Below are 101159 nucleotides of genomic sequence, written 5' to 3' on the forward strand. Positions count from 1 at the left end.
TCGCTTTGTCTGCGCGAAGGGCACCGAAGATCGCCCCCAGATCAAGGCGTTTCGCGATTGGTTCATGGGAGAGATTGAAAAAACCTCGTATGTGTCGGAAGGTTTCGAGATTATCCCCGTGGAAGAGATCTCCCTGAAATGACTGCCACCTCCCCCGACACCCGCGCGCAAGGCCGGGCCACCGCGATTGGATTTGTGGCGGTTCTCTTGTGGGCGCTGCTGGCCCTTTTCACCGTCGGCACGGCGCCTGCCCCGCCGCTCCTGCTGAACGCGATCTGCTTCACCATCGGCGGCTCCATCGGCCTTGCCTGGACCTTGCTGAGCGGCGGGTTGCGAGAGCTGCGCTACGTGCCTTTGCGCGTCTACCTTTTTGGCACACTGGGGCTTTTTGGCTATCACGCGCTCTATTTCTCGGCACTGCGGCTTGCCCCCGCTGCAGAGGCGGGGCTGATCGCCTATCTCTGGCCGCTGCTGATCGTCCTGTTCTCAGGACTTCTTCCGGGTGAGCGCCTGCGGCTCGGCCACCTTTTCGGGGCGCTTTTGGCTTTTGCCGGTGCCGCGACGATCCTCGGCGGCGGAGCAACCGGCATCGACACCCAGTATTTGCCCGGTTACGGGCTGGCCTTTCTCTGCGCGCTCACCTGGTCCAGCTACTCTGTCCTGTCCCGCCGGTTGGGCAATGCGCCGACGGCCTCTGTCGCCATCTTCTGCCTTGCAACGGCGGTTTTGTCCTGGGGCATGCATTTCGCACTGGAAGAAACCATTTGGCCAGACGGCGCACTCGGCTGGCTGTCCGCCATCGGGCTTGGCCTTGGTCCGGTTGGGCTGGCGTTCTACGTCTGGGACATTGGCGTGAAAAAGGGAGACATCCAGCTTCTGGGCACCAGTTCCTACGCGGCGCCCCTGTTGTCGACCCTGATCCTTGTGCTTTTTGGGGTCTCTGCTCCGACATGGTCGCTGGCCATTGCGGCCCTGCTGATCACCGCCGGAGCCCTGCTTGCCGCGCGCAGCAGCGCAAAAGCCGACCACTCCTGACTGACTTGAGTGCGCACACCCAAATGCCTTGAATACAAAAGGGCTGCCGTGGTTCGGCAGCCCGGTCTTGGGTCGTTCCGAGGTATGCGGCAGCGCTCAAAAGCGCCGCCCCAGGTCAAGTTCCCCGGTCCACTGCCGGGACGGGTGGCTCAATGCGCAACTTCGGCGACCGAAAGTCGCGCAATCTCTTCCTTGAGCTTGAGTTTCTGCTTTTTCATGGCCGCAACTTGCAGACCGTCCGCGCCGGGTGCGCGTTGGGCCTGTTCGACTTCCATGCTGAGGTGCTCGTGCTTCTTCTTCAGTTCAGTCAGATGCGAGCTTAGGCTCATGCCGTTCCTCCTTTTTGAGCAAGATACGCCCTGCGCTGTGCAGGACATTTCAAGTGGAGCACAAGAAATCGAATCTGTCACGCTGCAGACGCACGGTTTTGTCATCAAATTGTCGCATAAGCCAAAGACCGCCAAAATCGACCGCTCCCATCGGCAAAAAGGGCGCAATTGAAGCGTCAAAAGATCATGCAAAACTTGAAGGACGTAGGCCGCACCCCCATATGAGCGCGGCTTCAGGAAGCTTGATCTCCGCCGAATACTACCGTTGAGAAGCCAAATCACCTAGACGACGGCCAAGGAAGGGGCGCAGCCTGCCGCAACACTGCAGAGATCTCGCAGGTGTAACTCTCCCCATCCTGCTCGTGGCGCAGCCCTTCATGCAGGACCAGCGGCGCATGAAGCCGAAACGCGGCCCTCCCTCCCTTGCACGCGCGCAGGATCACCAGTTCCGCCGCCCGCCCCTGCCGCGGCGCCAAAGGCAGAACTTCGATCGAGCCAAGCCGCCCCTCGCAAGCCATCAACATGTCCGGCAAACGGTCCGCGCGCTGGATCATGTGCAGAGAGCCGCGCGGGGCCAGCCGTTTGGCCGCAACCGAGATCCACGCCTGCAAAGGGGTTTCCTCGCCCAGCGCCACCCGGCGCCCGGCATCATGGGCCTGACAGTGCGCTCCGGTACGATAGTATGGCGGATTTGCGATGACTCTGGAGAACTGGCGTTGGCGCAAAGCAGGGGGCAGCGCTGCCAGATCCGCCTCAAGGACCTCAACCACCTGCCCATTGAGTGCGGCGTTGCGACGCGCCAGATCTGCATAGGCGCCCTGCACCTCCACACCGGTCAGAGACAGGCCATCGAGGCGCGCACCGAGGCACAAAAGCGCCTGCCCCGCTCCGCAGCCCAGCTCAAGCACACTGTCGCCGGGCTCTGCCCCGACGCTGGCCGCAAGCAAAACCGGATCCACACCCGCACGGTATCCCTTCAGGGGCTGTAAAAGCCGCACCCGCCCGCCCAGAAAGTCGTTGCAGGTCAGGTCACTCTCCGAAAACCCGCTCATCGCCCCAGGGGGATTTCATTGTCCCGCATGACCTTCAGTGCCGGATCATAGTCATCAGGGTGGACCAGCAATCTTTGCGGAATTGCCCCTGTCCCACCCGTGAGGACGCTCATATTTACGTCCACATGAAAGCAGTCTATATCCTCACCCTCAAGAAGGGCGGAGGCGAAGGCAAGGACGGTTGGGTCGGTGCTGCGAAGAAGTTCCTTCATGGGGATGGATCTAAGAGCAAGGGACCTACCTTGTCGAGCGTGAAAGCCAAGAATGCAATGGACCAAGTGATAATGCAAAAGCCGCACGAGTTGCTTGCAGCCACCCTCAGCGAGGAAATGGCAGCGGTGAACGGCCTGATCCGTACGCGCATGACCTCTGAACATGCGCCCCGCATCCCCGAGGTGACCGCGCATCTGGTCGAGGCAGGCGGCAAACGCCTGCGCCCGATGCTGACCCTGGCCGCCGCGCGCCTGTGCGGATACGAGGGTGACAACCACGTTAAACTGGCCGCAACGGTCGAGTTCATCCATACCGCGACGCTGCTTCATGATGATGTGGTCGACGAAAGCGGCCAGCGCCGGGGCCGCCCGACGGCGAACCTCTTGTGGGACAACAAAAGCTCGGTTCTGGTTGGCGACTATCTCTTTGCCCGCAGCTTCCAGCTGATGGTCGAGACCGGCTCGCTGCGCGTACTGGATATCCTGGCCAATGCCTCGGCCACCATTGCCGAGGGCGAAGTCCTTCAGATGACTGCGGCAACGGACCTCAAGACGGACGAGGCCATCTATCTGCAGGTGGTGCGTGGCAAGACAGCAGCCCTGTTCTCGGCGGCGACCGAGGTTGGCGGCGTCATCGCGGGGGTGGATGAGGATCGGGTAAAGGCGCTTTTCGACTATGGTGATGCGCTAGGCATTGCCTTTCAGATTGCCGATGATCTGCTCGACTATCAGGGTGACAGCAAGGCCACGGGCAAGAACGTCGGGGATGATTTCCGCGAACGCAAACTGACGCTGCCGGTGATCAAGGCGGTCGCGCAGGCCAGCGATGAAGAACGTGCCTTCTGGATGCGAACCATCGAGAAGGGCCGCCAGGAAGACGGTGATCTTGAGCACGCCATGGCGCTGATGGAGAAATACGGCACACTTGAGGCCACGCGGCGTGACGCCATTGCCTGGTCCGACAAGGCAAAGGCAGCGCTCGAAGCCCTGCCGGATCACCCCATTCGCCAGATGCTGCATGATCTGGCCGACTACGTCGTGGCCCGCCTGCACTGACCTCGAAGGCACCGTTCTGGCCGCAATAGAAGCTCTCCCGCGCCCGCAGGCTCAGATGGCTGCGCCATCTCATCCCTGGCGGTCTTGGGCCCGGCATCGGGCAAAGGACCGATGCTGTCGCATATGAAGAACCGCCCCGTTTTCGTCAAAAACCGGGTCAAGGGAGGCGCAGCCTCCGCGCATCGCGCGGCTTGCCCTTGAGGCGGGTTTTGACAAGCCACACTTGCTCTGGCTCCTGATGAGCACAGATGCTCTTCAGGAGCCTCTCAGCAGAAACCTTCATCAGCGTGCCGCAGGCGCGCTGCCGGGCCCAAGGCTTTGCGCCGCATCTTTGATGCTGCGACAAAGGCGCGGGAGCACGCCGCCCGTCCTGAGGCTAGAGCAGCCGTCCGGCAGCAGCCCACCATTCCGGTTGGGCCGCACGGATCGCTTCGCTCGCGCGTCTTGCCTCGCCACTCTTCGGGGGAAACAGCGCAAAACACGTCGCACCCGATCCGGACATGGCCCAGAACAGCGCGCCCGTCGCCTCCAGAACCTCAAGAACCGAGCCAATCACCGGCTGCAGCGCAATGGCCGGGGCCTGCAGGTCGTTGCGCTGCCCTCCCAGCCAGTGCGCAAGCTCTGCGGCTGTTTTCCAATGCGGCAATTCCCGTGGCATCGGTGCATTCGCTGGCGAAGTCAGGCTGCGAAACACAGCCGGAGTGGACACAGATACCCCGGGATTCACCAACAGGATCTCACACTGCGGAAGGGCTGATACACGAGACAACGTCTCACCAATGCCTTCCATCCGCCAGCTGTCGGGCTTCATGCAGACCGGCACGTCAGCGCCAAGGGAGAGCAGATCCGATGACGCCGGCAGCTCCGTGCCCCAGTGCTCTGACAGCGCGCGCAGGGCCGCAGCCGCATCGGACGAGCCGCCCCCGATCCCCGCTGCGGCAGGCAAGTGCTTCTCGAGAACGATCCCTGCCCCCTGCCCTTCGGGTCTCATCAGCTGCGCCGCCTGCAGGACAAGGTTGGCGCCATCCGTGGGCACGCCCGCGGCTTTTGGCCCCGTGACCTGCAAGGATAGATCCGGCGCCGAGCGCACCCGAATCACATCCCCCACATCGCAAAAGGCCACCAAACAATCCAAAAGGTGATAGCCATCGGCGCGGCGGCCGGTCACATGCAGGGTCAGGTTGATCTTGGCCGGAGCAAAGGCCTCAACCGCCATTGGCAACCTTCAGAGGCTCCGCGCCTTCCTCGGCCAGAACCACGTCCAGCCCGACCTCCAGCTTTCGGCGGATGCGGTCCGGATCGGCCTCACCGTCTCCCTCGCCTGCGCGAATGAAGGAGAGCGCCCGCTTCCACTGGAATTCTGCCTCGCGCTTGCGGCCCACCGCCCAGAAGACATCGCCGAGGTGATCGTTGACCACCGGGTCCACCGGCATCAATTCGACCGCACGCTCCATATGGCCCACGGCCTCTTCATAGCGCCCAAGCCGGTACAACACCCAGCCCAGAGAATCCACGATATAGCCAGAATCGGGGCGGGCCGCGACGGCGCGTTCGATCATGTCCAGCGCCTCATCGAGGTTCTTGCGCTTTTCGACAAGAGAGTACCCGAGGTAGTTCAAGACCTGCGGACGGTCAGGCTCCAGCGCAAGGGACGCGCGGAAGTCGGCCTCTGCCTTGTTCCACATATCGAGCCGTTCATGGCTGATCCCGCGCGCATAGTACAGGAACCAGCGGCTGCCCGAGTCCTCGGGCGTGAACTCAAGCGCCTTGTCATAGGCGGCAATCGCACCTTCATAGTCTTCCTGCTGACGCAACAGGTCACCAAGACTGACATGCACTTGCGGCAGCTCTGGGTAGGCGTCGGCCAGATGGTTCAGGACCTCGGCCGAGGCATCGGGCTTGGCCGAGCGGCGCAGCGCCTCGGCCCGCCCCATTTCGGCAGCGTAATAATCGGGGTGCTCTCGCGGCACCTGCTTGTAGGTCTCGATCGACAGCGGGAACCGGCCCAGATCGTCCAGCAGTTCCGCGCTCAGCAGAACCGCGTCCACATGGACCGGATTGAGGGCCGCAGCCATCCGCGCGTACATAAGCACATAGTCACCGGGCTGCTGACCATTGAGCGCCGATCCCATCGTGAAAAAGACTTCGGCAATTCCTTCCAGCGGGGTGGCCGCGATGGAGAACCCAAGCGGCTCGCCCGCGTCCAGACGCGCACGGATATCAGAGATGGCAGGATCGTAGGCCGTCCCGAAAGCACCGTTCAGAACCTCGAGTGCCTTTTCGTTCTCTCCCAGTTGCGACAGGATCTGCAACCGCGCCAGAACCGATTGGCGCGACAGGCGTGTCAGCTTTCCGCCATCTGCCGCGAACATCTCTTCGGCCCCCTTGTAGTCGCCAACCGAGGCCAGGGCGAGCGCCTGGTGATAGTGCGCGTAAGGACGCAGGTTCTGATCCGCTGCGAGGGTTTCAAAGCTTTGCATAGCGGCAGATACTGCGCCTTCGCCCATATGGGCCCATGCGGTCAGAAGGCCATCCACCAGCGGATGAATATCCCGGATGGCAAGGTCGCGGGACAGAATATCGACAAAGGCCCCCCGCTGGGCAAAATCCCCGACCATGACCATATTGGCCGCATGGCTGCGCAGCTCCATCTGCCACAGGCGCTGCGCGACCGGGATGGCGTGCTTGATCTTCCCCTGTGCCAACTGGGCAAAGACCACATTCTCCATCAGCACCGGATTGCCAGGATCGCGCACCAGGGCGCGGGTGTAATACTCTGCCTGGGCCGAGAAGTCGCTGTCATAGGTGGCAGCGCGTCCGGCCAGATAGGCCCCGGCCAGACCATCGGCCTGCGCTGGTGACGGGGCCGCGAAGGGCACCGTCAGCGAGACTGCAAGCGCGACCAGCGCCTTGGATGACAGGGTGCGAAGAGTTTGAACCGGCACAGGGACCTCCCCCAAGGATGATGGATGACTGCAAGTGAAGTGTTGTGAAAAACGTAGTCCGCAGCCGCCCGACACGCAATGGGGCGCCCCGAGGGGCGCCCCACTTTTACGATATTTGTGGCAGGATTGGTGAAAACCCGCCCAAAGACGACCGCTGTACCGTCAAGCCTTACATGTTGGGATAGTTCGGCCCGTCACCGCCCTGCGGCGTGGTCCAGGTGATGTTCTGGCTCGGATCCTTGATGTCACAGGTCTTGCAGTGCACGCAGTTCTGGAAGTTCACCACGAACTCGGGCTTGCCGTCCTTTTCCACCACCTCGTAGACGCCTGCCGGGCAGTACCGTTGCGCGGGTTCCGCGTATTTCGGCAGGTTGACCGAGATCGGCGTATCCGCATTGCCAAGGCGCAGGTGGCAGGGCTGGCTTTCCTCGTGGTTGGTCATCGCAAAGGAGACGTTGGTCAGCCGGTCGAATGACAGGGTGCCATCGGGCTTCGGGTACTCGATCGGCTGGTGCTTGCTGGCTTCCTCGGTGGCCTCGGCGTCGTTCTTGCCATGGCCGAGGGTGCCGAACAACGACAGACCCAGGATGTTGTTGGTCCACATGTCCAGCCCGCCAAGGACGAGGGAGGCCGTAAGGCCCCACTTCGACCACATGGGTTTGACGTTGCGCACCATCTTGAGATCCTTGCCGATCGCGCCATTGCGCACGTCAGCCTCATAGGCGGAAAGTTCGTCACCCGAACGGTCGGCCTTGATCGCCTCATAGGCGGCTTCGGCTGCGGCCTTGCCCGACAGCATCGCGTTGTGGTTGCCCTTGATGCGCGGCACGTTGACCATGCCCGCAGCGCAGCCCAGAAGCGCAACACCGGGCGCCACCAGCTTCGGCATCGACTGCCAGCCGCCCTCGGTGATGGCACGGGCGCCATAGGCGACGCGCTTGCCGCCTTTCAGCAGCTCGGCAACCATCGGGTGATGCTTGAAGCGCTGGAATTCCATGTAGGGATAAAGATGCGGGTTCTTGTAGTTCAGGTGCACCACGAAACCCACGTAAACCTGTTTGTTTTCCAGGTGATAGATGAAGGATCCACCGCCCGCGTTGGAATTCAGCGGCCAGCCCATGGTGTGGGTGACGGTGCCTTCCTTGTGCTTGGCCGGGTCGATCTCCCAGATCTCTTTCATGCCGACGCCGTATTTCTGCGGCTCCTTGCCATCGGACAGACCGTATTTGGCGATCACTTCCTTCGAGAGCGATCCGCGCACGCCTTCGGACAGGAAGACATATTTGCCGTGCAGTTCCATGCCCGGCTCGGTGTTGGGACCGTAGGAGCCGTCCGGCTCAAGGCCAAAGACACCGGCCACCACGCCTTTGACTTCACCGTTGTCGCCATAGATCAGCTCGGAGCAGGACATGCCCGGGAAGATCTCGACGCCCATCTCCTCGGCCTGCTCGGCCATCCAGCGGCAGACATTGCCCATGGAGACGATGTAGTTGCCGTGGTTGTTCATCAGCGGCGGCATCGGGAAGTTGGGGATCCGCACTTCGCCGGCTTCACCCATCATGTAGAAGTTGTCTTCCTTGACCGGCACGTTCAGCGGTGCGCCCTTTTCCTTCCAGTCCGGGATCAGTGCATCCAGGCCGCAGGGGTCCAGCACCGCGCCCGACAGGATATGGGCACCCACTTCGGAGCCCTTTTCCAGCACCACGACATCCAGGTCGCTGTCCAGCTGTTTCAAACGGATCGCCGCCGACAGGCCAGCAGGGCCGGCTCCGACGATCACAACGTCATATTCCATCGCTTCGCGTTCAATCTCGGCCATAGATGATGTGCTCCTTGGCTATCGTTCGTGTCTGTCCGCACCGGACAGATGGTCCTGGGCGCAATTTTCTTTCGCGGTTGCTTAGCGGCTGCAGAAAGGCAAGGTCAATGGATACTCTGCGTTACATGCAAGCAGAAGGGCGTTTTGCGTGCAATTCATGCCCATTTCAGCCACTATCCCCCTCATTATGAGCCTCCAGCCCGGGCTCGGGGCTGTCTCCCATCAGGTAGCGCGGACCGCTGCCCTTCTCTGCCGCCTTGTCCTGCGGATTATATAGCGCGCATCTGGGCAGGGACAGGCAGCCGCAGCCGATGCAGCCGTCCAAATTGTCGCGCAGCTTCATCAGCGTCTCGATTCGCCGGTCCAGATGCTCCCGGAAGTCGGTCGAGATCGCCGCCCAGTCCTCTTGTGTGGGGGTCCGCCCCCCCGGCAAGCTTTTGAGGAAACCGCGGATTTCCGGCAGGGAAAACCCGAACTGCTGGGCAATCATCACGAAACTGAGCCGCCGCAGGTCCGAGCGATGAAACCGCCGCTGCCCGCCCGCATTGCGCCAGGGCTCCACCAGCCCCTGCGCCTCGTAATAGCGGATGGCGGAAACGGCGAGCCCCGTGCGCTCTGCCAGATAGCCAATCGAAACCCCTGCCGTGCTTGCCATTGGGTGTCTCCTCCTGTGAGCAGAAATAGCTTGATCTAAAGTTAGGTTGAGAAATTACACAGAATACAGACGATATGAAAGGAGATTCGAAATGACGGCCATTCTGGAACACGCGAACGTCTGCGTCGCCGACCCTCATGCAACCGCCGCCTGGATGGAAAAGGTCTTTGGATGGCACATCCGCTGGGAAGGGCCCGCGATCCACGGCGGCTATTCCGTGCATGTGGGCAACAAGGACAGCTACATGGCGCTCTACTCCCCGCCCGAGGACATCAAGGAGCCTCTGCCTCGCTACGCCAACAAGGGCGCGCTCAATCATCTTGCGCTGATCGTAGAGGACCTCGACCGCGCAGAGGAAGCCGTGAAGGAGGCAGGTTTCACGCCGATCAACCATGCTGATTACGAACCCGGCCGGAGGTTCTATTTCCTGGACAGTGAAGGAGTGGAATATGAGCTTGTTCAATACGATTGACATGATCCGTCTGGCCCGACGCCACGACAGGCATCAGGTTCGCAGCGACCGAGACCAAGCAGACTATTGGCGCATCGAGCGGCACCTGCCGGTACGTGATCCGCTGCCACCACGGCAAGACCCACAGCAATAGAAATCGACGCAAGCCGCGAAGCTTGCAGCAAAACTCTGCCCGCTGCGACTGGTCCCTCTTGCATTTCGTCCCATGATTGGGTCAGGTAATTGGCAACACGAGCCTACGCCCCGCCGCCCCCGCGGCGGGGCTGCGACGTTCATAAGACAAGAACCATAAGCAAAGAACGACCAGACGAAAGCGGACCGATAAATGGAAAAGATCCCGATGACCCCCAAGGGCTTTCAGGCCCTGGAAGCGGAACTGAAAAACCTTAAATCCGTCGAACGCCCGGCCATCATCCAGGCCATCGCCGAGGCGCGCGAACTTGGCGATCTGTCCGAGAACGCCGAATACCATTCCGCCCGCGAAAAACAGTCCTTCATCGAAGGCCGCATCAAAGAGCTGGAAGGCCTGCTGAGCCTTGCGGACGTGATCGATCCTTCCAAACTTTCCGGCTCGGTCAAGTTCGGCGCCCGTGTCACCGTCGTGGACGAGGACACCGACGAGGAAAAGACCTGGCAGATCGTCGGCGAGCATGAAGCCAACATCGAAGCGGGCCTTTTGAATATCAAATCCCCCATTGCCCGGGCCTTGATCGGCAAGGAAGAAGGCGACAGTGTGGAGGTGCGCACCCCCGGTGGTGAGCGCGCTTATGAGATTTTGAAGATCGTATATTCCTGAAGAAGGTAGACCGCAGCTGCCATGACCGCCTCGGATCCCAGCAAGAAGACCCTGACCGGCCAGCCGCTTGGCACGCTTGAGCGTTCCTCGTCTCCGGCGCTTGGCGGCGCGGAAGCGATCGCGATCCTCCTGGGGGCACTGTGGGCGCTGGCTGTCCTGGCCGCCTATCTGCTGGTGCCTTCTGAGGGTGAGAGCGCAGGCGATTGGAGCGCCTGGGTGCTGAATGCGCTGGCGGTGTTCCTGCCGGTGGTCCTGCTCTGGGTTGGCGCTGCGGTGCTGCGCTCCGTCCGGATCATCCAGGGCGAAACGCAGCGCCTGCAGGCGGCGGTCGATGGGCTGCGGCACAGCTACCTGACCCACGTCCAGCAGGCCTCTGCCGTGGCAGAGCCGTCGGTAGCCAAGAAACTCGAGGAGATTGCCGAGGCCACGCGCAAGACCGAAAGCGCGCTTGCAACCTTCCAAAGCAGCCGCCGCAACGCCCCGCGCCCTGCGATCCCCGCTGAGGCCGCGCAGATGGCCGCGGCTGATCAGGGCACGCTGGCGCTTGGTACACCTTCGGACGAGATGAGCCCGCCGCTGGCGATGGACCAGTTCATCCGCGCGCTGAACTTCCCGGAAACCGCCGAGGATGAGGAAGGCTTCTCCGCCCTGCGCGCCGCGCTCAAGGATCGCAAGGCCGCGCAGGTCATCCAGGCGGCACAGGACGTTCTGACCCTGCTCAGCCAAGACGGGATCTATATGGATGATCTGCGCCCCGACATGGCCCGCCCAGAGATCTGGCGCCAATTCGCGCAAGGCGCGCGCGGGCGCGCCGTGGCGGCCCTTGGCGGCATCCGGGACAGAACATCGCTGGCGCTGACGGCAGCCCGGATGAAGCAGGACCCCATTTTCCGCGATGCCGCGCATCACTTCCTGCGCCGCTTTGATCAGATGTTCGCCGAATTCGAAACCGAGGCCAGCGACAGCGAAATCTCGGCTTTGGGCGACACCCGCACCGCCCGTGCTTTCATGCTGGTGGGCCGCGTTGCTGGCACCTTCGACTGACTGTCGCTTTCAGGATCGCACGGATCTTCAAGCGAAACGGAGCTGCTCCCGCCCGGATCGCAGCAATCAATAGATTGCCTCTCTCCCGTTGGGCCCGGCGCCGCGCGACGCGCGGCGCGGTTGCACCCTATCCGAGGACGGTCCACGCCCTGCATCGCAGGGCGCCCAGCCCAACCGTGAAGGTCATTGCTTGCAATGGCGCTGAATGGGCGGGAGCACACAGCTCTGGCGAGATCACATTCTAGAGGACAAAACTTCCATAGGGCAGAAATCGCACCGGATTTCCCGGCTGGATATGAGCCGCACCATCGCCAAGCTCTACCAGCCCTTCAGCCCAGCTGAGGCCACTGATCCGCCCCGAACCCTCGGATTTGAACACCTCGGCATGCCCGTCGCGGATGCGGGCGCGCAGGTACTCCCTCCGCCCCGGCTTTTTCCTTTTCTCAAAGGCTGCAGGCACCTCAAATCCTTGCGGCTCCTTCCAGCCTGCGCCAGCCAGAACCCCCATGGCGGGGCGGGCAAAGATCAATGTGCAGACAAGAGCGGCAACCGGGTTGCCCGGCAGTCCAAAGACCGGCACGCCCTGCCACAGCCCCAATGCCAGCGGGCGCCCCGGTTTCAGCGCAATGCGCCACTCCTGCATGGCGCCGGCCTCCCGCAACAGGGCCGAGACGTGATCCTCATCCCCGGCAGAGGCACCGCCACTGGTCAGCATCATATCCACTTGCCCCGCCGCCGCATCCAGGCGCGCGCGCAGGGCGGCGCGGTCATCGCCGACGCGCCCCAGGTCCAGTGGCACCACTCCGATCTGACGCAAAAGGGCCAAGAGCATCGGACGGTTGGCGTCATAAATCTGGCCAATCCCCGCAGCTTCTCCCGCTTCGCGTAGCTCGTCCCCGGTAGAGAGAACCCCGACACGCAGCACCTTTCGCACGGGCAGCTCCGCAATGCCGGTCGCCGCCGCAAGCGCCAGATCCGCAGGCGTCACAACACGCCCCTCGGGCAGGATCACATCGCCCTGTGTCACATCCTCTCCGGCGCGGCGGGTGTTGGCGCCCCGCTTCAAGGGGCCATGAAAGGCGATCTGGCGTCCATCGGTGGTGACATCCTCTTCAAGAATCACCGTATCGACCCCCTCCGGCAAAGCTGCGCCGGTCAGGATGCGAATCGCTTTTCCCGGCGCCACCTCCCCAGCAAAAGGCACACCTGCCGCAGCGCGGCCTTCCATAAGGTCCATGACCTGAGCCCCCTCGGGTGCGGGGCCTGCAAAGCCATAGCCATCAACGGCAGTGTTTGGTTGCGGCGGATTGGAACGCCGCGCAACGACATCCTGCGCCAGAACCCGGCCAACCGCCCGATCCAGCGGCAGCCTCTCTGTTCCGGTGACAGGCGTCAGCCGCTGCCGCAACAGGGCCAGCGCCTCATCCACCGGTGTCCAGTTCACGCCCGCAGGCAGGGCAAAGCAATCATCCCGCAAGGGCGGCGGTTTAAGGGTCATCTCGGCTCCACTCCCAGGATCCAGCCCTCTTCCGGGGCGGTGACATCAAGCATCCGGTTCAGTTCTGCCACAGGGCGACGGGCAAGTTCCAGAGCCACCTGCTGCACCTGCCAGGCATCCTTGATCATTCCTGCCGGAGGCTGATCCACCGTCAAAGATGGCCAGATCTCCACCAAAGCCACAGGCCTGTCCAAAGGCTCAAACGGCCAGGCCGCCACATGGGGCGCAAAGCGGTGACGCAGGCGGGACAGCACAGGCAGCCCCATCATCACCTGCCCGCCAACCGAGCCTGCCCCGGCCATTTGCCAGCAGGTGAATGTGCCCCGCGCCAGAGCTTCGACCGCACGCCGCTCGGCAAAGGGGTTCTGATAGCCGTCTTTGGTGCGTGGCAGCCCGTCTATGTCGCGTTTCAGCCCGTTGCCCCAGAACGGGCCCTGCCCGTCAAAGCGGCGATTGATTGATCCAGCCAGATCAAAGCGATTGTTGGCCCTTGGCGCATCCTCGACCCGCGCCGCGAACCAGTCCCACAAGACCAGAGGGTCGCCCTGCCCGGTCAGTGCGGCGGCAAATCCCGCCGGATAGCCAAAAGGGAAATCAAAGCCGATGCACAGTCGCCGATCACGGCTTAGGGCTGTCTCGATCTGCTCGCCCAGCCAGTCTTCGACCAGGCTGCGATTGCGAAAATAGTGCGGCTCACGCGCGCCATCCCGGTCAGCCAGGCAGGCCCAGATTGCATCCCGGCGCGGACGTGGCCCGGTGTCGTTACCGCCGGACCAATCCACCATCACAAAGGTCTCAAACCCCGTCACAAGCCGAGTTCGGCGGCGATGAAATCCGCAATGGCCCTGGTGTCATCTAGATCAAAAACGGGCCGATCCAGATCCAGCGGGATGTCACTTGCCACCGCCCGGATACTGCTGTCGCCAGAGGCGATCAGCGGATTACCGGCACTGGTGCGATAGGCCTCGATTTTTGGATGGGCTTCGCGTTTAAAGCCCTCGACCAGTACCAGATCCACGGGCCGCATCCGGGACAAAAGCTCCGTAAACGACGGCTCCGGCGCACCACGCAGCTCCTGCATGATCGCAACCCGGTTGGGAGAGGCCAGCAGCACCTCCGAGGCGCCCGCCTCGCGGTGGCGGTGGCTGTCGGTGCCGGGCTTGTCAACATCGGTGCTGTGGTGCGCATGCTTCAGGGTGGAGACCGTCAGGCCCCTACGGCAAAACTCCTCCACCAGGCGCTCCATCAGGCCCGTTTTTCCGGCGTTCTTCCAGCCGGTCACTCCGTAAATCTTCATCTCAGCAATCTTTCTGCACGCGCCAGATCCTCGGGCGTGTTCACGTTGAAAAAGGGATCGAAAGGGTCGGCGTCAAACAGCGCCTCGCGCCCGCCGTGGGCATCGGTCCACAGCACCACCTTGCGCAGACCGTCCGTCAGGGCCGCGCGCAGATCATCGCGCAGGGCGACGGGCCAGAGGCCGAATGTAGGGTGGCGGTTCACGCGGCTGCGCCCGCCGGATTTCAGCTCATCGCCCGTACGCGGCGTTGTCGCCAGCACCAATGGATGCTCCTGCCCGGCGGAGGCGCCAACCAGCCGGTCGACCAGATCCGTCGGGAAGAAGGGCGTATCGGCAGCGGCAGTGACGATCGCCTCGGCGCCTTGTTCCGCAGCCCAGTCGAGCCCCGCCAGCACACCCGCAAGCGGCCCGGCAAAGCCTTCGATTGTGTCGGCCACCACTGGCAGGCCAAGATCAGAAAAGCGGTCCGGGTCGCCATTGGCATTGAGCGCAAGGCCCGCCACCTGCGGCGCAAGCCGGTCAATCACGCGCGACAAAAGGCTTTGCCCGCCGATGTTCAAGAGGCCCTTATCGCCACCGCCCATGCGGGTGGCCAGACCGCCCGCAAGGATCACGCCGAGGGGTTTGGTCATGCCGCTGCCTCCGGGTTCGCCATTGGCACTTTGGTCCAATTAGGCAGAGTTACCATTATGATCACGCCGACAATGCATGCGAACAGGAAAAATGGCTGATATAAGCTCACGATGGTAGGCACAAAAAAGAACTCAGTTGCGACTTTGATCCGCGCCCATTTTTGGGCTTCCAGCATTTCACAATGATCTATGTCAGGCATCCACGGCAAGTTTGGCACCCCATTTTTTGCAAGGCGCCAGTAGACATAGGTACGCTGCCTCCCACCACCTGAAAAACCCCACATTGAGTTCGCTAAACTCAGCGGCGGCAGGAACTGATAGCCCGCGTCCCACCCGTTCTTACGCAGCCATGTCTCATCCCCACTCTCCAACTCCTTGAGCACTGAATCGAAACGACGGTAGTGACTTTGAAGAGCCTGCTGAATTCCCAACTGCGCCAAAACAGCGAGCAAAATGATAATGACCTCAGTCAACATCCCGCGCTCTTTCTGCGGTGTTTTGTGTCTTCCTGCGGCATGGATGCGGGATCCACGTCGCGCTCCAGCCTGTCTTCGCCCGCAAGACAAATGAACCGCTGCCCGCGCATCCGGCCAATGAGGGTCAGACCAACCTCGCGGGCGATCTCCACACCCCAGGCAGTAAAACCCGAGCGCGAGACCAGCACCGGAATGCCCATCATCGCCGTCTTGATCACCATCTCCGAGGTCAGCCGCCCGGTGGTATAAAGGATCTTGTCCGAAGGATCGCTGCCCGTGGACAGCATCCAGCCCGCGATCTTGTCCACTGCGTTGTGGCGGCCCACGTCCTCCATATAGACCAGTGGGCGGTCCTGATGGCAGAGCACCGTGCCATGAATGGCGCCCGCCTCAAGATACAGGGATGGCGTGCGGTTGATCTTGTGCGCCAGCGCATAAAGCCAGGAGGTGCGCACAGGCGTGGCGGGCAGGCGCACATCTTCCAGCCCCTCCATCATGTCACCAAAGACGGTGCCCACCGCGCAGCCCGAGGTGCGTGTCTTCTTCTGCAGCTTTTCCTCATAGGAGGTCTCGACCTCGGTGCGGACCACGGCGGTTTCCAGCTCTTCGTCGTAGTCGACGCCGGTGATCACATCATCGTCGCGCAGCATGCCCTGATTGCGCAGGAACCCCAGCGCCAGATATTCGGGATAATCCCCGATTGTCATCGCAGTGACGATCTCCTGCCGGTTCAGGTAGATGGTCAGCGGGCGTTCTTCGACCACCGAGATCTCGCTGCTGGCGCCGGTGTGATCAACCCCGGTCACGGCGCGGGTCAGACGCCCATTCTGCGGTGCAGGCGCGATGATATACTCTGCGTGATCTTCCGCTTTTGCCAATTGCAAACCTCCCCAATCCCCCATAGGCCAGTGGCGCAACCCCATGGTGCGGCTCAACTTAGGACGGGCAAATGGCGATAACCACCACGAAATCGGCCTTTTGGAGAGGCGTGCGGGACGGCGCACCGTTTCTTCTGGTATCGGGACCTTTTGGGCTATTGTTCGGCGTGCTGGCAGCCGAGGCGGGACTGATTGTCCCCGAGGCTCTGACCTTCTCGCTCGCGGTCTTTGCCGGATCGGCTCAGTTCACCGCCCTGCAGCTGATGCAGGAGAATGCACCGATTCTCATTGTGCTGATTTCGGCCCTTGCGGTGAACCTGCGGGTGGCGATGTATTCGGCGTCTCTCACGCCCTATCTGGGGTCGGCGCCGCTGTGGCAGCGGGCCATTGCCGCCTATTTCACGGTGGACCAGTCCTATGCGCTGTCCATCGTGAAGTTCGAAAGCGAACCCGAGATGTCCGTCCCTGAGCGGATGGCCTATTTCTTTGGCACCAACGGTCTGGTCGCGCCGGGCTGGATGGCGGCCACCGTGACCGGCGCGATGATCGGCGCGCAAGTGCCGGACAGCTGGGGGCTGGATTTCGTGCTGCCGCTCGCGTTCCTCGCAATGATCGGGCCGATGCTGCGCACGCCCGCCCATGTGGTGGCCTGCTTCGTGGCCGTCGCCACGGCCCTGCCCGCCGCAGCCCTGCCCTATAACCTGGGCCTGATCGTTGCTGGACTTGCGGGCATGATGGCCGGAGCCAGGGCCGAAGTCTGGCTGGAGCAGCACACAAAGGAGAGGACACAATGAGCAGCATTGATCCGACAACGCTTTGGACCGCAATAATCGGTCTGGCCGTGGGCAGCTACCTGTTGCGTTTTGCCTTTATCGGTCTGGTCGGCGGGCGCGCCATGCCGGACTGGCTGATGCGGCACCTGCGCTACACGGCCGTGGCCATCATTCCCGCTCTGGTGGCGCCGCTTGTTGCCTGGCCAGTCCCCACCGGGGGAAGCCCAAGCCTGCCTCATGTGGCAGTTGCGGCCCTCACCCTGGCGGTCGGATACATCACCCGCAACGTGCTGCTTGCAATGGGAACCGGGGCAGGGTCTTTTGTCTTGCTGCTGTATTTTGGCGGCTGAACACAGCCGCCACAGACCTTATTCGCCGTTCAGGATCGCGTTGTTACGCGCAAGCCCGACCTGCAGATCGGCGCTGTCGTTCTCGTAATAGCGCGTTTCCGTGACCCCCGGAACCTGAGAGATCTGATCGGCCAGCTTCACCGGATAGAACGTCACTGTGATGTCCTCGAACCCGGGGATCTTCTTCAGAACCGAGGCGGTGGCATTGGCGCAATAGGCGCCCGGCACGCGGCCATTCTTGACCACCAGATCATAGGCGCGCTGTGCCTGCTCCGGCGTCACCGGGATTTCCTGAACCAGAACGTGGTGGGTGCTGCGGGCGTGCGAGCCGCGGTAGGCCTTTTCCACCGCTGGGGTGATCCCGTAAAGCACATCGTTCCGTTCGGGCACGACGTCGGCATAGAAGGATCCTGCCGGGTCAAAGATCACGCGTTCCGAGGCATTGACCATCAGCGATGTATGCCCGCCCTGTCCGGTGCGGTTGTTGACCATCGTGTACAGGGTCAGTTTCGGAGGGCCATCGTGGCGATAAGCGACACGTTCCAGGGTTGCGTCATCCGCATTGGGCTGGGGCTGCGCGCCGCAGCCCGACAGCACCATGCTTCCTCCTGCGAGCGACGCCACAAGCGCCAGCCGCAGCACTGGTTTACTCATCACACAGACCGCAGATCAGGTCGCGAAAACCGCAAGGAAGACCGCAAGAAAGGCCAGGAAGATGCAGAAGCGCACGGTAAACTTGATGAACCCTGCGTAGGTGTGCTCCTGAACGGTGATGTCCATGGATCCGGGTTTATGCTCAGCCATGTTTCGATATCCTATTCGCGTGTGTTTTGCCCGTGGATACTGGAATTCAGGCGCCCTGTCACGACGTCAATAGGGCGCATCCATGCGAAAATCACACCTCCTGCGGCGCATTTGCCATGCTGACGCGCTGGTGCGGGGCGCATCGATGTGCGGATCTTACCCGTCCGAATCGCGGTCCTCTTCCAGATCGCGGGCCAGACGGAAACCTATCCGGGTGGCAGGGGTTTCGGGCTCGGCCTTGGGCAGGGCCCGCAGCATCACGTTCAGCTGGGTGACATGCTGCACAAGCTGGGTGCGGGTGCCTGCGCTGTCCGAACCATAGAAGGTCACGATATCAGGGTCGAAATAGCCCATGCCTTCGATCCGCATCACACCGGCATCGCCCCCGGCAAAGCCCATTGCGACCTCTTGTTCGCTGTCGAGCTGTTCTTCGAAGTTCTGGATATAGAGGATCATGCGCTCATAGGCCCAGCGGGCGGGGCTTTTGGCCTCGGCAGGTTTCCGCATCGCCTTGGCCAGTTCCGATATGCCCTGACCGGGTCTGGGATCGCAGTGCACCTCGTGCACCTGAGGCAGGATTGCCGCCTCGGCGATCTCGGCGCTGGTCTCGATACTGCTGTGGATCTTGTCGCTCATCTGTCGCCACCCTTTCGCGGCCTCGCAGGCCTGTCTCGATGCCGGTTACTTGCGCTGATACAGCCAGGCGCCATCCTCACGCTGGACGCGGCTGACCTGGCCCGTGTGGTAGAGATGATTGACATGGGCCACGGCTTCGACCAGCGCGAGACCGTATTCGCCAGCTCCGATCTTCCGCTTGAACAGCGGCGAAAAACACTCTGCCGCCGTGCGCGGAGTATCGAGGTGCTCCATCAGCCGCTCCAGCGCGCCGTGGTGGTTATCGATCAGCTGCCGCATGCGCAGCGGCAGACGCGAAAACGGCAGCTTGTGCCCACCCAGCGCCAGATGGTCGTGGCGCGCCAGCGGCGCCAACCGCTCGCAGGCCTCAAGCCATTCGCCCAAGGGGTCGGCCATTGGTTCAGTCGCATAGACGCCGATGTTGGGGCTGATCGAAGACAGGATCTGATCGCCGGTGATCACCAGATTGTCGTCGCGGCTCCAGAAGGTGGCATGCTCGGGCGAGTGCCCGTTGCCCATGTGCACATCCCAGTCGCGCCCGCCCATGCGAAAGACGTCATCCTGCTTGATCCGGGTAAAGCCCAGCGGCATCGGATAGACCGTGTCGGAAAAATTGAAGGGTCGCTCGGCGACGCGCTGGTCGTAAATCTCCTTGTCCATGCCGGCGCTTCGGTAATAGGCAAGGGTTTCCTCGGGCCAGGTTTCCTGCACGTCCAGAGTCAGCATGCGGGAAAACAGCCAGGCGGTGCGGGTGGTGACCAGTTCCGCGCCGTATTCGGACTGGAACCAGCCCGCCAGACCGATGTGATCGGGATGATGATGTGTCGCCACGACGCGGGAGACGGGTTTGCCCTTCAAGGGGCCCGCCATCAGCGCCTCCCAGATGCCGCGGCTTTTCTTCGTGTTGAAGCCGGTATCGACCACCGTCCAGCTGTCACCCTCGTCAAAGGCATAGACATTGACGTGATCCAGCTTCATCGGCAGCGGCTGGCGCATCCAGAGGACACCCTCGGCCACCTCGATCGCCTCACCGGTTGCGGGCGGTTCTTCCCAGGGTGTGCGCGGGCCGACTTCGGGAACCGAGGCCATCAGTGCGCCAGCTCTTCAAGGGTGAGCGCCATCACGCCCTCGATACCTTCCTGCGCATGCTGCAGCAGGCCTGCATGTTCGGGCAGCATCCGTTTGATATAGAACCGCGCCAGTTTCTCGCGCGGGCCGCCCTGATCCGCCATGGCCGCGGCAAGGTGATAGTGCCCGCCCAGGACACGGGCAAAGGCGCGCAGATAAGGCACCGCCCCTGCAAAGCGATTCTGCAGATCCTCCTGCGCGACCAGCCAGTCCGTCGTCTCGCGCAGGCTTTCGCAGGCCTGCCAGACCGCCTCGGCCATGTTGGGATAGACCGGACGGGCGCGTTCCGCCTGCTCCTCGATCTCGTCCATCAGGCGGTTGGCCATATCGCCGCCATCCATCATCTTTCGGGCCACCAGGTCCATCGCCTGAATGCCATTGGTGCCCTCGTAGATCGCACTCACCCGCACATCGCGGCAGAATTGCGCAGCGCCGGTTTCCTCGATGAAGCCCATGCCCCCATGCACCTGCACCCCGGTTTCCGACACCCGGATCCCGACATCCGTGCCAAATGCCTTTGCAATCGGCGTCAGGAAGGCTGCACGGGCTGCGCATAGAGTCTCTTCCGTTGCGGTGGCCATGTCGATGGCATGGGCGCAGGCCAAAAGGATCGCGCGGGCGGCAAAGACATCTGCCTTCATCTCCATCAGCATGCGGCGCACGTCCGCATGATCTGCGATGACCCCCGACGGGGTCTTGCCTTGCTTGCGCTCCAGCGCATAGGCCAGCGCCTTCTGATAGGCCGCCTCGGCCACGCCAACGCCCTGTGCGCCAACCCCAAGGCGGGCGTTGTTCATCATGGTGAACATGGCCGCCATGCCGCCATGTTCCTCGCCCACCAGCCAGCCGGTCGCCCCGTCATACTGCATCACGCAGGTCGGGCTGCCGTGAAGGCCAAGCTTGTGCTCCAGGCTGACCACCTTCAGACTGTTGGCCCGGCCCGCTTCACCATTTTCATCCGGCAGGTATTTCGGCACCAGAAACAGCGAGATCCCCTTGGTGCCCGGCACGCCATCGGGCAGACGCGCCAGAACCAGATGGCAGACGTTCCCGGTGAAATCATTGTCCCCCCAGGAGATGTAGATCTTCTGCCCGGAGATCGCATAGGTGCCATCACCGTTGGGCACCGCCTTGGAGCTAAGGGCACCGACATCCGATCCGGCCTGCGGCTCGGTCAGATTCATGGTGCTGCTCCATTCACCCGAGATCAGTTTCGGCAGGTACAGCTTTTTCAGTGCATCGCTGGCATGGTGCTCCAGCGCCTCGATCTGGCCCTGGTTCATCAGCGGGGCAAGCTGCAGGGACAGGCAGGCCCCAGACATCATTTCATTAACTGCCGAGGTGAGGGTCATCGGCAGCCCCATGCCGCCCTGCTCCTGCGGCGCGCTCATGCCGAGCCAGCCGCCCTCGGCGATCGCCTTCCATCCTTCCGCGAATCCGGGCGAGGTCCGCACCACGCCATTCTCCAGGTGCGCCGGGTTCAGATCTCCCGGCCGTTGCAGCGGCGCCATCACCTCGTCGCACATCTTTCCCGCTTCGGACAGGATTGCCAAAACCATGTCGTCCGACGCCTCGGCAAATCGCTCGGTCGCTGCAATCTGATCGAAGTCCAGAATTTGGCTGAGCAGGAATTCATACTCGCTAACGGGGGAACGGAAGGTCATTGGCGTCCTCTTGGGGTCCTTTGGGGGGCTCTCGTCTGTGCACCAGTCTTAACCCGGACTTGGCAACACATGCGAGGCCCCTTATATCTCGCGGCCTGCTCGATTACCTATCCACTCGCCCTTTTCAATCAACCAAAACGCCGCGTCACCCGCCATGTGCAGCCAAATCACGGAAATTCTGGGAACATCGGATCAGGATCTGATCCGCGCCGCCGATCTTCTGAAAGCGGGGGAGCTGGTGTCCTTTCCGACCGAGACCGTCTACGGTCTGGGCGCCGATGCGCGCAACGGCACGGCGGTGGCCGCGGTCTACGAGGCCAAGGGGCGCCCCAGTTTCAACCCGCTGATCGCCCATGTGCATGCGGTTGAGGCCGCACAGGATCTGGTGCAGTGGAATGATCTGGCCGACCGGCTGGCCGAGGCCTTCTGGCCCGGCCCGCTGACCCTGGTCCTGCCCCTGCGCGATGGCCACGGGGTCTCCGGCCTGGTGACAGCGGGGCTTTCGACACTGGCGGTGCGGGTTCCTGCGCATCCCACGGCGCTGCGCCTGCTTGAACATATGGGCGGGCCGGTTGCCGCGCCCTCGGCCAACCCGTCGGGGCGGATCAGCCCCACGACAGCCGCCCATGTTCTGGCCGGGCTGAACGGCAGGATCGCAGCGGTGGTGGACGATGGACCCTGTGCCGTTGGCGTGGAATCCACGATCCTGGGCCTTTCGGGGCCAGAAGTGGTCCTGTTGCGGCCCGGCGGATTGGCGGCCGAAGAGATCGAGGCCGTCCTTGGAAAATCCCTCATGCAGCGCGATGTCGCCGATCCTCTCACCGCACCGGGACAATTGCTCTCGCACTACGCTCCGCAGGCCAGCGTCCGCCTGAACGCCAGTACCGCAAGAGAGGGCGAGCTGCTGCTGGGGTTCGGCCCGATGGAATGCGATCTCAATCTCTCCGAGACCGCCGACCTGTCCGAGGCGGCTGCCAATCTGTTTGACCACCTGCACCGGCTGGACGCAATGGGCAGGCCAATCGCAGTGGCACCAGTTCCGGACCGCGGGCTGGGTGTTGCGATCAACGACCGGCTGCAGCGCGCGGCGGCTCCGCGCGATGGAGCAGGCGCACCCTGAGACGGGCGCGCTCCCGCCCCTTCCCGGACATATTCACATATCCCCGTGCAGGGTTGGGCCCGGCGCCGCGCTGACGCGCGGCGCAACAGCACCAAGCGGAGACCATGTCCTTCAGCGCCCTAAGCATTCACATATTCGCTAGTCTCTATTCATATAGCCAGCCGCAGTCTATCCTGTCCAAACGATAGGGAGGAATATCATGAAACATATCATCACTGCAGCGGTCCTCGCTGCCACTCTTGGCGTCGGCACCGCAAGCCAGGCTCTGGCCGAAGGCAAGGTCCATCATGTCGCCGTTCATGTGAACCAGAACGACCCAAAAGTCATGAACATGGCGCTGAACAACGTGCAGAACCTGACTCAATACTACGAATCCCAAGGCGATAGCGCCGTGGTCGAGGTGGTCGCCTACGGCCCCGGCCTCAACATGCTGATCCCGGGGAAAAGCCCGGTTGCGGATCGGATCTCGGCCATGAGCCTTGAAAACGAACAGCTGTCGTTCTCGGCCTGCGGCAACACCCTTCGCAAGATGAGCGCGAAGGCAGGCAAGGAGGTTGCGCTCTTGGAGGAAGCCTCGATCGTGCCCTCTGGCGTCGTTCGTCTGGTAGAGCTGCAGGAACAGGGCTTCTCCTACGTGAGGCCCTGATGGGATCAAGCGTTGCTTGACGCCCACAAGCCCGGCAACAGCGCGCAGCCGCGCCGCGCGTCAGCGCGGCGCCATTCCCAAGGCTTTTGGGGGACATCTTTGATACACCCAAAAGGCGCGGGAGCCCTCCGGCAGCACGGGCGTCCCGCGACCGCGCTCAAGCCTGTCAGGCCGTGCCTGCGCTGGCGGAGAGCGACACCGGATCAACACCAAGCGATCTGAGCGCCGCCTCCCACTTGTCGAGGTCTGCCATGTCAAAAACCAGATCCGCGCTGGCCTCCGCCGTCAACCAGCCGTTGGCAACAATCTCGCTTTCCAGCTGCCCCGGCCCCCAGCCGGCATAGCCAAGCATGATTGCGGTCTTCCTTGGACCGCTGCCCTCGGCGATATCCTCCAGAATGTCGAGCGTGGCGGTCATGGCGAAACCGCCGGGAACCGCAAGAGAGTTTACCCGCGATGCGTAGTCGTCGGAGTGCAGAACGAAGCCGCGCTGCGTTTCTACCGGCCCGCCAAACCGCACCGGCAAGGCCGCCGCATCACGGTCCGCGCCTATATCGAGCTGCTCCAGCAAGCTGCCAAGCCTGACGCCCGGGGCCGTCTTGTTCACGATCAGCCCCATTGCCCCTTCATCGCTGTGCGAGCACAGAAACACGACAGAGTGTTCGAACCGCGGATCCCCTATCCCCGGCATAGCGATCAAGAGTTTGCCTGTCAGATCCATATCGCTTTTCGTTTCACCTGTCTCTTGTCTGTCAGCGCGGGGTCCCTGTCAGCCCCCGCAATGTGGTCCCAGCATGCAGCCCCGGCGCATCCGGTGCAAGAGCAAGGGGGCAACACCTCGTCCTGCGACACTGCTGCAGGCAGATTGTTTGCGTTCTGACCCGAACGTGACTTGGCATTTACACTTCTGATGCGCATTTATTGTCTTATGATGCTCATGCAACCCGACCAAACAGTGAAACACCGCACCAGCGCCAAGGTGACGCAGTCCCGGGCGACAGACAACAGGCTCGGGACCCGTCTCTGTCTGGCTTTTGCTGCGCTCGTCACGGTGACATCCATGACGCTTGCACCGCCCGCGCGGGCAGCAGACGGGCTTGGCCCGTCGGACCTTGTGCACCTTGAGGTGCTGGATGGAGGTCTGACCAGCCGCGGCACGTACCTCGGCGCCTTGCGCCTCACGCTTTCGGACGGGTGGAAAACCTATTGGCGCGCGCCGGGCGATGCGGGCATTCCCCCCAGTTTTTCATGGCGGGGATCGCGCAACATCGGCGCAGTGTCGATCACCTGGCCGACACCCGAAGTATTCTCGACCTCCGGTTTTCGCACCATCGGCTATCATGACCAGCTGGTCCTGCCGATCGAAATCGAACCTCAACGCCCGGGCGCGCCGGTGCGCCTCAAGGGGCGCATGGAGCTTGGCATCTGCAAGGATGTCTGCGTGCCCTCCGAGCTGCGCTTTGATCACCGCCTCGACGCCGACGCAGGCCGCAACCCGGCGATTGTCGCCGCTCTTGCCTCGCGCCCCTATTCCGCATCCGAGGCAGGTGTCACCTCTGCCACCTGCAGCCTGCGGCCCGGTCGCTACGGCATCGAGGTCGAAGCCCGCATCACGATGCCCAGCGCCGGCGGCGAAGAGGTCGCAGTGATCGAGCCCGGAACCCCGCATATGATCGCCGGGGAAACACAAACGGAGCGGCGGGGCGGAATCCTGCTGGCCAGTACCGAGTTTCTGCCCTCAACCGAGGGAACCCCGGCTGCAATTGATCGCTCCAACCTGCGCATCACCGTTCTGGGACGCAGCCATGCGGTGGACATTCGGGGCTGCGACGCGGGATGAGCCGCCCTGCGCTCGGCGCTTTGGCGGTGGTCTGCCACCGGATCTCAGGCCACGACAGCGTGATCCTCGTCCAGAGGCGCAATTCTCCGAATGCAGGCTGGTGGGGCTTTCCCGGCGGTCACGTGGAATGGGGAGAGACCGCGCTGGAGGCCGCCGCGCGCGAGCTGCATGAGGAAACCGGCGTGAAGGCGCGCCCGGTGGAATACCTCACCAATGTCGATGTGCTGCTGCCGAGCCCCGACGGGAACGGCCTTTCGCATCACTTCCTGTTGACCGCTGTCCTGTGCGACTACATCGGCGGCACGCCGCGCCCGGACGATGATGCGCTGCAAGCGGATTGGGTGCCCGTGGACAGCCTGCCAGAGGCCGGGTTGCAGCTGATCGATCAGGTCAGTGAGGTCGCCCTTCTGGCGCGTGCCCGCTGGCGCGCGCTGACCGCATGAGTCAGCGCGCCGATGGCGTAAGTGACAAACACCAGACCGGCCGTCCCCAGAAGGAACAGCACCAGCCCCGCCTTCACCGGCTCCATGGCGGCAAGTGACGGTGCGGTTTCCTGCAGGCCTGCTCGGAGCACCGGATGCAAGGCGCCTGTTGCCATGGCCCAGCCCATCGTCACGGCCAGCCAGCCCAGATGCAGAACGCCAGAGGCCCCGATCAGCCAACGCAGCACCCGCGTACGGGCACGCCCGCGCGAGCGCAACGCCCGCCGCAGCGAGGCAAGGGGTCGCGACGCATCCCGCTGAACGGCAACCAGGGCAGGCACCACCAGGAGCACGAGGAACATGCCAAATCCGAGCCCATAGACGAGGGTGATCACTGTCGGCTTGAGGAACTGCGCCTGCTGCGAGCTTTCGTACATGAGGGGCGCCAGCCCCAGCACAGTGGTCAGCGTGGTCAGCATCACCGGCCGCAAACGATCCGCCGCCCCATCGATGATCGAGGGCACAAGCCCGCGTTCTTTGGCGTACTCGTCGATGGTCGTCACCAGAACGATGGAATCGTTGATGATGATCCCCGTCATGCCCAAAAGGCCCACCACCGTGAACATGCTGAGCGGCACCTCCCAGATGTAGTGCCCCCAGATCGTCCCCACGAGGCCGAAAGGAATGATCGCCATTACCACGATCGGCCGCGTCCAGCTGGCAAAGACCCAGGCCAGCACAAGGTAGATCCCCGTCAGGCACAGGATAAGACCGGTTCCCGCATCTGCCAGGAAGGTGTCTTCCTGCTCGCTCAGACCCGACAGGCGCCATTCCACCTGCCGCTCGCTGGCGATGGTTGGCAGGATCTCCTCTTCCAGCGTCTTGATGACAGCCTCGGCGCGGGCCGGCTCATCCTCGGAAATATCGCCGGTGACGCTGATCACCCGGATGCCGTTTTCCCGCCGCACCGTGGAAAACCCGCTGCGCTGACTGACCGAGACAATATCGGCCAATGGCACATAGCTGCCGCTTGGCGCGCGCATCAGGGTGCGTTCGAGGAAATCCGCCGTCAGTTCGCCCTCGGGCAGTTCCACGCGGATCGTGGCGCTGCGCGGCCCATCCGGGTAGGTGGCCGCCTCGATCCCGTTCAGGCGCGCGCGCAGGGCGCGTCCCAGACTGTCGATGGTGAAGTTCAGAGCCTGCCCCTGCGGCGTCAGCTCAAGCACCACCTCTTCTTTGTCATAGGCGAGATTGTCCTCTACCGCCGAGACCTCGGGGAAGCGCAGAACAGCCGCCTTCAGGTCCTCGGAGGCGGCCTTCAGCATCTGCACATCGGCGCCATAGAACTGCACATCCAGCGCATCCCCGCCCGGCCCGGAGCGCCAGCTGCGGAAGGAGATCGTCTCGACCAGCGGGTGACGCTCCACCCGCTCCTGCAATTCGGCGACAAAGGCAAAGCTGGAATAGTCACGCTTGTCGGCATCGATCAGCTCGATCGAGATGCCCCCCAAGAGATCTTCGTCCTTGGCCTCGACGCCGGAAAGGCCCCGGCCGGCATTTCCGCCCACCTCGGCCATCACGAAATCGAGCGGGTTCTCGCCATAACGCTCGGCGTATTCAGCGCCCAGCGCCTCGGTCGCGCGCTGCATCTCGCGCATCATCGCAAGCGTATCTGCGCGGCTTGCGCCCTCTGCCATGGCAAAGTTGCCGGTGATCGATCCCCGTTCTGGGGCATTGAAGAACCGCCATTTCACATCGCCGCCAATGAACAGCGCCAGCTGGCTTGCCAATATCACTGCGGCACCCGCAACCACCACATAGCGCGCACGCACCACCAGCGCCATCAGCGGGCGGAACAGGGTATCACGCACCCAGCGAAAGCCTGCGTTCACGGCCCGGTTCGGCCAGTCGTACCAATGGCGTTTCTGGGCGTGCACAAGAGCGTGCGCCATGTGGTTGGGCAGGATCAGGAAACACTCCACCAGCGATGCCGCAAGAACCATGATCACGGTGAAGGGGATGTCGCGGATCAGATCGCCAAAGCGACCGCCAATAAAGGTCAGACCGAAAAAGGCGATGATCGTGGTCAGGGTCGCCGCGAAGACAGGCATCGCCATGCGGCGCGCGGCATTCTCGGCTGCCTGCACAGGCGTTTCCCCAAGGCGGCGCACCCGGAAATCCGCATGCTCTCCGACCACGATGGCATCATCGACGACAATGCCCAAAGTGATGATCAACCCGAAAAGCGAAATCATGTTGATGGTCAGCCCGGCCGCATACATCAGCGCAACGGCGGCGAACATCGCGGCAGGAATCCCCGCGGCCACCCAGAATGCGATGCGCAGGTTGAGGAAGAGGAACAGGAGGACCAGCACAAGGCCAAGGCCCATCAGCCCGTTGTCGACCAGGATGTTCAGACGGTCCGAGATCGCCTCGGCGCGGGTGCGTATGAGATCGGCGGTGACCCCCTGCGGCAGGCTCTGCTGCATTTCCGCCACGACCTTTTCCACCGTGTGCTGTATCCCGATGGCATCCCCCTGATCCGACCGGTCCACCCGGATCGACATGGCAGGGTGATCCCCCACGAAGTACGACCGCGCACGGTCCACGCCCTCGACCCGGATCGAGGCGACATCGCCGATGGTCAGCACCGACCCGTCGGCATTGGTGCGCAGGACGATCCCGGAGATCTCATCGGGACTGCGTTTTTCGCGCCCGGTGCGCACGCGCGTATTGGCACCGCCGACATCCCCTGCCGGATCAGCCGTTACCTCGGCAGCGATGACCGCCGCGATATCGGACATGCTGATATCATGGGTGATGAGCGAGGCCGAGGGCACTTCGACTATCGTTTCTGGCGCTGCAACGCCCCGGATCGTGGTGCGGGTGACGCCCACCTCGAACAGTCGCACGATCAACTCATCCGCAAAAAGGCCAAGCTGCGCGGGGCCGATGTCTCCGGTGATCACCACATCGGTCACGCGGTCGCGCCATGCGCCGCGTTTGACTGTCGGCTCTTCGGCTTCTTCCGGCAGGGTGGTGATCAGGCTGACGGCGGTCTGAACGTCGTCAGCCGCCCGCGACATGTCCCAGCCGGGTTCGAATTCCAGCGTGATACTCGCGAGCCCCTCGCGGGAGATGGCGCTGGTTTCCTCGACCCCGTCCACCGCCAGCAGGGCCGGCTCCAGCGCCTGAACGATTGCGCTGTCCACATCCTCGGGGCCGGCGCCGTCCCATTGCACCCGCACGGTGACGTTTTCCACGATCACATCCGGGAAGAACTGCGCCCGCATGTTCGGGATCGCGGCGGCGCCCAGCACCAGCAGGATCACCAAGAGCAGGTTCGCAGCCGTGCGGTGGCGGGTGAAATAGCTCAGGATGCCGCCCGCGGGCCGGGACAGATCACGCATGGATCAGCCCCCCATCCGCGCTTCGATACGATTGACCAGCTTGGCCGGCACCGCCGGTTTGGCCAGTTGCACCAGCACGCGCTGGCGGGCCTCCTCGGGCAGGCGCTTGCTGTTTTCGACAAAGGCCACCAGCCGGGCGCGGCGATCCTCGCTGAGTTCGATCAGCTCCGGCTCGCTCGGCGCCAGCTGCGCGCCGGTCTCGAGGCGCAGGGGCCGGACCCGGATCCCGGCCCCCAGCAGCGGCGTGCGCCCGGTAACGACCTCGCGCCCCGCAAGTCCCACGCCGCGGATCAGAACATCGTCTCCCTGCCGACGCACCAGATCGACCGTCAGCGCCTCTAGGCGATCTTCTTCGCCCAGTACAAGAACCGTGCCATCACTGCCCAGCGCCGATGCGGAGATGCGCACGACACGCTCCACCGGCGGCTCTGTGACCGAGACGGTGACAAAATCACCCGGTTTGAAGCCCGGCGCAGCATCAAGACGCGCATAGACCAGACGTCCCGTCTGCCCGTCACCAGCCGCGCCGCTCACGCGGGACAGCGTCCCCGTGGCCGACAGCGCCGCGCCCGAAGCATCCAGCATCACCCGTACCGGCGCCTCGATCAGGCGGCCTGTCTGATCCAACAGCCGGGCATATTGCGAGGTGGAGACGCGAAAGGCGACCTCCAGCCGGTCCGGGTCCACCAGTTCGGCAAGTTTTTCGTTTGCAGATACAAGCCGCCCCTCAACAAGGCTGACCGATTGCAGCGTACCGCCAAAGGCCGCCGTAATGGAAGAATCGGCCAGATCGCGGCGCGCAGTCTCCAGCGCGATTTCGGCGCGGGCCACGCGGGTCTTGGCCTGATCGACGCGCGCCTCGGCCTGCGACATCGCCTGCCTGCGCGAAATCACAGCCTGACGTGCCTGCGCCGCCGCAAGGGCTGCGGTTTCCACGGTCGCTGCGCTGCCGACCCCGCGCTCCTCCAGGTCCAACTGCCGCTGATAGGCTGTCTGGCGCAGCTGGGCCTGATCCTGCGCCGCATCCAGTTCATCCCCGGCCAGAACCAGCGCGCGACCTGCGTCACGCTCTTCGGCTTCGGCATCCATCATGTCGGCCTCGGCCCGGTCCAGCGCGGCCTGGGCATCAGCGGGGTCGATCTGAACCAGAAGTGCGCCCTCTTCGACGCGCCCCCCCTCTTCGAAGTGATCGGACAAATGGGTCACCCGCCCGCCCAGCGCAGTGCGCAATTCCAGCGTTCGACGGCTTTCGATACGGCCAAAAGCAATGAGTTCGGGCGCAATGGTCTGCTCATCCGCCGTCACCACCCGCACCGCAAAGACGCGCTCACGCGCAGGCGGCGTGCGCGGCTCGGCATTCATGCGCGCCTCGATCGCCCCCATGACGAGAGAGCCCGCATAGGCCAGAAGCCCCAGCGTCAAAGCCGCCAGAAACAGGCCCGTCAAACTATGCCGCAGAAACCGCATGTCTTTTCCTTCCGGTGGCAGATACTGCCGATATTTTCCTGACCAACATCCAGGCAGGGACGATCGCCCACCTGAAAAGATAGCAACCGAACATACCCTTTACGAGGTTACACGTCCGCGCGGATCACTTCCGTCGCAAATGTTCGTCCAAACGGGGCATAATTTCGACGAAGTTGCAGGGACGGTGGCGGAAATCGAGCTGTTTGCCAAGGATCTCGTCCCAGCCATCCTTGCAGGCACCGGGGCTGCCGGGCAGCGCGAACAGATAGGTCCCGCCCGCAACACCGCCCGTGGCACGCGACTGCACCGCCGAGGTGCCGATCTTCTGCATCGAGACGATGGTGAAGACCGTGCCAAAGGCATCGATTTCTTTTTCATAGACATCTCGGTGCGCCTCAACCGTGACATCGCGGCCCGTCAGCCCGGTACCGCCGGTCGAGATCACCACATCCACCTCCGGGTCGGCCACCCAGGCGCGCAGTTGATCCGCGATCTGGTCACGCTCATCGGGCAGGATCTTGCGGTCCGCCAGCACATGCCCTGCCTTGATCAGCCGGTCCACCAGCACCTGACCTGAGCGGTCTTCCTCCAGCGAGCGGCTGTCAGAAACGGTCAGGATCGCGATGCGGACGGGGATGAATTCCTTGCTCTCATCGATACGGGACATGCCTTATGAACCTCATGCTTTTTCAAGAATGGCGAGCCTCAGGGCAAGGCCCGCGAAGATACCGCCAGAAATGCGCCCCAGCCATCGCCCGGCGACGGGGTTGGTGATCAATCGCCGCCCGGCCTGCCCTGCAAAGATCCCGACCAGGCCATTGATCACGAAACCGCCAACGGACAGGATCGCGCCGAAGATCAGGAACTGCATCAGGACCGGCCCCGCCTCTGGCACCACGAACTGCGGGATGAAGGCCAGCACAAAAAGGATCACCTTGGGGTTGGTCAGGTTCACGACGAAGCCCGACCGAAAGGCGCGCGCGGCAGGTACGGCAGGCGCATCGCCCGCAACCGGCCCGCTGCGGAAGGTGGTCCAGGCGAGATATAACAAATAAGCGACCCCAACCCAGCGGATCACATCGAACAGCCCCGGCACTGCTGCCACTGCCGCGCCAAGTCCCAGACCCGCCAGCACCACATGCACGAAACATCCCGCCGTGATCCCGGCGCTCGCTGCAACCGCCGCGCCGCGCCCGGAGCGCAGCCCCTGCCCAAGGCAGAACATCATATCCGCCCCCGGCGTCAGGTTCAGCGCCAGCGCCGCGGGCACAAAGGCCAGAAGGGTCAGCGGATCAATCATTGTCTATCTCGAAAAAATTGGCCGTCGGCCCAAGGTTGGCGCAGGCGGTCTGCCCGATCTGCCCCCTTGCGCCCCAGGCCTCATGCACGTGACCAAAGATGGCCAGCTTCGGCTGAAGCCGCTCAATCGCGGCGCGGATCGCGGTGGAGCCGACCGAGAGGCCGGTAGAGGTGAGATCGCCAAGCCCCTTGGGCGGCGAATGCGTGACCAGAACATCCGCCTGGGCGCAGGGCGCGAGTAGCGCCTCGGCAGCCTCCTCGGAGAGATCCCAGGACCAGGCTCCAAAGGGGGTTTCCGGCACGCCGCCTCCCAGTCCCCAGAAGGTGACGCCATCAATCGTGGCACCATCCCCATGCAGCACATAGGCGTTGTCGGGCGCGGCAGCGCGCAGCTCATCGGCGCTTTCGGCATTGCCTGCCACCATGACCATCGGCGCGGAGATCCCCGAGAGCAGCTCCATCGCCTCATCCAGACCCTGCCGGGCGTTGCAGAAATCCCCCGCCCCCACCACGAGGTCCGCATCGCGACTGGCAGAGGCCAGATCGGCGGCGCGGGCGCGGGCAAGGTGCAGGTCGGAAAAGGCGAGGATCTTCATGGACTGCGATCTCATCAAATGGCCGTAAGCCGCGCCTTCAGCTCCAGAAGGTCGGCCCAGGCGGCGCGTTTCTGGGCGGGCTGGCGGAGCAGATAGGCGGGGTGGAACATCGGAATGACCGGCTTGCCCCAGACCTGATCCCACTCCCCGCGCAGCCGGGTGATGCCGCGCTTGCCCAGCACCGCCTGGCAGCTGATGTTGCCCATCAGCACCAGCACCTCGGGTTCGGCCAGCTCTACGTGGCGTTTCAGGAAAGGCACCATCATCGCGATTTCCACAGGCAGCGGGTCGCGGTTCTGCGGCGGGCGCCAGGGCAGCACATTGGTGATATAAACGTTTTTGTCGCGCTCCAGATCGATGGCACCCAGCATCCTGTCCAGAAGCTGCCCGGCGCGGCCCACGAAGGGACGGCCCTCGCGGTCCTCGTCACGGCCGGGGGCCTCTCCGATGATCATCACGCGGGCACCGGCCTGACCATCCGAGAAAACAAGATTGCGCGCGCCGCGCTTCAGCTCGCAATGATCAAAAGCCTCCATCGCCTCGCGCAGGGCAGGCAGCGCGGTTGCAGCCGCAGCGGCCTTTTTCGCGACCTCGACCGGGTCCACTTCGGGCGGACGCTGGATCTGGCCGGGCTGGGGGGCATCGGGCTGCGCCGCGCGGGCGGCTTTGGGCGCCTGTTGCTCCAGCTCGTAGCGGTTCACAGGTTCCTCGCACAGGGCCTCGGTCGCACCCAGTTCGATCTGCCAGGCCAGCAAGGCCCGGGCGCTGTGATAATCCAATGCCGATTCCATGGCGCAAAGCTACTCTGCCCGCGCGCCAAGCGGAACCACTGACTTGCAAGCCGGGACAAGAGGTAACAGGCGCGCGGGCCGCAGCGACACCGCAGCGCCTTGCCCGGCCGTGTCGCCCCGCCTATAAGGGCGCGCAAACAGCGCGGAGCCCGCCTCATGTCTCATGTTTCCCCAACAGCCCCCGGCCCCAGTTTTTCAGCCCGTCATCTCTTGGGGATCGAGCACCTAAGGCCGCATGAGATTACCGAGATCCTCGATCTGGCGGATACCTACGTGGATCTGAACCGCCGCCCGGAAAAACACTCGGACGTGCTGGCGGGGCTGACGCAGATCAACATGTTCTTTGAAAACTCCACCCGCACACAAGCCAGTTTCGAGCTGGCCGGCAAGCGCCTGGGCGCGGATGTGATGAACATGGCGATGCAGGCGTCCAGCATCAAAAAGGGCGAGACGCTGATTGACACGGCGATGACGCTGAACGCCATGCACCCCGATCTGCTGGTGGTGCGCCATCCCCATTCGGGCGCGGTGGACCTGTTGGCGCAGAAGGTGAACTGCGCGGTGCTGAACGCGGGCGATGGGCGGCACGAACATCCGACGCAGGCGCTGCTGGATGCGCTGACCATCCGGCGCGCCAAGGGGCGGCTGCACCGGCTGAACATCGCGATCTGCGGCGACATCGCCCATTCCCGCGTGGCGCGTTCGAACCTGATTTTGCTGGGCAAGATGGAAAACCGCATCCGCCTGATCGGTCCGCCCACCCTGGTACCCGGCCATTTCGCCGAGTTCGGCGCCGAGATCTATGACGACATGCGCGAGGGGCTGAAAGGCGTCGATGTGGTGATGATGCTGCGCCTCCAGAAGGAACGCATGGACGGAGGTTTCATCCCCTCCGAACGCGAATACTACCACCGCTATGGGCTGGACGCCGAAAAACTGGCGCTGGCCAAACCCGACGCCATCGTCATGCACCCCGGCCCGATGAACCGCGGGGTCGAGATCGACGGCACCATTGCCGATGACATCAACCGTTCCGTCATTCAGGAACAGGTCGAGATGGGCGTCGCCGTGCGCATGGCGGCAATGGACCTTCTGGCCCGAAACCTGCGCGCCGATCGGATGGGACAGGCGGGCTGATCCTGATGGAGGGCGTCATCCATATCCCGGCAGGAGAGTACGGCGCGATCCGTCTTTTCCGGCTCGACATGCGCCCCGAACAGGCTGCCTTCCTGAAGGAGCCTGAGGCCCTGGCGCAGGTGCTTGGAATTGATGCCATCGACATGGAGCAGGTCGACATCTTACCGGTAAGCGACCTTGAGGAGATCGGCCTTGCCGGATACCTCACTGACGGCATGGGTGTGCCCGAGGATCAAATCGCGGCCGACCGTGAACGCCTCGCGGCGCTTGAAGGTTACGTCATGGTGATCCGCTCGCGCGCCTTTGGCGGACGCGAGATGCGCCTGACACCCGCCGATCAGATCCAGCTGATCGCCACCTACGGCACCCCCAGCGCCACATGGACCGCCCCGCCGATCGAGACCGAAAGCGCCAAGCCCTACTCGGCGCCGAAACTGCCCCCGCGCAAGGCCCGTGCCGAGGCGCGGCGTATTGGCGCCACGCTCTTTGCCGTGGTGATGGGGCTGATCTTCCTTGTTCTCTATCTGCTGGTGAGCTGACATGTCCAAGACCGTGAACGAGATCACCTTCACCCCCGACCGCAGCGCCTATATTCGCGCCCATGCCTGGATGGCCGCCTTTGCCATGGCGGCTGGCATGGGGGTCCTCTGGTTCGCGGGCAATCCGCACATCTGGACCGGCGCGATCGGCGGGCTTGCCGCCATCTCCTTTCGCGGCTGGTATCTGGCCAGCGAGGAACTGGCCGTCATCTGGCGCATGTCGGATGGCGTCCTGACCGGCCCCGCCGAACGCCGGGTGCCGCTGCATGAGATCGACGCAGTAAAGTCCATGGGTGGCTATGTGCAGGTGATCACCAAGGGCGGCGACAAGCACCTGATCAAGTACCAGGCAGAGCCGGGCCATACCGTCGCGACCATCAGGGGCGCAATGTCATGACCGATGGGCGAGGCTGGGATGGTCTTCTGGATGCGGATGAGGATGTCCTTTGGCAGGGCCGCCCCGACCCTGGCTTCACTGTGACCGGGCAAATGATTGCCTACACGATTTTTGGAATGATCGTCACCGCCTTTGGACTGTTCTGGACCGTAGGCGCCATGTCCTTTGCCGTTTTGCTTGGGATTACCGGCCTTTTCCCGCTCGGCGTCGGACTTTACCTGATTGGCGCTGGACTGTTCTGGCCGTCATATTGCCGTCGTCGCACCTGGTACAGCCTGAGCAACCGCCGCGCATTTATTGCCACAGAGCTGCCGTTTGTGGGCCGGGGCTTGCGATTCTGGGACATCGGCAGCGATACCACGATCGAGTTCGAGGAAGGCAAATACTCTACCATCTGGTTTCACGAGGAAACACTGGGTAAGGGCGACAACGCATATACCAAACGTGCGGGCTTTGAACGGATCAGCAACGGGCGAGAGGTGCTCGCCCTGATGCGTCAGATACAGGCCGGAGCGGACAGCACCATGGAGACACCGGAAACATGACCACTCTTTTCATCAATGCCCGCCTGATCAACCCCGAGGCCGGAACCGATGCGCCGGGGGCTGTGCTTGTGGCGGACGGTCAGATTGCCGAAATCCTGCCCGAGCGAACGAACCCTGCGCACCTGTTTCGCGCGCGAAACATTGATCCGGCTCAGGCCGGAGTCGTGGATTGCGGCGGCAAGTGTCTGGCGCCGGGGATCGTCGATATCGGCGTCAAGGTCTGCGAGCCGGGCGAGCGGCACAAGGAAAGCTACAAGACCGCAGGCCTTGCGGCGGCGGCGGGCGGGGTTACCACCATGGTGACGCGCCCCGACACCACCCCGGCCATCGACAGCCCCGAAACGCTGGAGTTCGTCACCCGCCGCGCCCAGGCTGACGCGCCGGTGAACGTCTTGCCCATGGCCGCCCTGACCAAGGGCCGCGAGGGGCGCGAGATGACCGAAATCGGTTTTCTGATGGATGCGGGCGCGGTTGCCTTTTCCGACTGCGATCACGTGGTGGCCAATACCAAGGTGTTCTCGCGCGCGCTGACCTATGCCCGCAGCTGCGGCGCGCTGGTGATCGCCCACCCGCAGGAGCCGGGACTGAGCGCAGGCGCCGCCGCCAGCAGCAGCAAGTTCGCCACCCTGCGCGGCCTGCCTGCGGTCTCTCCGATGGCCGAACGCATGGGACTGGACCGGGATATCGCGCTTTTGGAGATGACCGGCGCGCGCTACCACGCAGACCAGATCACCACCGCCCGCGCCCTGCCCGCACTGGAGCGCGCCAAGGCCAATGGGCTGGACATCACGGCGGGTACCTCGATCCACCACCTGACCCTGAACGAGCTGGACGTGGCCGACTACCGCACCTTCTTCAAGGTGAAACCGCCGCTTCGGTCCGAAGAAGACCGGCTGGCGGTGATCGAAGCGGTGCGCACCGGGCTGATCGACATCATTTCTTCAATGCACACGCCGCAGGACGAGGAAAGCAAGCGCCTGCCCTTCGAGGAGGCCGCCGCCGGAGCCGTGGCGCTGGAGACCCTGCTGCCCGCCGCGCTGCGCCTTTATCATGCCGAGCTGCTGGACCTGCCGACCCTGTTCCGGGCCATGTCGCTGAACCCTGCAAAACGGTTGGGCCTGCCCTCCGGGCGTCTGGCGGCGGGCGCGCCTGCGGACCTGATCCTGTTCGATGCGGATGTGCCCTTTGTGCTGGATCGTTTCACGCTGCGGTCAAAATCGCAGAATACCCCCTTTGACGGGCAGCGCATGCAGGGCAGAGTGCTGGTAACCTATGTGGCAGGCAAGCCCGTGTTCCGGAGAGACTGATGCCGAACCTTGAGACTTCCATCCTGCAGCTGCTGCTGTGGGCCGTTGTGGGCTACGGGCTGGGCTCGATCCCTTTTGGCCTGCTGCTGACCCGCTTGATGGGTCTTGGAAACCTGCGCGAGATCGGATCGGGCAATATCGGCACCACCAATGTGCTGCGCACGGGATCAAAACTGGCGGCACTGCTGACGCTGCTGCTGGATGGTGGCAAGGGCGCCGCCGCCGTGGTTCTGGCCCGTCTGATGGCTGGAGAGGACGCCGCGCAGATGGCCGGCCTGATGGCCTTTCTCGGCCATTGTTTCCCGGTCTGGCTGGGGTTCAAGGGCGGCAAGGGTGTGGCGACCTTCCTCGGCCTGATGCTGGCCCTTGCCTGGCCGGTGGGCGCTGCCGCCTGTCTGACCTGGCTGGCTGGCGCTGCGATCACCCGCATGTCCTCGGCCTCGGCGCTGCTCTCGGCGCTGGCAGCCCCCGTCTGGGCCCTGCTGCTTGGACATCCTCAGATCGTTGCCCTGACCGTTGCCCTGACCGTGATCGTCTTCTGGCGCCATTCGGAAAACATCGCCCGCCTGCGCGCCGGAACCGAACCGAAAATCGGGCAGAAGTAGCCGAGCCCCTATTCCGAAACCTGCTGCAGGACGCCCACCCGGTTGCGCCCCTGGTTCTTGGCCAGATAGAGGGCGTCATCCGCGCGGCGAATGACCTCGGTCAAAGGCTGAGCGCCGTCTGCAAGACCGAGACCAATGGAGATCGTGCATTTGAGATCCTTGCCAGGCGGAATAGTTACTGCCTGGTTCTCGACGGCCTTTCGGATCTCCTCAGCGCGACGCATCGCCTCGTCCAGATCGTGTTGGGGAAGACAGACCACGAATTCTTCGCCCCCGTAGCGCGCCGCCAGACCATCCTTCTGCACGTGGTCCTCGATCACCTTTGCGACGTGGCGGATAACCTCATCGCCGACCAGGTGGCCATAGGTGTCGTTCACCTGTTTGAACAGATCGATATCGAGCATCAGGACGGTGCCCCGGAAGGTTTCGCACATTTCGTCCATGCGGCGCATGAAATGAGCGCGGCTGAGCAGGTTGGTCATCTGGTCATGAGCCAAGAGATACTCAAGCTGCTGATTGAGACGGTGGATTTCCAGCATACGGTTGGCCGACCACAGCGTAACAGGTGGCGCAATCAGCAACGGCACCAGAATCGCGGTGCGCAACGAGACATCTTCAGGAGCGTCACCGTTGATCAAAACGGTGATAAGAACCGATACCAGGATCGACATGCCAGAGATGACAAGGACCGATAGCCACTTCTCGGTTGTTGTGCGAACTTTCAACATGGCGACTCGTAGTGTTGCATCTGCCAGAGAGGCTAACCGTTCAGGGTTAACGATCCCTCGCTTCGGACGGTGATATCTTGATCATTTCTCCGCCAATCCTGACCGGACTCCGCATAAGGAAAGGAGCGGAAATGACACCGGGCACGGGTCTGTGTCGGTTGACCTCACATCCGGTTCACGGTCGTCCCGCGACCTTGTGATGTGCATTCCCGAACAGTCCCGACCTCCACACGGCGCAGTCAAAATGAGTTGTTTTGAACGTGATCGCCTTCGTCTCCACATGGGTGCTGTGACAGCCGCAACGGGTTGCACACAGATACACGATCCATGGGCCAAGAGCGGGAGCATTACATCCCCGGCCCCCTTTGAAAGGATGGAACCATGAATAAATTCAAGACTGTTTTGAGCGGTGTCGCACTGTCGGTCGCGCTGGCGACCTCGGCCATGGCGGCAGGCGTTGAACTCAACGCGTCCTCGACCGGCCTGGCGCTGCAGGGCTATGACCCGGTGGCCTATTTCACCGTCGGTGAGCCGACCCCCGGCAACTGGAAAATCACCTCGGTGCACAATGAAGCCCTGTATCGTTTCGCCTCCGAGGAAAACAAGGTCGCCTTCGAGAAGAACCCCGAAGCCTACCTGCCCGAGTACGGCGGATATTGCGCCTTTGGTGCGGCCATGGGCTTCAAGTTCGACGGTGACCCGACCCTGTGGAAGATCGTCGATGACAAGCTGTACCTGAACCTCGCCGAAGACATCCAGAAGCGCTGGGAAGGCGATATCGCCGGCTTCATCGAAAAGGCAGATACCAACTGGACCGACATCGCCGACAAGGATCCGGCAGCGCTGCAGAACCAGTAAGCGCCACAACACAAAGCGACCTCACTCACGGACGCAAGATGCGGCGGCGGGATTTCCTGCCGCCGATTTTTTGTTGACTCAGCTCGCAATCCTGTTATTTCTGAAATTACAGAAATTTCAGGAGCAATCGGATGCACCTCACCCCCGCCATGCAGAACTTTATCCTACATTGGGGAGAGATGGGCTCCAAATGGGGTGTGAACCGCTCTGTCGCGCAGATCCACGCGCTTTTGCATATCTCGCCCGATGCGCTGACCGCCGAGGAGATCTGCGAGACGCTAAACCTTGCGCGCTCCAATGTCTCCAATGGCCTCAAGGAACTGCAGTCGCAGGGGCTGGTCAAATCCTCCCGTCAGCTGGGAGACCGGCGCGATCATTTCACCTCGATCCGCGACATGTTCGATCTGGTGGATGCTGTGGTGGCCGCCCGGCGCGAGCGTGAATTTGCCCCCACCTTGCGCGCCCTCGAAGAGGTCATGGCCGAGGCCGAAGAGGACAACACCCCCAAGGTCATCAAGGCGCGCATGGGCGAAACCCTGCGCGTGATGCAGATGTTCGACGACTGGTATATGGACTTTTCCCGCCTGCCCCGCGCGGTGCATCTGGCGGTGCTGAAGATGGGATCGAAACTGGTGCGCTTCCTGCCCGGCGGAAAATCCGACTAGGCGCACTCAAAAAATTTTACCCGGAGATTTCACAAATGACAGAAATAACTGACGATGTAAAAAACACTGAGCCCGAAGTCGTGGCAAAGCGCCACCTGGTGGACCCCGTCGCCTTTTTCATCGCCATGATCGCTGGGCCGGGAGTGATTGGCCTTCTTGGATGGTCCACTCTGTTCATTCAAGCAGCCACCCTTTTGGGCGGGCCGGTCTATCTCGTCGTCGGCATTCCGGTAATGCTGGTCTACATGCGCCGCCATCGCGTCGCGCCATATGACTGGGTCTGGCTCGCATTGTTGGCCCATGTGGCCGTGTTCCTGCCGCTCACTCTCCTTGGCGCGGCCAGCGGTGGAAGAACCGGCGGCTTGGAAATCTTCCTTATCTTTGGCTGTTTCTTCGCTCCGCTTTGGGGCGGGATCAGCGGCGTCCTCTACGCCGCTCTCGAACGCGATTTCTACAAACAACCCCTCTGAATCGAAAGGCCCCAACATGCTGTTTCACATCGCAATCTACCTTGCCCTTGCCCTTCTCATGGTCACCGCGATGACCCTGATGATCCTCAAGATTTCCAGCATCATGGGCGACTGCCCGCAATCGGGCCGCGCCGCGCGGGCGGCGGGCGTCACCATCGCCACCGGCTATGCCATGATCGCCATGGGCGGCGTCGGGCTGATCGGTTCCGCACTGCCGCTGCTCACTGAGGGAAGCCGGGGCCTGCTGCCCGCGATGGGCATCGCGAGCCTCTTGCCCGCGCTCGGCTTTGCGGCAATCTGCCTTGGCCTTGGTTTCACCCACGCCGTCGCCACCCTGCGGGCCGTGGTCCGCGAGGCGGTGGATGCGGCTCAGAACTCTGATCCAGCTCCACAGCCCCCTGCCCCAAGCCCCGCATAAATCCGAAGAAAGGAGACAGACATGCAGCCCCGCGAGACCGCTCCGTCCCAAGTGCAGTGGCAGGACCTGTCAAACCTGCGCCCATGGCAAAAGGTGGTGGAGCTCACCCTGCCGCTGCCTTGGCTGGCGCTGTCCTGGGCGCTCTATGCCTCGCCGCTCTGGCCCTTGGGCGCCGTCGCCAGCTTCATGTTCTTTCTCTGCGCCCTGCGTCTGAACCACGAAGCGATCCATGGCAATCTCGGCCTGCCCCGGCGGTTTGACATCGCGCTCTTGCACCTCCTGAGCGCGGTCATGATGGGCTGCAACTCCTCCGTCGCCTGGAGCCACATGCAGCACCATCGCCACGCCATGGGCCCCGGCGACCTCGAAGGGCATTGCGGCCACATGAGCGCAGGCGAGGTCCTCCTCTACGGTCCGCGCTTTCCGCTTGATCTCATCCGTCACTGTTGGCAAGGCGGCGGGCGCAAGTGGCAGCTGCGGATGCTGCGGGATGGTCTCAGTGTTTCTGTGACCGTTGGAGCTATTCTCCTGAGCGGTCTGGATTTCCTGCTGCTGCATCTGGCGGCCATGGCCGTGGCGCAATGTCTGACGGCCTTCTTTGCTGTCTGGATCACCCATCAGGGCACGGCCAAAACGGGCCTTGCCGGGCGCAGCCAGCGTGGGATCCTGGCCCGGCTTGCCTATCTGATGTTCTATCACCGCGAGCATCACCTCTTTCCCAAGGTGCCGGTCAGCCGCTTGCCGGACCTCGCCGCGCGGCTGGATGCTGACGTGCCCGGCTATGCCAAGGCCCGCCAGCCCGTGGTCCCCTGGCTGGATCCTGGAGCCTAGATGCCGCGCGCGCCCTGCAAAACACATCCCGCCAACAAGCCCTGCCGTTTGCCGTTTTGCGAAACTGAACCATGTCAATGGCAGTAGCAAAATGCCCCATATTCGCACCTCTGGGAGATCCGCCGCATGATTCGACTGCTTGTTATATTTCTGGCACTGCCCATGGTGGCAGCGGCCAATGACTGGGATGCTCTCAAGGCGCCGGGTACCATGGCAATCATGCGCCACGCGCTGGCGCCGGGTACTGGCGATCCGGGGGCTTTCGTGCTGGACGATTGCAGCACCCAGCGAAATCTCGATGCCCGCGGGCGCAGACAGGCCGAACAGACCGGCGCCGCGCTCAAGGCCGAAGGCATCACATTCGATGCGATCCTCACCAGCCAGTGGTGCCGGACCCGCGACACGGCCCGGCTCCTTGACCTTGGACCAGTGACAGATGCACCGGCGCTGAACTCCTTCTTTCAGGATTTCTCCACACGGGACAGCCAGACGCGTGAAACGCTTGATCTGCTCAACAAGGCCGAGGGCCGTTTGTTGCTGGTCACCCATCAGGTGAACATCTCCGCCCTGACCGGGCGCACGCCCCGATCCGGTGAGATCCTCGTGTTTCGCCTGACCGAAACCGGAGAGGTCGAGGTGACCGGCAGCATCCTGATCACACCCTGACCCCGCCGCCAAGTGGGTCAACGACCGAAAGGCGCCGCTTGAGGACCGCAATCAAGAAAAAGGGGCGTCTCAGCGGCGCCCCCTTTTCAATCGTTTCGACTGGTTTGGTCAGTAGCTGTATTCGGCGTAGATCCGGGTCAGATCACCATTCCAGTCGCCATGGTAATGATCCAGCAGCTCATCCGCCGGAACCTTGCCGCTGTCGATGCTTTCCTTCAGCGCGTTCAGGAAATGCGTCTCGTCCGGCACCATACCGCCTGCACCCGCGCGCGCGCGTGTCTTCAGGCCCGCTTCGGAGATCTCCAGCACCTGCCGCGCCAGATCGTGCATCTTGATCGCGCCCACCTCGGCCTGCAGCGCCTGTTCGGCGGCGCCGACGCGCAGGGCCTCGCGGGTCTCGGCATCCCAGCCCTTGACCAGATCCCAGGCCGCATCGAGGCTGCTTTGATCATACATCAGACCAACCCAGAAGGCGGGCAGCGCACAGAGCCTGCGCCAGGGACCGCCATCGGCGCCGCGCATCTCCATGTATTTCTTGATCCGCGCCTCGGGGAAGGCTGTGGTCAGGTGATCGGCCCAGTCGCTAAGGGTCGGAATTTCACCGGGCAGCGCGGGCAGCTCACCTTTCAGGAAGTCCCGGAAGGACTGGCCCAGCGCATTGATGTATTCCCCGTCGCGGTAGACGAAATACATCGGCACATCGAGCGCGTACTGGACGTAGCGCTCAAAGCCCATGCCGCCTTCAAAGACGAAAGGCAGCATCCCTGTGCGCGCATCATCAAGGTGACGCCAGATGGTGCTGCGCCAGGATTTCTGACCGTTGGGTTTGCCCTCGAAGAAGGGCGAATTGGCGAACAGCGCGGTCGCAACCGGCTGCAGCGCCAGCGCCACGCGCAGTTTCTGCACCATGTCGGCTTCGGAGGAAAAATCGAGGTTCACCTGCACCGTGGTGGTGCGGCGCATCATGGCGCGCCCCATGGTGCCGACCTTGGTCATATAGTCGTTCATCAGCCGATAGCGCCCCTTGGGCATCAGCGGCATTTCCTCGTGGCTCCAGATAGGGGCCGCGCCCAGGCCGATGAAACCGACACCGATCTTGTCGGCGATTTCCTTCACCTCGCGCAGGTGGGTGTTCACCTCGTCGCAGGTTTCGTGGATGGTCTCCAGCGGAGCGCCCGACAGCTCCAGCGCGCCACCGGGTTCTAGGCTGACGTTCGCGCCGTCCTTGGTGAGGCCGATGAGATTGCCGCCTTCGGTCACGGGCGCCCAGCCGTAGCGATCACGCAGCCCTTCCAATACCGCGAGGATCGAGCGGTTCCCCTCATACGGCAGCGGCTTCAGCGTATCCTTGCAATAGCCGAATTTCTCGTGCTCGGTGCCGATGCGCCAGTCGGCGCTGGGTTTGCAGCCGGAGGCAAGGTATTCAGCCAACTGTTCGTGGCGTTCGATCGGTCCGCCGCCGGACTGGGGAATGGACATGCCGGACACTCCGTCCTGTTGTTTCGCTCGTTTCGGCGGTCAGGAGTGGGGGGAAATGCCGCCGGTGTCAATGCAGCCGTTGGTTCAAAGGGCGGCTGGGCCTGCGCTCCCAGATCACGACCTGGTGAGCGCCCGCCTTGCGCAATTCGGTCAGCATCCGCTCGGTTTTGAGCCCCGGCAGGGCGGCGAACGCATCAAACAGCGCCTCGTGCCCTTCGGCATTGACGGGGATCGCCAGCGGCGCCTGTCCCGGCTGTTCCAGCACCCAATGGGGCGGTTTGGAGGTGTGATCGAGCCTCAGGCGCTCAAGTTCCGACCGGGCCACCGCACCGCCCGTCAACGGGCCAAAATAGGCGATTTGCCCCTCATCCACCTGCACGATGCCCGGACCACCGCCCCCAAGGCGAAACCGCAGGCGCTGCGCGCCGATCACCGCCAGGACCAGCCCCACAAGGATCAGCGCCCAGCCGGTCACCGCCGTGAACCCGTAGGATGTATAGGCCCATTTGAGGCCAATCAGCAGCATCAGCGTCGCCACGATCAACTCGCGCCAGCGCCACAGGGTAGCCCGCGCTTCGGGTCGGATGAAGCTCATGTGCAACTCTCCGCATTGCCTGTGCGGATTAACACAGGGATACCGCACCATTTTGTTGCTGCTCCGCCCCGCTTGCCCATCACCAATCCCCCAGAGCCTGCTGCCAGAGGGTCATCGCGGCCACCGCCGCCGTGTCGGCACGCAGAATGCGCGGGCCAAGGCTGACCACATGGGATTGCGGCAGGGCATGGAGGCGCCTGCGCTCCGCTTCGGAAAAGCCGCCTTCCGGGCCAATGAGAATGGCCCATGGCGCACCCTTGTACTGTTCGGCGGCCAGTTGCAGCGCATTGCCCACTTCGGCCTCGTCGCAGAACATCAGCTGACGTTCCTCGGGCCAGTGATCCAGCAGGCGCGAGAGTTTCTGCAGATCCACCACCTCGGGCACATAGGTGCCGCCGCATTGCTCGGCAGCCTCCACCGCATGGGCCTGAAGACGATCCTGGCGGATGCGCTCGGAGTTGGTGAACTCGGTCTGCACCGGCAGAATGCGCGCGGCTCCCATCTCGGCGGCCTTTTCGACGATGAAATCGGTGCGCGCCTTCTTGATCGGCGCGAACAGCAGCCACAGGTCCGGGGGCATCTGCAAGGGGCGGGTCTGCTCGCGGCAGACCAGCACGCCGCTGCGCTTGCCCGCCTCGGCGACTTCGGCCCGCCATTCCCCATCGCGCCCGTTGAACAGCGCCACCTGTGCGCCTGCGCCCAGCCGCATCACCCCAAAAAGGTAATGGGCCTGGTCCCGGTCTACAGGAATGGTTTGCCCTGCCCCCAAGGGGTGCTCTACATACAGTCTGATCTTCGCAGTCATGAGGTCCTACATATGCAAGGGCAATCGCCAACACCAGATGGTCAGGTCGCGGATGCGGTCAAGGGGAATTGGGTCGATACCCTTGCACCCGCCTGGAGCCGCCCCTACCTGCGCCTGAGCCGGGCGGACCGGCCCATTGGAACCTGGCTGCTGCTGATCCCCTGCTGGTGGGGGCTGGCGCTGGCGATCCTGTGGGATGAAACGCCGGTCTGGCAGGATGCGTGGATCTTTGTCGCCTGCGGTTTTGGCGCCTGGCTGATGCGCGGGGCGGGCTGCACCTGGAACGACATCACCGACCGCAACTTCGATGGCGCGGTAGAGCGCACACGCTCCCGTCCGATCCCCTCGGGGCAGGTCACCGTGCGCGGTGCGGTGATCTGGATGGGGCTGCAGGCGCTGGTCGCCTTCTGCATCCTGCTGACCTTCAATCAAGCCGCGATCGCCATGGGTATCCTCGCTCTGCTGCCCGTCGCAATCTACCCCTTTGCCAAGCGGTTCACCTGGTGGCCGCAGGTCTTTTTGGGGCTTGCGTTCAACTGGGGGGCCATGCTGGCCTGGGTGGCGCATACAGGATCACTCGCCTGGCCGCCGGTGATCCTGTACCTCGCCGGGATCGCCTGGACGCTGTATTACGACACGATCTATGCCCATCAGGACACCGAAGACGATGCGCTGATCGGAGTAAAATCCACCGCCCGCCTGTTCGGAGACAACAGCCCGCGCTGGCTACGCCGCTTCATCGTGGCCACCGTCAGCCTGATGGCGCTGGCCGTCGTGATGGCCGCCCGCGAGGACGCCAGCCTGGTGACTTTGCTGGTCGCACTCGCCGGTCCCTGGGCGATGGGCTGGCACATGACCTGGCAGCTCAGGGTGTTTGACGCCGAAAACAGCCCCCGGCTGTTGCAACTGTTCCGGCTCAACCGTGATACCGGCTTGATTCCGCTTATCTTCTTTGCCGCAGCCAGTTTCGTGTGATTGAACCGCCCCCTTTGGCGCTGTAAGACAATGCCCAGCCATTGCGGAGAATGCCTATCATATGCGCCTGTCATCGCTCCTGATCCCGACCCTGTCCTTCGCTGCTGCGGCGGGGCTGAGCCTGGTGGCCGCCAGTTTCGCCGTGACCGCCGTCGAACGCGGCAGCGAGCGGGAGGTACGACGGAGCCTGGATGTCTCCGGCATGCATTGGGCCGAGGTGACGGCAAACGGACTGCAGGTGATCCTGCAGGGTACCGCCCCGGACGAGGCCACCCGCTTTGCCGCCATATCGTTGGCGGGCAGCATCGTCGATGCGGCCCGGGTGATCGACGATATCACCGTCCCTCCGGCCGAAGGTCTGGCACCACCACGGTTTTCCGCCGAAATCCTGCGCAATGATCGCGGGATCTCCATCAGCGGTTTGATCCCTCTATCCGCATCGCGGGAAGACCTTAGGGACCAGCTTCAGGATATCGCGCGGCAGAACCGGAAAAAAGTGACCGACCTGCTGGAGGCAGGTGACTATCCTGCCCCCCAGGACTGGGAACCTTCCATGGAGTTTGCGCTCGCCGCGCTGGAATTGCTGCCGCGCTCCAAGATTTCGGTCGAGGCCGGCGCTGTCTCGGTCACGGCAATTGCCGACAGCGCCGAGGAGCGCAGCGCATTCGAGCGCCAGCTGACCCGCATCGCGCCGCCACAGATCCGCATCAGCCTTGATATCGCCGCGCCGCGCCCCGTCATCACGCCCTTTACCCTGCGGTTCCTGATTTCCGAAGGCGGCGCGCGGTTCGATGCCTGCTCTGCCGAAAGCGAGGAAAGTCAGGCGCGTATCCTGTCTGCCGCCCGCGCGGCCGGATTGGAAGGCGAAGCAAACTGCGTGATCGGCATGGGGGTACCCTCGCCAAACTGGGCCGATGCCGCCGAACTGAGCATCCAAAGCCTTGCAGCCATTGGTGACGGGTCCGTGACCATTGCAAATGCGGATATCACCCTGGTCGCCGCCGAAGGCACGCCCGAGCCACTGTTTGACAAGGTGGTCGGTGAGCTGGAAACCGCTCTGCCCGAGGTCTTTGCCCTGCATGCCGTGCTGCCCGTGCCCGAAGCCGCTGCGGCGGCAGGTCCGCCAGAATTCACCGCAACGCTCAGCCCCGAAGGACAGGTTCAGCTGCGCGGGCGCATCAACGATGCGGCGACCCGCACCATCGCCGACAGCTACGCCAAGGCGCGGTTCGGTTCAGGCAGCGTCTACACCGCAACCCGCGTGGTGGACGGTCTGCCAGCCGACTGGCCCGTGCGGGTGCTGGCGGGGCTTGAGGCCCTGTCCTACCTGCAACGCGGCGCGGTGACTGTGACCCCGGACAGTCTGGAGTTGCGCGGAATGAGCCACAACCAGGATGCTCCGGCGGATATCGCGCGCTTCCTGTCGGCGAAACTGGGTGAAGCGGAAAGCTACGATCTCGATATCACCTATGAAGAGCCCCCCGCTCCTGAAGATCAGCCGATGCCGCCAGAGCTGTGTCAGGCGCAGCTGATCGGTGTGCAGCTCGATGCCGGAAAGATCACCTTTGAACCCGGCTCTGCCACGGTCGAGGCTGCCAGCGGCGTGATCCTCGACAAGATTGCCGCCATCCTTGAAGACTGCGGCCCGATCCGGCTTGAGATCCAGGGCCACACCGACAGCCAGGGCCGCGAGGAAATGAACCAGAACCTCAGCCAGGCGCGGGCGCAATCGGTTCTGAACGAATTGAGGGCGCGGCGCATCCTGACCTCGACCTATGTGGCGCGGGGGTACGGCGAAAGCACGCCCATCGCCTCGAACGACACCGAAGAGGGACGCGAAGCCAACCGGCGGATCGAATTCAAGCTGATGCTCCCCAGCACCGGAATCGCGGCGGATGGCAAACTTGACGCCGATCCGGCCGAAGCCGCAGCGAATGATGCGACCGAGGCCGTGACTGAAACAGAAGCATCAGAAGCCGCATCAACAGAGGCCCCCGCACAGGCAGATGACAGCGCACAGGAGACATCGGACCAATGAACAGAACGGAGTTCATCATTACCACAGCCATCATCCTGTTTGCGGCCTTTGCGATGGGTTGGTTCGCGAATTGGCTGGTGCATCGCTTTACCCGCGTGCGCCAGAGCGACGTGGCCGACCTCGACCGGATGAGTCAGGAGCTGCACGAAGCCGAGGAAACCCGTGATCAGGCGATCACCTACCTGCAGCAGCGTGAGGCGGAGCTGACCAACCAGCTCACCCAGACCGAAGCGGAGCTGAACGCCGCGATGGAAGGGCTGCGCGATGCCCGCCGCGAGGCCGAGGAACTGCGCGGACAACTCGAGCGCTAGGCTGGGACTTGGACTTGCGTGTAGGTGCGTCGTCGAGGACCTGGGGTCTTTTCGTTTGGGATGGTTGGCCCTGTGATCTCTGAAGTCTGCAGTGCGGCGCTTTGATCCACCGGGCAGACGGCAAACACCCCTCCTTTCATATACGCCGGACCTGAGACGCCTCACGTTATGGCAAGTCGATCCCGCCAGATCGGCGGGGATAGGGTTTCGGAAAGGTCTGAAGACACTTTCAGGAAAATGCGTCGCTGCTTGCCTTGGTAAAAGGATCTGCCTGTCCAAACGTCAAACGCGTCTACCCCACGCCAACCGGCAGCCCCATCAGCCACGAGCCGACTCATCCAGGCTGAAAGGCAAGAGTGATTCACCCCCCAAGCCAGTTTCTTGAACATCGAACTGGGCAATAATCACGGACATCGACCCCTTCGGACCGAATTGCCTGCAACCGCACCAAAGGGGCGCGCAGACCACAACCTATCGCCCTTGCAAGCAGAGCTGCAGGTGCATTGCAGCGAACGGTTTGTGGAAAATGGTGCTGCTGGAGAGAATTGAACTCTAGTTTCATTTGTCTTTCACACTGATTTTATTACATAAAAATTTCGCCGCAGCAAGCGCTGTGTAGGAGTTCTGTGTGGATGTCTGTTTGTTGGGAAACCGGAATGAACCGGCAACGGTTCTCTTGAACTACGCGGCTCCCATCCAAGAAAAAATCGATCCACGCCCCTGAGTCCATGCTCGCTCGAAATTCCGGCGACCAACCCTTCGGCGAACGCCCCGGCAGAACTTCCGCCGGGGGTCTTGTCGTCGTTGCTTTACCGGGTCGCGAGTTTCTTCTCGGCACGCAGGGCAGCTTTATATGCCAATCGGTCTGCCCTCTCATTATACTTGGACCCGTTGTGCCCTCGGAGCCATTTCCATGTGATGTTGCGCCCTGCTGCAGCGCTATCCAAACGCTCCCAGAGATCGCGGTTCTCAACGGCCTTGCCCCCGCTTCGCTTCCAGTCGTTGGCTTTCCACTTCGCCAACCAGCCATTCATGGCATTTGGAATTAGATTTGCGTCGCAGAAAACCGTGATCGGTTCCTGAGTGACCCGGCCAAGCTTTTCCAGCGTCGCGCACACCGCAGTGAGTTCCATTCTGTTGTTCGTCGTCGACAATTCGTAACCACTTGCCTCTCGGGACTTGGCGATCTCACCCCCTGCTGTTTTTCGAAGAGTAACAGAACCCCAGCCACCGTGGCCGGGATTTCCGATGCAGGAGCCGTCCGTATAGATTTCGATGCGGGTCTGGCCCTCGTCGAGCTGGGCACCGCGTTCCTGTTTGCGGTTCTGGACAGAGTTTACCTTTGTTGTAGTAGTATTCATGGTCAGCTTTCTTGATTTTGGCTGGCGATGCTTACTGGGCCGTGCGGCGTGTAGCCGACGGTCAAGCATCAGGTTGGCTGTGGTTGGATTGTTTGGAGCCCAATCGAGTTCCGACTACGCTGCCCTGCGAATTCGAGGCGTCGTCAAGCCGGAGCAACAGGACCGCGAAACACGCAAAATGCGTGTTCCTATAGCTTGCGTGTTCGCTGCGTCAGAAATCGCAGTCGTCAGATGCCGTCTCTGGTTCCTTAAGGTGGCCGCCGATTGCGGCAATTTTGCTGTCATCCAGCTCGTCAGCGAAGAACAACCACTCGGCCATCGACCGGAGCTTGGCGGTCCCAACTGCGAGCTGAATCGCCTCGGCTGCAATCTCCTCATCCTGCCACGGCAGCTTACCGAGCGCCTCGCGAATTTTCGTGGCGATCTTCTCAATGTGGGCGCAACGTTCGGCATTGGTCAATTCGGGGCGATCTTTTCGCTCCGGCAAGTCGTCCTGCCGATCTCGCCACCATTCGCCTGTCGCCGTTTTTCCTGCAGCTGTCATTGTCTTCCACCTTTTACGCATAATGTCGACGGAGCGTGCTCCAACACCGCTGGCACCGGCTATCTCCTTTACCTTCAACCGCTCGCCCGGCAACCGGACCAACCTCCAGGCAGCATCCATTCTCTCATTCTTCGTCAGCGGTAATTGCTCCCGCGAGTTTGCCCTTACAGCTGCCAGCATGGCCCCTGCTCGGTTCCCTTGAAATACTGTTGCAGAGACGGTCTCGCGCGGCTTGGCGGTGGCGTAAGCGGCAAGCCGGTGATAGCCGTCGAGAAGAACAAGGCGACCCGTCGGCTGTCCGGTGGCATCAATCTCCTGCCAGACTAGGACGGGGTCGAGTTCTCCGGACGCCCTGAGCGTTTGAGTAAGGCCGCGAACATGGGCCTTGTCGGTGACGATGTGTCGAAACCGAAACTCCGGGTCGTTGGTTATCTCTCCAGGCCGGAGCATCCGGCAGGAAATAAGGGTCTGGCCCTGTTCGGGCTGGGCACCGCTGGGTGTGGTGGGATTCTGCATCAGGTTCCTTTCTGCAGCACAAATGGGAAAGCCCCCGCCGGGCAAGGCGAGGGCCATTCGAAGGTTTAGAACTGGTGGCCGTTGGCGTGCGGCTCTCTTTCCTCCTAGGGTGAGGGATAATTGCTCGAAGTGCCCGAAGACGAACTGCAGGCGCAGGTCTCTTTAGGGCAAAGGTGTGGGTTTTTGATTCCGAGCATGCGAATGAACCTTAACTGTTTGATTTTTATTACATTCCCCAGCGGAGCAATCCCGCCTCGGCTTCCGCCACATCTCGACGGATGCGAAGGACGGTCTGGCGGCTCAGCCCTGCCGCTCGCGCCACTTCGGAGGTTCCCGCTCCGGCGTTCGTCATGTCCCGCACGAGGTTAAGCTGGTCGCGGTTGTAGGAAGGCTTGCGACCTCGGTAGACCTCTGGTTTCTCGACCTTCGCATGCTCGATACCAGCCCGCTGGGCCTCCTTCGCGGCTTCAGCTTGGGCCTGAGCCGTGGCAGCCATGAAGGCGATGAGCGCATCCCTGACAGCCTGTTGGGTCGGGTCAGTAGTGGCACCATCAAAAGTCATCGAATTGATCACGGTTTTGATGGTGACCCCTTTTCGCATAAAGTGCCGGATGGTGTCCGTCACGTCCTGGTAATTTCGGCCCAGGCGGTCCACCCAGCGCACCACAAGAGTATCCCCCCGACGGAGCTTGTCGAACAGCCGTCGTCCTTCTGGTCTCTCTGACAGCACAGTCGAAACACCAGATTGCCCATGGTCCGAGACAACCTCGTCAATCGTGAAGCCAGCCTTGCGCGCTTGATCGACCTGATGCTCGGGTGTCTGATCGGCGGTGGAGACACGGGCGTAGAATATTGTGGCCATGTTATTCCCTGTGAGGTGTACTTAAAGGTGGTGTCCGATGAATAGAGCGCCCGAAAGCAAAATTCAACCCTTTCGTACACCCCAGAGCACGCCTCAAAAGGTGTTCTTTGAGGTATACCCTTGTGAGCAAAGAAAGCACCTGTCCATTCCGGGCGCGTTCACATAGCCTGCCGGAGGAGAATTTCTGATTAGGAGAACAACATGAAATTGTGTTTACTACTGGTGGCAGCATCCTTTGTCGTGCTTGCTGCGTGTAGCGGCACGATGCAAGGTGTAGTGCGCGGCGAAGGCACTCGAGTTCAGATCGAATATGAACAAGGAATGGACCGAGACTATTATCGCACGACGCTAGACGGGGAAAACTTCTCTGGTCAGGCAGTTGACGCAGGGGCCACCAGCGGTGTCGGCACAGTGTTTACCGGCGGAGCAGTGGGAACAGTTGTTGTGACGAACAGCAGTGGGAATTTCGTGGCAGTTCTTATAGGCGACCGTGGATCAACCGTGAGATGCCAAATGAACTATGCGGATAGTTCGGGCTTCACAACGGCTGGCGGTGTAGGCATCTGCCAGCATAGCGATGGTCGCATCATCGACGTGGCTTGGTGACGGGAGGTTTTTGTTGCTGCAACATATGGTTAGCGAATGCCCCCCCACCGGGGGGAACGCGCAGGCTTATCTATATATCTCGGTCAGACGGATTTTTTCGGTGAAATAAAACGGGTAGCAAGAAAGACAGCTTGCTGCTGCCCCAACACTTGCAACCCACAGATGTTTCAAGCAATCCTGCCTGTAACAACTGGCAGGGAAAGCAAAATCGCAATGAGCAGTACAGACATCAAGTCGTTGGGGTCGTTCGTCTGGTCCATCGCAGAACTTTTACGCGGCGACTTCAAGCAGTCCGAATATGGCAAGGTCGTCCTGCCCTTCGTCGTCCTGCGTCGTCTCGACTGCATTCTCGAAGAAACCAAGCCTGCTGTTCTCGAGATGGCTGCGTCGCTGCCCGACGATATGGATGATGAAGCCCGCGACACATTGCTGTCAGGCGTGGTTGGCCAGAACATTCAACTCTACAACTTGTCCAGGTTCACCTTCGCATCGCTCAAGGGGCAGGACGCGAAGGACATCCACAAGAACCTGATCGACTACATCACCAAGTTCTCGGGCAATGTCCGTGATGTATTCCTCGATAAGTTCCTGTTCACCGACCAGCTCAAGCGCCTCAACGATGCGGGGCTGCTCTATCAGGTATTCGACCGCTTTACCCAGATCGACCTCCATCCGAAAGCCATCTCGAACCTTGAGATGGGGTATCTGTTCGAAGACCTCATCCGGCGCTTCTCGGAAATCTCGAACGAGACCGCTGGGGAACACTACACACCGCGCGAGGTCATTCGCCTGATCGTGTCGCTCCTGCTGATCAACGACAAGGATGCGCTGACAGGAACTGGCGTCATTCGCCAGGTCTACGACCCAGCAGCGGGAACCGGTGGGATGCTCTCCATCGCCGAGATGGAGATGAAGGCGCTGAACGACCGCATCCGCGTCGAACTCTTCGGGCAGGAACTGAACCCTGAATCCTTCGCGATCTGTAAGTCCGACATGCTGGTGACCGGACACAACCCCGAGAACATCGCCTTCGGCAACACGCTCACCCAAGACGCCCACGCCTCCAAGCGCTTCCACTACATGCTGTCCAATCCCCCCTATGGCGTGGACTGGAAGAAATACGCCGACCCAATCAAGGACGAGGCATCGGAACAAGGGATGGCCGGGCGCTTTGGTGCCGGTCTTCCGCGCATCTCGGACGGGCAGTTGCTGTTCCTCCAGCACATGATCTCCAAAATGCGCAACGACGAACAAGGGTCGCGCATTGGAATTGTCATGAACGGGTCGCCGCTCTTCACGGGCGGGGCCGGGTCAGGCGAAAGCGAAATCCGCCGCTGGATGCTCGAAAATGACTGGGTCGAGGCGATCATCGCTCTGCCGACGGACCTTTTCTACAACACGGGCATCCAGACCTATGTCTGGCTGCTCACCAACCGCAAGGACACCGCACGGCGGGGTAAGGTGCAACTGATCGATGCCAGCGGGGAACGCTTCTGGAAATCCATGCGGAAATCCCTCGGGTCCAAGCGCCGGGAAATCCCCGAAGAGGCGACCGAGGAAATCGCTCGCATCTACCATGACATGCTGAACGGCAACTCAGGCTGGGAAGACGTGTCCAAGATCTTCGACACCACCGACTTCGGGTATCGCGAAATCCGGGTGGAGCGCCCGCTTAGGCTTGCTTTTGAGGTGACCCGAGAGGGGCTTGAGGCGTTGCGCGATGCAAAGCCTTTCCAACGGCTTGGCGAGACTGAACAGCGTAGCTTGCTGGAGGCCTTACTGGTTCACTTGCCGGCAGATGAAAGGTGGATTGACCGAGAGGACTTCGACACGGCGCTAACACGTGCTCTCAAGACGGTTGGTGTCAAGGTGGGCGCACCTGTTCGGAAGGCCATTCTGTCCGCGCTGTCCGAACGCGACGAAAATGCCGAGGCCTGCACCGACAGGCACGGCAACCCAGAACCAGACACCGATCTGCGCGATCACGAACTGGTGCCACTGAACGAGGACTGGCGCGCCTATGTGCAGCGTGAGGTTCTGCCTTTCGCCCCCGATGCCTGGGTGGATGAGAGTTACACCGACGCACAGGATGGCGGCATCGGGCGCGTCGGGTATGAGATCAACTTCAACCGCTACTTCTACAAATACGTGCCCCCTAGACCGCTGGAAGAGATCGACGCCGAGTTGAAGGCGCTCGAAGCAGAAATCGCGGGTCTGCTGCAGGAGGTGGTCGAGTGAAGCATGTGAAACTCAAATGGTTGGTATCTGCTTCAAACGCTGGTGAAGTGATAGACAAGTCGTATTGGGGAGACGGCGATGAGTCCCTTTACACTTGCGCCAGAGACATCCTGCGCTCGGACTTTAGTGCCTTCCCCAAATGGAAGCGGACAACTGCTGATGACCTGCTCCTGACGAGAAACGGCACCCCGTATATTCACATTCCAGTCGAGGGCGCGATCTACTCGAATGTCGTTCAACGCATCTCGGTGCCGAAGGTCGACAAATACTTTCTTCGCTACGCATTGGAAGATCGAGTTCGTAGTTTCAGGGGATACGGCGTTTCCATCGAGAGTTTGAACTACGAAATGTGGTCAAACCTCGAAGTTGCGCTGCCCGACCTCGCGACCCAACGCCAGATCGCCGACTTTCTAGACCGTGAGACCGCAAGAATAGACCTGCTGATCGAGAAAAAGCAGCGGTTGGTGGCATTGCTGAGGGAGCGTGCTACGAGTTTTATCACGCAAGTCACAAAGCACGGCCTGAAAGGCGAAACGCATGTCGACACTTGTATCGACTGGTGGTCTCGCGCACCCGCATCTTGGGAAGTTCATCGCATCGCAACGCTGTTCGGAGAGTCGAAAGAGATGGGCGAAGAAGGCCTCCCGGTTCTTTCTGTCTCTATCAACTGGGGTATTTCAGACCGCGAACTTGCTGACGAAGACCGTGATCGGATTGTAAATCATATTGAGGACAAAACCGCCTACAAACGCGTTCGAACCGGCGACTTGGTCTACAACATGATGCGTGCATGGCAGGGAGCATTCGGGGTCGCCAAGATAGATGGGCTGGTCAGTCCAGCGTATGTTGTGGCGCGTCCACGAAAGGGCCTTCACTCTGCCTATTTCGAACATCTCCTTCGGACCCCATCATGTGTTGAAGAGTTCCGGCGCGCATCCAAGGGCATCGCAGACTTCCGTCAACGCCTTTATTGGGAGCACTTTAGACAGGTTCGCTTGATGCTTCCGTCCTACGAAGAACAAGTCGAAATCGCTGCTTACATCGAACGCAAACAGGCACAGTCTGCACCAATAATTTCGAAAACCCAAGACTCCATCGGCCGCCTTAAAGAATACCGCTCCGCCCTGATCACCGCCGCTGTCACAGGTCAGATCGATGTCGCGACCTACGCTAAACTCGGCACCCCCGACCGCCGCCTCGACGCCATTCAAGAGGAGATGGGCGCATGACTTTGGATAACCTACAAAAGAGCGAAGTCGTTATTTCCAAGATACTTCAAGACCTTGTCGAAACAGGTCTGCAATATGGAACGGCGCTTGAGTTTGAGGAGCTTGGACTTGACGGGGAGTTTGAGCCCTTCTTCACTGGCTGCTGTTTATGGTTGCTGGAAGAAGGCATCGTCCGCTGCACAAACGAACACCAGGTTCTGAAAGGCGTGCCGATGGTAAACCCCGTCATTACGGCAAAGGGCTTCTCGCTGCTAGGTCAACCATTTGCACAAGGTGGTGAAGATGGTGGGCGGGTAGGAGAGGCTGTAAGAGAGGTTGCAGCTGGACGCCGTAGTTATGCTGGGGTGGGCGATCTGGTTGGCGGGGTTCTTGGTGGGTTTATCAAGTCGATGGGTGGTTAGATGAGTGATGCCATTGCGGAACTAAAAGCATTCGTCATTGCGCAACTAAGCGCGAACTGCAACCCTGTCCCACCCAAGACCGCCACCAGTCAACAAGTGCATCTTTCTGTCTGGACAACACGCGGACGCCGCCGCGCCATCGGTGCCGAACTCGATCACAAAGACCGCGTCAATCTATGGGTCGTTAGCATGTATGCACCGCCGTCGTCGCCAGCGACTGTGGAAGTCGCCAAGAAGGTCTGGAAGGGGTCTGCATGGAAGGACAAAGAGCCCAATCCTGAGCGAAAAGGGCGCGACGGGGCAAACAGTAATCTCAAGGGATATGACGAGTTCCGAACCAAACCGATCACGCGTCTGGGTATTAAGTCGATCGATGACGCGCGGCAGATACTTGAGCATTTATTCGCATGACCGACACCCACACCACCGCCGACATTCATCAAGAGAAGGTCTTCGAGGCCCATATCGTTGCCTGCCTGACCCGCGAAGGGGGATACATCGAACGCGACTGCGCGTCCCATTATGACGTTGCCCATGCGCTTGATACCGCGTTGCTGTTCCGCTTTCTCAAGACGACGCAACCCGACGCATGGCAGGTGCTGGAAGATCACTACAGCGCGCAGGCAGAGGCAGAGGTTCTGAAACGTCTTGAACAGGCGTTGAAGCAGAACCCCACCCATGTCGTGCTGCGCGAGGGCATCAAACTGGTGCCGAACATCCGGTTCGCGCTGTGCTTCTTCAAACCCGCGTCGAACCTGAACCCCGAACTGACCCTCCTATATGAGGCAAACATCCTGTCGGTGATGCGGCAGGTGACCTATTCGTCGAAGAACAAGAACGCCATTGACCTAGTGACCTTCGTCAACGGCATTCCGGTCGCAACGCTTGAGGTCAAGAACTTGCTGACCCAGCAGAACTTCAAGCACGCCGAACGCCAGTATCGCAAGGACCGCTCCCCCAATGGCGAACCCCTGTTGACCTTCAAACGCGGCGCTATCGTGCACTTGGCGGTGGACCAGGACAATGCGTCGATGACCACACGCCTGATGAACGGCAAGACACGGTTCCTGCCGCTCAATCGGGGGCGAGATGGTGGCGCTGGGAACCCCGATGTGCCGGGGGAGAACCGCACAGCCTACCTCTACAAAGACCTGCCAGACGGTAAGGCAGTCTTCTCCCGAGAAGTCCTGCTGGACCTCATAGGCCGATTCATCCATCTGGAACGCGGAGGCGGAAAGGAAGTGCTGATCTTCCCGCGCTTCCAGCAACTTGATGCCGTGCGGAAACTGTTGGCAGACGCCAAGGCAAATGGCGCTGGGCAGAACTACCTCATCCAGCATAGCGCTGGGTCGGGCAAGTCGAACACTATCGCCTGGACAGCACACCAGATCATCAATCTGCATGACGATGAGGACAGGCCACTTTTCGACACGGCCATCATCGTGACCGACCGGCTGGTTCTTGACCGGCAGTTGCAGAACACCATCGGAGGATTCGCACAAACCGCCGGGGTGGTGAGGAAAATCGATGGAACCTCACGCGACCTGAAGAAGGCTATCGAAGGCGGTGCGCGCATCATCATAACAACCATTCAGAAGTTCGGAACGGAGCATCTTCAGGCAATCTCTGGGCAGTCCTCCAAGAACTTCGCCGTGATCATCGACGAGGCTCATTCGTCACAATCCGGCAAGGCGGCCCAAGCAATGACCGACGCGTTGACCCGAGAGGCAACCAGTTCGGATGACATCGAAGACATGATACTTGCCCATCAGGCCGCAAGGGGGCCGCAGAAGAACATCTCCTTCTTTGCATTCACGGCCACCCCCAGGAATGTCACGCTTGAACGTTTCGGGCGAATTGGCATGGACGGGAAGCCCCATCCATTCCACCTTTATTCCATGCGGCAGGCCGTCGAAGAGGGCTTTATCCTCGACGTGCTTCAGAACTACATGACCTACAAAGCCTACTATCAGCTCGAAAAGACCATCGAGGATGACCCGGCCTTCAAGGGGCGAAAGGCACAGGCACGTGTGGCGCGATATGCCTCACTGCACCCGACGGCCATCGATCAGAAGGTCGATGTCATCGTGGAACACTTTCGACGACACGTTGCCAAGGAGTTGGGTGGACAGGCAAAGGCGATGGTCGTCACGCAGAGCCGCGAGCACGCGCTTCGCTATTGGCAGCAAATCAACAAATATATCGCGAACAAGGGGTATACGGACCTAAAGGCATTGGTCGCCTTTTCGGGCGATCTCGAGGTTGATGGCGCAAGCTGGACCGAAGCGACCGCGAACGGTTTTGCCGAAACCGAACTGCCAAAAAGATTCGACACTGATGAGTTCCAAATTCTCGTGGTCGCCGAGAAATATCAAACTGGCTTCGACCAACCGAAGCTGGTCGCGATGTATGTCGACAAGAAGCTTGCCAACCTGCAGGCCGTCCAGACGCTGGCGCGTTTGAACCGGACGCACCCCGGAAAGGACAAGACCTTTGTCCTCGATTTTCAGAACACAATGGAAGAGGTCAAAGAGGCTTTCGCCCCGTTCTTTGAAGCGACGGAACTCGAGGAACGCACAGATCTCAACCAGATATATGACCTTGAGCAGCGCATCTCGGGCGCGTCCTACATAGCTACCGATGAGGTGGAACGGTTCGCGGAACGGTTCTTCAAGGGGAGCCTATCCGCCCAGGACAGGTTGGAACTAGAGGGAACCGTTCGGTTGGCCGTAGAGCGGTTTGTTCTGGATGAAGACGAAGCGCAACAGGAGGAGTTCCGGCAACTTCTGAAGAGCTTTCAGAGATTCTATTCATTCGTGGCGCAGGTGGTGTCACTCAGCGATGCATGGCTGGAGAAGCTCTATGCTTACACGTCGTGGCTTTCTCGCTTGCTACCGTCGCGCGATGTTCCTGCCGATATTGCCATCACAGACGACATGCTGACGCTTTCGGCATTCAGGCTGCAGAAAAACGAAGAGGGCAGCGCATCACTTACCAAAGGCGCAACATCGACGCTAGCTCCGATCACGGAGTTCGGTGCGAACCCCTACACTGAAGAAGAAGAGAAATCGCTGTCAGAGATCATCGATTCCTTCAACGAACGACATGGCACGAACTTCACCCGCGAAGACTTCCTACGCTTCGAGCGGGTAAACCGAGAAATTCTCGACGACGATATGCTCGATATGATGCGAAACAACCCAGCTGACGTCGTCTACAACGCATTCTCGCAGGCCTTCTTTCAGGGGATGGTGCGCATGTTTCAACAGGACAATGAGATGCGCAGCGTTGTGATGACCGACAAGGATGCCCGAGAGCAGGCCACGCGGCACTTCTTCAACAGGGCGCAGCGACAAGCGCAATCCCTTTGAAACGCCCTACCGTTCGGCCAACACCCCATGCGGAAACATGCTGTCGGATGGTTCAGAGAGGGACGTCGATGCGCGGCAGCTTGCAGATTTCGCGGTATAGCGTTTCGACCGGATATTCACCGTAGTCTTCTCCGGCAGTGCGACCCGCATGGCCTTGGATGGCCCCGAGGTATTCCGGGGCGATGTCCGCATTTCGGCCCACCGTCTTGAACCTGTGCCGCCACGCGTGGTTCGGCTGGATTCGTTCATCGGTTATCCCGACGCTTTCCCTTACCCATACTGCGATCTTGTCCCGCGCGTTGCCCGATCTTTTTAAGGCCTCCGCTGCGGTTGATGACCCAGAGTGGAATAGGTAGCCGCTCTTCGAGTTTCTGATGAAGTCCAGAAGGCCAATCTCCTGCAAATGAGGATGGACCGGAACGTCCCTGTATCGCCCCGCCTTAACGCTTCCGGCTTCTGGTGTGATGGTGATTTGCGGAATTCCATTCACGACGGTTAGGTCTTCCTTGCGAAGCTGAGTTATTTCACCCGCCCTCGCCCCCGTATAGGCGCATATCCAGGGCACCCACCGGCATGCCAGCTTGTTGTGGTGCGCCATGTTCGGCGACTGTTCGAAAACTCTGTTGGCTGCCGACAAGATCTGCTTTGCCTCTGCTTCGGTATAGCCAGATGAGCGTGATTTGACCCTCGGCGGAATTTTCACGCTGACACTTTTCGCAGGGTCACTATCTATCAGGAACTTGGAGTGGGCCAGCCGGAAGACGGTCTTAACCGCAGCTAGGTATTTCCCGCTGACCGTCTTGGGGGTGAGACCCTGTTCGTGCCGCAGATGATCTGTCCATTCGGAGATTTCTCGCGGGGTAATGCGATCAACTTCTTCATGGCCTAAGTAGTCTTTCAGGGCGTCCAGCTTCTGCCGGAAGTCCTTGACCGTGTTTTTCGATTTCCCGTTGGCAAGGTGGTCTTTCTCCCACTTGTCGAACAGGTCAGACAGAGTCGGCGCAGAGGATGATTCTGAGGGCTTTTTCTCAGGCGACCATTCTGGGAACCGATTGGCGTTGGGGTCGGGTGAAAAGTCTCCCTGTGACCGCTTGTGCTGCTGTTCCGTCGCCTGTTCCCATGCGCGCTGGACTTCTTTTATCAGGCGTGCCCTGCTCACTGCGTCCGTTGCAATGCCATTTTCCATCAACAGTTCGTCGACTGCCGAACCGTACCATTGCTCCAGCGCCAGATCGTTGTCGGCTGCCTGCGCATTCAAACGAGTCACCTGCGCCCAGATCGAAGGTTCGCCGGGTTCCGTGTCCAAGGTCATCATGAGGTTCTGGTATACCTGACCGGCCAAGCTGACGATTTGCTTAAGAGGGAGCGGTTCAGGCTTGGCCCTCAGGGCTGCCCAGCGCCGTTGGAGCGCCGCATACTCGGCTGCGAACCGCTCTTTGGCCTCAACAGGGTCTCTGGTACGGAGTGACTTGGGCACCTCTTTACGACCGACCAAAGCGACTAGGTCGGCAGGAACACGAACGCGGATGTAATAGATTCCGCTCTTTTTGTCTTTTACGGGCCGAGGCATGATTAGGGACACTGTGTAGGACTCCTGTGTAGGAGTCGACAAGTGAAATGCGTTGATTTTACGCAAGTATTTGTGTTTTCAAGGTAAATCATGGTGCTGCTGGAGAGAATTGAACTCTCGACCTCTCCCTTACCAAGGGAGTGCTCTACCTCTGAGCTACAGCAGCGCCGGTGAGGGGGCTTTTAGGGATAAACGCCGGGGTGCGCAAGACCATTCTGGACGGTTTTTTCACACTAAGATACACAAGGTTTATGGCAGATAAAAAATCACCAAAAACCAGTGCTCAACCCGCGAATCGCGAGGATCGCCTGAAGGCGGCTCTCAAGGCGAACATGGCCCGCCGCAAGGCGCAGGCCAAGGCGCGCGCGGCCAAAGGGGACTCAGAGGCAGGCAGTTCGGAAAGGTAAGCAGATGGATTCGATTCTGGTAACGGGCAACGGGCCGCTCAGCGGTCAGATCCCGATCGCGGGCGCCAAGAACGCCTGCCTGACATTGATGCCGGCCACCCTGCTGAGCGAAGAGCCGCTGACGCTGACCAATGCACCGCGCCTGAGCGACATCAAGACCATGACGCAGCTGCTGCAATCGCTGGGCGCCGAGGTCTCGGCGCTGCAGGATGGTCAGGTGCAGGCCATGTCGAGCCATAACCTCGACAATCACGTGGCCGACTATGACATCGTGCGCAAGATGCGCGCCTCCAACCTGGTGCTGGGGCCGATGCTGGCGCGGCTCGGTCAGGCGGTGGTGTCGCTGCCGGGCGGCTGCGCCATTGGCGCGCGCCCGATGGATCTGCATATCTTTGGACTGGAAAAGCTCGGCGCCGAGATCGATCTGCGCGACGGATACCTACATGCCAAGGCGCCCGGCGGCCTCAAGGGGGCGGTGATCGACCTCTCCTTTGCCTCGGTCGGCGCGACCGAGAACATTTTGATGGCCGCGACACTGGCCAAGGGCACCACCGTCATCAACAATGCCGCCCGCGAACCAGAGATTTCAGACCTCGCCGACTGCCTGCGCAAGATGGGGGCCCAGATCGAAGGCGATGGCACCTCGCGGATCGAGGTACAGGGCGTTGATCGTCTGCATGGGGCCACCCATCAGGTGGTCACCGACAGAATCGAACTGGGCACCTATATGCTGGCGCCGGTGATCTGCGGCGGCGAGGTGGAGCTTCTGGGCGGGCGCATGGGTCTGGTCGGCAGCTTTGCCGAGAAACTGGACGAAGCGGGCGTCGATATCACCGAGACGGAAGCAGGCCTCAAGGTGCGCCGCCGCGCTGAGCGCGTAAAGGCGGTGAATGTCACCACCGAACCCTTCCCCGGATTTCCGACTGACCTGCAGGCGCAGATGATGGCGCTGATGTGCACCGCCGATGGCGTCAGCGTTCTGGAAGAGAAGATCTTCGAGAATCGCTTCATGCATGCGCCCGAACTGACCCGGATGGGCGCCCGGATCGACGTGCATGGCGGCACCGCAACCGTAACCGGAGTGGAGCGGCTGAAAGGTGCCCCGGTGATGGCGACCGACCTGCGCGCTTCGGTCTCCTTGATTCTGGCGGGGCTGGCGGCCGAGGGTGAAACACTGGTGAACCGGGTCTATCACCTAGATCGCGGCTATGAACATGTGGTCAGCAAGCTGTCCGGCGTGGGCGCAAAAATCGAGAGGATCAAGGGGAACTGATGACTGACGCAACCTTTGAAGAGGGCCGCGAGGCACCGCTGAACCTGGGCGCACAGGAAGAGGAAGATCTGAAGGTCCTGTCGGCATTGGTGCAGGATTCTGTCTTTCCGGTCACGGAAATGCGTTGGCAGGCATCCAAGCGCCGCTTTGCCCTCCTGATCAACCGCTTCCGCTGGGAAGACCGCGCCGCCGCCGAGCGGCGCGCCCGCGCCTATGAGCGGGTGCAGTCGCTTCTTGTGGTGGACAATGTTCTGGGCGTCGCCTCGCAGGGCTTTGACCGCAGCGACAAGGAGCTGATCCTGTCACTCCTGTCGCTTTCGTTCGAACCCGGAGAGGATGGCGCGGGCCAATTGGTGCTGACGCTGGCCGGAGACGGCGCCATCCGCCTTTCGGTTGAGGCCCTTGAGCTTCACCTGCGCGATGTGACCCGGCCCTACACCGCCCCTTCTGGCAAGGCCCCGGACCACGGCGACGGCTGAAGCGGCCCTGTCCGCCGCTGCAGCTTGCCCCCTCTCTTTCTGCCCTATATGTCCCCTGCGCACAGCCGGAGAAACCAGATGCCCGTTTTCCTTGATACGTCCGATGCCGATTTCGAAGCCGCCTTTGCCGCGCTCCTGAGCGCCAAGCGCGAGGACAGCCCGGATGTGGACGCGGTGGTGGCCGATATCATCGCCGATGTGCGCGCGCGCGGCGATGCGGCGCTGATCGAGCTGACAGCAAGGTTCGACCGGCTGGAGCTGAATGCCGACAAGCTGGCGATCTCCGAGGCAGAGGTCGACGCCGCCATCGCAGGCGTACCCGCAGAGGAACGCAAGGCGCTGGAACTGGCCGCCGAACGTATCCGCGCCTATCACGAACGTCAGATGCCCGAGGATGCGCAATGGACCGATGCGGCGGGCGCGACACTTGGATGGCGCTGGTCAGCGGTCTCGGCTGCGGGGCTTTATGTGCCGGGCGGGCTTGCCTCCTACCCCTCTTCGGTGCTGATGAACGCCATTCCGGCCAAGGTTGCGGGGGTCGAGCGCCTCGCCATCACCGTACCCACACCTGATGGCGTTCTGAACCCGCTGGTTCTGCTGGCCGCGCGGCTGGCCGGGGTGGATGAGATCTACCGTATCGGCGGCGCCCAGGCGATTGCGGCGCTGGCCTATGGCACCGAGACCATTGCTCCCGTGGACAAGATCACCGGCCCCGGCAACGCCTTTGTCGCCGCCGCCAAGCGTCGCGTTTTCGGCAAGGTGGGGATCGACATGATCGCCGGGCCGTCAGAAATTCTGGTGATCGCCGACAAGGACAACAATCCCGACTGGATCGCGCTGGACCTGATGAGCCAGGCCGAACACGACGAAAGCGCCCAATCGATCCTGATCACCGACGACGCCGCATTTGGCCGCGCCGTGGCCGAGGCCGTGGACAAGCGCCTTGAAACTCTGGAACGCCGTGCCATCGCAGGCGTCAGCTGGCGGGATTTTGGCGCGGTGATTACCGTGCGCGACCTGAACGAGGCGGCAGAGCTGTCGAACCGGATCGCGCCAGAACACCTTGAACTCTGCGTGCCCGACCCCGAAGGGCTGAGCGAGAAAACCATCCACGCCGGCGCTATTTTCCTGGGCCAGTACACGCCCGAAGCCATCGGCGACTATGTGGGCGGCCCGAACCACGTTCTGCCCACCGCGCGCTCGGCGCGGTTCTCGTCAGGGCTGTCGGTGATGGATTTTCTGAAACGCACAACGCTCGCGCGAATGACGCCCGAAGCCCTGCGCGCCATTGGCCCGGCTGCGGAAACCCTCGCCCAAAGCGAAAGCCTTGAGGCGCACGGGCTGTCGGTGACGGTGCGGCTGAACGCTCTGAACGACTGATTGCGACACAGGCTCGGACGACGTAGCGGCGAATGAGGGCATCGGCAGTCAGACGATTGCCGCGCAGCGCGCCATGGTCTAGTGAGAGTGCAAACCAGGGTAAGAGGTCTCACACCCATGAGCCGCATCAGTCATATCGAGCTGGACGACAGCAACCTGCCGCCCCCGACGCCGGAGATCGAGCAGGAGCGCAAGGTGGCGCTGTTTGACCTCATCGAGGAGAACTCCTTCACGCTGCCCGCCCGCGACGGCCGCGAGGTTCCCCCCGGCCCCTATCACCTGGGGCTGGCGATCCGGGACAAGCGGCTGGTCTTTGATATCACCACCGAAGACGGGCAAAAGGCGGCCGAGTTCCATCTGTCGCTGTCGCCCTTCCGCCAGGTGGTCAAGGACTACTACCAGATCTGCGAAAGCTATTTCACCGCCGTGAAGACCCTGCCCCCCAGCCAGATTGAAACCATCGACATGGCCAGGCGCGGCATCCACAACGAGGGCAGCCGCGTCCTGCAGGAGCGGCTTGAAGGCAAGGCCGATGTCGACACCGACACCGCCCGCCGCCTCTTCACCCTGATCTGCGTCCTGCACTTCGGAGGCTGACGGGTGGAGCAGTTGCCGCAGTCCATTCTGTTCTGCTGTGACCACAACGCGGTCCGATCCCCCATGGCCGAGGGGATCATGAAGAAATTCTATGGCACCGGCACCTATGTGCAGTCGGTCGGTGTCCATAACGACATGGAGATCGACGGTTTCTGCATCGCCGTCTGTCAGGAAATCGGCGTCGAACTGTCACGGCACCGGTCGCGCTCTTTCGACGAGATGGAGCAATGGGGCGATGATCTGTCCTCCTTCGATCTGGTGGTGGCCCTCTCGCCCGCCAGTCAGCGCCGTGCGCTGGAGCTGACGCGCTATTTCCATCTGGACGTGGAATACTGGCCGATCATGGATCCGACCGGCCTTGGCGAAACCCGCGAGGCCAAGCTGGACAGCTACCGCCAGACCCGAGACCAGATCATCAAACACCTGAAATCCCGCTGGGGCGAACCGACGGAGCTACTATGAGCGAGACCATTGCGCGCTATTTCGAAGCCTTCAACGCAGGCGATACCGATGCCATGATCGACTGCCTGTCCGATGACGTGGCCCATCACGTCAACGAGGGCAAGATCCGCGTTGGCAAGGAAAAATTCGCCGCGTTCTGCGACCACATGAGCCGCTGCTACCGCGAAGAACTGACCGACATGGTGATCTTTGCGACCCCCGATGGCCACCGCGCGGCTGCCGAATATATCGTCAACGGCACTTATCTGGAAACCGACGCGGGCCTGCTGACGGCAAAGGGCCAGACCTACCGCCTGCCTGCCGGGTCCTTTTTTGATCTGAAGGACGGCAAGATCTCCCGCGTCACCACCTATTACAACCTCGCCGACTGGATGGCGCAGGTCTCCGCCTGATGGCGCTGCGGATCGAGCCCCTCACCGGCGCGGCGCTTGAGGCCGCGCTGGATGATGTGGCCGCCCTGCGGATCGAGGTCTTTCGCGCCTGGCCTTATCTCTACGACGGTGATCTCGCATATGAGCGCAGCTATATGCAAAGCTACCGGGGCAGCACCCGCGCCGTAGTAGTCGGTGCCTTTGACGGGAGCCGCCTTGTGGGTGCTGCGACCGGAACGCCGCTGGCTGATCACGCCGACGATTTCGCCGCCGCCTTTGCGGGCACCGACATTGATCTCGCCACCGTTTTCTACTGCGCCGAATCGGTGCTTCTGCCCGAGTATCGCGGTCAGGGCGCAGGCCACGGGTTCTTTGACGCGCGCGAAGCCCATGCCCACGCCCATGGCTTCAGCAAATCCGCCTTTTGCAGTGTCCAGCGCCCCGAAGATCACCCGCTGCGCCCCGATGACTATGCTCCGCTCGACCCCTTCTGGCGCAAACGCGGCTATGCCCCCCTGCCCGGTGTGGTGGCAGAGTTTTCCTGGAAAGACGTGGATCAACAGGCCGAAACCCGCAAACCGCTACAATTCTGGATCCGGGATCTCTAGGCTTGCACCTGTTCCTAGCGGAGAGACACCGGTGACAGGCAGGGACCCCGTCCCTTGCCACCTACTATGAGTTTTCGGGCAATTTGCACTTCTTTAGGAGGGACGCGAAATCGTCAGAGGTCATCGCCGCATAGAGAATGTCATCAAGGCAACTGCGTTCATGAGTGGTTGCCAGATCCCGTGCATCGAGGAGGACAATTCTGCGACGTTGGACAAAAACTGGCAGGATATGCAGGCGCATGGACAGCGACACGCGATCCAATATGACGGTCTTTGACCTAAACGTTCGTGCAAGTTCCTTTGTATCCAGCCCCAGGCTCTCCGCCAGCGGAAGACCCTCAATCTGTGGGAACCCGTCCAGCAGGAACACCCAGATCTGCACGTCATTCAGCGTCTCCGGCTCCTGGTCAGAAAGCACCCCTTTTGGGTCAGCCATCATGACATCGAATATCGGCGGATTTCGCCAGATTTCGTTGTCCTGCCAGAACATGAACGTGGCCGGGTTCAGCTTGCGCTCAAGATCGGCGATGGCCGCGCTCTTTATCGACGCTAGCGAGAAAATGAAGTACGCGCCTACAACAACCAGATAGACAAGGGCAGCCCGAATAATCCACTTTTTCAAAACGATATTCCATCCGTAGTCTTGATAGGCAATACCTTGCAGGCGGCAAGTAGCCAGTCAACCCTTACGGGAACGCACCTCCAGATCTGACTTGGCCACCCTATTACAATCGACCGCCTCTTGATCCTCGCCCCAAAACACGTTCTGTTTTCCCGGACGCATTTGCCACGAAACCAACAACGAATGAGCCCCCATGAAAATCGCTACCGCCGCCTATCAGATGGACTGGCTCGACAGCTGGGCCCAATATGAAGACAAGCTTGCCGCATGGGTCGGGGACGCCGCGAAAGAAGGCGCCGATCTGCTGGTCTTTCCCGAATATGGCGCGATGGAGCTGGCGACGCTCGATGGCGCCGATGCTGCCCGCGATCTGGAGCGGTCCCTTCATGCGGTCTCAGACCGGATGGAAGAGGCGGCTGCCGTGCATCTGAAACTGGCGGCGGAACATGGCGTGCATATCCTTGGCGCCTCGGCCCCCGTCGATGCGGGCTTTGAGCGCCCGGTGAACCGGGCTGAGCTTTACACCCCCACCGGCCAGCGCGATCACCAGGACAAGCAGATCATGACCATGTTCGAGCGTGATCCCTGGAATGTCATGGGCGGCGGACCGCTGAAGCTGTTTGACACCGCGCTGGGAAAGATCGGCGTGCTGATCTGTTATGACAGCGAGTTTCCCCTCCTGGGCCGCGCGCTGGCCGAGGCGGATATCATCCTTGTGCCGTCCTGCACCGAGGCACTGGCGGGCTATTGGCGGGTGCGCATCGGCGCCATGGCGCGGGCGCTGGAAAACCAATGCGTCACCGCCATGGCCTCGCTCGTCGGACAGGCGGATTGGTCCGAATCGGTGGATGTGACCATTGGAATGGGCGGCATCTTTGGCCCGCCCGACACGGGCTTTCCTTCGACCGGGGTCCTTGGCGAAGGCACATTGGGCGAACCCGGCTGGACCTTTGCCGATGTCGACCTGCAAACCATCGCAGATGTGCGCCGCGCGGGCGTTGTGCGCAACCGCAGCCACTGGGATGAACAGGAACCAAGGGTAAAAACCGTCACAAATCGCCTCATGCGGTGATTGCGCCCTTGAAAAATTGGCAGAATGCGCCCATTTAAGCGCATCCCCGCATTGTGTCGGGGCAACGCAACGATGGAGAAAACATGGCCAAGGAAGATACGCTCGAATTTCCCGGTGTCGTGAAGGAACTCCTGCCCAATGCGACGTTTCGGGTCGAGCTGGAAAACGGCCATGAGATCATCGCACATACGGCAGGCAAGATGCGCAAGAACCGCATCCGTGTTCTCGCTGGCGACCGGGTTCAGGTGGAAATGACCCCCTATGACCTGACCAAAGGCCGGATCAACTACCGCTTCAAGTAAGCACGGGTCCGACCGGACGGCAAAACCAGACAAGCAAAGCCCGGCCTCGACGCCGGGCTTTTGTTTTCTGGGCATTGCTCATAGAACTCGCTGCAAGATTTGATGGCACGCAACGACAAGGGGCCTATCCATGGCATTCATTCTGGGATCGGGCAGCCCAAGGCGGCTGGAGCTTCTGGCGCAGCTGGGCGTCACCCCGGACGCGGTGCGTCCGCCGGACATCGACGAGACCCCAAAAAAGGGTGAGCTGCCCCGCGATTACTGCGCCCGCGTGACCCGTGAAAAGGTCGCCGCCGTCCCCGCCGATGCGGATGACGTGGTGCTCTGCGCCGATACCACCGTGGCGCTGGGGCGGCGGATCATGGGCAAACCGGAGGGTGCCGGGGAGGCCGCCGAGTTTCTACTGGCGCTGTCGGGGCGACGGCACCGGGTCATCACCTCGGTCGCGGTGCGCCGGGGGACGCGCATCTGGCAAAAGGACGTGGTCAGCCAGGTGAAGATGAAGCGCCTGTCGGATGAGGAACTGAACGCCTATCTCGCCACCGATGACTGGCAGGGCAAGGCGGGCGGCTATGCCATTCAGGGACCTGCAGGCGCCTTTATCCCTTGGATCAACGGCTCCTTCACCGGCATCGTCGGATTGCCGCTCTGTGAAACCGCCCATCTTTTACAGGCCGCAGGCTGGCCGCTTTACAAGGAGGCCGCCGCATGAAGGGCCGCACGATCATTCTCGACCACATCGACGGGCGCGAAGCTGCCGCCTTGATGGTGGATGGAAAACTGGACGATTTCCTGATCGACGGCGATGCACCCGTGCCGGGCACCGTCTACCGCGCCCGCGCCGACCGCCCGGTAAAGGGCCAGGGCGGCATGTTCCTGACCACCCCCGACGGCCCCGCCTTCCTGCGACAGGTCAAGGGAATGGCACCGGGGCAGCAGCTGCTGGTGCAGGTCACCGGCTACGCCGAACCCGGCAAGGCGATCCCGGTGACGCAGAAACTCCTGTTCAAAAGCCGCTATGCCATTGTGACGCCCGAGGCTCCGGGGCTGAACATCTCCCGTTCGATCCGGGACGAGGATGAACGCGACCGCCTGTTGGAAATCGCCCATGAGGCGATGGATGGCAGCGACCACGGCCTGATTCTGCGCTCGGCCTGTGACGGTGCCGACCCGGATGAGGTGGCCGAGGATATCGCTGCCATGGCCACCCTCGCCGATCAGGTGCTGAACGATCATGGCACCGAAGTGGAAACCCTGGCCGAGGGCGACAGCCCCCATATCCGCGCCTGGCGTGACTGGGTGGAGCCTGCCGAGGTAGAGCGCGCGCCCGGCGGGTTTGAGACCCACGGCGTGCTGGATGCGCTGGAGGATGCACGCGGCATTCGCCAGCCCCTCTCCGGCGGAGCCTTCCTCTTCATCGAACCCACCCGCGCCCTGGTGGCGGTGGATGTGAACACCGGCGCTGACACCTCTCTGGCCGCGGGGATCAAGGCCAACATGGCCACAGCCCGCGCCCTGCCCCGCGCCCTGCGCGTCCGCGGCCTTGGCGGCCAGATCGTGCTGGATCTTGCACCGATGCCAAAGAAGGATCGCCGCCCCTTTGAAAGCGCGCTGCGCGCGGCCTTTCGCGCCGACAGCGAAGAAACGGTTCTTGTCGGCTGGACCAACCTTGGCCATTTCGAGCTGCAGCGCAAACGCGGACGCATCCCCCTGCAGGAGGCGCTGGAATGAGCTGCCCCCTGTGCGGTGAAGACACCGCCCGTGCCTATCGCCCCTTTTGCTCCAAACGCTGCGCCGACCGCGACCTCGCACGCTGGCTGAACGGCAGCTACGCGGTGCCCAGCCAGGACCCTGAAGACATTGAAAAGGCACTGGAAGAAGCTGAAAAAACGCTATCCTCCGATGAATCCGGATCGCGCCTTAAACATTGACGAATTTCTTTCAAAAAGCCTCTGGACACCGTGCCCGCCACGGCATAGAAGGCCTGCACCCAAGGCGAACAGCCTTTCCCGTGCCCGGGTAGCTCAGGGGTAGAGCAGTGGATTGAAAATCCTCGTGTCGGTGGTTCGATTCCGCCCCCGGGCACCACAATCACTTCCAGTTGTGGTTGGTATCATCTTCCAATATCCTGAATTTCATCGAAAACATCGGATCCTTTGTCGGAGTTTTTCCGAAGCGATCTCGCCTATTCCACCCCAATTGGGGGTATGAGTCGGGGTACTGCCGAGGTCGTGAAATGAGGGTACCCCCAGATGCCTGTATTGAGCGATGTCAAGGTCCGGGCGTTGAAGCCCAAAGAAAAGCCCCACAAGCAGGCCGATTTTGATGGCTAGTTCGTGTTGGTCAATCCAAACGGCTCCAAGCTGTGGCGCTTCACGTACCGCTTGATGGGTAAGGAGAAGCTGCTCTCGTTTGGAAAATACCCAGATTTGAGCCTCAAACAGGCACGGGACAAAAGAGACGAGGCGCGGAAGGTCCTCGCGGAAGGAAAAGATCCGTCATTTGAGCGCAGGAAAGTGCAAGCCACAAAGGAGGCCGAACACCGGAAACCTTCGGTAAGCTCGCAGATTCTCTTTTGGAGAAGAAGCGCTTGGAGGGCAAATCCACCTCCACCCTCGCCAAGACGGAATGGTTGCACGCTCTCCTCTGCGCCGACCTGGGAGGCTATCCAATCGGTCACATAACCGCGCGAGACCTCCTCGTCCCCCCAGAAAGATGGAAGCGAGGGGCCGCAACGAGTCCGCACTTCTCATGCGGTCTGCCGCTGGTCAGTTTTTTCGATATGCCATTGCACGGGGGCTGGTGGATAACGACCCAACCTTCGGCCTCAAGAATGCCTTGACCCGAGCGCCGGTCAAGCATCGCTCGGCCCTATTTGATCCCCAAAGGATAAACTGCCGTACACGAAGTCGGCAGCAGGCCACAATGAATGCTATCAAAGGAGCGGCACCAAACTGCGGCACGTCCAAAGGCTGGAGAAGGGAGCTTCGGGCAAACTCAAAAGTGCCTGGCGAAGACCAGCCGAAGATAATCCATCACCTGACCCTCAGCCGTGTCCCGCGTGAACTTGGCTGGATACATCAACATGTTCAGCCAGAGACCATCGAACATACCTTCTAGGGTTTGCGCGACCTTGTCTGCATCGGCATGAGGGTAGGCGCCTTCGGCGATGATACTCTGGCATAGCTCTGCACAGAGCTCCTGTCGCTCCATGTCGATCTGCGAAGAGATCAACCGATAGGCCTTTCGATGGTTGGCTTCGCCGAAAAAGGCGAACCAGACTGCCAGCTTCTTTCGGCTGCAGATACGCGGGTGGAACTGTGACGACACGATCGAGCGCAGTTTGTCCACATCCGACAGATCATCGCGCTGCACATCCCGCAACCACAGGTCACGATGCTCGGCCGCCAGATGCCTCAGCGTCTCGGACAGCAGCGCGTCCTTGCTCTTGAAATGGAAATTGGCCAGCCCCAGCGACAGACCGGCCTCTTTGGCAATGGCGTTGAGGGTGGTGCCGGAAATCCCCTTGCGGGCAATGCAGGTGATGGTTGCGTCGATCAGCTGTTTGCGGCGCACTTCTGGGGGTGCGGTGCGCGGCTTTTTCGTCGGGGATGTCGGGATCATATGTCATGTCTATTGAATGTTCATTCAATCAGTATTTTGATTGCTTCAGGCGGTCAATTGTAGGATTTGATCAAATCGAGGATTCGCACTGGAAGGACATACCGATGGCTCAGAAGCTTCCCACGCATGCGCAGACTGTGATTGTCGGGGGGGGCTCTATCGGCTGCAACACCGCCTATCACCTGACCAAGCTTGGCATGTCCGACGTTGTCGTTCTGGAGCGCGACAAACTGACATCAGGCACCACGTGGCATGCAGCGGGGTTGATCGTGGCGGGCCTTCTGCCGTCCGAGGCCGAATGCGAGATCTACACACATGGACGGGATCTCTATGCCAATCTGGAAAAGGAAACCGGTGTACCAACGGGGTTTCGCGACGTCGGTTATCTGCAAATCGCCAACAACGAGGAACGCGTCCATGAGATGCGGCGCCTGGCCCCCTTCATGCGTCGGCACGGGATCAACATTCACGAAATCTCACCGAAGGAAACCGCCGATCTGTTCCCAATCGGGGATATGAGCGATGTGCTGGCGGGTTTCTATATACCGGAAGATGGCCGTGCCAACCCGGTTGACGTGACCATGTCGCTGGCAAAAGGCGCCCGGATGGGCGGCGCCCGGGTTTTCGAAGATACCACAGTGTCCGAAATCCTGGCCAAGAACGGAACAGCGACTGGCGTACGAACCGCTGATGGCCAAACCATCACGGCCGAAAACGTCGTGATCTGCGGTGGGATGTGGTCGCGCCAATTGGGGGCCAAAGCTGGGATCAACCTTCCGCTACAGGCGGCCGAGCACTACTATCTGATCACCGAAAATATCGAAGGTCTGAGCCGCGACCTGCCCGTGCTCGAAGACCCCTCGACCTACACCTACTACCGCGAAGAGGTGGGAGGATTGATGCTGGGCCTGTTCGAGCCGGGCGCGGCGCCGTGGAAACTGGAAGGCATCCCCGAGAATTTCTCCTTTGGAGAGATTGAACCCGACTGGGACCGGGTCGGCCCGCATCTGGAAAAGGCCTATTCCCGCGTGCCGGATGCCTTGAATGTTGGCGTGCGTAAACTGTTCTGCGGACCGGAAAGCTTCACCCCGGATCTGGCCCCGCTGGTCGGAGAAACCCCCGAGCTGCGCAAGTGTTTCGTTGCCTGCGGAATGAACTCTTTGGGGATCCTCAATGGAGCGGGCACAGGCAAGGTGCTGGCCCATTGGATCGTTGACGGTCATCCCCCTCTCGATGTCACCGGCATCAACGTGAACCGCTTCACCCGCCACGAGTCCACCCCTGCCTTCCGCCGGGATCGCGGCCCCGAACTGCTGGGGAAAATGTTCGGGCAGCACTATCACAACGAAAGCTATCAAACGGCCCGCGACTTGAAACGGTCGGTGCTGCATGACCGGCTCGCGGCCAATGGCGCCTATTTCACCGAAGGGCATGGCTGGGAAATGCCGGACTGGTTCGCGCCCACACCGGAGCAGGCAAAGATCGAGAAATACAGCTGGTTCCGTCAGAACTGGTTCGACTGGCACGCCGAAGAGCATCGTGCAGCCCGCGAGGACGTGATCATCATGGACATGTCGACCATGTCCAAATTCCAGGTGGAAGGCCCCGATGCACTTGCCCTGATGAGTCGCCTGTCCTGCAACGAGGTCGACGTGGAGCCGGGGCGGCTGGTCTATACCGCCTGGGTCAATGAAAAGGGCGGCTTCGAGGCCGATCTGACCGTGACCCGTCTGGCACGGGACCGTTTCATGGTCGTCGTTGGCGAAAACAGCCATGGCCATACGCTGATGCGAATGCAGCGTTATATTCGGGAGGGCGAGGTCGTCGTCATCACAGACCTCACCCCAGCCATCACGCAGATCAACATTCATGGCCCCAAAGCGCGCTTGCTGATGGAGAAGGTGACCACCGCGGACATGTCGAACGAAGCTTTCCCCTTCATGACCTGCCAGGACATCGACGTTGGATACTGGGTGGTCAGAGCGCTGCGGGTCACCTTCGTTGGCGAACTCGGCTGGGAGCTTCAGGTGCCATCCTACGCAGCGGTCCAGATCTATGATCTGCTGAAGGAGGTCGGCGCGGAATTCGGCCTGCGCGACGCGGGAATGCAGACTCTTAATTCCCTGCGTCTGGAAAAGGCCTATCGCGATTTCGGGCTGGACGTGGACAATACCGACAATCCGATCGAGGCAGGGCTGGGCTTTGCGGTCAAGCTCGACAAGCCTGGTGGGTTTGTCGGCCGTGATGCGCTTGCAGAAATCAAGGCGCGAGGCGTTCCGAAAAATCGGATGCTGCAGTTCCTGCTGCAGGATCCCGAGCCCCTTCTTTACGGGAACGAGTGTATCTACCTCAACGACGCCGAAGTCGGGCATCTGCAGGTGGGCGGCTACGGTCACAGCCTGGGCGGAGCGGTCGGGATTGGTTTTGCCGAATTGGACGAACCCTTGACCGCAACCCTGGTTGAGAACGGCGAATGGGAGATCGAAGTGGCCGCAAAGCGCTATAAGGCAAGGGCCTCTCTGAAGCCCTTGTTCGATCCTGGAATGAAGAAAATCAGGTCTTAAGGAGGCATGTCCGCCAAATGGTGAGGTGAATGGTCCTGTTTGTATCGGGAGAGTGGAATAGTTTTCGGAACGCTCAGGCCCTGTCCGTTTTACCTCTTTTGCCAGTTTGAACGCGACATGCTGATCAGCCCCACCTGAGTGGTCCAATTTGATTGTTAGTGCATGACCGGTCTTGGGACCATCTGGACGATGGCTTCCGGGCCGAAGCTCAAACGACTGTCATGGGTCGCCTGCGAATACCTAGAACCAAACAGATAGCGCCAAAACCCATTGAACTTGCCGTACAAGCCCTTTGCGAGGTTGCTGGCGATAGGAATAGCCATCTTTCATGTGAAGGGCCGCTTCACCGCAGGCGGGGCGAGCGGGCCGTTGACAATGAAACCTCCTGGTGGTGCGTTTGGTACTTGACGTCGTTACCCGAGGTTTCGAGAACAGATGGAACTCGAAAGCCGCATCAAGGACGGACAGATGAAGTTTTGCTTTCCCATTGTCATCATCGACGAGGATTTCAGATCAGAGAATACTTCGGGTTTTGGAATTCGAGCCCTTGCACAGGCCATCGAAGCAGAAGGGTTCGAGGTGCTTGGCGCGACGAGTTACGGTGATCTGTCGCAATTCGCCCAGCAACAGAGCCGCGCGGCCGCATTTGTCCTGTCGATCGACGATGAAGAGTTCAGCCCAGGCCCCGACCTCGACCCGGCGGTTGTGAATCTCAGAAACTTCATCGAGGAGGTCCGCTACAAGAACGAAGATGTCCCGATCTACATCTATGGCGAGACCAAGACGTCGCGGCACCTGCCGAACGATGTTCTGCGCGAGTTGCACGGTTTCATCCATGCCTTCGAGGACACGCCCGAATTCGTCGCCCGCCACATCATCCGCGAAGCGAAGAACTACCTCGAATACATCCAGCCGCCGTTCTTCAAGGCGCTGCTCGATTATGCCGAGGACGGTTCATACTCGTGGCACTGCCCCGGGCATTCGGGCGGGGTCGCCTTTCTGAAATCGCCCATCGGGCAGATGTATCACCAGTTCTATGGTGAGAACATGCTGCGCGCCGATGTCTGCAACTCGGTCGAGGAACTGGGCCAGCTGCTCGACCATAATGGCGCCATCGGCGCGTCCGAGCGCAATGCCGCGCGGATCTTCAACGCCGATCACTGCTTTTTTGTCACCAACGGCACCTCGACCTCGAACAAGATGGTCTGGCACCACAACGTCGCTCCGGGCGATGTCGTGCTCGTGGACCGCAACTGTCACAAGTCGATCCTGCATTCGATCATCATGACGGGCGCGATCCCGATCTTTCTCAAGCCAACGCGCAACCATTGGGGGATCATCGGCCCGATCCAGAAATCGGAGTTCGAGCCGGAGGCGATCAAGGCCAAGATCCGGGCAAACCCGCTGCTGGAAGGGGTCGACCCCGACACCGTAAAACCGCGCATCCTCTCGCTCACGCAATCGACCTATGACGGGGTGCTCTACAACACCGAAGTGGTGAAGGAGATGCTCGACGGATATGTCGAGACGCTGCATTTCGACGAAGCCTGGCTGCCGCACGCGGCCTTCCACCCGTTCTACGGCGCCTACCACGCAATGGGCCGCAAGCGCGGGCGCACGAAAACCTCGGTGGTCTACGCCACTCAGTCGGTCCACAAGCTTCTGGCCGGTATCAGCCAGGCCAGCCACGTTCTCGTGCAGGATGCGCAGGACGCCAAGCTCGACCGGCATCTCTTCAACGAATCCTATCTCATGCACACCTCGACAAGCCCGCAATACTCGATCATCGCCAGCTGCGATGTCGCGGCGGCCATGATGGAACCGCCGGGCGGTACGGCATTGGTCGAGGAAAGCCTTATGGAGGCACTCGATTTCCGGCGTGCGATGCGCAAGGTCGACGAAGAATATGGCAACGACTGGTGGTTCCAGGTCTGGGGGCCCGACGACCTGGCCGACGAAGGGATCGGTCGCGCACAAGCCTGGGAACTGAAAAAGACCGACAGCGAAGCCGTCGAAAGCTCGGGCAACGACGCCTGGCACGGTTTCGGCGACATGGCCCGCAATTTCAACATGCTGGACCCGATCAAGGCAACGATCATCACGCCGGGCCTGAACATCGACGGTCGGTTCGAAGAAACCGGCATCCCGGCCTCGATCGTCTCGAAATACCTGACTGAACACGGCGTTGTGGTCGAAAAGACCGGTCTCTACAGTTTCTTCATCATGTTCACCATCGGCATCACAAAGGGCCGCTGGAATACGCTTGTCGCTGCGCTCCAGCAATGCAAGGACGACTATGACCGGAACCAGCCGCTGTGGCGGGTCATGCCGGAATTCTGCGCCAAGCAGGCGCGGTACGAACACATGGGACTCAAGGACCTGTCCCAGCACGTTCATAATCTCTACGCGAAATACGACGTGGCGAAGCTGTCGACCGAGATCTACCTGGGCGACCACCGCCCGGCCATGTCGCCGCTTGAGGCTTTTTCCCACATCGCGCAAAGGAAAACGGACAGGGTCGGGATCGACGCGCTCGAAGGCCGTGTGACGACGAGCCTCATAACCCCGTATCCGCCCGGTATCCCGCTTCTTGTTCCGGGCGAGATCTTCAGCAAGGAGATCGTGGACTACCTTCGGTTTAACCGCGAATTCGCCCGCGAATGCCCTGGCTTCGAGACCGATATCCACGGTCTGGTTCAGGAAGTCGGGGAGAATGGCGAGATCAGGTATTTTGCCGACTGCGTCGCTGAGTGAAGCCGGAATTGAACGTCGCGCGGTAAGAACGGGGCACTATCGTCCACGATGGCGGTCCCATGTTTTTCGTCACAAGTGGGGGAACTCTGGACCACATCTGCGGCGGGCTCGGGGCTGACTTGTGCTGGGGAAGAAAGAACCCGCTGTCAGCGCCATCTGACCGTCTGCTTTGATCGTCGCGCCCGTCCTCAGGGCCCGTGCTGAAGCCTCCGTGACACCAGCATCGGTCACACCCAGTTTCAGATCTGGCCATGTATGGGAGGCCCTTGCGGGCCTCGGCACCAGAGGACACGACGATAGGTTATGCGCCTTCGAAGGATTTCGACATACCGGGCCCATATTCTCGCAAAACGTACTCCATCGCCGCTACATCCAAGTCCCTGATGAGCCCACTTGAGCGGGGCCCATGCACTTTGCGCCCCCCCACCCATTGCGATTGATAAACATAGTGCCACTCAAGGCGGTCCGTGTGCTCGTCGCTTGGCCAGAACAGACCAGACATAATCACCGCCTGTTCTGCGAACCGTGAATCATGCCGCCAAGCGGAAATCAATGGATCCTGGCCCTAGAGCTCGGCCTCGTCCCGCCACATCAGGGTGATATGGGTATCTCCGTACTTGCGGCAGTCCTGCGCCTCATACCCCCGAGGCGGCTGCATGGGGGCGTTTTCCTCCCAGATGATCAGTGCCCCGGGGGCGATCCAGCCGCCGGCCTCGGCCACCTCCAGCGCCTTTTCCCCCAGGCCCTTTCCATAGGGCGGATCAAGGAAGACCACATCATAGGGCGCGTCCGGGTTCTGGCCCAGTTTCAGCGCATTGCGGCGCACGAGTACCGTGCGATCCTCGGCGCGGCAGATGGCGATATTCTTCCGGATCAGGCCTTGGGCCACCCGCCCGTCATCGACAAAGGTCACCGATGTCGCTCCGCGCGACAGCGCCTCAAGCCCCAGCGCGCCAGTGCCCGCAAAAAGATCCAGCACCCGCGCGCCGTCGATGGCGCCGGTGTGCATCAGCACGTTGAACAGGCTTTCGCGCACCCGGTCCGTTGTAGGCCGCAAATGCGCGCCCGCATCCCCCTTGCCTACCGCTGCCAGGGCGCGGCCACGAAACTCGCCCGCGATGATCCTCATGCCTTCAGGAGCGGCTTCAGATCAGCCTCGGGATCGGCTACCACGGATTTATCGGCACTCTTTCCCGCATCGATCAGGCGCTTGCCGACCATATAGGCGCGCGGATCGTTCATCGCATCGACAGCCACCAGCTGATCGCCCTTGTAGTACCAGAAGGACACGGTCTGCCCCTCCCCCCGGCGGGTGACCACGTTGTCATAGCCGCTGTTCAGCCCGGCGATCTGCAGTTTCACATCGTATTGATCGGACCAGAACCAGGGCTGTGCCACATAATCCTTTTCCGCACCCAGCATGTTCCGCGCAACGATTTCGGCCTGATCAATAGCGTTGGGCACGCTCTCCAAACGGATCCGGACGCCCATGTAGGGGAAGGACGCACAATCCCCCGCCGCCCAGATCGACGGATCCGAGGTACGGCCCTGTGCATCGACCCAAATGCCGTTTTCGATCGTCAACCCGGCCTGTTCAGCCAGCACCGTGGCCGGAGCAATGCCGACACCAACGACCACGAAATCCACCTCCAGGGTCTCGCCCCCGGACAGAACCGCCCGCGTGACCTTGCCATCCTCCCCTTCGAGCCGCTCAAGACCCGTTCCTTCGCGGATGTCCACGCCATGTCCCTGATGCAAGGCGCGGAAATAGTCGGAGGTTTCAGATGCAGCGACTCGCTGCAGGATCCGGTCGGCCATTTCCACCAAGGTGACGGAAAGGCCCCGTTTTGCACAGACGGCTGCGGCCTCTAGCCCAATATAGCCGCCCCCCACGATCAGCACCCGCTTGCCTTCGCTCACATGGGGCGCCATCGCGTCCACGTCCGAAAGGCAGCGCACGACGAAGACACCATCAAGATTTCCGCCTATACTGTCAGGCAGTCGGCGCGGGTTAGACCCTGTTGTCAGCGCCAACTGGTCATAGGCAATCACCTCATCTCCCAAAGAAACCGTCTTGGCTACCGGGTCGAGGCCGGTCACGGTCGCTCCAAGCTTCAAAGTGATGTTGTTTTCGGCATAAAAACTCTCGGGGCGCAGAAACAGGCGCTCTTTTTCCATCTCCCCCAGGAGATAGGCCTTGGACAGCGGCGGGCGCTGATAGGGCGGCGCAGTCTCGGCGCCAATCAGGGTGATTTCTCCCTCGAACCCCTCCTTGCGCAGCTTTGCCACCAGGGAGGCCCCCGCCTGCCCCGCTCCGATTACCACGATATGGCTCATGTCTCCCCTTGCCTCCTGCCCCGGTTCTGGTCACGTTCACTGCGGACCCTATATGGGGGACCAAGGAAAACGCAATCACGACAGAAGAGGAACGCGCGATGATTTCAGTCGGAGACAAACTGCCGGACGCCACGATGGTACAGATGGGCGCCGAAGGGCCGGAGCCGGTGCAGATGGCGGATAAGGTCAAGGGCCGCAAGGTCGCAATCTTTGCGGTGCCGGGTGCCTTTACCCCCACGTGCCATTCGGCTCATGTACCCAGCTTCATCCGCACTAAGGACCAGTTCGACGCCAAGGGCGTGGACGAAATCATCTGCATTTCGGCCAATGATCCTTTCGTGATGAAGGCCTGGGGCGATGCCACCGGCGCGACCGAAGCCGGGATCACCATGCTGGCCGATGCCGAAAGCGCTTTCACCGATGCGATCGGCATGCGCTTTGATGCACCGCCCGCCGGGCTGATCGGTCGCTCTTTGCGCTATGCCATGCTGGTCGAAGACGGTGAGGTGAAGATCCTCAACCGCGAAGAAAACCCCGGCCAGTGCGAGCTGTCCGCCGGCGAGGGCCTGCTGGACTCCATGGGCTGATCAGGACCTGCCACGCGCCGGAGAATTCCCCCGGCACGTGGCAGCTTTCGCAGCCGAATGCCCCCCCCGGCCACGCCCGCGGCACCAGGGCGGCGGATCACTTCGGCATCGGCGCGCTCGATGATCTGAACGACAATCCCCATCACGCCTCTCCAACAGGAGGGTTGTCATCGGCGACAGCGGCTGGGGAGTTCGAGGAAGGAGTACCCTGCAAATGAGAAGCTGGAGATCATCCGAACCGTCGAAGGATCGCACCTGCCGACCAAGGAAGCCCCTGATTTGTTGGGCATTCCCCGCACGACGTTCTACCGTTGGTATGATTGCCACCTCAAAGGCGGCCCTCATGCCGAGGCAGATCGCTCACCCCGGCCAAAGTCAGTCTGGAACCGCATACCCCAGGAAAAGCGCGACGATCTGATTGAATTTGCACTGGACCATCAAGCACTGACAACACGGAAACTGACAGTCAAATACACCGACGAGAAGCGGTGCTTTATCTCTGAAACATCGGCCAGCCGGATACCAGAGGCCGATGACCTGATCACTGCGCCGGACTATGTGGCAATCAAAGCTGCGGGTGAGTTCCACAACAAAATCGCGGCCATCCACGGTATGTGGCCACGGTATGTGGCAGACCGATTTCACCTACCTCAAGGTTACCGGGCGGGGCTGCTTTTACCTTGGTACGATCCGCGATGACTACGGCCGCTCCATCAGTGCCTGGAAGCTCTGCACGAATATGCGGACCGAGCGAGGATGTGACGACACCATTGACCTGCCCCTGACAGCATCGGGCTGCGCCCAGAGGCCCGCCCGTGTCCGGCGCCGGAATTGCAGATGCGCGCGGGACCGCGTTACAAACTCTTAGGGCAAGTCACGCCATGGAGCACCAGTTATGCCCAGGTCAGCCCCGTCCACGATATGGAGGAACACCCTGGTCAGGCAGCCACACGCCCTCAGGAAGAGGGCCGGTCTGCCAGAACACGTCGATCGGGATACCGCCACGCGGATACCAGTAGCCACCGATCCGCAGCCATTGCGGGTCGAGGAAATCGACCAGCCGACGCGCGATCGATATGGTGCAATCCTCGTGGAAGGCGCCGTGATTGCGGAAGGACGTCAGGTAGAGCTTCAGAGATTTCGATTCCACCAGCCACTGCCCCGGCACGTAGTCGATGACCAGATGCGCAAAGTCGGGCTGCCCGGTCATCGGGCAAAGCGAGGTGAATTCCGGCGCGGTGAAGCGCACGTTGTAGCTGATATCGGCCTGCGGGTTGGCGACCCGTTCAAGTTCGGCCTCTTCAGGGGATGCGGGGATGCGGGTGGCCCCGCCGAGTTGCTTCAGATTGCTGTAGATCGTGTCGGTCATAACGGTCTCCGGGGGATCAGACGCCGCGCTTGTTGCCCCAGATCAGGACATGCAGTTGCGGCAAGATGCGGGGCGCGAACCAGCGGTCCGCCATTGCGGTGTCGCACAGCCAGCCAAGCCGGTCCGCAAGGGCTTGCGGGTCGACCGAGATCTCCGGGTCGACCTCGGGATTGCCGGGCTGCAGGTAGAGCGGCAGATCGGGGTGGCGGGCATGGGCCGTCTTGGCCCAGTCGTAATCAGCGCGGTCGAAAATGACGATCTTCATCGCTGTGCTGCGGGCCTCACGACCGGCCTCCACGCAATCGGCGAAGCTGTTCCAGTCCACCTGCTCCCCGCTTGAGGGCGGCTTGGGCGACAGGACCAGCGTATCGAGATCGGCAAACCAGGGTTGCGGGACCGACCCCTGCGTTTCGCAGGCAAAACGGTATCCCGCCGCCCGTCCAAGGGCGATGAGTGGCGCGAAATCCTGAATCGCAGGGTTGCCACCGCTGAGCGAGATCATCATGGGCTGGTCCCCGGAGAGACCGCTCAGCTCTGCCCAGACCGCCTCGGGGGTCATCGGGGCCCAATCGTGACGATAGGCGCTGTCCACCGCGTGCATGCTGTCGCACCACGTGCATCGGTAGTCGCATCCGCCTGCGCGCACAAAAAGCGTGGGCTCGCCGATCAGCGCGCCTTCACCTTGGATCGTGGGGCCGAAAATCTCGGCTATGCGCAGGCGCGTCATGGTCGGTATTCGGCCCAGGTCTTGGGCGTCTCGCTGACCAGAACGGCGCAGGTCTCGGGCCAACGGGACTTGCACCAGTCGTAGAAGTGCTTTGCCATATGCTCGGCGGTCGACGGAACGTCCATCACGTCGTTCAGATGCCGGTGATCGAAGGTCTCGTCGATATAGGTCTTGAGCGGCTTGAGGTCGTGGTAGTCGCGCACGAAGCCGTCCGCGTCGAGCGTCTCCGCAGCAAGTTCGACCACGACGATGTAATTGTGCCCGTGCAGCCGGGCACATTGGTGATCTGCCGGGAGATGAGTGAGCTGGTGAGACGCGGAGAAATGGAACTCCTTGCGGATACGGAACATCAGCGCGCCTCCTTTTCGGCCACCGCTGCGACCCAGTAATCGGGATCAGCATAGATGGTCGGGTCTTCGACCCCGGCAAGGTGGAAGGCCTCGCGCCGCTCCACGCAGGTGCCGCAGCGCCCGCAATGCACCTCGCCGCCCTTGTAACAGGACCATGTCTGCGCAAAGGGCGTGTCGTACTTGGCGCCCTCGACCACGATGTCGGCCTTGGTCCGCTCCACGAAGGGCGTGTAAAGCCGCACGTCGGCATAGCCGTCAAGGGCCATGCGCTGCATCGCTTCGAAGGCCTGCGTGAAGGCCGGGCGGCAATCGGGATAGATGAAGTGATCGCCGCCATGCACGGCCGTCGCCACAGCCGCATCGCCATTGGCCGCGGCCACGCCGAACCCTACGGCCAGCATGATTGCATTGCGGTTCGGCACCACAGTGATGCGCATCGTCTCTTCGGCGTAGTGCCCGTCGGGTACATCGATATCGTCGGTCAGCGCCGATCCGGTCAGCGCGGCCCCGATGGTGCGCATGTCTATCAGATGATGCGGCACACCGAGGCGCTGCGCGGCGGCGGCGGCGAAATCGAGTTCCTTGCTGTGGCGTTGGCCGTAATCGAAGGAGACCAGCCGCGTGAGCTCATGTTCCGCGGCGACAAGATGGGCGAGGGACACGGAATCGAGCCCGCCCGAGCAGATGACCAGAGTTTTCATTTTTTGACCCTTGTTTTGATGACCGGGTAGGCTGCGACCGGTTTGGTGGCTGATAAAGACAAAACATCTGAACCGCAAGGTCACGCGATGCTGGCTGCGAGGGCGCCACTGCCCGCAGCTTTTGACCGGTTTCTTATGAAAGGAGATTGCGGGAGACTGGGCACAAGGCGCTCGGAGATGGCCCCTCTGATCGGCTCCGGCTCAATGGTGGCAAAGGGTTGCTCGCGCCTTCATCTGGTACCTCGCCGGGGTAGCCCCGCGTTTTGGCAGCGCACGCCATTGACACGTCCCCGGCGCAGAACATCTTAGCGGCATGAAAGAGAGCGACCCAGATTTCGGCCCTGCGACCCGCAGCGCTGGTGTGCAGCGATTGGAAACGTTTCAGCCGCGTATGGGCATCGGTTATGCCGCCCAGCGCAACCATGATTGCGGACCGGGGCGGCATGACGCCGTATCTCGGCTGTCGCCCTATCTGCGTCGCCGCCTCTTGACCGAGCCGGAAGTGATTGCCGCGGCGCTGGCCGTCCATGGCCCCGAGGCGGGCGAGAAATTCATTCAGGAAGTCCTGTGGCGCGGATACTTCAAAGGCTGGCTGGAACGGCGCCCGCAGACCTGGACCGCCTTTGTCACCGGGCTGAACGCCGATCTCGCCGCCCTGCGGCAGGATCCCGCCCTGACCGCGCGCGTCAACGCCGCCGAGGCCGGCGAAACCGGCCTTGCCTGTTTCGACGCCTGGGCCCATGAGCTGACGCGCACGGGATACCTGCACAATCACGCACGAATGTGGTTTGCCTCGATCTGGATCTTCACCCTTAAGCTGCCGTGGCGGCTGGGCGCGGATTTCTTCTTGCGGCATCTGCTGGATGGCGATCCTGCGTCGAACACCTGTTCGTGGCGCTGGGTCGCGGGGCTGCACACGCGTGGAAAACCCTACGAGGCGCGGGCCTCGAACATCGCCCAATTTAGCGGCGGGCGGTTTGCCCCGCGTGAGAACGAGTTGGCGGCAGACGTGGTCGGGTTGATGCATGAGGAGCCGGACGGTCTGCCCGAGGTGCAGCCGCTGCGCCCCGTCCTCGCGCCGCAGGCGGGCGTGCCGACCGCACTCCTGTTGACCGAGGAGGACTGCTCGATTGGGCCCGCTGATATCGTACCGCTCGACATCCGGGTAGCGGCACGGTTTCGGGCAAGCGGTTTGCGGTCTTCGCGCCCGGTTTCCGCCGCCGTCGCCGCCTTTGAGGACGGCGCGCTGGAAGATACCGCTGCGCGGGCGGGGCTTGCCACCGCGGCGCTTACAGCCCAAGAGCCCGAAAGCCTTGCCCAGTGGGCTCAGTCGGCAGGCGCGCGCCAGATCGTCATGCCCTATGTGCCGGTCGGGCCGCTGGGCGACTGGATGGCGCGCGCCCGGCCCGTGCTGCGCGGGCGTGGGATTGCGGTTGCAGAGTGTCAGCGCGAGTGGGATGCCCTGGTCTGGCCGCATGCAACGGCAGGCTTCTTCAAGGTCAAGAAACGCCTGCCCGAGATCCTGCACAAAGCAGGCCTCGCATGACCGATCAAGCAGGCCGGGATATACCTCCAAACCAAAGGCCCTCGACCCCAAGGAATGATCCGCATTCACCGCAACCGATCAAGGTACCCGCTGGCCGGGTCAGCCGTCTTGTGCGCCTCGGCAGCCTGACGGCGGGGATCGCGGGTGGCGCAGCGCTTCAGGCTATCGGCGGCATGGCGCGCGGCACCCGGCCTGATCTTCGTGGCCTGCTGGTGACACCGGGCAACGTCCGGCGATTGGCCGACGAACTGGCCCGTATGCGCGGTGCCGCCATGAAACTCGGCCAGCTCTTGTCCATGGATGCCGGAGAAATCCTGCCGCCCGAACTGGCACAGATCCTAGCCCGTTTGCGGGATCAGGCGCATATCATGCCGCCGTCACAGCTCGGGCAGGTGCTGGAGCGGGAATGGGGGCCGGGCTGGCGGCGTCAGTTCCGGCGGTTCGACGTGCGCCCCATCGCGGCCGCCAGTATCGGTCAGGTTCATCGGGCGTGGACGAAGGACGGCCGGGATCTGGCAATCAAGGTGCAATATCCCGGCGTCGCCAAAAGCATCGACAGCGACGTGACTAATGTTGGCGCCTTGCTGCGCCTCTCCGGCCTTCTGCCGAAGGGGTTCGACATTTCGCCTTACCTCGCCGAGGCCCGCCGCCAGCTGCATGAGGAAACGGATTACGCCCGCGAAGGCGCGCAACTGAACCGATTTGCAGAGTGGCTCGACGGGTCGGACAGCTTTGCCCTGCCCCGATTCCATGCCGACCTGAGCACGTCGCACATCCTCGCCATGTCCTTCATTGCCGGGCGACCCATCGAAACCCTGGCCGATACGGATGTCGCCACCCGCGATCGCGTCATGACGGAACTTATCGACCTGACCCTGCGCGAGGTCTTTGTGTTTGGCGCAATGCAGAGCGATCCCAACTTTGCCAATTACCTTTACGACGCCGACACGAAGCGTATCGTGCTGCTGGATTTCGGCGCGGCGCGAGATCTCGCCCCCGCGGTCACGCATGGCTATGCCGATCTTCTACGAGCCGGACTGTCCGGCGATGCTGGCGGGCTTCGGGATGCGGCCGTTGCCTTGGGGATGATCCAAGCCGGGCCTGAAGGTGGGGCGTTCGATGCCCGCTTGCTTGCGCTGATGGCACGCGTTTTCGAGGCGCTGGGCGCGGATCATTTCGACTTCACCGATCAGACCCTTCTCAGGGCCCTGAACGCCGAGGGCATCGCCTTGGCGCAAGGCGGGTACCACCCACCGTCTGTACCTATGGATGTGCTCTATCTACAACGCAAATTCGGCGGGCTCTTCCTGCTCGGGAACCGTCTACGCGCCAATCTGCACCTGCGCCGGATCATCGAACCCCATCTGTGAAGAAACCGAGGGGATCGAAGACGACAGAAAGCCAGCGCAGCCTGATACACGGGGATCGATCTATCCCCCACTGCAGTGCGGATGCACACGCCTTCGGCGCAGTCAGGACTGGCGCCGAAAACGCGGAAAAAGCGTGGTTTCCGTATTGAGCCGACAGCAATGCACCTGTGCCCAACTTGACGCCACAAACCGGAACTGACCGACCTTGGAGGCGCCGATCCACACCCGACACCCCGTCGCAACACTCCTGCCAGCGGTCACGATCGCGACGACGCCGCCAGGCAATGTTTAAAGTTTTAAGACAACTGTGAGCAAAAAAAACAGCTTCGTAAGTAAGTCCTAAACATCCGTGGAACAGGCTGCCACGACAGTCGTCAGTAGAGTCACGGAGTAACAGTATGTCATTCAGAAAAGCGATGCTTGCAGCCGCAACGATTTTTGCCTTGCCCGGCCTGGCACAAGCTGAGCAGGGAATTACCGCGAACAGTGTCACCTTTGCACAGGTCGCGGCGTTCGAAGGACCCGCCGCCGCCCTTGGACAAGGGATGCGCCTTGGGATCACTGCCGCATTCGAAGAAGCCAACGCCGCAGGGGGGGTGCATGGCCGGACCCTGACGCTGGACAGCATGGATGATGGTTACGAGCCTGACCGTTCTGCGACCCTGGTCCAGTCGGTCGTCGACGCAAACAACCATATCGGTCTGATTGGGGCTGTTGGTACGCCAACCTCTTCTGCGACGCAGCCGATCGCAACCGCCGCGAATATGCCGTTTGTCGGCCCCTTCACTGGCGCAGGGTTTCTGCGGGATGCAAGCCACGGCAACATCTTCAACGTCCGCGCGACATATTTTGCCGAAACCGAGGCGTGGATTGAATATCTGGTCGATCAGCAGGGCATGAGTTCAATCGCGCTTTTGTATCAAGACGATGGCTTTGGCCGTGTCGGCCTTGCAGGCGTGACGGCTGCCCTTGAAAAGCGTGGCATGACGCTTGCGGCCGAAGGCACCTATACCCGCAACACCACAGCGGTAAAGAAAGCCCTCCTGTCGATCCGAAAGGCAAAGCCGGACGCGGTAGTCATGGTTGGCGCATACAAGCCCGTGGCTGAATTCATCAAGCTGTCCCGCAAGATGAAGTTTGATCCGACCTTCGTGAACATCTCATTCGTGGGATCAGACGCCCTGGCACAGGAACTGGGGGATGCCGGCGAAGGCGTTATCATCAGCCAGGTCGTTCCGTTTCCATGGGACAACTCGATCCCGGTTGTGGCCCAGTATGCCGAGGCTCTGAAAGCCGTCGCCCCCGAAGCCAAGCCAGGTTTCGTATCGCTTGAGGGCTACATCGTGGGCCGCCTTGCCATTGAAGCGTTGGAGGCTGCGGGCAAGGATGTGACCCGAGAGAGCTTCCTCGCGGCACTGTCCGGACTGACCACCGTGGATCTTGGTGGTGTGAAAATGGTTTATGGGGCGGATGACAATCAGGGTATGGATGACGTCTTCCTGACCCGCATCACTGCAGACGGTGGCTTCGAGCCCATCGTTCCGGGTGGCGGATCCTAATTCGCGCCTCATGCGTTCCAAGTAATCAAGCCAAACTCCTGCCCGAACTGCGGGCAGGACCAGTAGCAAGTTTTCTTCGCAAAGGTGCCATTATGATCCGTAAGCTGGGGTCCGCTGTCTTTCGCCGCCTGAACGTCCTGTCGAGCATTCGTGGAAAAATCACTTTCATTCTGCTTGCCTTGACGGCAACGGCCGGAGGAGCAGGCTATATGATCTATCAGTCCTTTGATCGCGTATCGATCAGCGTGACCGAGATGACGTCAGATGATCTGCCAAAGCTGGCACAAAGCAACGCGCTGATTGCGGCGGCGGCGAAAACCAAGGATGCCATGATCACCGTCATGATGGCGCAGAACGATGAAGAGCTTTCGGCGGCGGCATCCGAGGTCGACAAATCCCAGGCCGCTTTGCAGGATGCGATAACAGCCTTGCCTCCGGAGGCTCAGACAGAGTTCGAGGCCGTCCTTGGGCAGGTTCAGGGAACCCTGCGCACCTCCATCCAGGCCCGAGAGGATGTTTTCAAGAACTCCGAGCGTTTCGGTGAAATGACGACGGAACTGCAGGATCTGACAGCCGGTCTGCAAGGCGTCTTGCTTGAAACAGCGGATGACGCGTATTTCAACATATCCATCAATGGCGAAGACACGATCACATCGATCGAGGATACCATGGTCGATCTTGTCGAGAACAAGTTCGCCGCACTCCAGTCGCTGCTGGAAATCCGGTCTGAAATCAACCTCATTTCAGGGGTCGCCCTTGCGCTGGCCACGACGCGGGATGACGCGACGATATCGATCCTTCGGGATCTTGCCGTTTCGTCGCGGGACCGGCTGACCGGATCAATCGACGTTCTGAGCGGAACGGACAGCGGCCTTGCCATCGTCGAGGATCTGGACGCGGTCCTGTCCACTCTGGACGGGGTGATCACATCCTTTGGCACAACGCAGCGGGTTGACAGCAATGCAGTGCTGTCTGCGCGCCAGTCCGCCGACGTGGCCCTGGCCTCTGCAGTGGATGACATGGTGTTTGAACTGACGATTGCAGCCGATGATGCAAGCACCAACAATCGCGATACGGTCCAGAGCCTCTTGGACAATGAAGTCGCCTTTATGAACACCCTTCTGGAAATCAATTCCAAGCTCGGTACGTTCCAGATCGAGGCCCTCAAGATCGCAACAGCGGATACCGTCGAGCAGGCAAAGGTCAGTCAGAAAGCGCTTTCAGCAGCAGCCATGGCCCTGACCGGGTACCGGGAATTCGGCGACGGTGTCCTTGCAAACGGCTTGGATGGCATTGACGCGATGGCTGACCCGGACGCCGGCCTTGCCCATTTCCGAATTCAGTCCCTGCTGGCCGATGGCACGGCAGCTCAGGCGGCTGACGACACCGCCAGGGCAGTCTTGGAGATTTCCGGCCTTGCGTCGCTGCGGGGATTTGCGAGCCAGAAAGCCATTTCGGATCGGGCGATCGATATTGCCAAGGATTCGACCGAAGTTAAACGCAACCTCGTGACCCTGGGCTGGGTAGGATCGGCCTTTGTGTTCTGCGCCCTGGTGCTCAACCATTTCCTGATCGCCCGACCGCTCAACAGGATCAGCCTGACGACAGAAAGGTTGTCGCAGGGCGACATGAGCCCTGTCACCGGTTTTGATCGTGCCAGCGACGAAATTGCGCGTATCGCAGGGGCCCTGAAAGTGTTCCGGGATGGTCTGGTCGAAAAAGAAGAGCTGGCTCGCATCGCGGATGAAGAAAGAGCGGCAAACCAGGCCAGGCAGACTGCTGCAGTAACCGCAATCGGCACAGGGCTTGAGCACCTTGCGCGGGGCGATCTTGCCTATCGGATCGAAGAAGAGCTGACCGAAGGCTACGCGAAACTCAAAGAGGATTTCAATACAACTGCCGAGACCCTCAATCTCACGGTCGTGGATGTGGTTGCCGTGGCTGAATCCATCCGCAGCGGCTCTTCCGAAATCAGCCAGGCTGCGGATGATCTGTCTCATCGCACAGAAAGCCAGGCGGCGACACTGGAGCAGACAGCCGCAGCGCTGGAACAGCTGACCGCGAGCGTACGATCCGCTGCAGATGGGGCGCGCGACGCAGCCGCAACCACGCAGGATGCCCGCACCGAAGCCTCCGAAAGCAGTGACGTCGTGAAGAGCACGGTCAAGGCGATGAAGGACATCGAGGAAAGCTCCGGCCAAATCTCGCAGATCATCGGCGTAATCGACGACATTGCCTTCCAGACCAATCTTCTGGCCCTCAATGCCGGCGTGGAGGCCGCCCGCGCGGGTGATGCCGGACGCGGTTTCGCCGTCGTCGCATCAGAGGTGCGCAGCCTGTCCCAGCGCACGACCGATGCCGCCCGGGAAATCAAGGAATTGATCACAAAAAGCTCTGCCCAGGTCGAAAATGGCGTAGATCTTGTAGACCGCGCCGGCCAGGCGCTGGAAAGCATTGCCGAGCGGGTCACGCATATCTCCGGCCTCGTGAGCAACATTGCCGATGCAACCGGCGAACAGGCAACGGGACTTGCAGAAGCGAACATTGCGATTTCCCAACTTGATCAGGTCACACAGCAGAACGCTGCCATGGTCGAAGAAACAACGGCAGCGGGGCATCTGCTGAGCAATGATGCCGGGAAACTGGCCCAGTTGATGGCAGGCTTCGCAGTCTCAACGCGCCCCCAAGCCGGAGACAGCGGCGCCTCGGACCTCTCCGCGTTGCAACCGGATGATTTACCCCTTGCCCAGCGCGCCAGTGCGTGACCAGAAACACCCGCGATGCTTCGCGGGTGTTTTACACATGCCCCCTATGGTTGGGCTCCGGAATGAAGAATGCGCTCTGCAGGCCTGGTGTTCCGTTCATTAGCGCCAAGCCCTTCGTGTGACGCGCCACTTCTGACCGACCCCGGCCCTTACATGCCATCTGCAAAGGGACCAGAGCCGCAGTGCAGCTTCATCGCACCTGCCATTCGGTATGGCCGCATCCTTCTGACCGGCAAATCACGGCCTCGCGAACACCGCAACGGAGCAACTGGATCTCGCGGTCCGAAGTGGACCAAGCCTGCAGATCCACTCTTCCTTCGAACACGTTCCGAGTACAGTTCTACCACGGTATCTGCGCGCGCATCAAATCTGCTGGTTTGGTTACGCCTCAGCCAATGACGGCTGGCAGAGGCGTAACCACACACATGGGGTCAGGTCTCTTAGGCACATTGCCTCTCCCAATCGACGCATGCTTTCCAACTTTCTTGAAGCCTTCTTCCGCGGCCGAGCCGCCCGCATCCGGCATTGCAGACATGCACCCTGCATCTCTGGGTGAAAACACCGGTGCTCGAAAACGAGCCAAGGGAGAGGTATCAGCCACTGCGCGCGCAGGAAACCACGGGCTGTTTCGCGCTGAACTGAATGCCGTAGTGGTGGGTTCCCGCAGCCCAAAGGATCCTTTTCGCCAAGAAATCCAAGGAAACACAGCTGAGTACGCTGGACGTTCTGCTCCATGAGGTCGCTCGGTGCCCCCGGTTGACAACAAACCAGGGGCGGATCGAAATCCACGCGCCCAGTTTGGAAGATCTCTCGCGGATTCCCTAGGCGGCCTGCGCGCCCGCACCGGCCAGTGTCGCGGCCAGTTCGCGGGTGCGGGCCTCTGCGGTTTCGACCGATGCCGCGTGACGGGCGTCCTTGAACTCCTGATATTCGATGGCGATCGTATCGATATCCGGCTGCGCTACGCCAAAGTAATGCGCACAGGCGGCCAGCGCCGGATCAAGCGCGTTGAGATGCGCCCGCTCACCGCCCGGAGCAAAACCGAATTCGCCGCGCGAAGACAGCACCACCAGCCGTTTGCCGGACAGGATCGGCTCGATCGGCGTGTCACCGCGCGCAAGATCGAAGGAAAAGGTCCGGCCGATCCGGGCGACGTGGTCGATCCAGCCTTTCAGGGCGGTAGGCATGCCGTAGTTGTACATCGGCGCGCCCATGACGAGGATATCCGCCGCGATCACCTCATCAACCAGCGCGTCGGACAGCGCCAGACGCTCGGTCATCCATGGCTCGCGCTCCGCAGGCGGAGTGAAGGCCGCGTGAATGAATTTGTGGTCTATCGCGGGGATCGGGCTCAGGCCGACATCCCGGGAGATCACTTTGGTGTCCGGTGCCTGAGCCAGAAACTCCTGAGTGAACAGCGAGGTCAGATGGCGTGTGAGGGAGCGTTCTTCAAGCTGAGCGCTTGCATCGATCCGCAACAGAGTAGGCATAAGCAATCTCCTGGTTTTTTTGCAGTGCACGCTGTGCCTACCAAGCAACCCCACCCTCTGGCGAAGGCGAATTTTTCATGGCATGGATGAATATGGTTCATCCAGGTTCCACCCCAAACCGAAAGGACAGGACAGATGCGACGCCTGCCTCCACTCCACGCACTCCGTGCTTTTGAGGCCGCTGCCAGGCATCTGCATTTTGCCCGCGCGGCTGCCGAACTCCATCTGACGCCGACCGCAATCAGCCACCAGGTCCGCCAGCTGGAAGAGATTCTGGAGGTGAAACTCTTTCATCGTTATCCGCGCCCCATTCGCCTGTCGGAGGAAGGCGAGGCCTTGTATCCGGTGCTCCGCGAGAGTTTCGACAGAATGGCCAGTGCCATCGCCGACATTTCCAAACAGGACACAGACCGCCCTTTGGTGGTTTCCGTCACAGTCGCTTTCGCCAGCCTCTGGCTCATGCGGCGATTGCCCGCCCTGCGCAGCCAGACGGCGCTCAATCTCAAGGTCGAGGCCGACAACCGGCCGGTCAACCTTTACGAGGGTGATGTTGATTTTGCCGTGCGCTACGCTGTTCAGGCAGAGCCAGAAGGCCAATGGCTGCCGCTGTTCGAAGACAGGCTGGTCCCGCTCTGCGCACCGGAGCTGCTGCGCCAAAATCCGGTCAGGGATGACGCCAGTGTTCTGCGACTGCCGCTGATCCAGTACCGCTGGAATTGCGGCGCGGAGGCATCGCCGAGTTGGCAGCGCTGGTCTCAGGCAGCCGGGTTGGGGCGGGTGGTACCGAAGGTCACACAGCACTTTTCCGAGGAAATAAACGCAATTGACGCGGCTCTTGCAGGTCAGGGCGTGGTCTTGGCGTCCAGCGTTCTGACCGACGCCGCTGTTGCGGCGGGGCAGCTGGAGCGTCTGTCAAAGACAGACTTGCCAGGCAGAACCTTTTGGGCGGTGAGCCGCGACGATCATCCCCGGTTCGCGGAAATGGAGCGGTTCGCCGCATGGGCGCGTGCATCAGGGTAAGCCTGCGAACTGAGGCTGCTTTGTGCCATGAAAGCAGTGCCTTCATGACTGGGAAACCCGGTTGCTGCTCAGCAGCACTTGTTGTTTTTCAGAAGTCCTGAACCCTGAAAACTGCGCCGAGGCCTCATCCAATAGAGCACTGGAATGGCGTCCCAGAGCATAGTCGATGGCGGCATTCCGGTCGCAGGGATGCGGCGACATCCAGATATAAGGATGGGTCAGCAGGTGCAGTGCTGGTTTGGTGCTGTTGCGCCATGCCTCATGCGGCGGGCCATGCCGCCAGGTTCCATCACTGTCCGACAGGTAACAAGGCTGGCCAAAGTAACGGGACCCATATCCGTTTATCAGCCCGCCCGGCGTAAAGTCGTTTCCCAGCCAATGCGAAGCAAATCGCGCAGGCCTGTGAGGTGTTACCAACCTCACCTGCTGCGCAATGACCTGTTCCAGCAGGCTCTGTTCGGCGGCGATATGGTCATCAAGCTGATCGCTCGTATCATATGCTGTTGGGTCAAAGTGCAATCCCACCTCATGGCCCAGCGCTCTGATGTCTTGCAGGCGGGATTTGGCCTGCGGAGTGAGGATGTTGTAAAAAGGCGAGCTGACCATGACAAAGTAGGTGGCCTGCCAGCCCTGTTCATGTTCAGCCTTCGCCATTGTCAGCGCCGCGTCCAGTGACAGGTCAATGTCATGACGCAGCAGAAGGTGTCCTGCATTAGCATCGAAGGTCTCAAAATCAACGATCTGCAGCCCGGCGGACACAAAGCCCCGCACCAAGGCGACATAGCCATCCTGTGATCCCGCAATTGCAACGGGCCGCCCCGACGAACGCGCATCAAACATCGGATACCATCCTTTCGATCTCGACCGCGGAATACGCACCCGCCAAGGCGTATTCGCATCTGCTGCAGATGAACCCCTCGGATCCATCAAGCGTCCTGCGCAGAAACTGCGCAAACGGGACGTCGGCCTGAATTTCGGCATAAGTCTGTCTGGCGAGATTACCAATACGGTTTTCAAGTCCATAATCCATGGCGCAGACCACAAGATCCCCGTTGGGAAGCAGCACATTGGACAACATGCGGTCCTTGCGACAGCGCAAGGGCTGGCCGCGGGTTCGGACGGCTATGTCCTCGGGGCTGTAGGCGGAGCCGATGGTGCGGCCCTCTATCCTGACGTTTCCGGCCCGGTCCTGAATGCGCCGCGTGACCATGTGACGACGGCGATCCAGCGTGGCGAAGGCACGATGCGGGGCCCCAATTGTCAGCAACTCCAGCCGGTCAGCCAGTCTGTTTTGCAGATACGCGACTTTGGCAATGTAGGCTGCATTGACCGCAAGGCGCATTTCTTCCAAGGCATCCGGGAGATGCAGCACGAACCGCTTCAAGGGAAGCTGGGCCACACGGTCTATGTCATCCTCTGTCATTCCGTCAGCAGTCGTGAACACTGCCACATGGTGCCCCTTGTCAACAGCATGTTCCACCATCTGCGTGCAGTCGCGATTGTGCCAGGGTTCTCCGAAACCGGAGAAGTGAACATCAACGGACGGAGGTACGGTTGAAAGAAATGATTGGAAATCGGCCGGGTCCATGACTGCCTTGCCCCGATCCGGCAATGTCCGGAACGCAGCCGTCAGCGTCGACTGCGGACAGTATGAGCAGGCAAGACGGCAGCCAATCCGGGTGGTCACCTCGATGGTTCTGGCCGTTCCGGCCGCTGAAACGGATGAGGTCATGTCTATTTTCGCTTTCGAGCAATCACGAACAGATGATCCCATGCGCTGCGTTTGCGTTTGTCGATCAGCGCCGGAACAAGACCGGCGGCGTCCAGCTCCAGAAGCAGCTCTTCAGCGGGAACCAGATGACGCCATGCCTGCTCACCAAGATACAGGCGCTTTTCTTCGGGGGCATATATGTAGTCTTTGAACTGCATATCTGTGCCCAGTACCATGCTGCTGAAAACCGCAAGCCCATCGTCGCGCAGCACCGAAGCGATCCCTGACAGGGCGCTGCTGCGAATGTCATGCCCCAAACAGTGCAGGCAATTTCCATCGATAACCAGATCGAACCGCGCAGGTCCGAGGCTGGCAACGCTCTCGGCGCGGAGTTCAAGAAACCGAACATCAAGGGAGGACGTCCCCCAGCGTTCCCGCGCCCAGGCAACAGCGGTGGGCGAAAAATCGATACCGGTAACGCGATGCCCCTTCGCAGCGATGATGCTACTGACATGTCCGGCACCGCAGCCGATTTCCAGCACATCCTTTGCGGGGGCAGAAAACTGCTCCTGCAGCAGAGGTTGCTTCAGATCACGTCGCCATCCGTTCAGGCGGTCTTCCAGTCTGGCGCCACCCCAACCGTCGTGGTCCGACTGGCGCAATCTGCGCCAGCTGTCTTCAAAAACCACGCATGGAGAGGACAGATCACCCATCAAACAGGGCGTCTCTCCGTCCCGGAACGGTGCAGTTCACGGATTCAATCGCCTTTCTTTGCGGCCATGCGATCTGACAGCATCTGAACCTTCATTGCGCCAAAATCCTTGGCCATCGCCATCGCATGATCCATCGAGTAATTCTCGATAACATACTCGATAGCCTGATCAAAATCATAGCCTTTCCATTTCATCAGGAGGTCAATCGCCTTGCGGCCTTCGATCGGAGTGCCGCTGCCTTCTTTCTTGACGGCAAAGGCGCCATTCAGAAGGTCCACATCGATCGTGGTCCCCTCGACATCAAAGGTAATCGTGTTGCGCACGACCTTGCCCGGCTCGCCCGTCAACTCGTAGATCAGTTCGGCGGCGGACACCCACACCGCATTGGCACTGGCACCGACCTGACAACAAGCCAGTTCGAACCCGGCGCCATGGCTTACGGGGCCGCCGGTCAGATTGGTCGCCGGGCTCATGCCCGAGTCGTCATGAGTATTCGACATCGTGCTTCTCCTTCATGGTTTCTTCGATTGAAAATTTCAAAAGTTCACGTGTGAGATGACAGAGCGGTCCATGCGTGTTGACCGCTCCGTTCGTGATGCGTGCAGACAGGCAGCCGGAGGCGCAATTCCAGCGGGCCGAGCATGTCTTGCAGTCGTCAAAGTGATTGGTGTCTATGGCCAGCAATGCATTGATCTGATCAACATCAAAGTGAAAGGCCCCGTCGGAATAGCTGCCGGTCTTGAACATGTCGTAGGCGTCATGCTGCTTTCTGCTGTACCGATGACAGCCACTGACCATCCCTTCCGGGGTGACGGTAAATTCCGTATCGCAGAACCGGCTGCCTTTGCGGGCGATATTCGTGAACTGCTTGCATGTCACATCCACGCCAAGCGCACGACCTCGTTTATAGGCCGCCTTGAAAGCCTCGACGAACTGCTGCTGGGCAGGTTTTGCCTCCCCCTCGGATACGGAGCGACCGATTTCGGACATCGGCTCAAACCGGATCTGAACCGGACCGCAGATCGCATGGGCATATTCCACCATCTCGACCAGATGCGCCGCGCCCTCGGCGGATATCGTCGACCGCAGATGAAACGGGACCCCGGCCGCGGACAGCTCTTTGACGACGCTGATCAGCTTGTCCTGCGTGCTGGCGCCATTGGCATAAGGGCGCTTGGCCTGCAGCTCTGGCAGGATATCGAAGGACAGGGTGATAAAATCGATGTTCTTGCTCAGCCAGTCGACGCGCGATGGGGTCAGCAGCGTTCCGTTGGTGATCAGACGAATGAAGCGGCTGACGCCACTGTCCGAAGACCGCTGCGAGATATAGTCTGTCGCCTGCTCAAGCAGCGCCCATTCCACCGTCGGCTCACCGCCGCCGATATAGCGAAAGGAAGCCGCCTTCTGGTCGGTCTGGCTGGCATTCTCGCAAACCAGATCAACAGCCGCCTGCAACAGTTCTGTCGACAGCTTCCTCGACTTGATCGGCAATGAACTGGCGTAGCAATAGGTGCAGCCCAGGTTGCAGTTTTCTGTGAAAATCAGGGTTGCTTCGACCGGTTTGAAGGCGTCCAGGACCGCCGTGCGCGGCTGGGGGGTCTTGTTTCCCCCAAAGAGCCCTGCCTTGCGCAAAGCCGCCAGGCGATGCGCATCCTCCTCGGCATCAAATCCCTGCGGATTGCGTTTCAGCCGAGCGATGAGCGCAGCCATTTCGGCATCCACATAAAACGCCTGACCATGCACGGGGGCGTGAGCGATCAAGCGCCCGTCACTTGCTTCAAAGACGTTGATGTCCGTCGTCAGGACATCGAAGTTCACCATCTCGTGTTTCATGTGATATCCTCCAGTTGCTGCCGGTTTTCGAACCGCCCGTCCCAAGCCCCCTCAAGACCCAGCCCCCTCAGACACAGGCGCGCCTCTTCGGGCAGATCCTGTTCCAATAAAGTCCCCTGATCCCGCAAACAGGCGTTCGCCTTACCAAGCAGACAGTGCAGATGCAGGTGCATCAGACCCTTGACGGTCTTCATCCTGAAGCTCGGGATATGCGATGCGCGAATATTGCAATGCCGCGTGGTATTCACAGAGGTCAGCACGGTTTGCGGACAGGCTTCATCATAAAGCTCAAGCTCCCGGCGCCAGGTCGCAAGATGCGGATCAAGCAGGGTCTCCTGTGCCACGCGGCGGTTGAGATGCGGCGCATCCCAATGGCGCCCGCCCGCAAGCAGCGTGTGGTAATCAAAGGTAATCAGGTCGTATCGGTCACCTGTCTGGGCAACCGCATCCAAGGCCGCGTTCAGCAGGATTTCATCCGCGTCGTTCCGGATGATCCAGTCCGGCTTTGCCTCTTCCACAAGGCGCTGTGCATGATTGCGCGCAGCGATCTGATCGAAGCCGCCGTCCGCAACCGCACGATCAAGACCACTGCCAAAATCCTTGTGGACCTCACGCACATTCGGGAAACGATCGGCCAACTGACCAAATGTAGGCGGTTTGTCCGTGCCTGTGTGCAGGACGACAAGGGACGTAACAGCAGGATGCCCAGCTACATTCGCAAGAACGAAGGGAACAAGTCCTGCCTCACCCCGCGAAACAGTTGTGAAAACACCGATGGGAAACATCAGCCACACCAAGACAGAATTAAAAACACGCGACCGTTCTTTTTGCAAAGATCGGAATAAAATTGCTTTTTCACCCTATCAGGGTAAACAAAATAATCAAGGGGCCACTTCAGGTTTGCCTTTAGCTCCGAAAGAACCCTGATACCAGCAGCAACCGGAGTCTCCACTCGACCGTCGGCTAAACAGCCCCATTGAATGAAGCCAGTCTCACGTTCGTGAAAGGCATCAATCGAAAGCGATCTCGAAAACGCGTCTGCCAGATCAATCGTCGCCGCCGCGCCTGGAGCAGCAAGCAGGATCAACCGGCCCCGGGGCCGGAGCCGTTCAAGATACTGGTCCGGGTCAGCCCCCAGAGGCGCAGCAAGGACAATCGCGTCAAAGGTCTCTGACTCCGGCAACCGGTCGCGAAGCGTCCAGGAGCCCGGATGCGCATTCGCCAGCGCAGCTCTGCGATAGGCATGCCGGTCAATCCCGAACAGACGGTTTTGCCCCTGATGTCCGAGCAAGCGCATACAGATATGCCCAAGCGGTCCCAGCCCGATGACCGCCACCGACCCACCATCCAGCCCCCCAAGAGAGCGCATCCCCGATGCTGCAACATTCGCGTATCGGGCCAGCAGGAAATGAAGCGGCGGCCGATCTTCTCCAAAAGCGACAAGATCGTCTGTCAGGACATTGAGGTGAAGATGGCTAGCATGGGGGGCTTTAGCCACAATCCAGCTGCCGGGAGCAATGACGGGATAGATGGCGCCGACCGCCGACCCGACCTCGGTCACCCGCCCCATGACCACTCCGGTCGGGACTATGCTGTGCGGGGCGGTCGGGTCGGCTACGGTCTCCAGCTGTTTCAATTTCGCCAGATCCGTCCCGGAATTCACGAGGCTATTCTCGGATCGCAGGACAATCCCATAAGGGCCGGGAAGCCTCGGCACTGGTATGTCTTCCATACGCACCCGCGCCCCGGCTTCAAAAATCAGGCGTGCTCCGTGTTCGTCTGTCTGTCGCGATTTCATGTGCCATCTTGGCGCTGTTTTCTTCGTGCAATCAAGTCGGCCTGGGCCATGCAAGTGCGGGTACACGGCGCAAGGCCACTTGATATTTGACAGTGGGATCTCTTGCCGCTTCAGTATCTGTCAGAGTGAGAGCCCCATGAAACCAAGTCATTACGAACGCCAATGGCACCTGCACGGTCGCCACCCCACCGCCGATATCTCGAGCGAGGCGGATTTGGGGTGTGAAGATTTCTGGCATCGCCATGGGACTGGAAGCGCGGATATCGTTGTTGCTCTAGCTGATGATGGTGTGGACATTCAGGTGCCCGGACTGGAGCGACCAGGGAAGCTCGCCGGCCATGCGCATCACGACGGCGAAACATGGCGCGTTCACGCGGGTCAGAACCATGCCGACCTTGCGCAATGCCGCTTTGGCGGCACCCATGGAAATGCGATGGCCGCGCTCATCGCAGCGGCTGGCGAAGACAGAGGACAGGGCGTTGCACCGGGCTGCAGGCTGTTCCCGATCCGATTGCCGATGCGAAATCGGCAGGTCATCCTGAGCGAACCACTGCTGGCCGGGATGCTGGGGATCATAGATCGGCATGCCGATATCGCCCTCCTGCCGATTGCCCGTCATCCGGTCATGCATTTCTCGCGCAACATTCTCGATCGCATGGCCGCAATGGGCCAAAGCGGCGGACGCAGAGGAAAGGGCGTGGTATTCGTCTTTCCGGCTGGCAATGCCAATTGTCCGATCCATTTCCGCACGAGTTCGCCAGTCAGCTTTGGGCGGGAGGCAAAGACGAATACGGCGCTGCAATCCCGCCGCTTTCGGAATGCCTTTGCCGAGCTAGACTGCAAACTGCACGTCTCCGCCATTACAGCCGCTGCCCAAAAGGCCTTTTACAGTTGTTATGGCCCCGGCATAGATATCTGTGCCCCATCCAGTTGCGAGCGACCGTTTTCCAAGGAGAAGACAGCAGAGCTACCAGGGCTGGCCACGGCGTATCACAGGGACGGGCGGTTTTCCGACAACTTCAAGGGTACGTCGGGTGCTGCGGCACTGGTCGCCGGCAGCGCTGCACTGCTGCGCGGTCTGCACCCGGATGCAACGGCAACCGAAATCGTTGCAACCCTCAAGGCGCAGGCTAGTAAATCTTTGGACGAAACGGACATCTACAGCCTGGTCCAGCTCCGCCCCTGGGAGCAGCGGCCTCCGGATGCGCTGTCCGAAGGAGGATTTGATCACAACGGTTGGAGTCCCTGGTTCGGGCACGGAAAAACAGACCTGCGTCGCTTTTGACCGAGATCGGTTTTGCTGCACAGACCCGTAAAGGGATCCGGGAGCGGATCGGGTGATGCCACCCGATTTTGGCCGCGGGTTTTCCGTCTGACGAAACAAGAAACTTGGAATAGCCCCCTGAAAGGGGTCCACCGACGGGAAAGCCCAAACGCGGAAAGCGCCCTTTAGGGCGCTCTTACATTGATATGTTTTTGTGATTTTGGTTGCGGGAGTAGGATTTGAACCTACGACCTTCAGGTTATGAGCCTGACGAGCTACCTGGCTGCTCCATCCC

Annotated in this window: 105 protein-coding genes, 2 tRNA genes and 2 pseudogenes (1 of these 109 cut by a window edge); 59 read left to right on the top strand and 50 right to left on the bottom strand. The window is 61.2% G+C overall.

What is annotated here, in order from left to right:
• Together AADA15_RS14055 and yddG are read left to right on the top strand one after the other, a co-directional pair.
• Positions 1-142: the end of a transcriptional regulator GcvA gene (locus AADA15_RS14055; protein ID WP_192965538.1), read on the top strand. Its footprint begins 806 nt before the window's first position; 142 of the gene's 948 nt are visible here — the last part of the coding sequence; its start codon lies off the left edge, out of view; its stop codon occupies positions 140-142.
• Positions 139-1035 carry an aromatic amino acid exporter YddG gene (gene yddG / locus AADA15_RS14060; protein ID WP_341642183.1) on the top strand — a complete coding sequence of 299 codons (897 nt, stop codon included), beginning with the start codon at positions 139-141 and terminating at the stop codon, positions 1033-1035. The genes AADA15_RS14055 and yddG overlap by 4 nt, the downstream gene beginning before the upstream one ends.
• 149 nt (positions 1036-1184) lie before the next feature.
• On the opposite strand, the gene AADA15_RS14065 is transcribed toward yddG, so the two are convergent.
• From AADA15_RS14065 to AADA15_RS14075, 3 genes are all read right to left on the bottom strand, one after another.
• The gene (locus AADA15_RS14065; RefSeq protein WP_341642184.1) at positions 1185-1364 is read right to left on the bottom strand and encodes a YdcH family protein; all 180 of its coding nucleotides are present in this window, start codon (positions 1362-1364) and stop codon (positions 1185-1187) included.
• Positions 1365-1642: 278 nt separating this feature from the next.
• Positions 1643-2416, bottom strand: a complete 774-nt coding sequence (locus AADA15_RS14070; RefSeq protein ID WP_341642185.1) for a tRNA1(Val) (adenine(37)-N6)-methyltransferase — start codon at positions 2414-2416, stop codon at positions 1643-1645.
• The gene (locus tag AADA15_RS14075) at positions 2413-2628 is read right to left on the bottom strand and encodes a putative signal transducing protein (RefSeq protein ID WP_341642186.1); all 216 of its coding nucleotides are present in this window, start codon (positions 2626-2628) and stop codon (positions 2413-2415) included. The genes AADA15_RS14070 and AADA15_RS14075 overlap by 4 nt, the downstream gene beginning before the upstream one ends.
• Before the next feature lie 57 nt (positions 2629-2685).
• Here AADA15_RS14075 and AADA15_RS14080 point away from each other — a divergent pair, with 57 nt between their 5' ends.
• Positions 2686-3684 (top strand): polyprenyl synthetase family protein, encoded by a 999-nt coding sequence (locus AADA15_RS14080; protein WP_341642187.1) that lies wholly within the window; start codon positions 2686-2688, stop codon positions 3682-3684.
• A 376-nt stretch (positions 3685-4060) separates the two neighbouring features.
• Here the strand turns inward: AADA15_RS14080 and AADA15_RS14085 are convergent, their stop codons facing one another.
• From AADA15_RS14085 to soxR, 4 genes are all read right to left on the bottom strand, one after another.
• Positions 4061-4900 carry a 4-(cytidine 5'-diphospho)-2-C-methyl-D-erythritol kinase gene (locus tag AADA15_RS14085; protein WP_341642188.1) on the bottom strand — a complete coding sequence of 280 codons (840 nt, stop codon included), beginning with the start codon at positions 4898-4900 and terminating at the stop codon, positions 4061-4063.
• A complete protein-coding gene (locus AADA15_RS14090) occupies positions 4890-6629 on the bottom strand; it encodes a tetratricopeptide repeat protein (protein ID WP_341642189.1) in 1740 nt (579 codons plus the stop codon). Before AADA15_RS14090 ends, AADA15_RS14085 begins: the two co-directional genes overlap by 11 nt.
• Before the next feature lie 169 nt (positions 6630-6798).
• A complete protein-coding gene (locus AADA15_RS14095) occupies positions 6799-8448 on the bottom strand; it encodes an electron transfer flavoprotein-ubiquinone oxidoreductase (RefSeq protein ID WP_341642190.1) in 1650 nt (549 codons plus the stop codon).
• A 166-nt stretch (positions 8449-8614) separates the two neighbouring features.
• On the bottom strand, positions 8615-9103 hold the full coding sequence (gene soxR, locus AADA15_RS14100) for a redox-sensitive transcriptional activator SoxR (RefSeq protein ID WP_341642191.1): 489 nt from the start codon (positions 9101-9103) through the stop codon (positions 8615-8617).
• A 91-nt stretch (positions 9104-9194) separates the two neighbouring features.
• Here soxR and AADA15_RS14105 point away from each other — a divergent pair, with 91 nt between their 5' ends.
• The 3 genes from AADA15_RS14105 to AADA15_RS14115 all read left to right on the top strand — a co-directional run bounded on the left by AADA15_RS14105 (position 9195) and on the right by AADA15_RS14115 (position 11415).
• Positions 9195-9575 carry a VOC family protein gene (locus AADA15_RS14105; protein ID WP_341642192.1) on the top strand — a complete coding sequence of 127 codons (381 nt, stop codon included), beginning with the start codon at positions 9195-9197 and terminating at the stop codon, positions 9573-9575.
• A gap of 325 nt (positions 9576-9900) precedes the next feature.
• Positions 9901-10371, top strand: a complete 471-nt coding sequence (greA, locus tag AADA15_RS14110) for a transcription elongation factor GreA (RefSeq protein ID WP_192965527.1) — start codon at positions 9901-9903, stop codon at positions 10369-10371.
• Between the two features lie 21 nt (positions 10372-10392).
• A complete protein-coding gene (locus tag AADA15_RS14115) occupies positions 10393-11415 on the top strand; it encodes a hypothetical protein (RefSeq protein WP_341642193.1) in 1023 nt (340 codons plus the stop codon).
• Positions 11416-11656: 241 nt separating this feature from the next.
• Here AADA15_RS14115 and AADA15_RS14120 read toward each other — a convergent pair whose 3' ends face one another.
• Genes AADA15_RS14120 through AADA15_RS14145 form a run of 6 tightly spaced genes read right to left on the bottom strand, consistent with a single transcriptional unit; the run spans position 11657 to position 16220 of the window.
• A complete protein-coding gene (locus AADA15_RS14120) occupies positions 11657-12913 on the bottom strand; it encodes a molybdopterin-binding protein (RefSeq protein WP_341642194.1) in 1257 nt (418 codons plus the stop codon).
• Positions 12910-13698, bottom strand: a complete 789-nt coding sequence (locus AADA15_RS14125; RefSeq protein ID WP_341642195.1) for a molybdopterin guanine dinucleotide synthesis — start codon at positions 13696-13698, stop codon at positions 12910-12912. Before AADA15_RS14125 ends, AADA15_RS14120 begins: the two co-directional genes overlap by 4 nt.
• A gap of 20 nt (positions 13699-13718) precedes the next feature.
• A complete protein-coding gene (gene mobB, locus AADA15_RS14130) occupies positions 13719-14210 on the bottom strand; it encodes a molybdopterin-guanine dinucleotide biosynthesis protein B (RefSeq protein ID WP_341642196.1) in 492 nt (163 codons plus the stop codon).
• Positions 14207-14842, bottom strand: a complete 636-nt coding sequence (gene mobA, locus AADA15_RS14135) for a molybdenum cofactor guanylyltransferase MobA (protein ID WP_341642197.1) — start codon at positions 14840-14842, stop codon at positions 14207-14209. The genes mobB and mobA overlap by 4 nt, the downstream gene beginning before the upstream one ends.
• Positions 14839-15318 (bottom strand): hypothetical protein, encoded by a 480-nt coding sequence (locus AADA15_RS14140; RefSeq protein WP_341642198.1) that lies wholly within the window; start codon positions 15316-15318, stop codon positions 14839-14841. The genes mobA and AADA15_RS14140 overlap by 4 nt, the downstream gene beginning before the upstream one ends.
• On the bottom strand, positions 15312-16220 hold the full coding sequence (locus AADA15_RS14145) for a formate dehydrogenase accessory sulfurtransferase FdhD (RefSeq protein ID WP_341642286.1): 909 nt from the start codon (positions 16218-16220) through the stop codon (positions 15312-15314). Before AADA15_RS14145 ends, AADA15_RS14140 begins: the two co-directional genes overlap by 7 nt.
• Positions 16221-16267: 47 nt before the next feature.
• Between AADA15_RS14145 and AADA15_RS14150 the strand changes: the two genes are divergently transcribed.
• Positions 16268-16990, top strand: coding sequence for an AzlC family ABC transporter permease (locus AADA15_RS14150; RefSeq protein WP_341642199.1), 723 nt, complete (start codon positions 16268-16270; stop codon positions 16988-16990).
• On the top strand, positions 16987-17319 hold the full coding sequence (locus tag AADA15_RS14155) for an AzlD domain-containing protein (RefSeq protein WP_341642200.1): 333 nt from the start codon (positions 16987-16989) through the stop codon (positions 17317-17319). The genes AADA15_RS14150 and AADA15_RS14155 overlap by 4 nt, the downstream gene beginning before the upstream one ends.
• A gap of 18 nt (positions 17320-17337) precedes the next feature.
• On the opposite strand, the gene AADA15_RS14160 is transcribed toward AADA15_RS14155, so the two are convergent.
• The 5 genes from AADA15_RS14160 to AADA15_RS14180 form a co-directional block, all read right to left on the bottom strand.
• Complete coding sequence (locus AADA15_RS14160; RefSeq protein ID WP_341642201.1) at positions 17338-17973, bottom strand: hypothetical protein; 636 nt, start codon at positions 17971-17973, stop codon at positions 17338-17340.
• Positions 17974-17988: 15 nt separating this feature from the next.
• Complete coding sequence (locus AADA15_RS14165) at positions 17989-18123, bottom strand: aa3-type cytochrome c oxidase subunit IV (protein ID WP_341642202.1); 135 nt, start codon at positions 18121-18123, stop codon at positions 17989-17991.
• Between the two features lie 156 nt (positions 18124-18279).
• On the bottom strand, positions 18280-18759 hold the full coding sequence (locus tag AADA15_RS14170) for a DUF6173 family protein (protein ID WP_341642203.1): 480 nt from the start codon (positions 18757-18759) through the stop codon (positions 18280-18282).
• Positions 18760-18804: 45 nt separating this feature from the next.
• Positions 18805-19848: an MBL fold metallo-hydrolase gene (locus tag AADA15_RS14175; RefSeq protein ID WP_341642204.1), complete on the bottom strand. Its 1044-nt coding sequence runs from the start codon at positions 19846-19848 to the stop codon at positions 18805-18807.
• On the bottom strand, positions 19848-21551 hold the full coding sequence (locus AADA15_RS14180; RefSeq protein ID WP_341642205.1) for an acyl-CoA dehydrogenase: 1704 nt from the start codon (positions 21549-21551) through the stop codon (positions 19848-19850). Before AADA15_RS14180 ends, AADA15_RS14175 begins: the two co-directional genes overlap by 1 nt.
• A gap of 154 nt (positions 21552-21705) precedes the next feature.
• On the opposite strand from AADA15_RS14180, the gene AADA15_RS14185 reads away from it, so the two are divergent.
• Entirely contained in the window at positions 21706-22671 is a 966-nt protein-coding gene (locus AADA15_RS14185) for an L-threonylcarbamoyladenylate synthase (protein WP_341642206.1), read from the top strand.
• 199 nt (positions 22672-22870) lie between these two features.
• Positions 22871-23317, top strand: a complete 447-nt coding sequence (locus AADA15_RS14190) for a DsrE family protein (protein WP_341642207.1) — start codon at positions 22871-22873, stop codon at positions 23315-23317.
• 166 nt (positions 23318-23483) lie between these two features.
• On the opposite strand, the pseudogene AADA15_RS14195 reads toward AADA15_RS14190, so the two are convergent.
• Positions 23484-24044: pseudogene (locus tag AADA15_RS14195) on the bottom strand (YqgE/AlgH family protein); the annotation flags it as partial.
• Between the two features lie 333 nt (positions 24045-24377).
• On the opposite strand from AADA15_RS14195, the gene AADA15_RS14200 reads away from it, so the two are divergent.
• Together AADA15_RS14200 and AADA15_RS14205 are read left to right on the top strand one after the other, a co-directional pair.
• Complete coding sequence (locus AADA15_RS14200; RefSeq protein WP_341642208.1) at positions 24378-25157, top strand: protein-disulfide reductase DsbD domain-containing protein; 780 nt, start codon at positions 24378-24380, stop codon at positions 25155-25157.
• Positions 25154-25600, top strand: coding sequence for an NUDIX hydrolase (locus tag AADA15_RS14205; protein ID WP_341642209.1), 447 nt, complete (start codon positions 25154-25156; stop codon positions 25598-25600). Before AADA15_RS14200 ends, AADA15_RS14205 begins: the two co-directional genes overlap by 4 nt.
• Here AADA15_RS14205 and AADA15_RS14210 read toward each other — a convergent pair.
• From AADA15_RS14210 to AADA15_RS14235, 6 genes are all read right to left on the bottom strand, one after another.
• On the bottom strand, positions 25543-28989 hold the full coding sequence (locus AADA15_RS14210; RefSeq protein ID WP_341642210.1) for an efflux RND transporter permease subunit: 3447 nt from the start codon (positions 28987-28989) through the stop codon (positions 25543-25545). The genes AADA15_RS14205 and AADA15_RS14210 overlap by 58 nt on opposite strands.
• Positions 28990-28992: 3 nt before the next feature.
• The gene (locus tag AADA15_RS14215) at positions 28993-30456 is read right to left on the bottom strand and encodes an efflux RND transporter periplasmic adaptor subunit (protein WP_341642211.1); all 1464 of its coding nucleotides are present in this window, start codon (positions 30454-30456) and stop codon (positions 28993-28995) included.
• A 124-nt stretch (positions 30457-30580) separates the two neighbouring features.
• On the bottom strand, positions 30581-31123 hold the full coding sequence (gene moaB / locus AADA15_RS14220; RefSeq protein WP_341642212.1) for a molybdenum cofactor biosynthesis protein B: 543 nt from the start codon (positions 31121-31123) through the stop codon (positions 30581-30583).
• A 12-nt stretch (positions 31124-31135) separates the two neighbouring features.
• A complete protein-coding gene (locus AADA15_RS14225) occupies positions 31136-31756 on the bottom strand; it encodes a LysE family translocator (protein ID WP_341642213.1) in 621 nt (206 codons plus the stop codon).
• Complete coding sequence (locus tag AADA15_RS14230) at positions 31749-32351, bottom strand: metallophosphoesterase family protein (protein WP_341642214.1); 603 nt, start codon at positions 32349-32351, stop codon at positions 31749-31751. The genes AADA15_RS14225 and AADA15_RS14230 overlap by 8 nt, the downstream gene beginning before the upstream one ends.
• A 14-nt stretch (positions 32352-32365) precedes the next feature.
• Positions 32366-33142, bottom strand: a complete 777-nt coding sequence (locus AADA15_RS14235) for a uracil-DNA glycosylase (protein WP_341642215.1) — start codon at positions 33140-33142, stop codon at positions 32366-32368.
• A 156-nt stretch (positions 33143-33298) separates the two neighbouring features.
• On the opposite strand from AADA15_RS14235, the gene AADA15_RS14240 reads away from it, so the two are divergent.
• The 6 genes from AADA15_RS14240 to plsY are packed head-to-tail and all read left to right on the top strand — an operon-like array spanning position 33299 to position 37672.
• Positions 33299-34279 carry an aspartate carbamoyltransferase catalytic subunit gene (locus AADA15_RS14240; RefSeq protein WP_341642216.1) on the top strand — a complete coding sequence of 327 codons (981 nt, stop codon included), beginning with the start codon at positions 33299-33301 and terminating at the stop codon, positions 34277-34279.
• Positions 34280-34284: 5 nt separating this feature from the next.
• A complete protein-coding gene (locus tag AADA15_RS14245) occupies positions 34285-34818 on the top strand; it encodes a hypothetical protein (RefSeq protein ID WP_341642217.1) in 534 nt (177 codons plus the stop codon).
• Between the two features lies 1 nt (position 34819).
• Positions 34820-35215: a hypothetical protein gene (locus tag AADA15_RS14250; protein ID WP_341642218.1), complete on the top strand. Its 396-nt coding sequence runs from the start codon at positions 34820-34822 to the stop codon at positions 35213-35215.
• Positions 35212-35760 (top strand): aspartate carbamoyltransferase catalytic subunit, encoded by a 549-nt coding sequence (locus AADA15_RS14255; RefSeq protein WP_341642219.1) that lies wholly within the window; start codon positions 35212-35214, stop codon positions 35758-35760. Before AADA15_RS14250 ends, AADA15_RS14255 begins: the two co-directional genes overlap by 4 nt.
• Positions 35757-37067 carry a dihydroorotase gene (gene pyrC, locus AADA15_RS14260; protein ID WP_341642220.1) on the top strand — a complete coding sequence of 437 codons (1311 nt, stop codon included), beginning with the start codon at positions 35757-35759 and terminating at the stop codon, positions 37065-37067. Before AADA15_RS14255 ends, pyrC begins: the two co-directional genes overlap by 4 nt.
• Positions 37067-37672, top strand: a complete 606-nt coding sequence (gene plsY / locus AADA15_RS14265) for a glycerol-3-phosphate 1-O-acyltransferase PlsY (protein WP_341642221.1) — start codon at positions 37067-37069, stop codon at positions 37670-37672. The genes pyrC and plsY overlap by 1 nt, the downstream gene beginning before the upstream one ends.
• A gap of 8 nt (positions 37673-37680) precedes the next feature.
• Here plsY and AADA15_RS14270 read toward each other — a convergent pair whose 3' ends face one another.
• Positions 37681-38400: a GGDEF domain-containing protein gene (locus AADA15_RS14270; RefSeq protein WP_341642222.1), complete on the bottom strand. Its 720-nt coding sequence runs from the start codon at positions 38398-38400 to the stop codon at positions 37681-37683.
• Positions 38401-38781: 381 nt separating this feature from the next.
• Here AADA15_RS14270 and AADA15_RS14275 point away from each other — a divergent pair, with 381 nt between their 5' ends.
• The 6 genes from AADA15_RS14275 (at position 38782) to AADA15_RS14300 (ending at position 42308) form a co-directional block, all read left to right on the top strand.
• On the top strand, positions 38782-39258 hold the full coding sequence (locus tag AADA15_RS14275; protein ID WP_192965495.1) for a YHS domain-containing (seleno)protein: 477 nt from the start codon (positions 38782-38784) through the stop codon (positions 39256-39258).
• A gap of 131 nt (positions 39259-39389) precedes the next feature.
• The gene (locus AADA15_RS14280) at positions 39390-39923 is read left to right on the top strand and encodes a GbsR/MarR family transcriptional regulator (RefSeq protein ID WP_341642223.1); all 534 of its coding nucleotides are present in this window, start codon (positions 39390-39392) and stop codon (positions 39921-39923) included.
• 35 nt (positions 39924-39958) lie between these two features.
• A complete protein-coding gene (locus AADA15_RS14285) occupies positions 39959-40393 on the top strand; it encodes a hypothetical protein (RefSeq protein ID WP_341642224.1) in 435 nt (144 codons plus the stop codon).
• A 16-nt stretch (positions 40394-40409) separates the two neighbouring features.
• Positions 40410-40811 carry a hypothetical protein gene (locus AADA15_RS14290; protein ID WP_341642225.1) on the top strand — a complete coding sequence of 134 codons (402 nt, stop codon included), beginning with the start codon at positions 40410-40412 and terminating at the stop codon, positions 40809-40811.
• A gap of 21 nt (positions 40812-40832) precedes the next feature.
• Complete coding sequence (locus AADA15_RS14295) at positions 40833-41642, top strand: fatty acid desaturase (RefSeq protein WP_341642226.1); 810 nt, start codon at positions 40833-40835, stop codon at positions 41640-41642.
• 126 nt (positions 41643-41768) lie between these two features.
• Positions 41769-42308, top strand: a complete 540-nt coding sequence (locus AADA15_RS14300; RefSeq protein ID WP_341642227.1) for a histidine phosphatase family protein — start codon at positions 41769-41771, stop codon at positions 42306-42308.
• A 108-nt stretch (positions 42309-42416) separates the two neighbouring features.
• Here the strand turns inward: AADA15_RS14300 and AADA15_RS14305 are convergent, their stop codons facing one another.
• The 3 genes from AADA15_RS14305 to AADA15_RS14315 form a co-directional block, all read right to left on the bottom strand.
• The gene (locus tag AADA15_RS14305) at positions 42417-43787 is read right to left on the bottom strand and encodes a glutamate--cysteine ligase (protein ID WP_341642228.1); all 1371 of its coding nucleotides are present in this window, start codon (positions 43785-43787) and stop codon (positions 42417-42419) included.
• Between the two features lie 67 nt (positions 43788-43854).
• Complete coding sequence (locus AADA15_RS14310) at positions 43855-44382, bottom strand: hypothetical protein (RefSeq protein ID WP_341642229.1); 528 nt, start codon at positions 44380-44382, stop codon at positions 43855-43857.
• Between the two features lie 79 nt (positions 44383-44461).
• Positions 44462-45187, bottom strand: coding sequence for a 16S rRNA (uracil(1498)-N(3))-methyltransferase (locus AADA15_RS14315; RefSeq protein WP_341642230.1), 726 nt, complete (start codon positions 45185-45187; stop codon positions 44462-44464).
• 12 nt (positions 45188-45199) lie between these two features.
• Here AADA15_RS14315 and ubiA point away from each other — a divergent pair, with 12 nt between their 5' ends.
• From ubiA to AADA15_RS14330, 3 genes are all read left to right on the top strand, one after another.
• On the top strand, positions 45200-46162 hold the full coding sequence (gene ubiA / locus AADA15_RS14320) for a 4-hydroxybenzoate octaprenyltransferase (protein ID WP_341642231.1): 963 nt from the start codon (positions 45200-45202) through the stop codon (positions 46160-46162).
• A gap of 61 nt (positions 46163-46223) precedes the next feature.
• Complete coding sequence (locus AADA15_RS14325) at positions 46224-48200, top strand: OmpA family protein (RefSeq protein ID WP_341642232.1); 1977 nt, start codon at positions 46224-46226, stop codon at positions 48198-48200.
• Positions 48197-48511, top strand: coding sequence for a hypothetical protein (locus AADA15_RS14330; protein ID WP_341642233.1), 315 nt, complete (start codon positions 48197-48199; stop codon positions 48509-48511). Before AADA15_RS14325 ends, AADA15_RS14330 begins: the two co-directional genes overlap by 4 nt.
• 809 nt (positions 48512-49320) lie before the next feature.
• Here AADA15_RS14330 and AADA15_RS14335 read toward each other — a convergent pair.
• From AADA15_RS14335 to AADA15_RS14345, 3 genes are all read right to left on the bottom strand, one after another.
• Positions 49321-49872, bottom strand: coding sequence for a ribonuclease H family protein (locus AADA15_RS14335; RefSeq protein WP_341642234.1), 552 nt, complete (start codon positions 49870-49872; stop codon positions 49321-49323).
• Positions 49873-50083: 211 nt separating this feature from the next.
• Entirely contained in the window at positions 50084-50932 is an 849-nt protein-coding gene (locus tag AADA15_RS14340) for a ParB N-terminal domain-containing protein (protein WP_341642235.1), read from the bottom strand.
• Between the two features lie 226 nt (positions 50933-51158).
• The gene (locus tag AADA15_RS14345; protein ID WP_341642236.1) at positions 51159-51794 is read right to left on the bottom strand and encodes a recombinase family protein; all 636 of its coding nucleotides are present in this window, start codon (positions 51792-51794) and stop codon (positions 51159-51161) included.
• A gap of 201 nt (positions 51795-51995) precedes the next feature.
• On the opposite strand from AADA15_RS14345, the gene AADA15_RS14350 reads away from it, so the two are divergent.
• The 6 genes from AADA15_RS14350 (at position 51996) to AADA15_RS14375 (ending at position 59639) form a co-directional block, all read left to right on the top strand.
• On the top strand, positions 51996-52400 hold the full coding sequence (locus tag AADA15_RS14350) for a hypothetical protein (protein WP_341642237.1): 405 nt from the start codon (positions 51996-51998) through the stop codon (positions 52398-52400).
• Between the two features lie 213 nt (positions 52401-52613).
• Positions 52614-54638: a type I restriction-modification system subunit M gene (locus AADA15_RS14355; protein WP_341642238.1), complete on the top strand. Its 2025-nt coding sequence runs from the start codon at positions 52614-52616 to the stop codon at positions 54636-54638.
• Complete coding sequence (locus tag AADA15_RS14360; RefSeq protein ID WP_341642239.1) at positions 54635-55867, top strand: restriction endonuclease subunit S; 1233 nt, start codon at positions 54635-54637, stop codon at positions 55865-55867. The genes AADA15_RS14355 and AADA15_RS14360 overlap by 4 nt, the downstream gene beginning before the upstream one ends.
• Entirely contained in the window at positions 55864-56268 is a 405-nt protein-coding gene (locus tag AADA15_RS14365; RefSeq protein WP_341642240.1) for a hypothetical protein, read from the top strand. The genes AADA15_RS14360 and AADA15_RS14365 overlap by 4 nt, the downstream gene beginning before the upstream one ends.
• Complete coding sequence (locus AADA15_RS14370; protein WP_341642241.1) at positions 56269-56679, top strand: hypothetical protein; 411 nt, start codon at positions 56269-56271, stop codon at positions 56677-56679.
• A gap of 272 nt (positions 56680-56951) precedes the next feature.
• A complete protein-coding gene (locus AADA15_RS14375) occupies positions 56952-59639 on the top strand; it encodes a type I restriction endonuclease subunit R (protein ID WP_341642242.1) in 2688 nt (895 codons plus the stop codon).
• A gap of 52 nt (positions 59640-59691) precedes the next feature.
• On the opposite strand, the gene AADA15_RS14380 is transcribed toward AADA15_RS14375, so the two are convergent.
• Positions 59692-61221, bottom strand: coding sequence for a DUF6538 domain-containing protein (locus AADA15_RS14380; protein WP_341642243.1), 1530 nt, complete (start codon positions 61219-61221; stop codon positions 59692-59694).
• Positions 61222-61300: 79 nt separating this feature from the next.
• Positions 61301-61375: transfer RNA gene (locus AADA15_RS14385), tRNA-Thr, on the bottom strand.
• A 34-nt stretch (positions 61376-61409) separates the two neighbouring features.
• Between AADA15_RS14385 and AADA15_RS14390 the strand changes: the two genes are divergently transcribed.
• The 8 genes from AADA15_RS14390 to AADA15_RS14425 all read left to right on the top strand — a co-directional run bounded on the left by AADA15_RS14390 (position 61410) and on the right by AADA15_RS14425 (position 66786).
• Positions 61410-61616, top strand: coding sequence for a hypothetical protein (locus AADA15_RS14390; RefSeq protein ID WP_341642289.1), 207 nt, complete (start codon positions 61410-61412; stop codon positions 61614-61616).
• Positions 61617-61620: 4 nt separating this feature from the next.
• Positions 61621-62889 (top strand): UDP-N-acetylglucosamine 1-carboxyvinyltransferase, encoded by a 1269-nt coding sequence (gene murA / locus AADA15_RS14395; protein ID WP_341642244.1) that lies wholly within the window; start codon positions 61621-61623, stop codon positions 62887-62889.
• Positions 62889-63368 (top strand): DUF2948 family protein, encoded by a 480-nt coding sequence (locus AADA15_RS14400; protein ID WP_341642245.1) that lies wholly within the window; start codon positions 62889-62891, stop codon positions 63366-63368. Before murA ends, AADA15_RS14400 begins: the two co-directional genes overlap by 1 nt.
• Positions 63369-63446: 78 nt before the next feature.
• Positions 63447-64748, top strand: a complete 1302-nt coding sequence (gene hisD / locus AADA15_RS14405; protein ID WP_341642246.1) for a histidinol dehydrogenase — start codon at positions 63447-63449, stop codon at positions 64746-64748.
• Positions 64749-64865: 117 nt separating this feature from the next.
• Entirely contained in the window at positions 64866-65345 is a 480-nt protein-coding gene (locus AADA15_RS14410) for a UPF0262 family protein (protein ID WP_341642247.1), read from the top strand.
• Between the two features lie 3 nt (positions 65346-65348).
• Positions 65349-65807, top strand: coding sequence for an arsenate-mycothiol transferase ArsC (locus AADA15_RS14415; protein WP_341642248.1), 459 nt, complete (start codon positions 65349-65351; stop codon positions 65805-65807).
• Positions 65804-66199: a ketosteroid isomerase-related protein gene (locus AADA15_RS14420; RefSeq protein ID WP_341642249.1), complete on the top strand. Its 396-nt coding sequence runs from the start codon at positions 65804-65806 to the stop codon at positions 66197-66199. The genes AADA15_RS14415 and AADA15_RS14420 overlap by 4 nt, the downstream gene beginning before the upstream one ends.
• On the top strand, positions 66199-66786 hold the full coding sequence (locus AADA15_RS14425) for a GNAT family N-acetyltransferase (protein WP_341642250.1): 588 nt from the start codon (positions 66199-66201) through the stop codon (positions 66784-66786). Before AADA15_RS14420 ends, AADA15_RS14425 begins: the two co-directional genes overlap by 1 nt.
• A gap of 64 nt (positions 66787-66850) precedes the next feature.
• On the opposite strand, the gene AADA15_RS14430 is transcribed toward AADA15_RS14425, so the two are convergent.
• Positions 66851-67408 (bottom strand): hypothetical protein, encoded by a 558-nt coding sequence (locus AADA15_RS14430; RefSeq protein ID WP_341642251.1) that lies wholly within the window; start codon positions 67406-67408, stop codon positions 66851-66853.
• A gap of 193 nt (positions 67409-67601) precedes the next feature.
• On the opposite strand from AADA15_RS14430, the gene AADA15_RS14435 reads away from it, so the two are divergent.
• The 8 genes and pseudogenes from AADA15_RS14435 to AADA15_RS19305 all read left to right on the top strand — a co-directional run.
• Positions 67602-68480, top strand: coding sequence for a carbon-nitrogen hydrolase family protein (locus tag AADA15_RS14435; RefSeq protein WP_341642252.1), 879 nt, complete (start codon positions 67602-67604; stop codon positions 68478-68480).
• Between the two features lie 83 nt (positions 68481-68563).
• Complete coding sequence (gene infA / locus AADA15_RS14440) at positions 68564-68782, top strand: translation initiation factor IF-1 (protein ID WP_005620785.1); 219 nt, start codon at positions 68564-68566, stop codon at positions 68780-68782.
• Positions 68783-68912: 130 nt separating this feature from the next.
• Positions 68913-69494 (top strand): Maf family protein, encoded by a 582-nt coding sequence (locus AADA15_RS14445; RefSeq protein ID WP_341642253.1) that lies wholly within the window; start codon positions 68913-68915, stop codon positions 69492-69494.
• Positions 69491-70513, top strand: a complete 1023-nt coding sequence (locus AADA15_RS14450; protein ID WP_341642254.1) for a ribonuclease E/G — start codon at positions 69491-69493, stop codon at positions 70511-70513. Before AADA15_RS14445 ends, AADA15_RS14450 begins: the two co-directional genes overlap by 4 nt.
• Positions 70510-70713 (top strand): DNA gyrase inhibitor YacG, encoded by a 204-nt coding sequence (locus AADA15_RS14455; protein ID WP_341642255.1) that lies wholly within the window; start codon positions 70510-70512, stop codon positions 70711-70713. The genes AADA15_RS14450 and AADA15_RS14455 overlap by 4 nt, the downstream gene beginning before the upstream one ends.
• A gap of 82 nt (positions 70714-70795) precedes the next feature.
• Positions 70796-70870: transfer RNA gene (locus AADA15_RS14460), tRNA-Phe, on the top strand.
• A 248-nt stretch (positions 70871-71118) separates the two neighbouring features.
• Positions 71119-71466: an Arm DNA-binding domain-containing protein gene (locus tag AADA15_RS19300; RefSeq protein ID WP_437343199.1), complete on the top strand. Its 348-nt coding sequence runs from the start codon at positions 71119-71121 to the stop codon at positions 71464-71466.
• Positions 71467-71497: 31 nt separating this feature from the next.
• A pseudogene (locus tag AADA15_RS19305) lies at positions 71498-71608 on the top strand (phage integrase central domain-containing protein); the annotation flags it as partial.
• 171 nt (positions 71609-71779) lie between these two features.
• Here AADA15_RS19305 and betI read toward each other — a convergent pair.
• A complete protein-coding gene (betI, locus tag AADA15_RS14465) occupies positions 71780-72406 on the bottom strand; it encodes a transcriptional regulator BetI (RefSeq protein ID WP_341642256.1) in 627 nt (208 codons plus the stop codon).
• 104 nt (positions 72407-72510) lie between these two features.
• Between betI and AADA15_RS14470 the strand changes: the two genes are divergently transcribed.
• Positions 72511-74970 carry a GcvT family protein gene (locus AADA15_RS14470; RefSeq protein WP_341642257.1) on the top strand — a complete coding sequence of 820 codons (2460 nt, stop codon included), beginning with the start codon at positions 72511-72513 and terminating at the stop codon, positions 74968-74970.
• A 468-nt stretch (positions 74971-75438) separates the two neighbouring features.
• Entirely contained in the window at positions 75439-77724 is a 2286-nt protein-coding gene (locus AADA15_RS14475; protein WP_341642287.1) for an Orn/Lys/Arg family decarboxylase, read from the top strand.
• 565 nt (positions 77725-78289) lie between these two features.
• On the opposite strand, the gene rsmD is transcribed toward AADA15_RS14475, so the two are convergent.
• Both rsmD and AADA15_RS14485 read right to left on the bottom strand, forming a co-directional pair.
• Positions 78290-78853 carry a 16S rRNA (guanine(966)-N(2))-methyltransferase RsmD gene (rsmD, locus tag AADA15_RS14480; RefSeq protein ID WP_341642258.1) on the bottom strand — a complete coding sequence of 188 codons (564 nt, stop codon included), beginning with the start codon at positions 78851-78853 and terminating at the stop codon, positions 78290-78292.
• Complete coding sequence (locus tag AADA15_RS14485) at positions 78850-80061, bottom strand: NAD(P)/FAD-dependent oxidoreductase (RefSeq protein ID WP_341642259.1); 1212 nt, start codon at positions 80059-80061, stop codon at positions 78850-78852. Before AADA15_RS14485 ends, rsmD begins: the two co-directional genes overlap by 4 nt.
• 98 nt (positions 80062-80159) lie before the next feature.
• Here AADA15_RS14485 and AADA15_RS14490 point away from each other — a divergent pair, with 98 nt between their 5' ends.
• Complete coding sequence (locus AADA15_RS14490; protein WP_341642260.1) at positions 80160-80648, top strand: peroxiredoxin; 489 nt, start codon at positions 80160-80162, stop codon at positions 80646-80648.
• Positions 80649-80927: 279 nt separating this feature from the next.
• A complete protein-coding gene (locus AADA15_RS14495) occupies positions 80928-81347 on the top strand; it encodes a hypothetical protein (protein WP_341642261.1) in 420 nt (139 codons plus the stop codon).
• 205 nt (positions 81348-81552) lie between these two features.
• On the opposite strand, the gene queF is transcribed toward AADA15_RS14495, so the two are convergent.
• The 4 genes from queF to queC are packed head-to-tail and all read right to left on the bottom strand — an operon-like array spanning position 81553 to position 83795.
• Positions 81553-82017 (bottom strand): preQ(1) synthase, encoded by a 465-nt coding sequence (gene queF / locus AADA15_RS14500; RefSeq protein ID WP_341642262.1) that lies wholly within the window; start codon positions 82015-82017, stop codon positions 81553-81555.
• A 16-nt stretch (positions 82018-82033) separates the two neighbouring features.
• Positions 82034-82744, bottom strand: coding sequence for a 7-carboxy-7-deazaguanine synthase QueE (queE, locus tag AADA15_RS14505; RefSeq protein ID WP_341642263.1), 711 nt, complete (start codon positions 82742-82744; stop codon positions 82034-82036).
• Positions 82741-83094: a 6-carboxytetrahydropterin synthase QueD gene (gene queD, locus AADA15_RS14510; RefSeq protein WP_341642264.1), complete on the bottom strand. Its 354-nt coding sequence runs from the start codon at positions 83092-83094 to the stop codon at positions 82741-82743. The genes queE and queD overlap by 4 nt, the downstream gene beginning before the upstream one ends.
• A complete protein-coding gene (queC, locus tag AADA15_RS14515) occupies positions 83094-83795 on the bottom strand; it encodes a 7-cyano-7-deazaguanine synthase QueC (RefSeq protein WP_341642265.1) in 702 nt (233 codons plus the stop codon). Before queC ends, queD begins: the two co-directional genes overlap by 1 nt.
• A gap of 313 nt (positions 83796-84108) precedes the next feature.
• On the opposite strand from queC, the gene AADA15_RS14520 reads away from it, so the two are divergent.
• The 4 genes from AADA15_RS14520 (at position 84109) to AADA15_RS14535 (ending at position 91035) form a co-directional block, all read left to right on the top strand.
• Entirely contained in the window at positions 84109-85341 is a 1233-nt protein-coding gene (locus AADA15_RS14520) for an FAD-binding domain-containing protein (protein ID WP_341642266.1), read from the top strand.
• The gene (locus AADA15_RS14525; protein WP_341642267.1) at positions 85338-86711 is read left to right on the top strand and encodes an ABC1 kinase family protein; all 1374 of its coding nucleotides are present in this window, start codon (positions 85338-85340) and stop codon (positions 86709-86711) included. Before AADA15_RS14520 ends, AADA15_RS14525 begins: the two co-directional genes overlap by 4 nt.
• 398 nt (positions 86712-87109) lie before the next feature.
• Positions 87110-88270 carry an ABC transporter substrate-binding protein gene (locus tag AADA15_RS14530; protein ID WP_341642268.1) on the top strand — a complete coding sequence of 387 codons (1161 nt, stop codon included), beginning with the start codon at positions 87110-87112 and terminating at the stop codon, positions 88268-88270.
• Between the two features lie 92 nt (positions 88271-88362).
• On the top strand, positions 88363-91035 hold the full coding sequence (locus AADA15_RS14535) for a methyl-accepting chemotaxis protein (protein WP_341642269.1): 2673 nt from the start codon (positions 88363-88365) through the stop codon (positions 91033-91035).
• A gap of 821 nt (positions 91036-91856) precedes the next feature.
• Here AADA15_RS14535 and AADA15_RS14540 read toward each other — a convergent pair.
• Complete coding sequence (locus tag AADA15_RS14540) at positions 91857-92525, bottom strand: FMN-dependent NADH-azoreductase (protein ID WP_341642270.1); 669 nt, start codon at positions 92523-92525, stop codon at positions 91857-91859.
• A 135-nt stretch (positions 92526-92660) separates the two neighbouring features.
• Here AADA15_RS14540 and AADA15_RS14545 point away from each other — a divergent pair, with 135 nt between their 5' ends.
• The gene (locus AADA15_RS14545; protein ID WP_341642271.1) at positions 92661-93545 is read left to right on the top strand and encodes a LysR substrate-binding domain-containing protein; all 885 of its coding nucleotides are present in this window, start codon (positions 92661-92663) and stop codon (positions 93543-93545) included.
• Between the two features lie 42 nt (positions 93546-93587).
• On the opposite strand, the gene AADA15_RS14550 is transcribed toward AADA15_RS14545, so the two are convergent.
• The 7 genes from AADA15_RS14550 to AADA15_RS14580 form a co-directional block, all read right to left on the bottom strand.
• The gene (locus tag AADA15_RS14550; protein ID WP_341642272.1) at positions 93588-94385 is read right to left on the bottom strand and encodes a polysaccharide deacetylase family protein; all 798 of its coding nucleotides are present in this window, start codon (positions 94383-94385) and stop codon (positions 93588-93590) included.
• Positions 94378-95277 carry a radical SAM/SPASM domain-containing protein gene (locus AADA15_RS14555; protein WP_341642273.1) on the bottom strand — a complete coding sequence of 300 codons (900 nt, stop codon included), beginning with the start codon at positions 95275-95277 and terminating at the stop codon, positions 94378-94380. The genes AADA15_RS14550 and AADA15_RS14555 overlap by 8 nt, the downstream gene beginning before the upstream one ends.
• Positions 95278-95279: 2 nt before the next feature.
• Complete coding sequence (locus AADA15_RS14560) at positions 95280-95969, bottom strand: class I SAM-dependent methyltransferase (RefSeq protein ID WP_341642274.1); 690 nt, start codon at positions 95967-95969, stop codon at positions 95280-95282.
• Positions 95970-96013: 44 nt separating this feature from the next.
• The gene (locus AADA15_RS14565) at positions 96014-96469 is read right to left on the bottom strand and encodes a hypothetical protein (protein WP_341642275.1); all 456 of its coding nucleotides are present in this window, start codon (positions 96467-96469) and stop codon (positions 96014-96016) included.
• Positions 96453-97802, bottom strand: a complete 1350-nt coding sequence (locus AADA15_RS14570; RefSeq protein WP_341642276.1) for a radical SAM/SPASM domain-containing protein — start codon at positions 97800-97802, stop codon at positions 96453-96455. The genes AADA15_RS14565 and AADA15_RS14570 overlap by 17 nt, the downstream gene beginning before the upstream one ends.
• Complete coding sequence (locus tag AADA15_RS14575) at positions 97799-98440, bottom strand: hypothetical protein (protein WP_341642277.1); 642 nt, start codon at positions 98438-98440, stop codon at positions 97799-97801. Before AADA15_RS14575 ends, AADA15_RS14570 begins: the two co-directional genes overlap by 4 nt.
• Positions 98441-98586: 146 nt before the next feature.
• A complete protein-coding gene (locus AADA15_RS14580) occupies positions 98587-99600 on the bottom strand; it encodes a hypothetical protein (protein WP_341642278.1) in 1014 nt (337 codons plus the stop codon).
• Positions 99601-99736: 136 nt separating this feature from the next.
• On the opposite strand from AADA15_RS14580, the gene AADA15_RS14585 reads away from it, so the two are divergent.
• Positions 99737-100885, top strand: a complete 1149-nt coding sequence (locus tag AADA15_RS14585) for a S8 family serine peptidase (RefSeq protein ID WP_341642288.1) — start codon at positions 99737-99739, stop codon at positions 100883-100885.
• Positions 100886-101159 lie beyond the last annotated feature (274 nt).

The organism is Phycobacter sedimenti, assembly GCF_038148855.1.
In the GTDB taxonomy this organism is placed as follows: Bacteria; Pseudomonadota; Alphaproteobacteria; order Rhodobacterales; family Rhodobacteraceae; genus Phycobacter; species Phycobacter sedimenti.

Excerpts from the sequence above, each read along its gene's own strand:
- AADA15_RS14485 (WP_341642259.1), bottom strand. The coding sequence starts at position 80,061 with ATGAGCCATATCGTGGTAATCGGAGCGGGGCAGGCGGGGGCCTCCCTG.
- queE (WP_341642263.1), bottom strand. The coding sequence starts at position 82,744 with ATGACGCGCCTGCGCATAGCCGAGATTTTCGGCCCCACGATCCAAGGT.
- AADA15_RS14520 (WP_341642266.1), top strand. The coding sequence starts at position 84,109 with ATGAAAGAGAGCGACCCAGATTTCGGCCCTGCGACCCGCAGCGCTGGT.
- AADA15_RS14315 (WP_341642230.1), bottom strand. The coding sequence starts at position 45,187 with ATGACTGCGAAGATCAGACTGTATGTAGAGCACCCCTTGGGGGCAGGG.
- AADA15_RS14555 (WP_341642273.1), bottom strand. The coding sequence starts at position 95,277 with ATGACCTCATCCGTTTCAGCGGCCGGAACGGCCAGAACCATCGAGGTG.
- AADA15_RS14470 (WP_341642257.1), top strand. The coding sequence starts at position 72,511 with ATGGCTCAGAAGCTTCCCACGCATGCGCAGACTGTGATTGTCGGGGGG.
- plsY (WP_341642221.1), top strand. The coding sequence starts at position 37,067 with ATGCCGAACCTTGAGACTTCCATCCTGCAGCTGCTGCTGTGGGCCGTT.
- AADA15_RS14305 (WP_341642228.1), bottom strand. The coding sequence starts at position 43,787 with ATGTCCATTCCCCAGTCCGGCGGCGGACCGATCGAACGCCACGAACAG.
- AADA15_RS14125 (WP_341642195.1), bottom strand. The coding sequence starts at position 13,698 with ATGGTGGATTGGTCCGGCGGTAACGACACCGGGCCACGTCCGCGCCGG.
- AADA15_RS14165 (WP_341642202.1), bottom strand. The coding sequence starts at position 18,123 with ATGGCTGAGCATAAACCCGGATCCATGGACATCACCGTTCAGGAGCAC.
- queD (WP_341642264.1), bottom strand. The coding sequence starts at position 83,094 with ATGTTCCGTATCCGCAAGGAGTTCCATTTCTCCGCGTCTCACCAGCTC.
- AADA15_RS14155 (WP_341642200.1), top strand. The coding sequence starts at position 16,987 with ATGAGCAGCATTGATCCGACAACGCTTTGGACCGCAATAATCGGTCTG.
- queF (WP_341642262.1), bottom strand. The coding sequence starts at position 82,017 with ATGACCGACACGATCTACAGCAATCTGAAGCAACTCGGCGGGGCCACC.
- AADA15_RS14070 (WP_341642185.1), bottom strand. The coding sequence starts at position 2,416 with ATGAGCGGGTTTTCGGAGAGTGACCTGACCTGCAACGACTTTCTGGGC.
- AADA15_RS14550 (WP_341642272.1), bottom strand. The coding sequence starts at position 94,385 with ATGTTTGATGCGCGTTCGTCGGGGCGGCCCGTTGCAATTGCGGGATCA.
- ubiA (WP_341642231.1), top strand. The coding sequence starts at position 45,200 with ATGCAAGGGCAATCGCCAACACCAGATGGTCAGGTCGCGGATGCGGTC.
- AADA15_RS14205 (WP_341642209.1), top strand. The coding sequence starts at position 25,154 with ATGAGCCGCCCTGCGCTCGGCGCTTTGGCGGTGGTCTGCCACCGGATC.
- yddG (WP_341642183.1), top strand. The coding sequence starts at position 139 with ATGACTGCCACCTCCCCCGACACCCGCGCGCAAGGCCGGGCCACCGCG.
- AADA15_RS14160 (WP_341642201.1), bottom strand. The coding sequence starts at position 17,973 with ATGAGTAAACCAGTGCTGCGGCTGGCGCTTGTGGCGTCGCTCGCAGGA.
- AADA15_RS14240 (WP_341642216.1), top strand. The coding sequence starts at position 33,299 with ATGTCTCATGTTTCCCCAACAGCCCCCGGCCCCAGTTTTTCAGCCCGT.
- AADA15_RS14540 (WP_341642270.1), bottom strand. The coding sequence starts at position 92,525 with ATGCCTACTCTGTTGCGGATCGATGCAAGCGCTCAGCTTGAAGAACGC.
- AADA15_RS14435 (WP_341642252.1), top strand. The coding sequence starts at position 67,602 with ATGAAAATCGCTACCGCCGCCTATCAGATGGACTGGCTCGACAGCTGG.
- AADA15_RS14455 (WP_341642255.1), top strand. The coding sequence starts at position 70,510 with ATGAGCTGCCCCCTGTGCGGTGAAGACACCGCCCGTGCCTATCGCCCC.
- AADA15_RS14105 (WP_341642192.1), top strand. The coding sequence starts at position 9,195 with ATGACGGCCATTCTGGAACACGCGAACGTCTGCGTCGCCGACCCTCAT.
- AADA15_RS14400 (WP_341642245.1), top strand. The coding sequence starts at position 62,889 with ATGACTGACGCAACCTTTGAAGAGGGCCGCGAGGCACCGCTGAACCTG.
- AADA15_RS14425 (WP_341642250.1), top strand. The coding sequence starts at position 66,199 with ATGGCGCTGCGGATCGAGCCCCTCACCGGCGCGGCGCTTGAGGCCGCG.
- AADA15_RS14335 (WP_341642234.1), bottom strand. The coding sequence starts at position 49,872 with ATGAATACTACTACAACAAAGGTAAACTCTGTCCAGAACCGCAAACAG.
- AADA15_RS14340 (WP_341642235.1), bottom strand. The coding sequence starts at position 50,932 with ATGCAGAATCCCACCACACCCAGCGGTGCCCAGCCCGAACAGGGCCAG.
- AADA15_RS14230 (WP_341642214.1), bottom strand. The coding sequence starts at position 32,351 with ATGAAGATCCTCGCCTTTTCCGACCTGCACCTTGCCCGCGCCCGCGCC.
- AADA15_RS14170 (WP_341642203.1), bottom strand. The coding sequence starts at position 18,759 with ATGAGCGACAAGATCCACAGCAGTATCGAGACCAGCGCCGAGATCGCC.
- AADA15_RS14325 (WP_341642232.1), top strand. The coding sequence starts at position 46,224 with ATGCGCCTGTCATCGCTCCTGATCCCGACCCTGTCCTTCGCTGCTGCG.
- murA (WP_341642244.1), top strand. The coding sequence starts at position 61,621 with ATGGATTCGATTCTGGTAACGGGCAACGGGCCGCTCAGCGGTCAGATC.
- AADA15_RS14580 (WP_341642278.1), bottom strand. The coding sequence starts at position 99,600 with ATGAAATCGCGACAGACAGACGAACACGGAGCACGCCTGATTTTTGAA.
- AADA15_RS14565 (WP_341642275.1), bottom strand. The coding sequence starts at position 96,469 with ATGTCGAATACTCATGACGACTCGGGCATGAGCCCGGCGACCAATCTG.
- AADA15_RS14290 (WP_341642225.1), top strand. The coding sequence starts at position 40,410 with ATGCTGTTTCACATCGCAATCTACCTTGCCCTTGCCCTTCTCATGGTC.
- AADA15_RS14345 (WP_341642236.1), bottom strand. The coding sequence starts at position 51,794 with ATGGCCACAATATTCTACGCCCGTGTCTCCACCGCCGATCAGACACCC.
- greA (WP_192965527.1), top strand. The coding sequence starts at position 9,901 with ATGGAAAAGATCCCGATGACCCCCAAGGGCTTTCAGGCCCTGGAAGCG.
- AADA15_RS14150 (WP_341642199.1), top strand. The coding sequence starts at position 16,268 with ATGGCGATAACCACCACGAAATCGGCCTTTTGGAGAGGCGTGCGGGAC.
- AADA15_RS14225 (WP_341642213.1), bottom strand. The coding sequence starts at position 31,756 with ATGATTGATCCGCTGACCCTTCTGGCCTTTGTGCCCGCGGCGCTGGCG.
- AADA15_RS14295 (WP_341642226.1), top strand. The coding sequence starts at position 40,833 with ATGCAGCCCCGCGAGACCGCTCCGTCCCAAGTGCAGTGGCAGGACCTG.
- AADA15_RS14545 (WP_341642271.1), top strand. The coding sequence starts at position 92,661 with ATGCGACGCCTGCCTCCACTCCACGCACTCCGTGCTTTTGAGGCCGCT.
- AADA15_RS14280 (WP_341642223.1), top strand. The coding sequence starts at position 39,390 with ATGCACCTCACCCCCGCCATGCAGAACTTTATCCTACATTGGGGAGAG.
- betI (WP_341642256.1), bottom strand. The coding sequence starts at position 72,406 with ATGATCCCGACATCCCCGACGAAAAAGCCGCGCACCGCACCCCCAGAA.
- AADA15_RS14560 (WP_341642274.1), bottom strand. The coding sequence starts at position 95,969 with ATGGGTGATCTGTCCTCTCCATGCGTGGTTTTTGAAGACAGCTGGCGC.
- pyrC (WP_341642220.1), top strand. The coding sequence starts at position 35,757 with ATGACCACTCTTTTCATCAATGCCCGCCTGATCAACCCCGAGGCCGGA.
- AADA15_RS14115 (WP_341642193.1), top strand. The coding sequence starts at position 10,393 with ATGACCGCCTCGGATCCCAGCAAGAAGACCCTGACCGGCCAGCCGCTT.
- AADA15_RS14250 (WP_341642218.1), top strand. The coding sequence starts at position 34,820 with ATGTCCAAGACCGTGAACGAGATCACCTTCACCCCCGACCGCAGCGCC.
- AADA15_RS14245 (WP_341642217.1), top strand. The coding sequence starts at position 34,285 with ATGGAGGGCGTCATCCATATCCCGGCAGGAGAGTACGGCGCGATCCGT.
- AADA15_RS14445 (WP_341642253.1), top strand. The coding sequence starts at position 68,913 with ATGGCATTCATTCTGGGATCGGGCAGCCCAAGGCGGCTGGAGCTTCTG.
- AADA15_RS14255 (WP_341642219.1), top strand. The coding sequence starts at position 35,212 with ATGACCGATGGGCGAGGCTGGGATGGTCTTCTGGATGCGGATGAGGAT.
- infA (WP_005620785.1), top strand. The coding sequence starts at position 68,564 with ATGGCCAAGGAAGATACGCTCGAATTTCCCGGTGTCGTGAAGGAACTC.
- AADA15_RS14175 (WP_341642204.1), bottom strand. The coding sequence starts at position 19,848 with ATGGCCTCGGTTCCCGAAGTCGGCCCGCGCACACCCTGGGAAGAACCG.
- moaB (WP_341642212.1), bottom strand. The coding sequence starts at position 31,123 with ATGTCCCGTATCGATGAGAGCAAGGAATTCATCCCCGTCCGCATCGCG.
- hisD (WP_341642246.1), top strand. The coding sequence starts at position 63,447 with ATGCCCGTTTTCCTTGATACGTCCGATGCCGATTTCGAAGCCGCCTTT.
- AADA15_RS14310 (WP_341642229.1), bottom strand. The coding sequence starts at position 44,382 with ATGAGCTTCATCCGACCCGAAGCGCGGGCTACCCTGTGGCGCTGGCGC.
- AADA15_RS14200 (WP_341642208.1), top strand. The coding sequence starts at position 24,378 with ATGACGCTTGCACCGCCCGCGCGGGCAGCAGACGGGCTTGGCCCGTCG.
- AADA15_RS14065 (WP_341642184.1), bottom strand. The coding sequence starts at position 1,364 with ATGAGCCTAAGCTCGCATCTGACTGAACTGAAGAAGAAGCACGAGCAC.
- AADA15_RS14365 (WP_341642240.1), top strand. The coding sequence starts at position 55,864 with ATGACTTTGGATAACCTACAAAAGAGCGAAGTCGTTATTTCCAAGATA.
- AADA15_RS14410 (WP_341642247.1), top strand. The coding sequence starts at position 64,866 with ATGAGCCGCATCAGTCATATCGAGCTGGACGACAGCAACCTGCCGCCC.
- AADA15_RS14300 (WP_341642227.1), top strand. The coding sequence starts at position 41,769 with ATGATTCGACTGCTTGTTATATTTCTGGCACTGCCCATGGTGGCAGCG.
- AADA15_RS14275 (WP_192965495.1), top strand. The coding sequence starts at position 38,782 with ATGAATAAATTCAAGACTGTTTTGAGCGGTGTCGCACTGTCGGTCGCG.
- AADA15_RS14140 (WP_341642198.1), bottom strand. The coding sequence starts at position 15,318 with ATGTTGACTGAGGTCATTATCATTTTGCTCGCTGTTTTGGCGCAGTTG.
- AADA15_RS14530 (WP_341642268.1), top strand. The coding sequence starts at position 87,110 with ATGTCATTCAGAAAAGCGATGCTTGCAGCCGCAACGATTTTTGCCTTG.
- AADA15_RS14450 (WP_341642254.1), top strand. The coding sequence starts at position 69,491 with ATGAAGGGCCGCACGATCATTCTCGACCACATCGACGGGCGCGAAGCT.
- AADA15_RS14215 (WP_341642211.1), bottom strand. The coding sequence starts at position 30,456 with ATGCGGTTTCTGCGGCATAGTTTGACGGGCCTGTTTCTGGCGGCTTTG.
- AADA15_RS14270 (WP_341642222.1), bottom strand. The coding sequence starts at position 38,400 with ATGTTGAAAGTTCGCACAACAACCGAGAAGTGGCTATCGGTCCTTGTC.
- AADA15_RS14285 (WP_341642224.1), top strand. The coding sequence starts at position 39,959 with ATGACAGAAATAACTGACGATGTAAAAAACACTGAGCCCGAAGTCGTG.
- AADA15_RS14085 (WP_341642188.1), bottom strand. The coding sequence starts at position 4,900 with ATGGCGGTTGAGGCCTTTGCTCCGGCCAAGATCAACCTGACCCTGCAT.
- AADA15_RS14145 (WP_341642286.1), bottom strand. The coding sequence starts at position 16,220 with ATGGGGGATTGGGGAGGTTTGCAATTGGCAAAAGCGGAAGATCACGCA.
- AADA15_RS14585 (WP_341642288.1), top strand. The coding sequence starts at position 99,737 with ATGAAACCAAGTCATTACGAACGCCAATGGCACCTGCACGGTCGCCAC.
- AADA15_RS14475 (WP_341642287.1), top strand. The coding sequence starts at position 75,439 with ATGAAGTTTTGCTTTCCCATTGTCATCATCGACGAGGATTTCAGATCA.
- soxR (WP_341642191.1), bottom strand. The coding sequence starts at position 9,103 with ATGGCAAGCACGGCAGGGGTTTCGATTGGCTATCTGGCAGAGCGCACG.
- AADA15_RS14330 (WP_341642233.1), top strand. The coding sequence starts at position 48,197 with ATGAACAGAACGGAGTTCATCATTACCACAGCCATCATCCTGTTTGCG.
- AADA15_RS14180 (WP_341642205.1), bottom strand. The coding sequence starts at position 21,551 with ATGACCTTCCGTTCCCCCGTTAGCGAGTATGAATTCCTGCTCAGCCAA.
- AADA15_RS14120 (WP_341642194.1), bottom strand. The coding sequence starts at position 12,913 with ATGACCCTTAAACCGCCGCCCTTGCGGGATGATTGCTTTGCCCTGCCT.
- AADA15_RS14190 (WP_341642207.1), top strand. The coding sequence starts at position 22,871 with ATGAAACATATCATCACTGCAGCGGTCCTCGCTGCCACTCTTGGCGTC.
- queC (WP_341642265.1), bottom strand. The coding sequence starts at position 83,795 with ATGAAAACTCTGGTCATCTGCTCGGGCGGGCTCGATTCCGTGTCCCTC.
- AADA15_RS14570 (WP_341642276.1), bottom strand. The coding sequence starts at position 97,802 with ATGAAACACGAGATGGTGAACTTCGATGTCCTGACGACGGACATCAAC.
- AADA15_RS14535 (WP_341642269.1), top strand. The coding sequence starts at position 88,363 with ATGATCCGTAAGCTGGGGTCCGCTGTCTTTCGCCGCCTGAACGTCCTG.
- rsmD (WP_341642258.1), bottom strand. The coding sequence starts at position 78,853 with ATGAGGATCATCGCGGGCGAGTTTCGTGGCCGCGCCCTGGCAGCGGTA.
- AADA15_RS14095 (WP_341642190.1), bottom strand. The coding sequence starts at position 8,448 with ATGGCCGAGATTGAACGCGAAGCGATGGAATATGACGTTGTGATCGTC.
- AADA15_RS14235 (WP_341642215.1), bottom strand. The coding sequence starts at position 33,142 with ATGGAATCGGCATTGGATTATCACAGCGCCCGGGCCTTGCTGGCCTGG.
- AADA15_RS14490 (WP_341642260.1), top strand. The coding sequence starts at position 80,160 with ATGATTTCAGTCGGAGACAAACTGCCGGACGCCACGATGGTACAGATG.
- AADA15_RS14080 (WP_341642187.1), top strand. The coding sequence starts at position 2,686 with ATGGACCAAGTGATAATGCAAAAGCCGCACGAGTTGCTTGCAGCCACC.
- AADA15_RS14370 (WP_341642241.1), top strand. The coding sequence starts at position 56,269 with ATGAGTGATGCCATTGCGGAACTAAAAGCATTCGTCATTGCGCAACTA.
- AADA15_RS14420 (WP_341642249.1), top strand. The coding sequence starts at position 65,804 with ATGAGCGAGACCATTGCGCGCTATTTCGAAGCCTTCAACGCAGGCGAT.
- mobA (WP_341642197.1), bottom strand. The coding sequence starts at position 14,842 with ATGACCAAACCCCTCGGCGTGATCCTTGCGGGCGGTCTGGCCACCCGC.
- AADA15_RS14350 (WP_341642237.1), top strand. The coding sequence starts at position 51,996 with ATGAAATTGTGTTTACTACTGGTGGCAGCATCCTTTGTCGTGCTTGCT.
- AADA15_RS14525 (WP_341642267.1), top strand. The coding sequence starts at position 85,338 with ATGACCGATCAAGCAGGCCGGGATATACCTCCAAACCAAAGGCCCTCG.
- AADA15_RS14210 (WP_341642210.1), bottom strand. The coding sequence starts at position 28,989 with ATGCGTGATCTGTCCCGGCCCGCGGGCGGCATCCTGAGCTATTTCACC.
- AADA15_RS14355 (WP_341642238.1), top strand. The coding sequence starts at position 52,614 with ATGAGCAGTACAGACATCAAGTCGTTGGGGTCGTTCGTCTGGTCCATC.
- AADA15_RS14075 (WP_341642186.1), bottom strand. The coding sequence starts at position 2,628 with ATGAAGGAACTTCTTCGCAGCACCGACCCAACCGTCCTTGCCTTCGCC.
- mobB (WP_341642196.1), bottom strand. The coding sequence starts at position 14,210 with ATGAAGATTTACGGAGTGACCGGCTGGAAGAACGCCGGAAAAACGGGC.
- AADA15_RS14185 (WP_341642206.1), top strand. The coding sequence starts at position 21,706 with ATGTGCAGCCAAATCACGGAAATTCTGGGAACATCGGATCAGGATCTG.